The 101,180-nt window shown below is 48.4% G+C and carries 78 protein-coding genes, 1 pseudogene and 1 other annotated feature; of the genes and pseudogenes, 65 read left to right on the top strand and 14 right to left on the bottom strand.

Annotated features, from left to right (window positions below; translation table 11 throughout):
• The 3 genes and pseudogenes from AC0YNW_RS27890 to AC0YNW_RS27880 form a co-directional block, all read left to right on the top strand.
• Nucleotides 1-928: pseudogene (locus AC0YNW_RS27890) on the top strand (hypothetical protein); the annotation flags it as partial.
• Between the two features lie 122 nt (nt 929-1,050).
• Nucleotides 1,051-1,779: an MOSC domain-containing protein gene (locus AC0YNW_RS27885; RefSeq protein WP_475834654.1), complete on the top strand. Its 729-nt coding sequence runs from the start codon at nt 1,051-1,053 to the stop codon at nt 1,777-1,779.
• A gap of 140 nt (nt 1,780-1,919) precedes the next feature.
• Nucleotides 1,920-2,192 (top strand): alpha/beta-type small acid-soluble spore protein, encoded by a 273-nt coding sequence (locus AC0YNW_RS27880; RefSeq protein WP_475834653.1) that lies wholly within the window; start codon nt 1,920-1,922, stop codon nt 2,190-2,192.
• Nucleotides 2,193-2,292: 100 nt separating this feature from the next.
• Here the strand turns inward: AC0YNW_RS27880 and AC0YNW_RS27875 are convergent, their stop codons facing one another.
• On the bottom strand, nt 2,293-2,832 hold the full coding sequence (locus tag AC0YNW_RS27875; protein WP_475834652.1) for an NAD(P)H-dependent oxidoreductase: 540 nt from the start codon (nt 2,830-2,832) through the stop codon (nt 2,293-2,295).
• Between the two features lie 250 nt (nt 2,833-3,082).
• Between AC0YNW_RS27875 and AC0YNW_RS27870 the strand changes: the two genes are divergently transcribed.
• A complete protein-coding gene (locus AC0YNW_RS27870; protein WP_475834651.1) occupies nt 3,083-3,475 on the top strand; it encodes a winged helix-turn-helix transcriptional regulator in 393 nt (130 codons plus the stop codon).
• Nucleotides 3,476-3,541: 66 nt separating this feature from the next.
• Here AC0YNW_RS27870 and AC0YNW_RS27865 read toward each other — a convergent pair whose 3' ends face one another.
• On the bottom strand, nt 3,542-4,093 hold the full coding sequence (locus tag AC0YNW_RS27865) for a helix-turn-helix domain-containing protein (protein ID WP_475834650.1): 552 nt from the start codon (nt 4,091-4,093) through the stop codon (nt 3,542-3,544).
• A 153-nt stretch (nt 4,094-4,246) separates the two neighbouring features.
• On the opposite strand from AC0YNW_RS27865, the gene AC0YNW_RS27860 reads away from it, so the two are divergent.
• The 4 genes from AC0YNW_RS27860 (at nt 4,247) to AC0YNW_RS27845 (ending at nt 9,171) form a co-directional block, all read left to right on the top strand.
• Entirely contained in the window at nt 4,247-4,918 is a 672-nt protein-coding gene (locus tag AC0YNW_RS27860) for an alpha/beta hydrolase (protein WP_475834649.1), read from the top strand.
• A complete protein-coding gene (locus AC0YNW_RS27855) occupies nt 4,915-5,688 on the top strand; it encodes a DODA-type extradiol aromatic ring-opening family dioxygenase (protein WP_475834648.1) in 774 nt (257 codons plus the stop codon). Before AC0YNW_RS27860 ends, AC0YNW_RS27855 begins: the two co-directional genes overlap by 4 nt.
• A gap of 18 nt (nt 5,689-5,706) precedes the next feature.
• Nucleotides 5,707-7,110 (top strand): hypothetical protein, encoded by a 1,404-nt coding sequence (locus tag AC0YNW_RS27850; protein ID WP_475834647.1) that lies wholly within the window; start codon nt 5,707-5,709, stop codon nt 7,108-7,110.
• A 102-nt stretch (nt 7,111-7,212) separates the two neighbouring features.
• Nucleotides 7,213-9,171, top strand: a complete 1,959-nt coding sequence (locus tag AC0YNW_RS27845) for an ABC transporter substrate-binding protein (protein WP_475834646.1) — start codon at nt 7,213-7,215, stop codon at nt 9,169-9,171.
• Nucleotides 9,172-9,235: 64 nt separating this feature from the next.
• On the opposite strand, the gene AC0YNW_RS27840 is transcribed toward AC0YNW_RS27845, so the two are convergent.
• Nucleotides 9,236-10,930 (bottom strand): M3 family oligoendopeptidase, encoded by a 1,695-nt coding sequence (locus AC0YNW_RS27840; RefSeq protein WP_475834645.1) that lies wholly within the window; start codon nt 10,928-10,930, stop codon nt 9,236-9,238.
• Nucleotides 10,931-10,989: 59 nt separating this feature from the next.
• On the bottom strand, nt 10,990-11,886 hold the full coding sequence (locus tag AC0YNW_RS27835) for a LysR family transcriptional regulator (protein WP_475834655.1): 897 nt from the start codon (nt 11,884-11,886) through the stop codon (nt 10,990-10,992).
• Nucleotides 11,887-12,005: 119 nt separating this feature from the next.
• Between AC0YNW_RS27835 and AC0YNW_RS27830 the strand changes: the two genes are divergently transcribed.
• From AC0YNW_RS27830 to AC0YNW_RS27820, 3 genes are all read left to right on the top strand, one after another.
• Entirely contained in the window at nt 12,006-13,412 is a 1,407-nt protein-coding gene (locus AC0YNW_RS27830) for an MFS transporter (protein WP_475834644.1), read from the top strand.
• Between the two features lie 232 nt (nt 13,413-13,644).
• On the top strand, nt 13,645-15,342 hold the full coding sequence (locus tag AC0YNW_RS27825; RefSeq protein ID WP_475834643.1) for an Hsp70 family protein: 1,698 nt from the start codon (nt 13,645-13,647) through the stop codon (nt 15,340-15,342).
• A 3-nt stretch (nt 15,343-15,345) separates the two neighbouring features.
• Nucleotides 15,346-17,880, top strand: a complete 2,535-nt coding sequence (locus AC0YNW_RS27820; protein ID WP_475834642.1) for a tetratricopeptide repeat protein — start codon at nt 15,346-15,348, stop codon at nt 17,878-17,880.
• A gap of 87 nt (nt 17,881-17,967) precedes the next feature.
• On the opposite strand, the gene AC0YNW_RS27815 is transcribed toward AC0YNW_RS27820, so the two are convergent.
• Both AC0YNW_RS27815 and AC0YNW_RS27810 read right to left on the bottom strand, forming a co-directional pair.
• Complete coding sequence (locus AC0YNW_RS27815) at nt 17,968-18,378, bottom strand: DUF2752 domain-containing protein (protein WP_475834641.1); 411 nt, start codon at nt 18,376-18,378, stop codon at nt 17,968-17,970.
• Complete coding sequence (locus AC0YNW_RS27810) at nt 18,353-18,697, bottom strand: DUF4234 domain-containing protein (protein ID WP_475834640.1); 345 nt, start codon at nt 18,695-18,697, stop codon at nt 18,353-18,355. The genes AC0YNW_RS27815 and AC0YNW_RS27810 overlap by 26 nt, the downstream gene beginning before the upstream one ends.
• A 347-nt stretch (nt 18,698-19,044) precedes the next feature.
• Between AC0YNW_RS27810 and AC0YNW_RS27805 the strand changes: the two genes are divergently transcribed.
• From AC0YNW_RS27805 to AC0YNW_RS27770, 8 genes are all read left to right on the top strand, one after another.
• Entirely contained in the window at nt 19,045-19,590 is a 546-nt protein-coding gene (locus tag AC0YNW_RS27805; RefSeq protein WP_475834639.1) for an RNA polymerase sigma factor, read from the top strand.
• Nucleotides 19,587-20,630 carry a hypothetical protein gene (locus AC0YNW_RS27800; protein ID WP_475834638.1) on the top strand — a complete coding sequence of 348 codons (1,044 nt, stop codon included), beginning with the start codon at nt 19,587-19,589 and terminating at the stop codon, nt 20,628-20,630. Before AC0YNW_RS27805 ends, AC0YNW_RS27800 begins: the two co-directional genes overlap by 4 nt.
• Nucleotides 20,631-20,832: 202 nt before the next feature.
• The gene (locus AC0YNW_RS27795) at nt 20,833-21,174 is read left to right on the top strand and encodes a zinc ribbon domain-containing protein YjdM (protein ID WP_475834637.1); all 342 of its coding nucleotides are present in this window, start codon (nt 20,833-20,835) and stop codon (nt 21,172-21,174) included.
• A 59-nt stretch (nt 21,175-21,233) separates the two neighbouring features.
• Nucleotides 21,234-21,713, top strand: a complete 480-nt coding sequence (gene greA, locus AC0YNW_RS27790) for a transcription elongation factor GreA (protein WP_387477382.1) — start codon at nt 21,234-21,236, stop codon at nt 21,711-21,713.
• Nucleotides 21,714-21,977: 264 nt separating this feature from the next.
• The gene (locus AC0YNW_RS27785; RefSeq protein WP_475834636.1) at nt 21,978-22,904 is read left to right on the top strand and encodes a DUF2268 domain-containing putative Zn-dependent protease; all 927 of its coding nucleotides are present in this window, start codon (nt 21,978-21,980) and stop codon (nt 22,902-22,904) included.
• Nucleotides 22,879-23,625, top strand: coding sequence for a MerR family transcriptional regulator (locus AC0YNW_RS27780; protein WP_475834635.1), 747 nt, complete (start codon nt 22,879-22,881; stop codon nt 23,623-23,625). Before AC0YNW_RS27785 ends, AC0YNW_RS27780 begins: the two co-directional genes overlap by 26 nt.
• Nucleotides 23,626-24,002: 377 nt before the next feature.
• A complete protein-coding gene (locus AC0YNW_RS27775) occupies nt 24,003-24,476 on the top strand; it encodes a hypothetical protein (RefSeq protein WP_475834634.1) in 474 nt (157 codons plus the stop codon).
• A 211-nt stretch (nt 24,477-24,687) separates the two neighbouring features.
• Entirely contained in the window at nt 24,688-25,338 is a 651-nt protein-coding gene (locus AC0YNW_RS27770; protein ID WP_475834633.1) for a TetR/AcrR family transcriptional regulator, read from the top strand.
• Nucleotides 25,339-25,423: 85 nt separating this feature from the next.
• Here the strand turns inward: AC0YNW_RS27770 and AC0YNW_RS27765 are convergent, their stop codons facing one another.
• The gene (locus tag AC0YNW_RS27765; protein ID WP_475834632.1) at nt 25,424-27,034 is read right to left on the bottom strand and encodes a response regulator transcription factor; all 1,611 of its coding nucleotides are present in this window, start codon (nt 27,032-27,034) and stop codon (nt 25,424-25,426) included.
• Nucleotides 27,035-27,038: 4 nt separating this feature from the next.
• Nucleotides 27,039-28,787, bottom strand: a complete 1,749-nt coding sequence (locus AC0YNW_RS27760) for a cache domain-containing sensor histidine kinase (protein ID WP_475834631.1) — start codon at nt 28,785-28,787, stop codon at nt 27,039-27,041.
• A gap of 198 nt (nt 28,788-28,985) precedes the next feature.
• On the opposite strand from AC0YNW_RS27760, the gene AC0YNW_RS27755 reads away from it, so the two are divergent.
• The 5 genes from AC0YNW_RS27755 (at nt 28,986) to AC0YNW_RS27735 (ending at nt 33,418) form a co-directional block, all read left to right on the top strand.
• Nucleotides 28,986-29,867, top strand: coding sequence for a carbohydrate ABC transporter permease (locus AC0YNW_RS27755; protein ID WP_475834630.1), 882 nt, complete (start codon nt 28,986-28,988; stop codon nt 29,865-29,867).
• Nucleotides 29,867-30,703 (top strand): carbohydrate ABC transporter permease, encoded by an 837-nt coding sequence (locus tag AC0YNW_RS27750; RefSeq protein ID WP_475834629.1) that lies wholly within the window; start codon nt 29,867-29,869, stop codon nt 30,701-30,703. Before AC0YNW_RS27755 ends, AC0YNW_RS27750 begins: the two co-directional genes overlap by 1 nt.
• A gap of 133 nt (nt 30,704-30,836) precedes the next feature.
• Nucleotides 30,837-32,129, top strand: coding sequence for an ABC transporter substrate-binding protein (locus AC0YNW_RS27745; RefSeq protein WP_475834628.1), 1,293 nt, complete (start codon nt 30,837-30,839; stop codon nt 32,127-32,129).
• Nucleotides 32,130-32,305: 176 nt separating this feature from the next.
• Nucleotides 32,306-33,142, top strand: a complete 837-nt coding sequence (locus AC0YNW_RS27740) for a YitT family protein (RefSeq protein WP_387477401.1) — start codon at nt 32,306-32,308, stop codon at nt 33,140-33,142.
• Between the two features lie 75 nt (nt 33,143-33,217).
• Nucleotides 33,218-33,418, top strand: a complete 201-nt coding sequence (locus AC0YNW_RS27735; RefSeq protein WP_475834627.1) for a hypothetical protein — start codon at nt 33,218-33,220, stop codon at nt 33,416-33,418.
• Nucleotides 33,419-33,744: 326 nt separating this feature from the next.
• Here the strand turns inward: AC0YNW_RS27735 and AC0YNW_RS27730 are convergent, their stop codons facing one another.
• Nucleotides 33,745-34,782: an LLM class flavin-dependent oxidoreductase gene (locus tag AC0YNW_RS27730; protein ID WP_387477406.1), complete on the bottom strand. Its 1,038-nt coding sequence runs from the start codon at nt 34,780-34,782 to the stop codon at nt 33,745-33,747.
• A 241-nt stretch (nt 34,783-35,023) separates the two neighbouring features.
• Between AC0YNW_RS27730 and AC0YNW_RS27725 the strand changes: the two genes are divergently transcribed.
• From AC0YNW_RS27725 to AC0YNW_RS27715, 3 genes are all read left to right on the top strand, one after another.
• Complete coding sequence (locus AC0YNW_RS27725; RefSeq protein WP_387477408.1) at nt 35,024-35,716, top strand: response regulator transcription factor; 693 nt, start codon at nt 35,024-35,026, stop codon at nt 35,714-35,716.
• Nucleotides 35,713-36,792: a sensor histidine kinase gene (locus AC0YNW_RS27720; RefSeq protein WP_475834626.1), complete on the top strand. Its 1,080-nt coding sequence runs from the start codon at nt 35,713-35,715 to the stop codon at nt 36,790-36,792. The genes AC0YNW_RS27725 and AC0YNW_RS27720 overlap by 4 nt, the downstream gene beginning before the upstream one ends.
• 133 nt (nt 36,793-36,925) lie before the next feature.
• Nucleotides 36,926-38,197, top strand: a complete 1,272-nt coding sequence (locus tag AC0YNW_RS27715) for a cell wall-binding repeat-containing protein (protein ID WP_475834625.1) — start codon at nt 36,926-36,928, stop codon at nt 38,195-38,197.
• A gap of 121 nt (nt 38,198-38,318) precedes the next feature.
• On the opposite strand, the gene AC0YNW_RS27710 is transcribed toward AC0YNW_RS27715, so the two are convergent.
• From AC0YNW_RS27710 to AC0YNW_RS27695, 4 genes are all read right to left on the bottom strand, one after another.
• Nucleotides 38,319-38,867, bottom strand: coding sequence for a hypothetical protein (locus AC0YNW_RS27710; RefSeq protein WP_475834624.1), 549 nt, complete (start codon nt 38,865-38,867; stop codon nt 38,319-38,321).
• A gap of 107 nt (nt 38,868-38,974) precedes the next feature.
• Nucleotides 38,975-40,858, bottom strand: a complete 1,884-nt coding sequence (locus AC0YNW_RS27705; RefSeq protein ID WP_475834623.1) for an arginine--tRNA ligase — start codon at nt 40,856-40,858, stop codon at nt 38,975-38,977.
• A 46-nt stretch (nt 40,859-40,904) separates the two neighbouring features.
• Nucleotides 40,905-41,122, bottom strand: a binding site (T-box leader).
• A gap of 46 nt (nt 41,123-41,168) precedes the next feature.
• Complete coding sequence (locus AC0YNW_RS27700; protein WP_475834622.1) at nt 41,169-41,903, bottom strand: SDR family oxidoreductase; 735 nt, start codon at nt 41,901-41,903, stop codon at nt 41,169-41,171.
• A 49-nt stretch (nt 41,904-41,952) separates the two neighbouring features.
• Nucleotides 41,953-42,540, bottom strand: coding sequence for a Crp/Fnr family transcriptional regulator (locus tag AC0YNW_RS27695; RefSeq protein ID WP_475834621.1), 588 nt, complete (start codon nt 42,538-42,540; stop codon nt 41,953-41,955).
• A 343-nt stretch (nt 42,541-42,883) separates the two neighbouring features.
• Here AC0YNW_RS27695 and AC0YNW_RS27690 point away from each other — a divergent pair, with 343 nt between their 5' ends.
• From AC0YNW_RS27690 to AC0YNW_RS27660, 7 genes are all read left to right on the top strand, one after another.
• Entirely contained in the window at nt 42,884-43,033 is a 150-nt protein-coding gene (locus AC0YNW_RS27690; RefSeq protein WP_182914402.1) for a paeninodin family lasso peptide, read from the top strand.
• An 84-nt stretch (nt 43,034-43,117) separates the two neighbouring features.
• A complete protein-coding gene (locus tag AC0YNW_RS27685) occupies nt 43,118-44,119 on the top strand; it encodes a P-loop NTPase family protein (RefSeq protein WP_475834620.1) in 1,002 nt (333 codons plus the stop codon).
• Entirely contained in the window at nt 44,085-44,372 is a 288-nt protein-coding gene (locus AC0YNW_RS27680; protein WP_475834619.1) for a lasso peptide biosynthesis PqqD family chaperone, read from the top strand. The genes AC0YNW_RS27685 and AC0YNW_RS27680 overlap by 35 nt, the downstream gene beginning before the upstream one ends.
• Before the next feature lie 42 nt (nt 44,373-44,414).
• Nucleotides 44,415-46,208, top strand: coding sequence for an ABC transporter ATP-binding protein (locus AC0YNW_RS27675; RefSeq protein ID WP_475834618.1), 1,794 nt, complete (start codon nt 44,415-44,417; stop codon nt 46,206-46,208).
• 142 nt (nt 46,209-46,350) lie between these two features.
• The gene (locus AC0YNW_RS27670) at nt 46,351-46,875 is read left to right on the top strand and encodes a hypothetical protein (RefSeq protein WP_475834617.1); all 525 of its coding nucleotides are present in this window, start codon (nt 46,351-46,353) and stop codon (nt 46,873-46,875) included.
• A gap of 27 nt (nt 46,876-46,902) precedes the next feature.
• Nucleotides 46,903-47,403: a GNAT family N-acetyltransferase gene (locus tag AC0YNW_RS27665; RefSeq protein ID WP_475834616.1), complete on the top strand. Its 501-nt coding sequence runs from the start codon at nt 46,903-46,905 to the stop codon at nt 47,401-47,403.
• A gap of 27 nt (nt 47,404-47,430) precedes the next feature.
• The gene (locus AC0YNW_RS27660) at nt 47,431-47,556 is read left to right on the top strand and encodes a hypothetical protein (protein ID WP_475834615.1); all 126 of its coding nucleotides are present in this window, start codon (nt 47,431-47,433) and stop codon (nt 47,554-47,556) included.
• 88 nt (nt 47,557-47,644) lie between these two features.
• On the opposite strand, the gene AC0YNW_RS27655 is transcribed toward AC0YNW_RS27660, so the two are convergent.
• Nucleotides 47,645-48,376 (bottom strand): alpha/beta fold hydrolase, encoded by a 732-nt coding sequence (locus AC0YNW_RS27655; RefSeq protein WP_475834614.1) that lies wholly within the window; start codon nt 48,374-48,376, stop codon nt 47,645-47,647.
• A 143-nt stretch (nt 48,377-48,519) separates the two neighbouring features.
• Here AC0YNW_RS27655 and AC0YNW_RS27650 point away from each other — a divergent pair, with 143 nt between their 5' ends.
• The 31 genes from AC0YNW_RS27650 to AC0YNW_RS27500 all read left to right on the top strand — a co-directional run.
• Nucleotides 48,520-49,464 (top strand): helix-turn-helix transcriptional regulator, encoded by a 945-nt coding sequence (locus AC0YNW_RS27650; RefSeq protein ID WP_475834613.1) that lies wholly within the window; start codon nt 48,520-48,522, stop codon nt 49,462-49,464.
• Between the two features lie 1,189 nt (nt 49,465-50,653).
• Entirely contained in the window at nt 50,654-50,857 is a 204-nt protein-coding gene (locus tag AC0YNW_RS27645; RefSeq protein ID WP_387477440.1) for a hypothetical protein, read from the top strand.
• Nucleotides 50,857-51,606: a hypothetical protein gene (locus AC0YNW_RS27640; RefSeq protein WP_475834612.1), complete on the top strand. Its 750-nt coding sequence runs from the start codon at nt 50,857-50,859 to the stop codon at nt 51,604-51,606. Before AC0YNW_RS27645 ends, AC0YNW_RS27640 begins: the two co-directional genes overlap by 1 nt.
• 330 nt (nt 51,607-51,936) lie before the next feature.
• Entirely contained in the window at nt 51,937-52,095 is a 159-nt protein-coding gene (locus AC0YNW_RS27635; protein WP_475834611.1) for a hypothetical protein, read from the top strand.
• Nucleotides 52,096-52,471: 376 nt separating this feature from the next.
• Nucleotides 52,472-52,876, top strand: coding sequence for a hypothetical protein (locus AC0YNW_RS27630; protein ID WP_475834610.1), 405 nt, complete (start codon nt 52,472-52,474; stop codon nt 52,874-52,876).
• 124 nt (nt 52,877-53,000) lie between these two features.
• Complete coding sequence (locus AC0YNW_RS27625; protein ID WP_475834609.1) at nt 53,001-53,462, top strand: hypothetical protein; 462 nt, start codon at nt 53,001-53,003, stop codon at nt 53,460-53,462.
• Nucleotides 53,463-53,467: 5 nt separating this feature from the next.
• Nucleotides 53,468-53,917, top strand: coding sequence for a hypothetical protein (locus tag AC0YNW_RS27620; RefSeq protein WP_475834608.1), 450 nt, complete (start codon nt 53,468-53,470; stop codon nt 53,915-53,917).
• A 14-nt stretch (nt 53,918-53,931) separates the two neighbouring features.
• Nucleotides 53,932-54,984 (top strand): hypothetical protein, encoded by a 1,053-nt coding sequence (locus tag AC0YNW_RS27615; protein WP_475834607.1) that lies wholly within the window; start codon nt 53,932-53,934, stop codon nt 54,982-54,984.
• 159 nt (nt 54,985-55,143) lie between these two features.
• Nucleotides 55,144-55,605 carry a DNA polymerase III subunit gamma/tau gene (locus AC0YNW_RS27610; RefSeq protein WP_475834606.1) on the top strand — a complete coding sequence of 154 codons (462 nt, stop codon included), beginning with the start codon at nt 55,144-55,146 and terminating at the stop codon, nt 55,603-55,605.
• A gap of 388 nt (nt 55,606-55,993) precedes the next feature.
• On the top strand, nt 55,994-61,222 hold the full coding sequence (locus AC0YNW_RS27605; protein WP_475834605.1) for a hypothetical protein: 5,229 nt from the start codon (nt 55,994-55,996) through the stop codon (nt 61,220-61,222).
• Nucleotides 61,223-61,280: 58 nt separating this feature from the next.
• Nucleotides 61,281-61,901, top strand: coding sequence for an S-layer homology domain-containing protein (locus AC0YNW_RS27600; protein WP_387477457.1), 621 nt, complete (start codon nt 61,281-61,283; stop codon nt 61,899-61,901).
• A gap of 1 nt (nt 61,902) precedes the next feature.
• The gene (locus tag AC0YNW_RS27595; protein ID WP_475834604.1) at nt 61,903-62,946 is read left to right on the top strand and encodes a hypothetical protein; all 1,044 of its coding nucleotides are present in this window, start codon (nt 61,903-61,905) and stop codon (nt 62,944-62,946) included.
• A gap of 14 nt (nt 62,947-62,960) precedes the next feature.
• On the top strand, nt 62,961-66,431 hold the full coding sequence (locus AC0YNW_RS27590) for a peptidoglycan DD-metalloendopeptidase family protein (RefSeq protein WP_475834603.1): 3,471 nt from the start codon (nt 62,961-62,963) through the stop codon (nt 66,429-66,431).
• 85 nt (nt 66,432-66,516) lie between these two features.
• The gene (locus tag AC0YNW_RS27585) at nt 66,517-66,936 is read left to right on the top strand and encodes a hypothetical protein (protein ID WP_387477465.1); all 420 of its coding nucleotides are present in this window, start codon (nt 66,517-66,519) and stop codon (nt 66,934-66,936) included.
• Between the two features lie 2 nt (nt 66,937-66,938).
• Complete coding sequence (locus tag AC0YNW_RS27580) at nt 66,939-67,325, top strand: Low copy number virion structural protein (protein ID WP_475834602.1); 387 nt, start codon at nt 66,939-66,941, stop codon at nt 67,323-67,325.
• Nucleotides 67,326-67,340: 15 nt separating this feature from the next.
• Entirely contained in the window at nt 67,341-70,001 is a 2,661-nt protein-coding gene (locus AC0YNW_RS27575) for a PKD domain-containing protein (RefSeq protein ID WP_475834601.1), read from the top strand.
• Between the two features lie 45 nt (nt 70,002-70,046).
• Nucleotides 70,047-71,477, top strand: coding sequence for a hypothetical protein (locus AC0YNW_RS27570; protein ID WP_475834600.1), 1,431 nt, complete (start codon nt 70,047-70,049; stop codon nt 71,475-71,477).
• A gap of 53 nt (nt 71,478-71,530) precedes the next feature.
• Entirely contained in the window at nt 71,531-73,342 is a 1,812-nt protein-coding gene (locus AC0YNW_RS27565) for a hypothetical protein (protein ID WP_475834599.1), read from the top strand.
• 41 nt (nt 73,343-73,383) lie between these two features.
• Nucleotides 73,384-76,185 (top strand): hypothetical protein, encoded by a 2,802-nt coding sequence (locus AC0YNW_RS27560; RefSeq protein WP_475834598.1) that lies wholly within the window; start codon nt 73,384-73,386, stop codon nt 76,183-76,185.
• Between the two features lie 9 nt (nt 76,186-76,194).
• Nucleotides 76,195-77,280, top strand: coding sequence for a cell adhesion protein (locus AC0YNW_RS27555; RefSeq protein ID WP_475834597.1), 1,086 nt, complete (start codon nt 76,195-76,197; stop codon nt 77,278-77,280).
• A 12-nt stretch (nt 77,281-77,292) separates the two neighbouring features.
• Nucleotides 77,293-78,162 (top strand): hypothetical protein, encoded by an 870-nt coding sequence (locus AC0YNW_RS27550; protein ID WP_475834596.1) that lies wholly within the window; start codon nt 77,293-77,295, stop codon nt 78,160-78,162.
• 76 nt (nt 78,163-78,238) lie between these two features.
• Nucleotides 78,239-79,333, top strand: a complete 1,095-nt coding sequence (locus AC0YNW_RS27545) for a hypothetical protein (protein ID WP_475834595.1) — start codon at nt 78,239-78,241, stop codon at nt 79,331-79,333.
• A gap of 106 nt (nt 79,334-79,439) precedes the next feature.
• Nucleotides 79,440-79,901 carry a hypothetical protein gene (locus AC0YNW_RS27540; RefSeq protein ID WP_475834594.1) on the top strand — a complete coding sequence of 154 codons (462 nt, stop codon included), beginning with the start codon at nt 79,440-79,442 and terminating at the stop codon, nt 79,899-79,901.
• 59 nt (nt 79,902-79,960) lie between these two features.
• Nucleotides 79,961-80,557 carry a hypothetical protein gene (locus AC0YNW_RS27535; RefSeq protein WP_475834593.1) on the top strand — a complete coding sequence of 199 codons (597 nt, stop codon included), beginning with the start codon at nt 79,961-79,963 and terminating at the stop codon, nt 80,555-80,557.
• Between the two features lie 12 nt (nt 80,558-80,569).
• Complete coding sequence (locus AC0YNW_RS27530; RefSeq protein WP_475834592.1) at nt 80,570-82,129, top strand: hypothetical protein; 1,560 nt, start codon at nt 80,570-80,572, stop codon at nt 82,127-82,129.
• Nucleotides 82,130-82,338: 209 nt separating this feature from the next.
• A complete protein-coding gene (locus AC0YNW_RS27525; RefSeq protein WP_475834591.1) occupies nt 82,339-83,916 on the top strand; it encodes a hypothetical protein in 1,578 nt (525 codons plus the stop codon).
• A 20-nt stretch (nt 83,917-83,936) separates the two neighbouring features.
• A complete protein-coding gene (locus tag AC0YNW_RS27520) occupies nt 83,937-87,587 on the top strand; it encodes a hypothetical protein (protein WP_475834590.1) in 3,651 nt (1,216 codons plus the stop codon).
• 28 nt (nt 87,588-87,615) lie between these two features.
• Nucleotides 87,616-92,520 (top strand): DNRLRE domain-containing protein, encoded by a 4,905-nt coding sequence (locus AC0YNW_RS27515; protein WP_475834589.1) that lies wholly within the window; start codon nt 87,616-87,618, stop codon nt 92,518-92,520.
• Nucleotides 92,521-92,783: 263 nt separating this feature from the next.
• On the top strand, nt 92,784-94,385 hold the full coding sequence (locus tag AC0YNW_RS27510) for a hypothetical protein (RefSeq protein WP_475834588.1): 1,602 nt from the start codon (nt 92,784-92,786) through the stop codon (nt 94,383-94,385).
• Between the two features lie 29 nt (nt 94,386-94,414).
• Entirely contained in the window at nt 94,415-96,802 is a 2,388-nt protein-coding gene (locus AC0YNW_RS27505; RefSeq protein ID WP_475834587.1) for a hypothetical protein, read from the top strand.
• A gap of 28 nt (nt 96,803-96,830) precedes the next feature.
• A partial coding sequence (locus AC0YNW_RS27500) for a DNRLRE domain-containing protein (protein ID WP_475834586.1) occupies nt 96,831-101,180 on the top strand: 4,350 nt, incomplete at its 3' end.

The following is a 101,180-nucleotide window of genomic DNA, read 5'->3' as shown; positions in this document are numbered from 1 at the left end:
ACCAAAGCCTTCGGAGTCGCCGAAACCGAGCGAAAGCACGGGACCGACGGAGTCGCCAGTAACGACCGCAACACCAAAGCCTTCGGAGTCGCCGAAACCGAGCGAAAGCACAGGACCGACGGAGTCGCCAGTAACGACCGCAACACCAAAGCCTTCGGAGTCGCCGAAACCGAGCGAAAGCACGGGACCAACCGAGTCGCCAGGGCCAACTGTGACACCTGAGCCTAGCCAGGTGCCAGAGGTTTTGTTGGTAGAGCCGGTTGTATTCACGGATGCAGGCATTAATTTTATGGTGGAATCGACGAATGCGGACAAGCTGTATTTTATTTATCATTCCGGTACAGAGCATGCTCCCTTAACAAAAGGTGAAATTAAGGAAAAAGCGATTGCAGCATCTTCCTATGAGCCAACGAGTGTTAGAACAGCTACTGAGCCATGTACCGTATATTCTGTTCAACTATTGCTGGATGAGCCGTATACGCTGTTTGTCGTTGGAGAGAATGAACATGGTCTTTCCGAGATCAGTTCTATTACGGTTTCCAAGCCCTTAAGCGCACAAGTCAGCGGAGGCTCGTGGAGATCATATGAAGGTAATCCGCCGCTGTATGGCATTTTTCTTAATGTCCAATACGCACCAGTACAGTCTGTAATGTCTTATTATCTGATCTCAACCGTTAAGTATGATGAAGCTCCGGCAGCCGAGGACATTGCTTATTTGGAATCGGAATACGGCGAATACGTCTTTGTTCATGAGGGACAGGAGCTTTCGGGCGGACAAGGCGGTATTACAATCGAAACACCGAATATTGTAAACCTGATTGGCGAGACCTTATACGTCTATATGGTGTTAGAAACAAGTGACGGAAAGCTTCATTTTGTCGGAAACCCTGAGGAGCCTTTCTCCTTTGAAGTGAAAATTGAAGCTTAACCTTTGATGCGCAGCAGTTCTTGTCCCTTAGCGGGAGAGGGGCTGCTGCTTTTTTTTGTTATAGAAATCATTTGGGTTAGACTATAGATAAAAATGACAGGTCTAGGATGGAGGCTCGCAAAATGGCAAAGCGTATCGGAGAGATAAGCGCGATCTATCGTTACCCCGTCAAGTCGTTCGGTGGAGAACGGCTGGAGGGTTGTGAGTTGGAGGAATACGGGCTGCATGGTGATCGTGTATGCTCGTTTTATGATGAGACCAAAGAAGGCTGGAACCGATTTGTTACCGCTAGAACCATTCCGGATATGCTGTCCTATCACGCAAGTTATGAGAATGAGGGAGTAAGGATTAGCGGGCCGGATGGCAAAAGGTATAGCTGGGATGACCAGCTATTAAAGCAGATTCAAGCTCTCTCGCGAAAAAAATTGTCCATGTCGGCGATGCTTGCTCCGAATCCTGAGAACGATGAGCTGCTGTCTGTTGATGCGGCGAGCCTTCTCCTTTTGACGGACAAGACGGTGAAGAGGGTCGAAGCAAAGTGGGGCAAGGAGCTCGATGCGCTTCGTTTTCGGCCCAATCTCATGGTGAAGCTGGAAGCGCAGGAAGAAGGGGAGCAAAGCTGGATCGGCAGACGGATACGTGTAGGCAATGCTGAGCTTCAGATTGATTCCGACTGCGAGCGCTGTTCGATGATTACGCTAGATCCGGGAACACTCGAAAGAGACCCCTCCTTGCTAAAGCAAGTGCATGAGCACTTTCAAATGAACGTCGGTGTGTATGCTTCAGTTGTCAAGACGGGAAATATCCGGGACGGCGATCCTGTCTATCTGTTGGACGAGTCTCCGGAATAGCGAAGCCATCAGATTTGAACAGAATGAATCATCCTTGCGAAGGATACATATTTAGATCTACGCTTCTTGCCAATAATCACATTGCGTAGGCCGGACTTATTCGGGCAACCTATGGTTAAAAGACAGAAGGAGCGATCATTATGACCCGGAGAAGAAAGTATATTGTGCCGGAGGCAGCGCGCGGCATGCAGGCATTCAAGGCAAACGTGATGAAGCAAGAGGGGTATAATGTGAATCCCGAGCGGCCTGACGATGTGAAGTATGAGGTGGCCAAGGAGCTGGGTATTCCGCTTAGACAAGGCGACAATGGCGATCTGTCGACGGAATCTGCCGGACATATTGGCGGCAAAATCGGCGGTTCGATGGTGCGGGAGCTCGTACGCATGGCACAGGACCGTTTGTCCAAGCAATAAATTAAGAACCGTCAGAGCATGACTTGAACTGCACCCACTAGTTAGACACCATCTAGCGATTGGGGTGCAGTTCAACGAACTCTGGCGGTTTTGTTATCTATTAATACATCAGCGCGGCAGCGTCCTGGCGAATATGCTCCACATATGCCTTAGCCTGTTCGGCAAGATACTCATCAGTCCGCTCTTGAACATGGTAGAGCACGAATGCAGGAAGGTAAATGCCATTGATTTTGGTAACGGTCGCCTGAATCGGTCTGAGCAGCTCGCTAATGGTAAAGGCATTCTGTCCCCCGGAGCGGTATTGCTTCTCTGTCCCGGCCGTTGTGACGGCAGCCAGAAACTCCTTCCCTTGAAGCTGGGTGCCTCCAGGTCCGTAAGCCCAGCCGAAGGTGAGTACATCGTCAAACCATTTCTTAAGCAGCGGCGGTGTGCTATACCAGAACAGGGGGAATTGGAAGACGACGCGGTCATAGGCGAGTAATAATTGCTGTTCCTTTTCCACATCAATGTTCCAGTCAGGATATTGCTCATAAAGATTGTGGAAATGGATAAGTTCATAAGTTTCTAGTTCATGAGCCAAAGCTCTATTGCCGCGGGAATCCTGTAAATGAGGATGAGCGTTTATAACTAAAATATGCAAGGAAATACACCCTTTCAGTTGTTGTAGCAATCGCGATTACAACTCCATTATTAAGCAAGATCTGTTCGTTGAAAAGTACGCAGTTTTCCCGTACTAGGTTCTATAAAACGTACCATTGGCTCTTGCTGGCTTACAGTCAGACAGTACGGAAAAACGTACTAAGTACGTTGAAACTGCGTACTGTTGTTATGCGAGATACTCTGATAAAGTAACGGTAATGAATATTTCAAAGCGGGAAGAGGCGAACGGTATGCCAATGGATGAAAATGATCCTACTCGAACGAAGGGCATATTAGCAACGCTCCAGGTAATCGGCGGAAAGTGGAAGCCGCTTATTGTCTTTATTCTGCTCTATCATGGGACGAAGCGATTTGGCGAGCTGCGCCGGATGCTGCCTAATGTGACGCAGGGCATGCTGACTAATCAGCTGCGGGAGCTGGAGCGGGACGGATTGGTTGTACGGAAGGTCTATCAAGAGATTCCACCGAAGGTTGAATATGAGCTGTCGGAGCATGGCCAGACGTTAAGCGCGGTCTTAACGGATATGTGCGGCTGGGGCTATAAGCATATGGATTTTATGATGGAGCAAGAGGGCAAGCAGGAAGAGGACTATGCCAATCATCCTCATCCGCAATCCCAATAGAAGAGGCGAACGAAAGAAGAGCATCCACTCATTCGGGAGGGTGCTCTTCTTTATTTTTGAAACGAGCTATGTATAAGGCTGCTGCTGCTCGGTCTCCGTATAGACGGAAATCAGAACGATTGCCTGCTCATCGCCGATATTGCGGACGAGATGGGGCGTGCAGGCATTCCAGGAGAAGGAGTCGCCCTCCTCGAATTCGGCAGAATCTTCACCTTGCTCGGCATAAATTCGGCCTTTGATCACCACATGAACCTCTTCCCCTTCATGGGCATGGGGAACTTCGCCTGTAGATGCGCCGGGAGGGAACTCGACAAGCATCATGTTTACATTTTTGGAGGAGCTGAGATGCTCCACCTTCAGCTGCTCGCTGCCGCTGGTGGTCACTTTGCGCTCCGACTTGCGCACAATATGCATGCGGTCTTCTTTTTTCAGCAGCAAATAAGCAAGCGGCACCTTCAGGGCATTCGCAATATTCTCCAGCGTAGCAATGGAGGGTGAGGTTTTATTCGTCTCGACCTGACTTAAGAAGCCTTGGGACAGGCCGGTTTCTTCGCATATTTGGGCGATCGTGATCGCTTTCCGCTTTCGTATGGCCCGAATGTTGGAGCCGATATCCATAGGGTTCACGCATCCTCAAAAATATTTGTAATACAGATGATATATTCATATTATCAATTTTTCCATTGACATTCCAGTGTCCATTCGTATAAATTACTTATATAAAATTAATTTCTTTATTACTAATATTTTGAACCGAGAGGTGAGTTTTATATGATACCAGCATACGCTTACCAGATTCACTTGCCAGAGGGCATGGAGCCCGGCATGACGTACCCTGCCTTATTCACGCTTCATGGGAAAGGGTCAAATGAGGGCAATATGGCGGGTCTGACGAAGCAGTTTGAAGACCGCTTTATTACAATTCATATTCGCGGGGATCTGCTGCTTGGGGCAGGCTATCAATATTATGAGCTGAAAAGCCTGGGCAATCCCTTGCGCGAGTCATTCGACCGGGCTGTGCAGCAGCTCGAAGCCTTTATTGAGTATGCAACAGAGAAATATCCGGTGGATGCGGGCAGCCGCTACTTGCTGGGGTTCAGCCAAGGGGCTATTCTTTCCTTGACGCTTGCCCATACGATGGGGAACGCTCTGCGGGGCATTGTGGCGCTGAACGGGTATATTCCGCAATTCGTGAAAACCGAATATGACGTCCAATCGATGAGTGACGTCTCGGTATTTGTCTCCCATGGAGAGTTCGATTCCGTATTCCCGATTCGCATCGGCCATGAGACAGCCGAATATATGGGTAGCGTAACCTCCAAGCTGACTTTTAAAACATACCCGTCCGATCATGGGGTGACAGAGGAGAACATGGCTGATTATGTGAGCTGGCTGAAGCAAGATGAGGCAAAAAACAATGATAAAGGAGCGATGGGACAATGATGCCTTCTTATTTTTTCGCGCATGGAGCGCCCTCTCTTGTGTTGGAGGAACATGCCTATACAGAATTGATGAAGCAATTTGGCGCAAATACGCCTAAGCCGAAGGCGATCGTATTATTTTCCGCCCATTGGGAGGAGTCTGTCCAGACGATTGGCGCGGCGGAGCCATACAGCACGATTTACGATTTTGGCGGATTCCAGGATGAGCTGTACCGGATAACCTATCCGGCCCGAAGCGATCGAGCGCTGAGCGAGCGTATCCAATCCTTATTCGCCAAGCAAGGCATCGACAGCGTATTGGATGAAGAGCGGGGCCTTGACCACGGCGCATGGGCTGTGCTGAAGCTGCTGTATCCGGATGCGGACATTCCGGTTGTCGCGCTGTCTGTGAACCGGCATTTGACGCCGGAGCAGCAGTATGAGATTGGCAAGGCGCTTGGCGAGCTTAGGGAACAAGATGTTCTGATTATCGGCAGCGGCGGAACGGTTCATAATTTGCGACGGTTGAACTGGCGGTCGAGCGACGGCATTGACGACTGGGCCGAATCCTTCGATAATTGGTTGCAGAGCAAGCTGGAGAATTGGGATGTGGAGGCCTTGTTCCGTTACATGGAGCTGGCTCCTCATGCGCGCGATGCGGTTCCGACAAGCGAGCATTTCATTCCATTGCTGCTTGCGATGGGCACAGGTGATGAGAACCGGCAGGCGAAGCTGCTTCACCGCAGCTATCAGTACGGCAATCTAAGCCTGAGCTGCTGGCAGTTTAATTAAAAGAAGAAGGCGAATCGTATGGCAACATCTATACGGGCAGCGGCGGAGAGAACAGTCGTGTTCTCGCTCGCTGCCATCTTTATCGTGCAGCAGCTCACCCATGTGGAGCTGCTGCTTTATCCGCTTGGGGGACTGGCGTTTCTGGCTATTGCACTGGCTCTTCCAAGGCTTAAAGGGATATCCAAGTGGCTGGCGACGGGTTTTATGGCGGGCGGAGTTCTGCTCATGCTGCTCCAGAAAGCGGATGTCCGGCTTTGGTTTGAGTCGGCGGCCATTAATGCAACGCTTGTTACCCTGTTTGTATTCGCACCGTTGTTCGGCATTCCCGTTCGTCTGCCGGCATACGTGGCGGCGCTGCGCCGCTTCTATGAAAAGAGCGTCAAAAGCAAAGCCGTGATGTTCACAGGCACTCAACTGCTTACCCAGATCATGGGCGCGTTCATCAATGTAGGCTCCATCTCGGTCGTCTATCATCTCGCTTTCGTCAAGCCTCATGCGAGCGGTGCAGCCCGGCTGCTGGCTGCAGCGATGAATCGGGGCTTCGGCGGAGCGATTATGTGGTCGCCTTACTTCGCTGCGATGGCATTAGTCACGTCTGCACTATCGCTCCGCTGGACGTCGATTCTGCCTTATATTATTGGTTTATCGCTCCTTAGCCTATTGATAAGCATGGTCGTGAGTAGACGCGAGTTATGGCGCAGTGAGCAGAATGATTCTGATATGGACACAGAGCGGGAAGCAGAGGAGGTCAGACCCGCTCCGGTAGGCAATTTGTCAGCCCGCGCATCATTTCCGTTTGGACTGGCTGCTTATCTTGTTCTGGCGATTGGAGCTATTCTGCTGCTGGAGTGGCTGCTAGAGCTGCCAATGGTGCTGATCACCTGTCTGGGCGCAGTCTTGATTCCGCTGCTTTGGTGTGCGGCTAAAGGAGCAATGGATACTTACCGACAAGGCATTGCGAATCATATATCGGTTACGCTGCCAGCTCTCCAGAAGGAGATTACGTTATTCCTTGCTGCCGGATTTTTCAGCGGCTCCATTCGATCGACGGGCTTCGGAGCCTATGTGCCTGAGCTGCTGGAGAAGCTGCCGGTACCGCTTTGGCTGGCGTTTACGCTATTTACCGTTCTGCTCATTATGGCGACCTCCTGGATCGGACTTCATCCCATTGTGCCGGTTACGATCCTTGCCACGGGTATTGATCCCGCTGCGGTGGGCCTATCCTCCGCTTATTTTGCGGTGCTGCTGCTAGGCAGCTGGGGCTTATCCAACCCGATCTCGCCAGCTTCGGCTGTCAATCATTTGCTCGCCGGCTTGCAGAACAAGACCGCTATGGAGATGGCTCGGCCGAATTATGCCTATGCGCTATGGATGGCTGCTGCGCTTGTGCTTTATTTGGCCCTGTGGAGGATTCTGTTGTAGTTTGGCTATTGAGTCTTGGCAGAGCGATCCACAACTGTACGGGACGAATATCCATGATAAACTATAACCAGTGACCTTAATGAGAGTGGAGATTGTACCCTTATGTTGCAGCTGAGCGAACACATTGCGCTATGGAATCAAGCCCATATCGAACATATCCATATTCAAAAATATATGCTTAAACCCGGCGAACGCAGCGTTTTTACGTCCAGCAATAATGGTTTCTTCTGCATAAGCAAAGGGACAGCGCTATTGATGCTGAACCGCCGGACTTACTCCGTAAACGATCTGCAAATCATTCATATGCCTCAGAAAAGCTATTGTGAAGTAAACGCAGGGGTAGACGGGGTTGAGTACAGCATGCTCTGTTATGAAGCCGATTTAAGAAATAGGTTGACGGAACATCAGCTTGCGCTGCTGGACAGCTGCAATCCGTTCGAGTCCGTCTACCATTTGACCCCCGGCCAACCGGCCATCATCTATGAGCTGCTGTCCGCTATGCTTGAAATAAGCCGAAATCAGGAGACAGCGGGATCCCTGCAATTGAAAGCGGCCTTCTATCAATGGCTGTCGGGGGTCATCCCGCATTATCATGCCGCATCTCAAGTGACCAAGACGACAAGTCCGGCTGAGCTGGTGACGATGACGCTGGAGTATATGCTCAAGCATTATGCCGATCCGCATACCCTTGATACATTGGCAGCTGCCATGAACAAAAGCCCAGGCCATCTCTCGAATTGCTTCAAGCAAGTGCTCAATCGCGGTCCGATCGATTGCCTGATTCGCTTACGTATAAGAAAGGCTTGCGAGCTGCTCACCGAAACCAAACTTCCGCTGTATATGATTGCTTCCGCAATTGGATACCGGGATGTCTACTACTTCAGCAATGCCTTCAAAAAACAGATGGGGATGTCTCCGCAAGCGTTCCGCAAGCATGACAATAAGGAGGATATTACATCACAGGCCGGGAGAAATCCCATTGCCCACCCGAATGACCCATGCTATATTTCTATTCATGATAATGATAATTATTATCAACACATGAATGGAGGATCAGACAACATGTTCAACTTTGCAAAAATGGTGCCGGCCAGCCTGCTGCTTGCTTTCGGCTTGCTGCTTGGCGCCTGCGGGAGCGCCAATACGGGCAACAGCACTAATTCAAACGTTTCTAATCATACAGCCCCGCAGACAACTTCGGAAGCAACTGCAACCGCAGATCCTGCGGCTAATGGAGGCACACGTCTTGTGTCGACTTCCATGGGAGAGATTGAAGTGCCGGACAATCCCCAGCGGGTGGTGACCGATTTCTATCTGGGTTACTTGCTGGCGTTAGATGTCAAGCCTGTGGGCAGCAACCGTATGTTTATTGATAATCCATATTTGCAGGATCAAGTAGACGGAATAACGGATGTGTCTGAAAGCCTGGAAGCGATAGTAGCGCTGAATCCCGACCTTATTGTGACAGGGGATGCCCAGAAATATGAGGCCTATTCCAAAATTGCAACAACGGTTTATCTTGAAAGTAACACCAACGTTCGGGAACAAGTAAAGGAGCTTGCAGTCATCCTGAATAAGGAGGCTAAGGCTGCGGCTTGGCTGGAGGAATTCGAGGAGAAGCTCGGCGGAGCCAAAAAGCGGGTACAAGCCTTATTGCAAGAGGGCGAGACAGTCGCTGTATTTGCCGGAGGGATCAAAAAGGAGTTCACGCTTTACGGGAATGCTTTTACGGGAGGAACCATACACGGTGAACTGGGCATGCCTATGAATGAAAATGTCATCCGGGATATCGATCCGAAGGCAGGCTGGGCCACTATTTCCAGCGAGGTCGTTGATCAGTATGCCGGCGATTATATCTTTATGGCGGTGGACATGAAGAACGAATCGTATGATTATGCGAATGACCCAGTTTGGGGAACATTGCCTGCGGTCAAAAATAATAAGCTGTACGAAATTGACGGTTACCGCTTCTATTTCTCCGATCCGATCTCGGTGCTGAACCAAATTCAGGATATTACCAATATGATGGAGGAGCGGGCAAAAGCGAATGCCGCAAAATAAATAAAGAAAAAGACGGTTGCCGATTTAATCACCGGCTGCCGTCTTTTTTAGGTGCGAGGCCTATTTATAACGATTGGTCGTCTACCTCATTCAGCCAGCTGTCGATCGTTCCAATGACCGAAGTGACGCAGCCGTCCTCGAATGGTGAGACAAGACCTGCTTTGGCGACAAGCTCGGTGAAGGACAAGCTGCCCCCAAGCTTGCATAGGTTCAGGTAATCCGTCCATGCGGCGCTGCGGTCCTCGTGCATCTTCTTCCAGAATTGAAACGCGCAAATCTGCGCGAGCGTGTAGTCGATGTAATAGAACGGCGAATTGAAGATATGGCTCTGTCTATGCCAGAATCCGCCTTGCTCCAGATAATCATTATCCGCATATTGGCGATGCGGCAAATATTTCTTCTCGATTCTCCGCCATGCCGCCTTCCGCTCCGCAGGGGTCGCTTCCGGATGCTCATAGACGAAATGCTGGAATTCATCGACCGTTACGCCATACGGAATAAAGATCAATGCGCTTGCCAGATGGTCGAAGCGGTATTTGTCAGCATCTTCCTTGAAGAAGAGGTCCATCCACGGCCATGTGAAAAATTCCATGCTCATCGAATGGATCTCGCAAGCCTCGTAGGTTGGGAAGCTGTATTCCGGCACCGCATAGCTCCGGCTTTGGTACACCTGGAAGGCATGCCCCGCCTCATGCGTCAGGACGTCGATATCGCCTGATGTCCCGTTGAAGTTGGAGAAGATGTACGGCGCCTGATGCTCGCTGATATACGTGCAGTAGCCGCCGCCGCGCTTGCCCTTCTTGCTGACGAGATCCATCAGTTCATTATCCTGCATAAAGCGGTAGAACTCATCGGTCTCCGGTGACAGCTCGGCGTACATCTTTGCGCCGTTGCTTTCGATCCAGATGGGATCGCCTTTCGGAGTGGCATTGCCCGACAGGAACGCCAGGTTCTCGTCATAGTACAGCAAGTCATCGACACCGATGCGGCTTTGTTGGCGCTCCTTCAGCTTTGAGGCGACTGGAACGATATGCTCCAGCACCTGCTCGCGGAAGTTTGCGACCATCTCGGCATTGTAATCCGTCCGGCTCATTCGAGCATAACCAAGCTCGACGTAATTGTGGAAGCCGAGTTTATGCGCGATCTTCGTCCGTGTCTTGACCAGTTCGTCATAGATACGGTCGAAATCGGCCTCATGCTCAGCCATGAAGCCGAAGGATGCTTCAGCAGCGCGCTTACGCATGCTGCGGTCCGGCGACTGCTGGAATGGCGTGAGCTGCGCAAGTGTACGCTCCTCTCCCTCGAATGGAATCTTGGCGGAGGCAAGCAGCTTGCTGTATTCCGTGGTCAGCTTATTCTCAAGCTGAAGATCTTCGATAACGGCGGGGCTGAACGTCTTCAACGACAGCTCAGCCAGCTGGAAGAGCTGACGTCCCCATTTCGCCTCAAGCTGTTCGCGGAAAGAAGAATCCACCAGTGCGCGATAGTAATCGGTGATGTATTCCTGGACGATGGGACCGTTCTCATCGAAAAAGTCTTGCTCCGCTTTGTAAAGCTCATCGTTCGTATCGATGGAATGGCGGATGCTGGCAATCGTCTGCATCGTATCGAATTCGCTGCGCAGCTTATTGACCGCAGTCATGGCTTCATCCTGTTCTTCGTACGTAGCTGCGCTCGTGAATGCGTTCAGCAATTCCTTGAATTGCAGCTCGAACGTCTTCACGTCCGGTCGTTCGTAGGCATATGTACTAAATTTCATGTGCTTGCACCTGCTTTCCTGTCATTTACATACTCCATTATACGCCGGATGGAATGGGGTTAGTCTACAACCAAATTGTCGCTGCCCGCGGCAAAGTAGCCAATGACGAAATCTCGGAACGAACGGGCCGCTCCCGATACATAACGGCCCTCCAGCCAGGCCAGTTGCATCGACCGCATGCATACCGGCTCCTCGATGGTGAGAAAGACGAGCGAGCCATTATTTCTACGTGCTGCGGCAGGAAGAAAACCGATGCCGAGCCCGGCTGCTACCAGGCTTCCGATAGAGGTAGGCTCATCTCCCTCGCACACGACGCGCGGCACGAAGCCCGCCTCCGCGCAATACGAGAAGGTCAGATCGCGGAAGCTGTATCCCGGCTTAAGGCTGATAAACGGTTCATTGGCTGCCTCGTTAAGGCGTATGCTGCTCCGACCCGCAAAGCGATGCTGCGGCGGCACGACCAGCATGATTTCCTCGGTCAGCAAGTTCGAGCCGGTTATCCCTTCGGCTGTAATCGGCGGCGCGGCAAAGACGAAATCGATCTCGCCGCTTTGCAGCAGCTGGACCTTCATCTCCTCCGTAGGCGTCTGCATAATGCGGAAGTTCGCTTGCGGATGGGCAGCCAGATAGGGTCCCAGCACATTCGAGAAGCGGTTCAGCGTCGTCGCCGCAATGCTGATGGTTGCCTTCTCGATGCCGGCCAGATCGGACAGCTCGCGCTGGCCCTCCTCCAGCGCATGAAGCGCCAAATTAACCTTCTCCAGATAGATTTTGCCGTATGGGTTCAGCTTGATACGCCTGCCTTGCCGGTCGAACAGGGGCACGCCGAGCTGTTCCTCCATCCTAGAGATAATGACACTAAGAGCGGGCTGGGCGATATGCAGCTCTTGGGCGGCATATGTCATATGCTCCAGTCTGGCCACGGTCTGAAAATATTTCAAATGCTGCAAATCCATCATCGCATCTCCCTTTATAATAAAATCATTATTAATTCATTCGATATCATCTATTTTTCTTTATGAGCATTCCCATTTACAATGGGTTTATGACAGATATGGCAAAGGAATGAATGAAGATGGCAGCAACAGAACAACATAGGGCTACAATGAATACCATTCCATCCACCTATTCGCTACGTAAAATGACATGGGTCGTCGCGCTCAGCGTCATTCTCAATCCGCTCAATTCTTCTATGATCGCCGTTGCGCTACTGGGCATAGGCGCAAGCTATGGCATTAATGTTGCGACGGCAACCTGGCTCATTACGGGCTTCTATCTGGCAGCGGCAGCCGGACAGCCGTTAATGGGCAAGCTTGCGGATCTGCTCGGCGCTCGCCGCGTCATGATGACGGGGCTCACGATTGTCGTTGCGAGCAGCCTGCTCTCCGTATGGGCGCCGTCATTCGGCTGGCTGCTGGCGTTCCGGATTATGCTGGCGCTCGGCAGCACGGTAGCTTTTCCGGCGGGAATGGCGATTGTCCGCTCCTTCGCCCAACCGGCAACTGGCGGACAGCCTAAGGGCATGACGTCGTCGCTAGGCATCATCTCGGTATCCGCCAATGTCATGGCGGCATTCGGCCCGACGCTGGGCGGTCTGCTGGTTCAGCACAACGGCTGGCATTCGATCTTCTGGATCAATATTCCGATTGCGCTAGCCGTGATCGTGCTGGCTTACCGCTGGATGCCTGCCGACCGCAAGCGGGAGAAGGGGAGCAGCGGCGGCTTGTTGAAGCTGCTGGATGTGCCTGGCGTCCTCTTGTTCATGGGAATGCTGATCAGCTTCATGCTGTTCCTCACCTCGCTCGGCTCAGGCGCCATGTGGTGGCTGCTTGCGGTCGTTCCGGTATTTGCGGTTCTCTTCGGCATTAGAGAGCTGAAGACGGACAAGCCGTTCATTGATCTGCGCATGTTAGGCCGCAATGTGAAACTGCAATCGGTATATGCGCAGTTCGCTGGGCTGAATATCGTGTTCTACTCCTTGTTCTTCAGTATGCCATTATGGCTCGGCCAGGTGAAGGGCTATGATCCGCAGACAGCAGGCCTTCTGATGCTGCCTTTCGCGGGAATCGGAATGTTGGCGACGCCAATCGCGGTTCGCATCATCCAGCGCTGGAGCTACCGGCCCGCCATTATTGCCGGGAGCAGCACACTGCTTCTAGGCACGCTGCTGCTGTTGTTTATGGGCGAGGATACACCGATCTTCTTCATCTTATTGGCTACTTCTATCGTAGGAATAACGAATGGGATGAACAATATGGGACTTCAGACGGCGCTCTTCCAGCATACCAAGCCCAGCGAGACGGGAGCGGCATCCGGCCTGTTCCAGACCTTCCGTTCGGTCGGCGGCATTCTGTCAACCAGCCTGCTCGGTATAGCGTTTGGTACTACGGTGACGACGGCGGGTCTGCATACCATTGCGCTGACCGGTGCGTGCATCGGCGCTATATTGCTAGTGATTAGTTTAATGCGCAAGCTCAATTGAATCAGATATCGATTAGCGGCAGAAGTCGTCCTTGGACGGTTTTCTGCCGCTTTTTGTGATGGAAGCTAAGTGCTTGGGAGACTATGCTTGCAGCTTGTCTAGTTTACAGATGCTATGCAGGAAGCTATGGAGTGCCGGGCTATTTGCCGATATACTTTGATATAGCAAGAGATAGAGCAATCTTGTAAGATATTGAGGATATCACCATTAACGGATGTATTACGGAGGACTTATGACGATCATAGGCATTGATCTGGGGACAACGAATAGTTTGGTTACCTATTGGACGGAGGAAGGACCGGTTATTATCCCGAACGGGCTTGGGAAGCATCTGACGCCATCGGCGGTCAGCATGGACGGCGATGGCGAATTCGTCGTGGGACAGATCGCGCTGGAGCGGCAAATCTCTCATCCCGAGCTTAGTGCGTCTTTCTTCAAAAGGTATATGGGTACGAAAAAGCTGTTTAAGCTCGGCGAGCAGGAGTTTCTGCCTGAAGAGCTGTCGGCGCTTGTCATTAAAGCGCTGAAGAAGGATGCGGAGCATGTGCTGGGCAAGCCTGTGCATGAAGCGGTGATTAGCGTTCCGGCGTATTTCAACGATGTGCAACGCAAAGCGACGGTTCGCGCCGGTGAGCTGGCGGGGCTACGAGTGGAGCGTCTGGTTACGGAACCGACGGCGGCAGCCATCGCTTATGGACTTCACCAACGGGATGCGGATACGAAGTTTCTGGTCTTCGATTTGGGAGGCGGCACCTTCGACGTATCCATCTTGGAGTTATTCGACCAAGTGATGGAGGTCAGAGCTGTAGCGGGGGACAATTACCTGGGCGGTGAGGACTTCACGCAGCTGTTGATTGATATGTTCTTGAACCGTCACGGATTAACGGAGGATGACTTTGAGCCGAAAGAGTTCGCGAAGCTGCGTAAGCAAGCGGAGATGGCGAAGCTGTCATTCGCCGACAAGCGCGCCGCGCGAATGGCTTTTATGCATAAGGACAGTGAGCTTGCGTTAGAGATTAGCCAGGATGAATACGAGCTGGCGACGAAGCTGCTGCTGCAGCGGCTTCGGGCGCCAATCGAGAGGGCTTTGTCCGACGCCTCGCTGAAGGTGAAGGATCTCGACGCCATTCTGCTCGTAGGCGGCGCAACGAGATTGCCCTTCATCCGCACGTTCGTCAGCAAGCTGTTCGGGCAGCTGGCGTATGCCAATGTGAACCCGGATGAAGTTGTGGGGATAGGGGCTGGCATTCAGGCGGGCTTGAAGGAGCGCCATGAAAGCCTGAAGGAAGTCATCCTGACTGACGTTTGTCCTTATACGCTGGGCACTTCGGTCTCGGTAACCAAATCGAACGGCTATCATGAGAGCGGGCATTTCTTCCCGATTATTGAGCGCAACACGGCCATCCCGGTGAGTCGGATTGAGCGCTTCTATACAACTAATGACAATCAGCGGATGATCAAGGTCGATATTCTGCAAGGGGAAGCCAGACTTTCGCGGGAAAATATCTTCCTTGGGGAGATTAACGTACCTGTGCCGGGTCGTTCGGCAGGACAGGAATGCGTCGATGTCCGGTATACCTATGACATCAACGGCTTGCTGGAGGTCGAAGTGAAGGTGCCGTCCACCGGCCTTGTGAAACAAATAATGATCGAGCGCAATCCGGGCGATATGTCCCAGGAGGAGATGGCAAGGCGCATCGAACAGCTCGCTACGCTTAAGATTCATCCCCGCGACCAGCAAGAGAACAAGTGGGTCATCGCGCGCGGCGAGAGGCTGTATGAAGAGCATATCGGCTATGAGCGGATGGAGATTGCGAAGCTGCTGCGGGAGTTCGAAGATACGCTGGACAAGCAGGAGCCGCGAAAGATTGCAGAGATGAAGAAGCTGCTGAAGGACGTATTCGACGCTATTGAGGCAAAGGGAGAGTAGAGCATGGAGGAATTTGCGGTCTTACGAATCGAACCGACGACGGATGAGAAGGTCATCAAGCGGGCATACACCCAGCTGATCAAAGTCTACAATCCGGAGACACATCCAGAGGAATTCCAGCAGATTCGGGAGGCCTACGAGAAAGCGATAGCCGCTGCCAAGTCCGGCACGGTATCGGGCGGCGAACCGGAGGACCCGCTGGAGCAATATTTGAACCGTCTGAAGGGGGTCTATGACAACTATGAGGCCCGGCTGGATGTACGCGCTTGGCAATCGCTGCTTGATATGGATGTCTGCCATCTGATCGATACCCGCGAGGCGGCTAGCCGCGTGACGCTCAATTTTTTGACGGAGTTTTTCCACCTTCCGCATCCGGTATGGGTGGCGCTCAATCAGCATTTTGAGTGGAATAAGCAGAAGGACAAGCTTCTGGAAGACTACCATCAGAACTTTATTGAATTTGTCATGAACCGGATCGAACGCGATCAGTTTTTCCGCTATGGGGAATTGCTGAACTGCGTGCCTGGGCAGCAGGAGACATTCATCAAGCAATATCGCACAGGCATGCAAGCCGTCGATGATTACGATTATTATACTGCACGAGAGGCATTGCTTCAGCTGGCTCAGCTGTGCCCGTCCCATCCCGATGCGATTATTCTGGGGACCCGCTACAGCATGGCATTGGGCAGGCTGGCGGAGGCAGGGGGGAAGCTTAACGAGCTGCTGGACAGGGATGAGTCGGATTATTATGCGCGCTATTACCGTGCAGGCTTGTTGTTCCGGCTAGGGCGCTATGAAGAGGCGTATCAGGACTATAAGCGAATCTTGCCGATTAGACCGGATGCAGCCGATGTGCTCTTCTCGCTGGGCAAGTGTGCCGTCAGCCTGGGCTATTACGCGGATGCGTCAACTTATCTGAATCAATTGAAGCAGATATTGCCGAACGATCATGAAGTCATTAATTTGCTGGCTTCCGCGCATCGCTTCCAGATTGAAGAGATGACGACTGAAGCGAATGGACGGCCCGATGATATCAACGCCGCGCATGAGCTGGTGACGTCGTATTTGGCAACGGGGCGGGTGGAGGAGGCTTATCAGCTGCTTTGCGAGCTGGAGCCGCAGCATCCTTCGGCCAAGCTTCAGGTACAGCTATGCGTCGTTCTGCACCATATGGACAAGAAGGAGCTTGCCTTGACGAAGGTCAATGAGGCGCTGGCGCTTTATCCGGATTATATGGATCTGTATCATTGGAAGGCCGTCTTGCTGGAGGAGCTGGGAGAGCTGGAGGAAGCGGTCGTCTATTACGAGAAGGCGACTGAGCTTAAGCCGGACGAGGCTTCGCTGTATAACAACAAGGCGTATACGCTGAATAGGCTGGGACGTCATGAAGAAGCGCTGGCGTCTGCAGAGCTGGCTATTCACTATGATGCGAGCTTTGCCAATAGCTACAGGCAGAAGGCTGATGCGCTGCTGGAGCTTGAACGGTATGGCGAATGCTATGAGGCGGCGGACAAGGCGCTATCGATCAACGCTTACTATACGGAAGCGTACATCGTGAAGATGAACATGCTGAACCGAGTCGGACAGTACCAGCATGTCATCGAAGCTTTCCATCAGGCTGCGAGGCATGATCTTCGGGATGTGCGCTTGTATGTGGAGAAAGCGAACGCTTTGCGTTATATGGGTGAATTCGAGGAGTCCATTGCCAATTGCGACTATGCATTGGAGCTCGAAGCGGAGCAAAAGGATGCGCTGCTCTGCAAGGGCATGTGCTACTTCCGTATGCAGCAGTACGACGAATCGGCGGCAGAGTTCGAGAAGATTATGACTCATTATGTCCTGGAGCAAGCCGTCTATTATGCGGCGTTAAGCTATTACAATATGAGACAGCTGGATGATGCTTACCGTCTTGCGGTTGAATGGATGGAGAAGGCCGAGCAAGCGGATCTATTCTATGACTTGATCGGCGATATTCATCGAGATCAGGGAGAGCGTGACGAGGCGATCGCCGCTTATCGCCAAGCGATTGTCATCGATCCCGCTGTTGCCTCTTATCATTTGCAGCTGGGATTGTTGCTCCATCAAGAGGAGACATGGCAGGAGAGTCTCCATCACCTGGACCAAGCGATTGCGATTGAGCCGACGCTGGTGCGGGCCCATGAGAAAAAAATTCATGTCACCTTTGATCATGGGAAAGATTACGAGCAATGCATTGCCCTCTGCCATGAGCTGCTGGCTGTTGACCCTGAGAGTGCGTATGCATACGACTTCCTGGCATGGTCGCATTACATGCTGGAGCGGAAGGATGAGGCAGCCTCTTATATTCAGCAGGGGCTGGCGCTCGACGCTCAGTTCGTCAGCATCCTGCATCTGCGCATGACGATGATGATCGAGAATGGACAAAGCCGGGAAGCGCTTGCCGTCTGCGACCGTATTCTGGAGCTGGAGCCTGACCATGAGGACACGCTGGCTCAGCGCGGGAGATTGGTACAAGGGGATCAGAAGAAGTCGGTATTCTCGTGGCTGGGCAGGAAGTAACAAATCTCGGCAAATAGAAGCTCACTAATAAAAGAGGATATCCCGCGATCCGGCTTTGGATCAGGAGATATCCTTCTTTTGTACGAATCAGGTTAGTTCCGTTGGAGCCAGATATGACCATGGCGGCAGGTTGCGGGCCAGACCGTATAGCAATGTGATCGCTAGCATGAATACCATTATAGTCCCGCCAATTCTCCTTTTCTTCTTGGCATTCGCCCATGTATACAGGGCAAACAATGGCGCCAGGACGAAGATGAGAGAATTGAAGCGGAATGCCTGATGGACATCAAGCTCCAGCAAGGAAAGCGCCGCTCTCGTAATGCCGCAGCCGGGACAATACAATCCAGTCACGGCATGAATAGGACAAGGTATGGCTAGTCCGGTAAGGGGCAGCCATGCCTTGGCATACAGAAGACCGCCAGCGCCAAGCATCGTGCCCCAGAAGAGCTTGGGATGCCGCTGCGGCAATCGGTTAAGGCATTGCCATTTTGTTGACATCTGATTGAACCAGGGCATACGTTACGATGCCGAGTCCGAATAATGTCAGCAGAATATAGATCAGGGCGTTGTCGGATGGTCTGAACCCGCGCTGCAATTGCGCGTATTCGATTTGCTTAGCCACTTGGTAAGCCCATACGAAGCTCCAGACACCGCAAGTGACAAGAGTAAGCAGGAAATGTTTAACGCCAGTGAACGAGGGATCTCCGCTTAATTGGCCGACCTCATCCGTCATGACGATGAACCAGTAAATGCCGTAAATACCGCAGGTTACAATCGTTAGAATAATAGCTAGCGCGATATTTCGTTGACGTATCATGAACTTGCACCATCCGATCTAGTTGATATTGGTTTGTTAGCATACATAGCGCTCGCTCTAACATCGCGATCGATCGAATGGTCCATGTCGGGATCTCACTCAATTCGAAGTATTTGACATAGAACGACGAAATAAGTATATGAAAATATGACTATCAAGACAAGGAAAAAATAGAAAGAATAGAAAACAGTGCGAGAAGGCGCTTCGCTATGCCGAATGCAGCTCAGTTCTGGCCATTCGCTCCCGTTGTGCTAGGAGGCACTCCGTTTTTTTTTTTTGCTGATATTGAATGACGAATGGAACGATTATGGCTTTGGCCTTGTCTAAAAGGTTGAGGGGGTGAACGCTTGGAATCTCATCTTGAGCTGCAATATTTGACGCATATGGAGCGGATGGGCAAGACGGAGTTGTACAATCTCATGACGCAATATGGTGACGATGTCCGGACATATGCATATGCCATCACCCGCAATCGGGAGCAGGCCAAGGATATCGCGCAGGAAGCATTTATTAAGGTCTACCAGAACATCGGGACATTCAAGGGGCAGTCTTCCTTCAAAACATGGCTGTTCGCGATTGTGCGCAATCTCGCGATTAACGAGCTGAGATCCAGCTATGTGCGGAGAGTTGTGTTGTTCGAATGGGTCAAGTCGGACAGAATGGCAGATTCGGCAGAAGAGGTTTATCTGGAGAGGCAATCGGAGCGGGAGCTGCTGAACATCATCATGGGACTGTCGATGAAGCATAGAGAGGTTCTGGTGCTTCATTTGGAGCATGGGATGACCAAGGCAGAGATCGGACAGCTACTCAATCTGTCGGAGGGTACGGTGAAATCGAGATTGCACCGCGCCCGCAAAATCGTAGAGAGCAAGTGGAGGGAGATGGAGCGATGAGAGAGGAACGACCGGATTGGCAGGACGCGGTGAAGCGGGGATTGTTCGGCAAAGCGGAGTTTAGCGAGGAGATGAAGCGCTCCGTGCTGGAAGCGGTCGATCGGACGCCAGCAGTGCGACTTCCTCTGAATATGCGGTTCATTAGCATGGCAGTCTTGTGCGTGATTGCGGGAATCGTACTTTTCTATAGTGTGGACGAGGCTCCATGGACAGACAGCGTGAGCAAGCAGGCGGGAGTTGCTGAGCCAGCGCCGCAGAGCGGCGAAGATAAGGTCGTGGGGGAGCATGAGTTGGCGCTGCCTGTTACGTTCCGATATTTGGAGGCGCGGAAGCTGCAGAAGAATGAGGTGATACGGGAGGATGATACTGATATTTTACCGGGTCTGTCTAATAAGCATTCGCCATTATGGGAGATATATACTACAGTAGAACTACCCTTCGATGAAATTGAAGTCATCGATCAAAAAATTGTTGACGGTCTGGGCTTAGCTGTACGTTTTACGAAGATACATGATACGACTACCCAACATGGAACCGACGAGAAGTATGATTATATCGGATTTGTAATCAGCGGGCTTTCAAACCCCAATACGCTCTTTCATTTTGGATATGGTCATTTATATGATAACGAGATTACGATGACACGCCTCTTTGGCAAAGCTGTCGTTAAAATCGATTTGCAAACTTGTAGAATTGACGGGGAATCCTGTACCTATTACCTTCATCAGGTTGATGGAAGTATTACTACATATGCCATGTTCGAGGCAGCGACCTATGAATATGATTTGGATGGAGATGACCGGGAAGAGGCCATTGTAACCACCTATAAACAGAATCAGATTTATGTGTTCAAAGAAGAGAACGGTGAATTGCTTTGGGCCAGCATACGGGATGCTTTAGGTGCCAGTTATGGAGATCTCATAAGCTACAATCGGGAGAAGGGATGGTTCTCCATTCGCGATAAGAATAGCGGTGCAGGCGAGCTACGGACTTACCGATACGATGCGACAACGCATAGCTTAGTACAAATTCAGCCGTAGCTGCAATTAAGCAAAATAGGACAGAACATGATAATGGATCATGAGCGGTTTGCGCTGCTCGTGATCTTTTTTTGTGAATAACACCTTACTACGAACAGGATCACCCAGATATTTGTCAGAAATGGCCATCGTTTCCTTGGCTTGTCTGTATCTCCAGCACTTGTTCCGATATACTGGTATAAAAACAATGGAGAACGATAACATGTCTAATTTGCCTAATTGTCCCAAATGTAATTCCCAGTATACTTACGAGGACGGCAATTTGCTCGTCTGTCCGGAATGCGCGCATGAATGGTCGCTGACAGCGGATGAGGAGCAAGCTGAAGAGAAGCGGATTATTAAAGATGCGAATGGCAATATATTGAATGATGGAGATTCCGTGTCGGTCATTAAGGATCTGAAGGTGAAGGGAAGCTCGTCGGTCATCAAGATCGGCACAAAGGTGAAAAATATCCGTTTGATCGAAGGCGATCATGATATCGATTGCAAAATCGACGGATTTGGCGCGATGCAGCTGAAATCGGAATTTGTGAAGAAAATATAGGAAAAGGTAAGGCCAAATAGGGTACAATAAGATTGGATTGTGAAAGGGGAGTATCTCTAGTGGCTAAAGAAGAATTGATTTTGACGCCGGAAGGCTTGGCAAAGATTGAAGAAGAATTGTTGGAGCTGAAGACAGTCAAGCGCAAGGAGCTATCTGAGCGCCTGAAGGTTGCGATCAGCTATGGCGATTTGAAGGAAAATAGCGAATACCATTCTGCCAAGGATGATCAGGCATTTATGGAGACGAGAATCCTGCAGCTGGAGAGAATGCGGAAGATTGCGCGCGTTGTAGATGCCAGCAGCTTAAGCAGTAATCAGGTGAGCATTGGCTCTTTGGTTATTTTGAACGACATCGAATTTAACGAAAAAATCGAGTATCGCGTCGTGGGACCAGCGGAAGCGGATGTCACGGACAATAAGATTTCCTATGAGAGCCCGCTCGGCAAAGAGCTGATGGGCAAAAAAGTCGGCGATACGATAAACGTAGATGCGCCGATGGGCATCATCAAGTATGAGCTGCTGGAGATTAAAGCGGTCTAAGCGATAGCCATAACAGAAGCGGGACAGGTCATTGGACCTGTCTTTTTTTGTTTCTTCCACAGTGAGGTATGCCGTATATGGCGTATCAATATTATTCTAAAAAGAAAATAATGTTTAGAGTGAAAAATGAAGCAACCTCATTCTTGGAGGTATCAGATGGAGCACATGTACCTAATTTTCAGTATTTGATTCAAAGTACTTGACTATAACGTTAGGTCATAGTGAATAATTCTCTCTATGAATACATAACAAGGAGTGAGAGATATGAATATAAAAACATTGCGTTCAGACCACATTTATCAAAAAGTTGCCCAAGCTGCGCCCGAGGAAAAACTTGAATTATTCAGAAACGAAATGATGGCTCCTTTTATGAAACAATGGCAAATTCAACAGATACCTTTTAGAGCTGGAGAGGCGAATGGTTTTGACGTTGTTACGTTTAATAGTATGATGCATCGATCCCCTGAACAGATTACTGGGCAGATTTCACCTGAGGTAGAGCTGATTTCGTCAGATTCTTTTTGGTTAGAGTGCGAGCACGCTGTAAGGAAAAGCCTCCATTTATTTATAGAACATGAAATAAGTCTCCCCGTATCTGAATATTTGTTTACCATTCAACTAGGGAATCCGGAAAACCGTGCCTTAACAATAAACGAAGGATATAGCGGCTTTGGGGGCATTCCCGGGTTTATCTGGGGTACACTCTTGCCAAATGAGTACACGATTCCTCGAATGAAGGCTGCGCTGGCGCACGAATGCAACCATAATGTGCGATATCAATTTATTCAGTGGGATCACACCGTTAATTTGGGCGAGCTCATTGTAAGTGAAGGATTAGCTGAAAACTTTGCTACGCTCATGTTTGGAGAAGAATTGCTCGGCCCTTTTGTAACGAAAACAAACGCAGACACACTTAACAGGCGCATAAAGCCTGTCCTTAGAGAGCAATTGCAATTAACAGGGTTTGATCAATTTGCTCCGTATCTTTACGGTGACGAGATCGCCCAACTTCAAAACTTTGAACCGGTCAATATGCCTTATAGTGCTGGCTACGCTTGTGGATATTATTTAATCCAATATTATTTAAGAAAAACAGGAAAAACGATCTTTGAGGCCACCATAACGCCTGCTGCTCAAATACTAGACGAAGTAAAAGGATTTTGGGATGAAGAAACCATTATTAGCTGTTAAAGATATTGTTCAGATTACAGGCATTACAAGCCGGACCTTGCATTATTACGATAGGATTGATTTATTTAAACCGACACATCTGACGGAAAAAGGGTATCGTTTATATGATCGAAGCAGTTTGGAAAAACTTCAAACGATTTTATTCTTGAAGGAATTGGATTTTTCCTTGAAAGAAATTGCGGACATTTTAAAGCTAACCCGGCAAGAACAGAAACAAATCATAAAGAAGCAGCGACAAACCTTATTATCGAGAAAACAAAGACTAGAAACCATCATGGTAGCTCTCGACGAATACGTTTCGGGGAAAGATATTAGCAATTTGCAAATCTTCAACCATTCTTCCGTTTTGCCATTGAAAGAACAATATGCAAATGAGGCGAGATTCATTTATGGTGAAACAGAAACGTATAAAGAGTTCAATGAAACGTTGGAAAAATTATCACTAGAGGATAAAGAGGAACGTTTTCATTCTATGGAGGAAATATTCAAACAAATGGCGTCTTGTGTCGATCAAGAACCTTCTTCCGATGAAGTTCAGCGACTAATCGAAGAGTGGAAAAAAATTTTAATGCAATTCATGACATGTGATGCAGAATTACTGGCTTGCATGGCTCATACCTACAAATTCGACGCACGATTCAAAAACTATTTTAATCAATATAGCAATGAGGATTTTGCGGATTTTCTTTACAGTGCAATCATGCATAATATCAATCGGTAAACATGCAATGAATGGTAAATGCTCAACTGCCGGGTTTAAACCAACAACTTGATGGTACTTAAGAATTACACTATTCAGCGAATCACGTGGGTTTCCAAGCGTTGTTTTTTACTAGGCAAATTCAATAAAGTATACAATCCACGGAAAAAGTTAGTTGAATGACAACAGCGGCAGTCAAAGACTTAATTTATCAAGTCAAGTCTTTGTCCGCCGCTGCTTTTTTTTATTGGATCAGTCTGGAACTTATTTTCTAAAGCTGACGACTCTTCAATTTTAAAATTGCGTTAAATCAACGACTCATGAGACGATCGTCGTCATTTCGGGAAAAGACGTTGTCCGAGCTATCCAAGCTTATTGGCGACGACACGGAGGGGTTCATGCACATCGAAGCGGACGCACAATCCATCATCTTCAGAACAGGCAGGCTGCAGGTGCAGTCCGCTCAGCTGGAGGGCAGTATGCCAAGCATGACTAAACTCATGCCCGCTTCGTTCCAATCCGAGATTCGATTAAGCAGCAAGGCTTTGCTGCGGGCGGCTGAGCGTGTCTCCGTATTGGCAGGCGGGAATCTGGTCCGGTTGACCGCAGGAGATGGCCGTCTGAAGCTGCTCGCGAATACGGCAGAAATCGGGGATGTCGAGGATGAAGTGGAGCTGGCCTCCGTTCACGGAGAGGTGTTTTCGATAACGTTGAATGGTTCCTTTCTAGCGAAAATTATGCGGTGCATTCATAGTGAGCAAGTCAGCTTGCAACTGACGGGAAGCCGAAGTCCGGTTATGATTGTTCCCATTCAGGAGCAACGGGATGCGCTGTATTTGCTGACGCCCGTACTCACTTCTACCGGCTCCTGAGTAGAGTCTGTGTCATAGCTCTTCCCAAAACAGGAGGCTGTCGAGACGATCTCGACAGCCTCCAGTGTTTATAGGATTGTTTGAGGAAGCACAACAACGTCGACTTCACGATCCCATTGCGCGGGCAATTCAACTTCTATTGCGAGTGAAAAAATGTAAAGCTATAATAGCAGAAAGAAGAAAATGGATAGTCAGAGAGGGTTCGTGTGGAATGGAACCAAAAAAAAGATACAAGCAAGAGTTAAGCGATCTGAAGCAGCATCGCGAAAGCGTCATATTGGAGACGGCAGAGCGTGTATTTAACGATAATGGCATAGAGAAGACGACGATGCATCACATTGCGAAGGAAGCAAGCATTGGCATCGCGACATTATTCCGTTATTTTCCTAAGAAAGAGAAGCTGATCGTAGCCGTCGCAACAAAAATGATTGAAGAGGTATTTCTTGAATTCCAGACGATTAGCCAGATGGAGAAAACATGTCTGGAGAAGATGGATTTATTGTTCGATTACTTTATTGCGCCGCTTCCGAATCATCGCGACAGCAGCATCAAGTTTCTCGAAGACTTTGAGAATTATGCCGCCCATTCGGATGAGCCGCTAGAAGACATCGATGAGTTCAACCGTCTGTACCGCCGGGTATCCATGATGTTTTCGCGCATTATTCAAGACGGTCAAGAGGATGGCTCCTTGCGCGGCGATATCTCCGTACGCGAGACGCTGACGACGGTTATTAATGCATTCGCCATGTTCTCTCGGAAGCTGTCGCTGCAGCGCAATATTTTACGTCTGGAGTCGGATTTGGAGCCGGAGAAGCAGCTCGCGGTTCTCAAGCATATTCTGATGGATTATTTGAAGGCGTGATTACCATCCGGATCATCGGCTGGATAGGAATCGTAAAGGCAGCAAGGATCAAGTATCCTTGCTGCCTTTTTGATAGGGATATAAGTTACCCGATCGTATGCTCCTTCCGGTATTCGCCGGGACTTACTCCTTCTATTTTCTTGAAAACACGGCGAAAATACTTTTCGTCCGGATAACCGACCATCTCGGCGACTTGGGCAACGCGAAGATGAGGATTGTGCAGCAGCAGCTTCGCCCTGTCTATGCGAATGCGGCTTAAGTAATCCAGAATGGTCAAGCCATAGGTTTGCTTAAACTTCCGGGCAATGTATTCTCTGCTCAGGTAGAACCGAGCAGCCAAATCCTGCAGTGAGACTTCCTCCCGGTAATGCTCATTCAGGTAGCCGGCAATCGTCTCGATGAATGATGTATGGCTGGCATGCAGCCGGGTGAGCGGGGCAGAGGCGTCGGCCAGACGTTTCTCCAGCTCTTCCTGCAGTATAGCCCATGAGATCATCCCCTCTTTGTTCAGTGGAAGACAAGCAGGCGTATCGGCATAGGACTCCTTAGCTTCGGTGGCGGAAGCAGCTTGACCTTCATCAAGCCATTGTGTCCTCATCCACTCCCATTCCTGATTCCACTGCAGCAGCTGCTCCGGCGATACCGAATCAAGCTGTCTAACCTCTGTTATCCATTGTTCTGCTGCGGCGCGAATCCGGTCGCTGCTGCCGCTCAGCGCTGCGAGTCGGAGCTCCTCTTCAAAGGCACTCAGCCGAAGCGGCCGGCTCGCTTGATCCGTCTTCTCCGACTGCTCACGATGAATGCGGACAGGATCAAGCGCATTGCGCTTCCATAGCGCCTTCGATGCTTCCAGATATGCGCGCGGCAGTTCCCCCGGATAAGAACGTTCCAATGACAGGCCAAAATGAATTTGACGCTGCAACGTAGCCGAAATTCCCTTTCCAATCTCTTGCAGCAAAGCTTCAAATGGCTCGGAGGGTCCCCAGAATAACAGCACAATCTCACCCCGGCTATCGAGCTGCCGGAAGGCAATGCCTCGGCTGTGAAGCAGCTCGTTACAAATATTAAGAATAGCGAAGTGAATCAACTGCAGCCTATTCATGAATTTCCCGAACAGCTCATGGTCCAGCTGAGATACAGAGACAACGGCGACAGAGCAAGACACAAGTCCCGCCGGAAAATGAAATTCATCCTGTATCTGCTTCAGGAACTCGCGTCCGCTTTGGCCGGAGACCAGCTCCGTGAGCAGCTTGTCGGTATAATGCGGCTTCATTTCATTCATCTCAATCATCTGCCGGGTCATGCGGATTCGTTCATCCTGTTCCTTCCGCCAGCATTGTACGGCCTTGGCAAGCGCCTCATTCAGCGCCGCAGCTTTCACCGGTTTAAGTATATAATCCATGCCGCCATGACGGATGGCGTGGCGTACGTATTCAAAATCGTCATAGCCGCTAATGACGATCGTCTTCATATGCGGCTGATTCTCCGACAGCCATGTGAGCAGTTCGGCTCCGCTCTTCCGTGGCATTCTCATATCCGTCAATACAATTTGGGGTTGATGCTTTTCAATTAGCCGCTCGGCTTCCTCGCCGTCGGATGCCTGCAGCACTTCCTGAATGCCAAGCTTGCCCCATTCCGCCAGCATGGTAATCGCGCTGCGTACATGCTTCTCGTCATCGACTATTATGACTTTCATTCCGTCACGCTCCCCGTTTGTAGTTCAATCTAATGCTGACGCCTTGAGGCTGCATGTTCGCAATCTCCAATCCGGCTGTGTCGTCGGTGTACAGCTTAAGCCGCATTAGAACATTCTGCAAGCCAATCGAAGAGGGGGTCCCTATCCCCGGCCCGTGATCGTTATGCTCCTCATCCGCTTTCATCTCCAGCGCTTCTTGCAGCTGGCGGAGCCTCTCCGCTGGAATGGAAGCCCCGTTATTCTCCATTTCCACAACGACTCGGTTATCTTCCGTGATCCAGCTCCGAACAGTCAGCCTTCCGTTTCCCGTCTGATTGCTCATGCCATGCTTGAAGTAGTTCTCCGCCAGCGGCTGAAGCGTCATCTTGGGCATCGGCGCGGACAAGCTGGCCGAGTCATGTTCCAGGAAGAAGTCGAATTGATCGTCGAATCGTTCCTTCTGCAGCTCCAGGTATAGCCTCAGCTGATCGAGCTCCTCCTCCAGCGTAACCATCGCCTCGCCGCTTCGCATCTTGTAGCGCATGATATCGGCTAGCGACGACAACAGCGAGTAGACCCGCGGGGCGTCATGCTGCAGGGCGACTGTGCCGATCGACTGCAAGGTATTGAACAGAAAATGCGGATCAATCTGGGCTTGAAGCGCTTCCAATTGATTGCTTTTATTGGCGAGCTCCAGCTTGTATTTGCGCAGAATCAAATTGTTGATCGTATCCATCATCTGCCGAAATCTCCGGGTGAGGAAGCCGATTTCATCCCGGCTGCGAACATCGATATCCACATCCAGCTTACCGGTTTGAATCTGGTTCATGTAGCTGGCAAGCCGCAGGATCGGTCTCGTTATCCGAATGGAGATATACAGCGTGCCAACAATGACGACAATGAGTGCGACAGCAGCAATAATGGCATTAATAGTGATTAACTCATTAGACTTGCGATAAAGCACGTTGTACGGAATTTCCTTCACAATCGTCCAATCGGCAAAGGCGATCCCGAGCTTCTCGTACACGCGAATGGCACCGTCCTCGTCGATAATACCTGAGCCATCGCTTCGCATGCGCTCGAACAAGCCAGGATCGGCTACGGGTTGTCCAATCTCTTCGGCGTGCCCGCTGTAGATGATGATGCCGTTTTCGTCCAGCAGATAGAACTGCTCGTCCTCCGAATGGAAGAGCTGCTCGGAGATTGCCGTGATGCCGTCCAGCTTCAGGTCGATAGCCAGCATGGCCATCCGCTCTGTCGACGGAATGCGGACGATCGGCCGGTAGTAGGTGAAGACCTGCTGCTTCGGATCGTCATGAAGAGAGGGCGGGAAGCCGTAGCTGTGCGCGTAGTGCGGAGGCTCTGTACTCGGCTTGACCGGGTCGGCTTCTTCGGTGCCGGGATAAGGCGATTCGCGAAATTCTCTCCGCGGCACTGTGTTGGTAATAAGCGTCGATTGGTTCGTCAGATAGGAATGCAGATAGACCTGCTGGATATCGGGCAGCGAGCCTTGCAGGTTTTGCAAGGTGGTGTACATTTCCGCAACAGCCTGGTAGTCGTCGAAGCTCTTGGACAGATTGTTCAGAAAATGCGGGTCCGAATACAGCACAATCGAAGCCCGATTAATGTTGTTCAAATAGTTGACGAGATTGGTTTTCCCTTGAAAGATCAGCCTTGCATTTTCGCTCATCGACTGCTCTTTGATGGATTCCTTCGTATAGACCAGCGTGATGACAAGCGACAGTGTCAGAGGAATGATCGTCACGGCCAGCATGAAGGCAATCAGCTTGCGGCGGATGCTGTAGGTTTTGATCGGAATCGCCTCGTTTCGAATGGAATCTTGCGGTTGAGCGCTGCCCTAAGATAGATCAATATTGTCCTGCTAACGGTTCACGATCGTCCGTTTTTTTGTCAGGAGGGTTCAAGCATAATTATGATAAGCAAAATTCGAAATGCGCAAGGGGGAGTATAGATGAACCGCAAAAAAACAGCTCAGTTAGGCCAGCAGATCGTATTTGTCGGTCCGGCCGTCCTGGTCTTCGTCCTCATTATTCTGATTCCATTCGTGTCGGGTCTGTATTATTCCTTTACGAGCTGGAACGGCGTATCCGGCGAGGTGAGCTGGATTGGCCTGGATAATTACAAGCATATCTTCATGCAGGATTCAGCATTCCGGGACTCCTTCTGGTTCACGACCCGATTTACAATTATAGGCGTCGTTCTGACCAATGTGCTGGGCTTCGCGCTGGCTTACTTTCTGATTAAGCCGCTCAAGTCGCGGAACATGCTCCGTACCGTGTTTTTTATGCCGAATGTGATAGGCGGCTTGCTGCTCGGGTTTATCTGGCAATTCATCTTTGTCAAAGGGTTCTCGGCGGTGGGCGAGCTGACGGGCATCGCCTTCTTCAACCAGCCGTGGCTCGGTACGGAGGGAACGGCGTTCTGGGCAATTGTTATCGTATTCGTATGGCAGACGGCCGGGTATCTGATGGTCATCTACATCTCATCCCTGAACAATGTTCCGAAGGATATTCTGGAGGCAGCCGAGATTGATGGGGCCAGCAGGTGGCAAACCTTGTACACGATTATCATCCCGCTGATTATGCCTGCGGCTACGGTCTGTCTGTTCCTGGCGCTATCATGGTCGTTCAAGATGTTTGATCTGAACCTCTCGCTCACTAGAGGCGGGCCGTTCGGCTCGACGGAATCCGTGGCGATGAATATTTACAATGAGGCTTTCTCCAATAATCGCTATGGTCTTGGCACGGCCAAAGCCATCATCTTCTTCATCATAGTAGCGATCATTACGAGCATTCAAGTCAAATTCACCAAGAGCAAGGAGGTCGAAGCGTAATGGAAGCCGCCTATAAAAAGAAGGGGGGCATCGCCGCCGTCGAGCTGGTCATGATTGCGGTCGGTCTTCTCTTCCTGATTCCGTTCTACTTTCTGTTCGTGAATTCCGTCAAGAGCTTCAGCGAGCTGCTGACGGATGCCGCAAGCTGGCCGTCATATTTCCAATGGAATAACTATGCCCGCGCGTTCGAGATGACGAATTTCCCGGTGGCGTTTCGGAATTCATTCGTCATCACCGTCGTGAGCAACGTCTTGCTCGTTCTCCTCAGTTCTATGGCGGCATACCGGATGGTGCGCAGCAGTACGCTGTTTAATCGCATGCTCTTCCTGATCTTCGTCGCAGCTATGGTCGTGCCGTTCCAGTCCATCATGATTCCGCTGGTGAAAATAACCGGCATGGCCGGATTAATGAACAGCATCCCGGGACTTATCATTTGTTATCTCGGCTTCGGTGTGCCGATGTCGGTCTTCTTGTTCCATGGCTTCATCAAGTCGATTCCGATGGAGATCGAGGAAGCGGCCACCGTGGACGGCTCCAATACTTACGGTGTTTTCATCCGAATTGTGCTTCCGCTGCTAAAGCCGATGCTGGTGACAGTCTTCATTCTGAATGCGCTGTGGATATGGAACGACTATCTGCTGCCTTCGCTGATCCTGCAAACGCCGGAGCTTCGTACGATTCCGATTGCGACTTTTGCGTTTTTCGGTCAATATACGAAGCAGTGGGACCTGGCTTTGCCAGCTTTAGTTATGGGGATTATACCGATCATCGTATTTTTTCTGGCGATGCAAAAATACATTATCGAGGGCATTACGGCAGGCGCGGTGAAGGGATAGCATAGGTCAATTTTGTCTACTACTTTGATCAATATCAGGTCTACTCTCAGGTTGGGGCAATCTCTACAATGAGGATGTAAACCAGTTGAAGCGTTTTCATAAAGCTTGTACGTAAAAAAGGGAGGAACGACTAATGAAGAAGAATACAAAGCTCACACTCATACTGCTGCTTGCCATGATGGTACTGCTTGCAGCTTGCGGCGGAACAAGCAACAAGCCGAATACCGGCAGCGGCGGAAGCGGCGGAGGAGAGACAAAGACGCTGAAAATTTTCCAATTCAAAGTGGAGATTGCAGAGGCGCTTAATCGCTTGAAGGCGGAATACGAGAAGGAGCATCCCGGCATTAAGCTCGATATTCAGACCGTGGGCGGCGGAGCGGATTATGGCGCGGCTCTGAAGGCGAAATTTGCATCCGGCGAAGAACCTGATATTTTCAACAACGGCGGTTACCGCGATCTGGAGACTTGGCTTGGCAATCTGGAGGATCTATCCGATCAGCCATGGGTAGCGGATACGATTGAGGTTGCGAAGGAGCCGATGACCAAAGACGGCAAAATCTACGGCCAACCGATGAATCTGGAAGGGTACGGCTTCCTGTACAACAAGGATTTGTTCGAGAAGGCAGGCATTACCGAGGTGCCGAAGACACTGAGCCAGCTGGAGGAAGCGGCGAAGAAGCTGGAAGCGTCCGGCGTCACTCCATTCGCTAATGGCTATCAGGAGCTGTGGGTGCTGGGCAACCATGCGCTGAATGTGGCATTCGCCCATCAAGAAGACCCGAATGGCTTCGTGCAAGGCCTGAATGACGGAACGGCGAGCATCGCGGGCAATCCGGTATTCGAGCAATGGATCAAGCTGCTGGACCTGACGCTGAAGTACGGCAACAAAAATCCGCTAACGACAGACTACAATACGGAGATGACAATGTTCGCGAACGGCGAAGTCGCCATGACGCAGCAGGGGAACTGGACGCAGGTTCAGATCGACAGCATTAATCCGAATCTGAACATCGGGATTCTCCCGATGCCGATTAATGAAGACGCAGAAGCGAACGACAAGCTGTTCGTCGGCGTTCCGAACAACTGGGTGGTCAACAAAAACTCCCCTATGAAGGAAGAAGCGAAGGAGTTCCTGAATTGGCTCGTTACATCCGAGACGGGCAAGAATTATATTGCAAAAGAATTCAAGTTTATCCCGGCCTTCACCACGATCGAGGCGACAAGTGAAGATCTGGGCGATCTTGGAGCAGAGGTGGTGAAGTATAGCCAGGATGGCAAGTCGCTGAGCTGGAATTTCAACAAATTCCCGGATGGAGCGATGAATGAGTTTGGAAGCAAAATGCAGGCGTACATCGCGGGCAAATCCGATGCGGCGCGCTTGCTCGAAGACTTGCAGAAGTCATGGGATGGACTGAAAGCGAAGTGAGTGAATTCAAGGCCGTGACGCTTTAGTCCGCTCAATTGCCGAACATTTGCTGATTTGCTATAATCGGGATGGCCTAACAAGCACACGCATGAACGATACAACTTCAAGCGAATGCCCTTGCGGTATTCGCTTTTTTGTTGATGAATAGTGCACCGTCGAAAGGACATGTGAAAGCAATGAAAAAACGACTGATAGACATTTTGATGATCATGCTGGGCGCGTTTATTTTTGCGGTTGCGATCAATGTGTTTGTCATCCCGAACGATCTAGGCGAAGGCGGCGTTACCGGCCTGACGATTATCGCCTATTACCAATTCCAATGGTCACCCGGTCTGGTCAACCTGATCATCAACTCATTTCTGCTTATTGTGGGCTATAAATTTTTGGATAAAACGACAACGATCTATACGATTATCGCCGTCTTGTTCAACTCGCTGTTCCTGCATCTGACGGAGAGCTGGACGATTGGCACGCATGATCTCATGATCAATACAATCTTTGGCGGCGTTCTTGTAGGTGCCGGGATCGGCATTATTATCCGAGTAGGCGGCACGACAGCGGGAACGACGATTCTCGCCAGAATTATGAACAAATATTTGGACTGGAATATCAGCTACGCGCTCCTGTTCTTTGATCTGATTGTCGTGTTTGCGTCGTATTTCATCATCGGCATTCAAGGCATGCTGTTCACGATTGTGATGCTGTATGTCGGCACGAAGGTGATGGACTTTATTATTGAAGGCCTGAACTCGCAGAAGGCGGTTATGATTGTCTCCAATGAGCAGAAGCTGATTGCGGAGAGAGTCAACAAGGTGATGGACCGCGGAGTAACGGTATTTTACGGAAAAGGCAATTACACCAATACGCCGAAGGATATTCTGTATATCGTCATCACGAAGCCCGAGGTCAGTATGCTGAAGAAAATCGTGAAGTCGGTCGACAAAAATGCATTTATTACGATCCATGATGTGCGCAACGTATTTGGCGAAGGGTTCGTGGATATATCGAAATAGCATGTAGTAGCAATAGCCGATTGAATGAAAGACGGGGCTGTCCAGTAAGTTTGCTCGTTTGATGAGTTGGCTCGCATGATTACAAAAAGGAATGGCGGTGCGAGGGGGATTCCCCTTTCACCGCCATTTCTGGTTTTGATCTATCGTATGATGAAGGGACATCTCTCAGTCATTGATGGCTTTGGGATCGCCCTCTTGTCAGGCGAGGCTGATTCACGGATTCAAGTCGATTTTATCGACTTATTCAAGCCGGACGAGGGTACTACGGGCATTTAAGTCGCTTCTATCGACTTATACGGGACGATGGAGGCTGGTTCACGGAATTAAGTCAATTTTATCGACTTATTCAAGTCAGACGAGGGTACTACGGGCGTATAAGTCGCTTCTATCGACTTAATCCCAGCGAATGAGCTGACAATGGCCTGCAGTTCGTACGCAGTATAACAATAACAATATTTTTGACTCAAAAAGAGAGCTGTCCTAATGTCAGTTTAGACATTCGGGACAGCTCTGTCTTTATGCAGGGACCCAATGAGATCGCTCATTCCTCGCCGCGATGATGCATACGCATTCGGAGGTTGTCGGATACGATGTCCTTTGCCTTATGAACGGGCCAGCTCTTTGCGCACAATCGGCGCAACCTTCGTGCCGAGCAGCTCGATGGAGCGCAGCACTTCGCGATGCGGCATGGAGCCGATGTCTACATGGTGCAAGAAGCGGGTCAGGCCCAGGTTTTTATGAAGCAATACGATTTTCTCCGCTACATATTCCGGATCGCCGACATAGAGGGAGCCTCTTAGGCTGCGCGCGGAGTCGAATGCCTCGCGGTCATAATGCGGCCAGCCCCGCTCACGCCCGATCGTGTTCATTTGGGCCTGAGTATACGGGAAGAAGGTGTTCGCCGCTTCCTCGGTCGTATCGGCGATAAAACCGTGCGAATGCGTCGCAATCTGCAGCTTGCGCGGATCGTGTCCAGCCCTAATAGCGGCTTGCTTATACAGGTTCACCAGCGGGGCGAACCGCTCCGGCATGCCGCCGATAATGGCGAATACGACCGGCAAGCCAAGTGTACCGGCACGCACGGCCGATTCCGGGTTGCCGCCAGTTCCGATCCAGACTGGCAGCGGGTCCTGAACAGAGCGCGGATAGACGCCGCGATCTTTGATGGCAGGGCGGTGGCCTCCGCGCCATGTCACCTTCTCGGATTCACGCACGGCAAGCAGCAGCTCCAGCTTCTCCTCGAACAACTCATCATAATCGTCCAGGCTCTGGCCGAAGAGCGGGAAGGACTCGATGAACGAACCGCGTCCCGCCATAATTTCCGCGCGGCCATTCGAGATGCCGTCCAAGGTGGAGAAGGCTTGATACACGCGGACAGGATCATCCGACGACAAGACCGTTACGGCGCTGGAGAGTCGGATGTTCTTCGTGCGGGAAGCCGCTGCTGCCAGCAATACGGCAGGTGCGCTTGCGGCATAGTCGGCGCGGTGATGCTCGCCGACGGCATATACGTCAAGGCCGACTTGATCGGCCAGTACAATCTCTTCTACTCCATTGCGCAGCCGTTCGGCATGGCTGATAGCCTTGCCTGTAACGGGGTGCGGCGACGCTTCCATAAACGTACTGATTCCAATTTCCATGATATCGACGCCTCCTTTTGTTTGTATACATATTACTATAAAAATTAATGTAAATCAATTATAGTAAGTAAGTTAATGAATGAACAGTTCAATCCTACCTTATTGTGGCATAGAACCACCTGCTTTACACGGCCTTGTTGCATCAACTGGACAATTATTTCCTCTTCCATCGTCATCTATATCGAATCTACACAAGTCCAAGGTAGAATAGAGGCAGCTCTTTGCTTATTGGAGGATGGACATGAAAACAATCGCAGTGGTTGATGATGAACATAAAATACGCGACGTGCTCGTATCTTATTTGGCTCAGGGAGGATTCCGCTGTGTTGAAGCCGGGACCGGGCGCGAGGCTTTGCGGATCGTCTCAGAGCAGTCGCCCGACCTGATTATCCTGGATCTGATGCTGCCGGATATGGACGGGGAATCCGTGTGCGAGGCGATACGCCGGATTCATTCCATCCCGATTCTGATGCTGACTGCGAAGGTATCGGAGAATAACCGAATCAGGGGTTTGTCGCTGGGGGCTGACGATTATGTCGTAAAGCCATTCGATCCTCGTGAGGTAGTGGCGCGCGTGCGCGCAATCTTGCGCCGTACCGACGATGGCCAACTGCTAGCTGACCGCTTGGTGTTCCATAGCGGCCATCTGGCGATCGATTCGCTGAAGCAAGAGGTGTATTGCGGCGGCGAAGCGGTGAGTCTGACACCGAATGAATACAAGCTGTTGCTTGCGCTGGCGAAGCATCCGCAGCGTCGGTTCACGCGCGAGGAACTGGTGGAGAAGGTGCTGGGTTATGAATTTGAAGGAGATATCCGTACGATCGATCAGCATGTGAAAAACATCCGTTCCAAAATCGAACCCGATCCCAAGTCGCCGATTTATATTGTCACGGTGTACGGAGCGGGATACCGGTTCGCGGGGGGAGAGCTATGAAGCAGAGGCTCCATCTTCGGCTGGCGTTTATTATAATCGCACTGGCGGCAGGTATTGTCGCGATTGCCACGGTCAGCATTGTAGCAGAGACGCATTACCACTTCACGATGTATCAAGAGCAGCATGAAGCGTCAGGGATGAATGGCGATGCAGGTGCGCTCGCCTATCATTTGGAGCAGGCGCTCATCCAGACGATAATTTGGACAGGCCTCGGATCCATTACACTGGCTGTTATTCTGGGCTTCTATGTCGCGCGGCGCATATCCGAGCCGCTTGTTCATATGAAGCGGATTGCGGAGAGAATGTCGAACGGGCAGTGGCATTCGCGAGTGCACGTGAAGGGCGAGGATGAGCTGGCGCAGCTTGGCTCTTCGCTGAACTCGCTTGCCGATCAGCTCCGCCAGCAGGAGCAGCTTCGGGTGACGATGACCGAGGATATCGCCCATGAACTGCGCACGCCGCTGGCTACATTGAAGAGCCATATGCGGGCAATGGAGGATGGTATTTGGGCTCCGACGCCAGAGCGCATCCATTCCTGCTATGAGGAGATCGAGCGGCTGACGCGTCTGGTTGCAGAGCTGGAGGATCTGAACCATGTGGAGTCTCCGGGATTCCAGCTGAATCTCAGCAAGTCCTCGCTGGATGAAGTCATTCAGCGCGCTGGCGATCTTGTGCAGGCGGCCTTCAGGGAGAAGGGCGCAGTTCTTAGTTGCCACACAGATCCGGGGCTTCAACTGGACATGGACCCGAATCGGATGATGCAAATTCTGGCGAACCTGCTGAGCAATGCGCTAAAGTATATCCCGGAAGGAGGCCGTGTCCATATAGAAGCCGCCGATGAGGGAGAGAACGTACGCTTGCTGGTGCGGGATACAGGAAGCGGCATCCCGCCAGAGGAACTGCCGTTTATTTTCGAACGGTTCTATCGTACGGAGAAGTCGCGCAATCGCCGGACAGGGGGCAGCGGCCTGGGACTGACCATCGTCAAGCAACTGGTTACGGCGCATGGCGGGACGGTGTATGCAGAGAGCGATGGTAATGGCACGACGATTCATACCCGGCTGCCGAAGGGTTAATGGACATCTACACAGGATCTTCAAAACCTCCCCTTATACTGATCTTGCCCGGCGCTTGTCCCCGAAGTAAAGGATATCCAAAGCAGGGAGACAACACGCACGGAGTCCAGTTGCAGGATACAGGAGGTTTGGAATGTTCAAACATACATGGAAAGCGGGCATCGTATCCGCAGCGCTTCTATTAACGCTCACGGGATGCTTCGGTTCGGACAAGCCTGCCGCGAATACCGAAGTCAGCGGAATGGCGGGAGGCCCATCGGCACCATGGATTGCTTCCAAAAATACAACAAGAATCAATACGGCCCAGCCTGCGGAAGCGGCGGCTATCGTATCGCAGACGCTATGGATGGCCACAGAGGACAGTAATCGGCCGGGAGGCGTGATTATTACTGATCCCAAGGACTGGCAGACGGCTCTGGTCAGTGCGAATCTTATCCACCATCCCAATGATGGTCCCGTCTTATTCGCCAATAAGGATAGCCTGCCAGACGTGACGCTGCAGGAGCTGAAGCGTCTCCGTCCCAAAGGCGTGGACAGCAACGACGGTATCCAAGTGATGCTGGTCGGCAATCTGGGCGAGAACGTTGAGGTTCAAGTTAAGGCGCTTGGCTACAAAACGGATCGAATCGAAGGAGCGAGTGCTCCCGCCATTGCTAAGGCAGTGGATGCCTACTATGCCGGGTTGACGAAGGATATCCCGCAGTCCGTCATTGTGGGCTCGATGGATAGCGCTGAATATACGATGCCGGCTATCAATTGGATTGCTCATATGCCAGAGCCGCTGCTGTACGTTCAGAAAGACCAGATCCCGCAGGAGACGATTGATGCATTGAGCACGCGCGGCGGACAAGCGAACATCTATATTCTGGGGCCGGAAGCAGCCGTATCGGCCAAAGTCGAAGAGCAGCTGAGCCAATACGGGAAGGTCATCCGCATTGCTGGAGACGATCCTTATGAGAATGCGGTAGCGTTCGCAAAGTATAATGACCCGGAGACAGGCTTCGGCTGGGGCATCGACTCGCCGGGCCATAACTTCTCATTCGTAGCAAAGGCTTCGCCGGAGCTCGCCCTTGCGGCTGCTCCATTCTCGCATCTGGGCAAGCACGCACCGCTGCTATGGACGGATAAGAAGGGGATGCCGGACTCCGTCATGGCTTATGTCATGTCCCTCCAGCCGAAGTACAAGGACTCTCCGGTCGAAGGCCCTTTCAACCATGCTTGGCTGACAGGTTCGGCGAACGCTCTGTCCGAAGCGGCGCAAGGCGAGATTGACGCCATGCTGGAGATTGTATCGGAGTCGGGCGCGGGACATGGCGCTCACGGAGGCGGACAATCGGCAGAGGAAGAGCAGTCCTCGACTGGCGAGCAAGAGAGTAACGGCGGGGGCGGAGGCTCCCATCATTAATCCGGCAAAGAAGCCTTTATTCCGCGGTATTCGCGGAATAAAGGCTTCTCTTGGTTCGGATGACGCGAATAGCGCCATTAATGAGTGCATAGTGACCCATTTCCGGCCGTTCACCGACGGTTTATGCAGGAGCAACGGCTTTATTTTTCTTCTTTTTTCCAACAAGCTCATTCTCCCCGACACTGCCGCTGCCGCCGCCAACGGCGTGCTGCTGCTTGGTGCGCGGGCTGTCAATTGCGGAGTTGGTTCCGGCCGCACTGTAGCTGCCGGCGGCCCCTGCCACTTGGGTTGCGGATGCAAGCTCTTGGCCCTGAGGCAGTCTGACCACTTGCTCATTAATGAGAATGACGACTTCCTTCTCTTGATGATGCTTGCGTGAACGATCTTTGTCCTTATGCTTGCCTCCCTTCTTCAATCCTTTGTTCTTCGCTATGCCGCCTGCGCCGACGCTTTGCTGCTGGAACGTATCCGGAGAATTGATCGCTCCGTTATTGCCTGCAGTACCGCTTCGGCCTGCGCCATTCGCGATCTGGGTCGTGTTCGGCGCGTTGGTGAACTGCCCATTGTAGACAAAGATAACGCGGTCTACACCCTTTAGCGGAGTTTTGGAGATATACTCCTTTCGTCCTTTGCGAAGCATAATCACTAGCTCGTCCTTTCGTTTGCCCACAGCCTCATCCCTCTCTGGAATCCGTTATGATCCATCTTATGTAAGGTGGAAGGGAGAGGCGTGGACAAGCGCGGCTTCTAGCAAAAATAAGGAGTAAGACCGGGGGTCTACATGCGTGCAGGAGCCGGAAGACCAAGCGTATCCAGCGCCTCGCCCATGGCTTGCTGGAACAAGGAGACGAGCCACAGACGGTATGTCTTTGTATCCTCGTCGGCCTTCAGAATCGGACAAGCCGCATAGAAGTTATTGAACAGGGAAGCCAGCTCATAAGCGTAATTGCAGATGATTGTTGGAGATAGCTCGCGGGCGGCCGCATGGAGCGTATCCTCCCAAGCGGCCATATGGCGGATCAAAGCCAGCTCCGCTTTCTCCTTAGGTGCGGCTTCTGCTGGTATGGCAATACTGTTTGTGCCGTTCTCTGCCGTCTTCGCCATGATATTCGCCGCGCGGGCGTACGCATACATCAAGTAAACGCCGGTATTGCCGGTTACCTCAGTCGCTTGTTGAAGGTCGAATACTACTTCCGTCGACAAGGCGAAGCGCAGGAGATAATAACGGATCGCCGCCGCTCCGATGATGCGGCTGGACAGTCCGCTTGCGTCCGAACGCTTCTCGTCAATGACGCCTTCCATCCGGTCAAGCAGATCGGCGATCTTAATGCCCACGCCTTGTCTGCCGGACATGGCATAGGAGGATTTGCCGGACGACACATCAATGCCAAGCTCCTCCGCTGCGGCTGGGCTCAGCGACACGACCCCGTAGCTCACATGGCGCAGCTTATCTGCTTGCTCGGTATAGCTCAGCACCTCTAGCGCCTGCTTCACCATCGCCTGCGGATATTCCTGTCTGTAGTCGATGACGTTAATGACGGTATCGGCCTTGCCGTATGCAGAAGACGAGGCGCCTCCATGATGCGTCGACCATAGACCGTCTGAGAACGGCTGGTAGGAGAAGTCTTTGTCCAGCAGTCCGAACTTCCATAGGTGGTAGGCGATATCCTTGGCGGTATAGGTCAGAATGCCGTTGGACCGCACTAACACCTTATCCATCTGATGCTGATCGGCCTCTTCTGCTTCTGTCGCTTTCTCACTCGCATCGTTTGTGGATTGTCTCAGCACCCAGCAGCCTTCCAGCTTGCCGGACTTCTCCTGCACGAAAGAGGATGTGTCCCTCAGCAGCTCGAATGCCGCCTGCCAGAATCCTTCTCTTACGATCTGGCTTTCCCATACGAGCAGATCATAATGAATGCCGAATGCCTTCATCTCTTCCAGATGCTCGCGCACGATGCGCTCCGCGACGAGCAATCCAATCCAGGATAGGCCGTTATCCCCCTCCTCTAGCGCATGCAGCACATTCGTCCGTTCGCTGAGCTTGACGGGATTCGCCGCATACTCTCGATTGACCCCGGAGTAAATGTCCCAGCAGAAGTCGCCGAAGCGGGCGTGGTTCCTGTTCAGCGGTACATGCAGCAGTCCGACTACGGTATCAGCAAGCTGATTGCCCAGATCATCGATGTAATTGTGCACCTCAACCTCGCGGCCTGTTTTCTTCAAAATGCGGGCCAGCGTATCGCCGATACAGGAATTGCGCAGATGGCCGATATGCGCGGATTTATTCGGGTTGATGGAGGTGTGCTCGATAATCGCTTTGCCGCCAGTCGAAGCTGGCGAAGGAAACTCGCGGCGGGCCCAGACGTTCCAGTCGATGTGCACGTTCAAAAAGCCGGGCGCCGCAACTTCGATCAGACGGGCCAGAGCGGCGAACTCGGAATCGCTCTCCAGCTTGTTCTTCAGCAGTCCTGCGATATGCAAGGGGGACTTGCGCAGTGTTTTGGCCAGCTGCATGGCTATATTCGTCGAGTAGTCCCCGTGCTCCAGATGTACAGGCTGCTCTACAGTGATCTTCAGCACTTCCGGTCGCTCTGCGCCAAGTTCCTCATGCAATTCCAGCACAGACTGGGCTATGCGTGTTCTCATCCATTCGATTAACATCCTAGCATCCTCCTTTGTCTAATAAAAAAACGCCCTCGTCTCTTGGAAAAGAGACGAAGGCGCATGCATTCGCGGTACCACTCTTGTTGCTGAACGGAACGTTCAGCCACTCTAACGGATAACGGCCGCAGCCGAGACTTCCTACTCTGAAGGTTCAGAAGCCTATCTCATGGGTCCGCTTCGCTGCTGCATCCGTACCGGCTCTCACTCTCCCGGCTCGCTTGAACTTCCGCTGGCAGTTACTCTCCCAATCGTGGATTGTTCGATATGTTTACCAATTATAACGATTCGGCAGCAAAACGCAAGCCCTTTATGAATGACGCAATATAGCTTCGGCCACAGAAGGGAACCAGCGATTCAGCCATTTCAACAGTTTGACCTTGCCGATGGCGATCTCCAGTCGATTACGCCGGAAATCGCGAAAAAATTGTTCGGCAAGCCGTTCCGGCGATAGTTTGCCGCGCCCTCTGCCCCGGGTCATGGCGGTGTCCACAATCGGCGGTATGATTTCAAATACCTGTACAGGTGATCCCCTAAGCTGATCGCGCAGCGACTTGGTGAAAATATGCAGTGCAGCCTTTGTGCCGCAGTAGACCGGAGCCGATTTTTTGGGGACGATGCCGAGTCCTGAGGATACGTTAATGATGGCTGATTTCGGCTGGCGGGCCAGCAGCGGAAGCAGCTCGGCGATCAGCAGAATGGGAGTGGTCAGATTGATTCCGATCTCTTCCTCGATCAAGTCGGCTTCAACGCCATTTATAAAGTCGTAATTATACTGAATGCCCGCATTGTTAATGAGAATATTCAATGTCGGATGTCGCTCATACAACGCTGCGACCAGCTCTTGTATGGCATCTTTTCTGCGAAGGTCGCATGCATGCGTGGAGATGGTTGGATACCTTTCCTTTAATGCATGCAGCTTCTGCTTGTTTTGCCCCACGACGATAACTTTATTGCCGTGCTGAATGAATTGCTCGGTTAACGCTAATCCGATACCCGAGGCACCGCCTGTAATAAGAACGGTATGTCCGTTTGCTTGCATCATCACCATTCCTCCTTACGTCCCACTATAAAACGGAGGAGAATAAGGCGCATTAACCCAGGTTTATGCGTCTTCGAATTCGGCTGAGCGCTACAGGTGTAATCCCAAGATAAGAGGCGATGTGGTATTGCGGAATCTCGCTTTCAAGATGCCCGTATTGCGATAAAAACAGGCGGTAGCGCTCTTCGGCGGTCAAGAGAAGCAGCTCGCGCTCTCTTGTTTCTTTCTTCACGAACAGCTGCTCGGCGACGATCCTGCCGAACCGCTCCCATCCTGGATGACGTTCATAAGAGGCGGCTAATTGCTCGTAGCGGAAGACGAGAATTTGGCTTTCTTGCAGAGATTGAATCGATAAGTACGAAGGGATGCGCTGAAGCAGCGCTCCATATGGCGCAATGAATTCATGACGCGAGCAAAAGCTTTTATTATACTCATCGCCACCCGGTGTCTCATAAAAAATCCGAAATAGCCCGTCGATGCATATGCCGATTGAATCTGAAGTCTCACCTGATCGTACCCAGTACTCCCCTTTTGCCAAGAATGTAAGAGCCGCTGTGCGGCCTAAGGTCAGCCATTCCTCTATGGGCAGAGAAGGAGGGATTTTGAGTGAGGCATAAAGCGATCTTAATTGGACTTCCATAGACACATCTCCTTAACCTGTGACATAGCTCAGCTTCTAGTTAATTCTGCATGCGATGCAGCAGGTCCTGTAGCCTGCCAAGTGCATTTCTCAGGACATTCGCCAATAGCACCTTCCACCAGAAATGACTGGTAAACGAATACTATAATGGAATTAATTCCATAGTCCTAACTATGGCATCCGACCACTTCTAAATGGACTAAAAAACAAATTGACAAAATCTTAAAATTTCCTTAATATTAGGACACAATCGTTCTTAATTGAGAACATTGAATCATTCGCAGATCGCTTCCGTACTCATTCATGCAGGATGATACCACCCGTCAGAAGGAGGTGTTAGGCCTTGGAGAAGAAGGAATGGAAAGTACCGCAATTGGAAGTGCTGAATGTGAGCATGACGATGAAGAAGAAACCGCATAAGCCCGGCAAAGGATCAGGTTCCGGCTCCGGTTCCAATCCGGGATCCGATCCCAGCATTGGCTTTGGCAGCTAGTAAGCGCATACATACTCGTGAGAAAGGCCCTTATTCCATATTAGCTGGGATGAGGGCTTATTACGTTAATAGGAGGTCCTGCAGATGACGACAGTTGCCCTGACTTATCGATATTCGGCCTTTGGCCTGCGCTTCAGAAGCGACATACCGCCAGCTGAGGCGCATGATTTGGATAACGACTTGGAGAGTCCCTCGGATGTAGCTGTAACCTACGGCCAGTTGGAGGAGCTATGGTTGGAGCTGGCGGGGGAGGATGAGGCTTATGTGGTTCAAGAGAATTTTGTAATGTTCCTGATCGAGAACACAGCCCATTATCTTGTCCGCGATGGCAATAAGATTGTCGTCTCGCCAATCGGGAATCCAACGATCGAGAAGCTGCGGCTGTTCTTGGATGGCTACGCGGTATCCGCTCTATTGTTGCAGAGAAGGGTGCTGCCCTTGCACGGAAGCGCGATTGCTATACAGGGCAAGGCTTATGCATTCGTAGGGCAATCTGGCGCAGGCAAGTCAACGCTGACGCGGGCCTTTCTGGAGCGCGGCTACGGCTTTCTGACGGATGATGTCATTCCGGTCTCGATTCCGGAGGGCGGCGCAGCGCCTGTGGTTATGCCGGCTCTGCCGGAGCAGAAGCTGTGGCAGGAGTGCCTGCCTCACTTTGATCTGAATAGAAGCAGCCTGCCCACGATCTATACACGCGAGGTGCAGCGCGGAGATACTGTGGCGAGGCGCATGAAATATGCGGTAGCGGTCGAACGGCTTCAGCGCGAAGCCTTGCCGCTCGGCGGCGTTTTCGAATTGGTGAAGGAGCCTTGCAGGAACGAGCGTGTATCGCTTCATCCCATTCAGAAGGCGGAGAAGTTTCAAGCTTTGCTGCAGCACACTTTCCATCGGGCCATTATTCCACCGCTTGGTTTGCTGAAGTGGCATTTTGGAGCCATAACCACTCTTGTGAGGGAAATTCCGGCATACAGGCTGAAACGCACACCTTCGTTTTTTACCGCCCATGAGTTAGTGGATTTAATCGTAAGCCATATAGAGGAGGAGCAGGGCTATGATCGCGGCATTAACATTGGACAGTCTCGTTAGACAGTCAGAGGACCATCTGGCATCAGATGTGGACGGGGAGAAAGTGCTGCTCCATACCGGCACCTACGCTTATTACAATCTGGGAGATATCGGCGGCGATATTTGGTCCCGGCTGGAAGGCTCAGCGACAGTCCGGCAAGTGGTGGAAGCGCTCATGTTCGATTATGCGGTTGAGCGTCCCGAGTGCGAGCGCAGGGTGCTGGATTTCATGGAGCAGCTCCACCGGGAAGGGCTGATTCAGGTTGTGGCGTAAGGATGCTTGGGCCGGGCGCCTCGACAAGGGAGGCAAGCCGCGATGAGAGCGATCGCTTATTTTATGAAGGATATGCTTCGTTTTGCCGGGAGACGGCTCGTGTTCAATTTCGCTGGCATGCTCGTGATCGGCATGATGCAATCGGCAGGCATCCTGCTGATCATTCCGCTGCTCGGCATCACAGGCCTCATCGAGCTGAAAGCAGATGACTATGGCTACTTGGCAGGCTTGCTGGAATGGTTCAAGCGTATGCCATTCATGCAAAGTTTGGCTGCTATCTTGGCTCTGTATGTGCTTATCATCGTAGGACAAAGCTTCATCGGGCGGCATCAAGCGATTGTAGACAAGAGCATTCAGCAGGGCTATCTTCGCAAGCTTCGCGAGGATACGTACGGCAATCTGCTGCGGGCCGACTGGGCGTTCTATCTGCGCAACCGCAACGCCGATTTGGTGAAAATGCTGACAATTGAGATTGCTCAAGTTAAAAAAGGTATCGGGCTATCGCTGGACTTCATCTCGGCGCTCCTTTTCGCAGTTGTAAAAATTGGATTGGCAGTAGCGCTTTCACCTGCCATTACGCTCGCAGTGCTGCTGAGCGGCGGTCTTCTGCTGCTGTTCTCCAGGTATTTCACCCGCAAGGCCAAGCAATTCGGCCAAGATAATCTAGAGTTGTCCAGAATCTATCAAGCAGGCGTCACCGACCATCTTGGCGGCATGAAGGATATTAAGAGCAACACGCTGGAGCGGGCGCATGTCCACTGGATGAACGTCCTGCTTCGCAAGGTTGAGCATAATGCAGTGGCTTATACGAAGATGAAAACAAACTCTCAATTCATATATAGCGCTGTGTCGGCGATCCTGCTGGCGGTATTCGTCTATGTGCTGGTTAGCTTGTTTCATTCGCAGCCAGCCCAGCTGCTGCTTATTATCGTCATTTTCTCCCGGCTGTGGCCGGTTGTTGCGGGGATGCAGTCCAGTCTGGAGAGTGTGGCTGCGCTTGTCCCGTCGCTGGAAGCGCTGATCAAGCTGCAGCGGGAGTGCGCAGAATCGCAGGAGCTGAGAAGCGGGAGCCTTGCGGGCGGCAGCGCGCTGGAGTTGCGGTATGGACTGGAGCTGCGCGGGGTCAGCTTCCGCTACCGGGAGGATGGCGAGTGTCCGTATGCGCTGAGCAACATCCATGTGCATATCCCGGCCGGGAAAATGACGGCAATTGCCGGACCCTCAGGCGCGGGCAAGAGCACTCTCGTCGATATGCTTCTAGGATTGCATAAGCCAGAGAGCGGTGAAGTGCTGGTCGACGGTGAACCGCTCGGCGAGCATAATCTGCTGCCGCTTAGGCGTTCGGTCAGCTATGTGTCGCAAGACCCCTTCCTGTTCCACGCTTCACTGCGCGACAACCTGATGCTGATGAACGAAAGCGCGACGGAAGCGGAGTTGTGGGAAGCGCTGGAGCTGGCGGCGGCGGGCGACTTGGCCCGAGGGCTCCCCGAAGGTCTGGACACGATAATTGGCGATCGAGGCGTCCGCTTGTCTGGGGGTGAACGGCAGCGAATCGTGCTGGCGCGGGCGTTATTGCGCAGGCCCGCTATTCTCATATTGGACGAGGCGACGAGCTCGCTGGATACCGTGACGGAGAGGCGCGTGAAGGAGACGCTGGACGGTCTGAAGGGCACGATGACCATCATAGTAATCGCACACCGGCTGTCTACGATTCAGCATGCGGAGCAAGTCATTGTTCTTGATCATGGAGAAATTGTACAGCGCGGCGATTATGACGAGTTGGCAGGCGACGGGAAAAGGTTATTTGGCAGGCTGGTTGGACATTCGACCGGCTGAGAAGGACGTTAGTCGATTAGAACTAGATGATCCCCCATATGGGGGATTTTTTACTTAATAGAAAAAAAGTAGTATTTAGTTGATAGACGCGAAAACGGTCGAAATAGTAAAATTGGCATAGATGAACGAGGGGGTAGCAGTCATGGATATCAGCTTTTCCGTATGTGCTACCGAGATGTATCAGGCCAAGTACCTGGATTTTATGTTGAAGCATTATGACGATCTTGGCATGCCTTATCCGTTCAAAGTTTCTTTTGGCTTTATCGCAAGTCCCGTTCTGATGGAGAAGGAAGCGATTCTATGCCTGAATGAGGAGAACGAGGTAGTTGGAGCGCTTGGCTATATTCATGGTACAGGCGAGAAGCAGTACCAGGATGGGCATGTCGTACAAATTCAGGCTGTCTATCTGGGTATGGCCTATAGAGGAACAAGGCTGTTCCTGCAAGGACTGCAGTTTCTCCTCCATCATCTGAAGCATCAACCCGTCAGTGTAACAGAGCTGGTGTTTTGGACAGGGCAGGAGCCTTCCATCAACCGCCTGGCGGCCAAGTTCGCCAGACTGGAGTCGGTGACCGAGTCGGAATTCGGCAGGCTGTCGGCCTATAGGGCTGGGGTGCCTGATTTGGAGGCCTACTTGCAAAAGTTTCGGCCTATGGAGCTCGCTTAAGCCAGTAAAGATTCAGGAGGATCACAAATGATTCGTGCGGACACCAAGCTGTGTGAGCGTGATTCCGATTATGCCCGGTTTGCGCGCTTTTTTATTGCGAACAGCCGGCAGTTTAGCCGCAATTATGCGATTGATTCGGCGGCGGCTCATATTCTAATGACTTTGCCAACTAGCCGTATTTTGATGTATGAGAATGAATCGGGCGAATTGATCGGATCTGTTCAATACTATTATGAGGCGGATAGTTACACGGCATTTATCGATTCGGCCGTTCTGTTGAAAGAGTACCGCAGCAGCAGGATATTCTTCGAAGGATTACGAGATCTTGTCCGGTACGTATGCCGGGATTATCCCTCTGTGCGCCGCTTTCGCTTTCACGTTCAAGCCGAGAATCGGTACTTGAACCGGCTGTACAGCAAGTTTGCCGATCCGGCGGGAGAGAGAGAAGGCTACGGTGAGCCGGAGCTGATCTATGTTTCGGAGGTCAACAGGCTGAAGGCTTATTTGAGATTGGAGCAGGGCAGCTAGGCATTATTAATAAAGGAGGTGAAAACAATGTTTCCAACAACCGGATTTGGCACTAAGGAAATCAAGAAAGGAAGCGGTTTCGGCCGTATTGACGTCCTGAACGTTCTGAAAGTGAACGAGCAGCTCAGAACTTCCGCGGCTTCCAGCAAGTAAGACGCTTCTGGCCGGTTCGGCCAAGCCAATCAAGCAGGCCAGAGCATTTGTTGCGGAATGCTCTGGCCTGTTTTTTTGTGCTTATAGATCATGCCGGGGATGGTGTAGAGGCTGAAATCTCTTTGAGCAATTTTTGCACAATGGCCCCGAGACCGGCAGGGTCGCCCAGCATGGGCAAATGACCGGTTTGCAGCTCAATGACTCGATTAGCAGAGAGATTGCCCGCCATACGGTCCTGCAGCTGCGGAGTGAACTCCTGATCCTTCATGAGCTTGATGTAGTACTTCGGAATAGCTGGAATAGGCGCATCTGTCCGATCGAAGTATAAGCGTTTGGCTTCAGGAACGTAGCCGTCTACGACAGAGTCGGATTGAGCAGGGGACAGATCATTGCATGACCCGGAGCGAATGGCAGAGCCCGGAGGTTTTGTGCCAGCCAGTCTCATCAGGATTGTAAATATCATTCGTTTGAGTAGAGGCAGCGATGAGAGGAACGAACCTCCGCCGCGCGGAATAGCGGCACTGACCGCAATAAGCCCGACCACACGAACCTTCAAGTCCTCGGCCAGCCGCAGCGCAATTGCTCCCCCGATGGAATGGGCGACGATAATGAATCGACGTACCGGCCAGTCCTCAATTTGACGTATAGCCTCTGCGCAATAATCCAGAAAGGTGAGCTTGCAGCGCTCCTCGTCTTTGCCGCTTCTCATGGGCAAATCAATGAACAGACTAGGCGCATCTACATACTGTGAGGTCATCTGCCAGACCTCTCCCTTGAGTCCGGCCCCGTGAATAAATACAACCCCGATACGATCATTCATAGCATTCCTGTTATTAGCGTTCATAGTATCACCCTTTGGACTAGTTTTCTCTTTTTCCTATGTATTCATCCTAGCTCATAAACAAGACAAATACTGTCTTATTTATATGGTATGATCGGAATAAATAAGGGAGGGGGAAGCACATGCAGAAATCGCAGCGACTGATTCAGATGATCATGATGATTAACGCCAGGCGTTCGTTTACGGTACGAGAGCTTGCCGACGAGATTGGCCTGTCTACGCGGACGATTACGAGAGATTTGCAGGAACTGAGTGAGCTTGGCATTCCCGTCTATTCGGTTCAAGGACGGGGAGGCGGGTATAGACTGCTTCGGGAACGGCTGCTTCCGCCGATCAGCTTCACGGAAGGCGAGGCTACAGCGGTTTTTTTCGCCTGCCACTCCCTGCAGTTTCTAGGTTCGCTTCCCTTCGGAGAAGGAGCGGATTCTGCGCTGCATAAGTTTTATCATTATTTGCCCGCCGATATGAAAGAGAAGATCGATACGATGAGAGAGCGGGTTATGATTTGGAGTCCGTACCGGCCGATGTCGGAGCAGGTACTGCGAACGCTGCTGCTCAGCATCATGGAGCGAAGGATCGTTGCCATTCACTACCGGTCGGAGTCGGGGGAGTCGGTACGTGACATCCAGGTCATTGGGTTATATGCCAGCTCCGGCTATTGGTATTGTCCCGCTTACTGCATGCACCGCAAAGAGGTTAGGCAGTTCCGGGCGGATCGCATCGTATCGGCAGAATGGAACGAGAACGCGTCGTATGTGGAAGAGATTGCACAACTAACGCTGCAGGATAAACCGGATAAGAGCAGTCTTGCACAAGTTGAGCTTCAAGTGGCGTTGACAGCCAGAGGAGTATGGGAACTGGAGTCCAATTCTCGGTTTTCCCTGTTCATGGAGCGCTTTGAGGATGGCAGCGGCAAGGTGGTGATGCCGATCCCGCAGGAGGACATTCCTTTCTATGGGGACTTGTTATGGTCGCTAGGGGAGGAGGCTGTTATAGAAGGTCCAGAGGAAGCGGTAGCCTATATAAAAAGTAAGATACAGGCTATGCTGTCTCATTATGGTAAATAAGAGGAAAATGGTCCCTTTTTCAGAATACAATCTTTGTGGATGCGGATAAGCTGGAGGCGAATATCGCATTTATTGCCCAAGCGAATCTGTATGAATGGATTGACAATAATTACGGTGATAGGACATTCTTTATGGGACTCGCGTTCAAATTAGAGACAGGGATAGCAATTATAGATAATCATCACTTTCGGATGACAATGACGATGGGTTTATCCTTTAGTGGGTGCAAGGGTGTTACTGAATTGAAAACAGCAATCGGAAAATACGCCTTCTAATGAGGGCGTATTTCTTTTATCCAGCTATTATCTTGAACCTGCAAGGATATTACGCGCCACCGCGGTGTGTTTTCGATTTCGCCACTAATACCATATGACTCATACTAATCAATTTCGAGCATCGCCAGTTCGCTTGTACATCATTGACATGTACGTCTAGGTTTATAGCACCTCTCAAAACTTTTACAAGTCTTCGGGATCTATGTTTACCTTGTATACTTTTCGGTAGTCGGAGCATCCCTGTAAAAAGGTGCAGCAGTGCGTACAAAAAGTTCAAGTACGCACAAAACTACTTATATTGAAGCATGAGGTGGTCAAATGAAATGCTCATGCGGGCGGTTCATTACGCAGAATGCAAAAGCTTTAGCAACTATTTATGAGACTGAAGGCGGCAGGTGCATTCACTGTTTATCTAAGACTCTCAATGTGAGCTATCAAGAATTAGTAGATAGGTATATGGGAATCTACGAGTGCCGTCCATGTGCTCAGGATAAGAAGAAAGCGGAGATTAGAAGAAAGCTACTAGGGTTAGGGGGATAAAAGTGGATGATAGAGCCATCGAATTTGCCAAGAGAAACGAATACAATACTCGGATTCTTCTTAATGGGGATTACATCGATGGGGTAACTAAACTCAGTAAAGGGTCGACGTGAAATGGATTCGTTAATCAAGTGTATCAAGTGTAGATTCAGGTACGTGACTGACAAGGCAAAGGAAAACTATGAAGCTGAAGGGCTTGGGGAAGAGCCATTGCTTTGTCTGCACTGTCTCGGGGAGATTACAGGAAAAGTAATGAATCGTTATGGGTACTTAGTTCTTCCTGAAGAATTAGAGAGTTCAAATCAACGTATGCAAGTACTGCCAAAGACGCTGACGGGATGTAGACCGTGTATGAAGAAGAGAGGTTTAGTGGAATGAAAAGTGAACGAATCTACTTGAGAACAACACCTGAACATAAGGAGTATCTGCAAGAGGTGGCTGATAATCATTTTGAAGGTAATATGTCAGCAGTATTCGAGTTCATGATTGAAAGACTTGAGATGATCATTTCCAAGGTGAAAGGAAAGCGAGAGAACGCACACATGGTAAACGAACTTCTGTCGGGAGGACTGAAGTAATGGAGACTAATATCGGACGATTGGTCGTTTATGTGGGCGCTATGGGAAGCGGCAAGACCAAGAAGTTGATTGACCTTTACGATGAGATGGTTTCGGACGGCATTAGGGTGGCGATTTTCAAACCATTTCTAGCCTGTGAGGGAGGAAACAATGAATTTGTACAAGCAAGGGATGGCAGAAAAGCCCCTGCAATCGCTGTGGATTATCTGTATGAAATATCATCTATATCAGATTCGGAACGATTACAAGCCATTATGGTGGACGAGGCGCAGTTCTTTGATGAAGAAGAGTACGGGTTCCAGATATTAGAGGGACTGGCTATGGGCGGTCTGGAAGTGTATGTGTTCGGTCTTGATGTAGACTCTGAAAATCATACTTTCGGGCATATGGGGGACATTCTTGCACATGCAGATGAAGTCAATAAACTTCGCGCCACTTGCGTCAAGTGTGGAGAGGAAGCCCGCATTAGTAAGTATGTCGGTGAAAGCAAAGGAGAGGGAGTTCAGGTGGGAGGGGTAGATGACTACACCCCACAATGCCGCTCTTGTTACCACGGATGGAAAGAACGACTGGAACAGGCTCGCAATAAGGTTGAAATTACTATAAGACGCAATGACTTCTTCTTTGTCTGTAGTGTAGAAGCCGACCGTTTACTTGAGATGGGATACGAAGTCGAGTCAATTAAAGATAGACTGCAATCGATGGATGAGGTTATCACATTTTTAGCAGAACTAAAGAAAGTAGGATGATTACATACCAAAGGACTAGCTAATGCCTAGTATCAGGGGAGCGTTAAGACATAGATGTAGTAACGACAGAATCCTGAAGTGTAAAATGTACACTTTAGGATTTTTGCATTAAAAAGGGTGGTTCTAAAGTGTAAAAATTACAATACAGAAATTCCTGAAGTGTAAATTTTACACTCAATAAAGAAATAAAAGATTAAAAGATAAAAGATTATAGATAAATACAAATAATAAAACATAGGCAATGGGTAGTGAGAGTGCTCCCCTGGTAAATATGTGGTAGTGCTTGGCGTTCCCCTACGGGTCACGCTGTTGTTTACGGGGAAGATGTTCGTGTATCTGTTGGTTTGGAAGGATTATGGCAAGTACTCTCATATCCTTGGGCTTATGGATGACGTTCAGGCGGGCGACATCGTTGAAAAGCAACGCTGTAATATCAACGCCGAGAAAGGCGAGGGCCTCGAGAACTCCATTGTTTATGCAGGACAGTAAAAACGAGCATTCATCCAGAAAGGCAGAAATAACCAAGTCTAGCATTAGTTCTACTAATTACGATTCTAGTGTTAAGTCGGGTGATTCATCGCTCTATAATGTAGACAATCTGAAAAACCTTCCAAGAAACGCACATGTCACTTGTTACTTGTCAAAAGCTAATCTGTAAGTCTTTACGAATATCAAATAGCGTGGGGACTTTAAACGTGTTAGGTAACCAGAAGTCGCGTGAACACTATATGGAAGACTCCAAGGCACACTTTATCGAGACTGAAGAGTGGTACGGACAGACGTCAAATTGACCGTAAGGTGGGTAGGGACTAATCCCGCCCACCATTTTTTTACTCTAATAAACCAATGAGGGGAGAATTTCAACATGGCTAGAAAAAGATTGACCGCGGCTGAGAAGGCTGCACTGGAAGCAGAAAAGCTTGCTAAGAAAGCGCCAGATGTAAGTAATGAGACTGAGCAGTTGATAGAAAAAGTCCCTGCGAAAGACAAGAAAGTAAAAGTAGAAGAAGTGAATGGAGAAGTAGTAGCAGAGTTTACTCAGCAACTTTCCATTTTTAATCAGTTCATCTACAACGCAAAGGAAGAAGACAGTACCTTAATTGTCGAGAATTTAGGTTATGGTGATATTTACGTCAGCGACAAACCTGATATTAGGATAGGTGACGAGGAGCAAAGACTGCTGTTTAAGGAACAGAAGGCTTTCAAAGCTAAGAAATTGTTCCTGACTTCTGCAAGCCAACCAGTGGCATCCATTATTGAAATCAAGTAGGGCGGGGTGAGATCCCCCCATATGGTGGTTATGCAAGCAAGTCGTGACATAAGGAAGTGATGCTGTGGGTAGATACGTAAAGTTTGACCAAGATGGTTACATGAAGACTGTACGCAGGGCTATCATGGATGAGCTGCAGTACCTAGAACCATACATCGAGAATTCTCTACGTACTCGATTAGGGGCTGTGCAGTGGCGCTCTGTTGACGCTAAATATAAAACTGCCGCACTTCATTCAATCAAAGCCGTGGCACTAGATAGAGCAAGGAACTTTATCATGAGCATCGGGGGTGGCGGCAAGGATCAACAAAACCAATCACAAAGTCAACATTATGCATGGGACGGCTGGAACATGGCTCGTAAAGGTAGGGACATTTTCCAAAGGCCTAACGGAAACATGTTAAAAATAAACGAGCCTCGGAAGCTACCAGACCAGGGTTTCGGAAGAGAAATTGAACTGTCTCAATGGTTTGCATATGGGTTAAATGACGCTTTATCCATGTTTGACGAAGCAGTACGTAGGGCGGTTAAAAGTGTGCCTATAGCGACTTATATTGATATCGAACGAATTACGAAGAGGATGTGATGAGTATGGGGAAGATAAACATTTCCGATGTGTACGCCTATATCCACACAACACTTCGACACGACCCTAGAATTCTCGAATTACTAGGCGTGGCGGCTGACGCAACTCTGGAAGACTTGGCAACAAGGATTCAGAAGAGGAAGAAGCCGCAGGACGTAGTTCAGCACAACTTGCCCCTGATATCTTTCTACAAAAAACCTGGAGTACGTGGTGAGAACTACCTTGAATACAGGTTCATAGTAGACTTTGATATCTACACGCAAGATGACGTAGAAGTGGCTATTCACATAGCCGACCGAATTGCCCAACTCTTCGATGATAAGTTCATGTCGGGGATAAAGGGTGGAAGTGTGTTCAAGGGTCAGTATACCACAAGTGCTGAAGATGATACGGACCTTGCGAACACCTACAAGTATTTCACCCAAATAGGTTTCACTATTGGGATAGATGAATAAGGGAGGATACCTGAATGAAGGTTACCAAGAACAAGAAAATGCTGATTAAAGGTGCAGGTAAGTTTATGGCGAAAATCCCGAATTGTGATGACCTTATCACAATCGGTACGCTGAACAACATGCGTCTGGATATTCAGCTAGACATGCAAGACATTGAGGGTGGCGACTCCAGTGTCGCTCTTGACACTTTGCTCCGCAAAAAAACGATCGACATTACTGCAGAATCTGCCAAATTCGACCTGAACATGGTTCGTCTAGTACTCGGCTCGAAGCTTCGTGAAGGAGTTTCTGGTTCTGCGTACAGCATGGTAACGGAGACCATTGTAGTTCCTACTAACTCTCCGTACCAAGGCAAGCTGACTCAGAAGGCTCTTTCCACTCCTGCGCCGAAGGCATACGAAGGCAAAGTTGGCGGAACAGATTTGAGCACTGATGTAACGGTCACTGGTGATGATGTAGTGTTTGATATGGCACTGGCTGGCAAGACGGTTGTCATCGTTTACGCAGTATCTCTGGCGGGCGTAACACAAGACCCTGACGGTTTCGTGTGGGTACTTGAAGAGAAGCACACAGTCAAGGAAGTAGGTTCAGAGTTTACTGTTGACCTCGTGTACGGTACTTCTTTGAACGTAGACCCTCAGATTTCCGTCCGTACCCTGAAGGGGAACAAGCTCCTGAAGAAAACTACTGGCTCTGCCCCAACAGAAGAGCAGTACGTAGTAAATGGCGGCACTCTTAAGTTCAATTCCGCACTGAAGGACGTGGACATTTATGTCAACTACAAACGTAACGAAGTTGTCGATATCCTAGATATCACTACGAAAGACGTTCCGTTGACTGTACACGTTGTACATGATGGTCAGTTTGAACAAAAAGACGGCACAATTCAAGGTTACCAAACGGAGTTGTACCAATGCCGTGTGAAATCCAACTTCACCCTTGACGCACAACGTCAACAAGCATCCACTCACAGCGTGACGCTAACTGTAATCGATCCTGAGCGTACGGACGGTAAGCTTGGTTCTATCAAGCGTTACGAGACAGGTTCTACTTTGGCAGATTGCTAATAACCAGACTCCCTTCGGGGAGTCTTTTTACATTCCTTTTGTTAGATGTATCTGCTGACTACTTAGAATGTTCTGTGAGGTGACTGCAAGGACACCCCCACCTTGTGGTCATTCTTGCTTCATGACTACTTGGGGGATAAAACAAAGGGGGCTATTAAGATGAGTGAAAGAGACTTGGTTATTCCAAAAGCCGATGGCGTTGCAGAAGAGGTAGTCCGTCAAGTAGACGAGCAATCTCCAAAAGCGGCTGAGGAAGACAAAAAAGTATTGACGCAAGAGGATGCCGACATTCGTGAAAAAGTCTTCTTTGAGGAAGATGAGAAGGTTCGACTTCGTGACGGCAAGACCTATTACATTCCACCGCTTGGTCTCATGGACGCGCGTAAGCTGATGAAGAAGCTGAATACGATTGATTCTGGTGTAATCATCGCAAACTTAATCCCTGAAGACGAGGGCGAAGAAGATAGATTCGACGAACTACTGGACGTTCTGCTTATGGCGTTCAAGCCTTACTACTCGCACATGACTGTCGAGCACCTTGGGGAGTACGTTGACCTTGAGACTGCCAAGAGCATCATCGACAGCATGATTGGTCTAAACGGATTAAAAAAGTCCATGTAACCACTGAAAAAGAGGAAGAGGATTACGACAATAAGCCGCCAGTAGATTGGGCGAACATCTTCTTCAAACTCGCACATTACTGTCATCTCGACAAGTACGATGTGTGGAAGTTGACCCTCCCTCAGTTGGGTTACTACCTGGATCAATGCAACGAACACATTCAGTTTACCATCAAGGTTTCATCAATGGCCCTTGGCGGATTGTTCGGTGGGGGAATGACCTCGGACGAACCTAATGGCGAAGAGGAAAGAGCCGATGGGACTTATGTGGACGGATACAAGGTAGCCAATGCTGAAGACATGAATTTCTTAGCACAGCTATTATAACGACTCCTGTCTGCTCCGTTGGGAGGGGCAGGAGTTTTATTTTATAAGAGGTGGTGAACTTAGTGAACAACATCCAAACTGATGTTATCTTAGAGTTTCAGAAGTCCATAGAGAATATGACTCGCTTCGGGCAGGAGATGGCGACACTTGACAATAGGTTTGGTCGATTAGACGAGCGGATTAACGCTATGCGAATCTCCATGTCCAGTCTGCAATCTCAAGTTTCTAGGGGAACAGGAACAAATCTGCGCCAGCAGTTGACCAACGAACTTAACAACCTAATTTCTGGCAACGGTGTTGTTCTTCAGCAGTTGGGCACAAAAGGGTTGACCATCAAGAAAGAGACTCTGCAAAGAGTATTCGGTAAAGTTGAAGACGAACTTAACGAAGCGTTGCGTAAGTATGTTCGCAACATCAACGTTGATATAGACCCTAAATATGCTGGCGGACAACGGTTACCTATCGAAAGTGATGAGTTTAATGAAATCAATAAAGAAGTAGCAACGGTTCTCAAGCTTCAGATTAAAAACTTTGTCAATACCATCGAGCGGCACAAGTCTAATCTGATTAAGCCTGAAGCACTTGAAGGTCTTCAGATCACGATTGGCAAGCAAACGGTAATGGCGTTTGTACACAAGCTGAAGAATGGGATTCTTGCATCTCTTGCTAACCCTAACATCGCTGACGCAAGTGAGTTAGTAATTACTAAGGCAGATATGAATAACGTGATCAAGGAAGCCAAGGGCAAGCTTCTTAAGGCACTTGACGTTGATTTACCTGAATTAAATAATGTAGATATATCTTCGAGCGTGAAGAAAATTCCTATCGAGATTGAGCAAAGCTTGACTCAATACGTCAATAACGCTGTGGCGGGCATCAACGATGCGATGGCAGGTAAGATGGGGGCTCCTGTAAAGGACCTCAGTGATAAATTAAAGAACATTCTTGCGAGTGAACTAAACACCACTCTTGACAAGCTGGATAACCTCAGAACGGTAAATACGGGTTCTGATTATGGGATGGAACTAAAGGTTCACTTTGAGCGTGTAGCCCAAGCTCTCGACAAGAAGTTAAGCAAGAGCGTACAGGAAGAGATTGACGGTATCCTTAAGTCTATGAATGACGTTGAAATCTTACCTTCACCTAAGCTGAAACGTCATATTATAAACGAGATTGACCGAATCAACAAAGCTCTTATCAACAAAATCCGTGAGCAAATGGATATCCAAGTGCAGTCTATCATCCAAGAGATCAACCAAAGCCAAGTAGGGCCAAAAGGGCTTGGTAACATGGGCGGCGCTGGACTAGGTGGCTCAGGGGGTGGAGGATACGGCTCTGGCGGTTTCGGCAGCGGCGGGCCTACACCTACTGTGACTAGCGAAAGTGCTAAGGCTAGCGAGTCAGGGAGTAAGAACGGAGAAGGTATGCAAGGCGCAATCCTCAACACATTGCGACACGTCATGTCGGGTAATATGGTAGATGCTTCAATGGTGATGATGTACCAAGCTGTTGAAACGTTCAAGAGTATTCAAACGGAACAGATCAAGATGACTCAAAACTTGATGCTGAAGCCCCAGTACCTTAACGATAAAAATGACCCTATGAGTGGGACGGATTTTGCCAAAGTCGATAGCGATGTTCAAGAGCTGCAGTCCTTTATTCGACAACAGTCCCTCCTTTACGGTACTAACTACAACAAGCTTTACCAAGTCGGAAGTATCGGCACACGGTCGATGGAAGACCCTCTTGAAATCAAGAAATTCATCCAGCTAACGGCGCAACTTAGTACGGTAGACCCTAAAGCAGACCCTATCAAAATCGCACATGGACTTGGTTCAATGAAAGCTCAGTTTGGACTTGAGCTTGCCGATATGACTGAACAAGTAGCGCACCCACTGGCGGCTGTATCTAACTTGACGAACACAAGTACCGAGTTACTGATGGACTCTGTTAAGCGAATGGGCTCTACTGCTAATGCCAATGGATTTGACCCTCTGACAACTATCGTGCTTGCTGGTGTTACAAAACAAGCAACGGCTCTTGAGGCCGCGAACATTGGCAACTTCTACAATAACGTAATCAATAGCTCGCAATCTGAAAAAACACTAAACGGCATGGAAACATTGGGTACTCGTCCTTACGATGACGCTAAGGTAGCTAATCAGCTGGGGTCGGATGCAGCTAAAGCTAAACTTCAAGAATTGAATATCAACATGGCATCGAATGAGGCCACGGGCACGAAAATGCTTCAGGACGTAGCTAGGGCATTGGCAGGCAAGGACAGCGCAACTAAGCGTAACACTTACGATGTCTTGTTTGGAACGAATGAATCTTCAAAAGGTGCAGCTACTATGCACGAAATCCTGAATACCTTCGTGGAAGTTATAGAAAAAACGAACGACTTCGACAAACAAAACTACGACTCCATGATTAAAAAATCTCTCGACGACCCTCTGGTAAATGCCAAACGAGCTGAGGAGAGCTGGGCTATCGGGCTCGATGCTTTAGTTCAAGAGTTGACTCCTAGTATTAACAAGGTCTCTCATGCCTTAATGAATATGGGGAATTTCGTGGAGCGTAACGCCTATCAGTTGCAACAATTCGCGGGAGTTTTGTCTAACGTCCTAATTGGGATGCTGATGATGAGGGGCGTTAAGTGGGGAGTGGGTAAGCTTAAAGAAGATTTCCAAGCGGAGAAGGTACGCACAAATTACCTGAGTAACGTCAAAGACTTCACATCTGAGGCGAAGCTGGTAAATATGAAGCGAAAAGACTTGGCCACGTACCAGCAAGATCCATTGTTAGGCAGTTATGTTCGAGAGATGAGTGCCATGGGCGACGAGCGAAAAAATCATCTCAAGAATTACCTGACAGACAACAAGCTTGTTGTTAATGACTTGGCTACTCTGTTTACGGCAATGGACGAATCCAAGGGCTGGATCAAGCGAGAGGAACTAACTCCCGGCGAGAAGTTTGACCGAACAAAGCAGTATTACAACCGACTTAGTACAAGACCTGACTTGACTAGCGGCGTTATTGACCCTAGCTTCTTGACTACTATGAACCATAGCACCGCTAACAGAGCGACCTATGAAAGCCATAGAATAACAAATGCGAACTATGCAACCGTGTCTGACAGGCTATCGGGGATGACTCAGAGAGAGTTCCAAGGGTTTGAGGATTCCTTGATACAGCGTCAGCGTAATGGTTTACCTGCGATTAACGATATCGGAAAGCTTGCAAGTGCCTTGGACGACTATGATAGAGAACAAAGGACTGCTATTGAATCGGCACGACAGGCTAACCCAGCATTCGGAAGCCTCTCCAACGCTGTTCGTGGCATGAACGATGAGATTTCTCGGACTGCAAGCCTGAAAAACGGGTTCAAGCAGTTCTTGAAGGACATACCAAACATGGGGAAGGGTGCGCTCAGTTCCATTAAGAACTTGGCAGGCGGTATCGGTAAGCTGGCTCTTGAAATCGCAGCTGCCATCGGTCTGGGTCAAGCCGCTAAAGCAATGACTGAAAGCGCAATGTCTACTGATGACCAGAGATGGCTTGCTGAGGCTGACGACCGTGACAACGATCTTAAGGGCATGTCCAACTCCATCAAGGCTACGGCTGAAGGAGGATGGGCTAATGTCCGTAACATTCTATCCGGGCTGTATGGTAGCACTATGAACGGCATAACTAGCCTATTTGGCGGCACTCCTTCCCACTTTGGAGCATTTGAAGCCCATGGCAATGTCTTCGCAGGACTTGCTAAGCACTATTCAGGACAAACGCTGACAAACGATGACAAAGGTATGTATGGGGAGATGATGGAGTACTTCAAATTCAACGGCTCTATAGACCAATTCACCAAGTGGTTGGTTGATAGAGAGAATGAAGGTATACAGACAGTAGAAGAAGCCGTTGCTGAGTTTAACAGGAGTTCAGGACGTGGCGAGGAAACGGAGAAGTTAAGGCAGGATGCCATCAATAAGCAATACTTAGAAGCTCAAATGAAGGAAGTTGAAGAGAGAAGACTTAAAGAGATTGCTACAGAGAACTTCAACAAGAAGTACAAAGAAGGCGAGCTTAAGTACCCAGCCTTTGACGCTACCCAAGTCAAACAACGTATCGAGACGAACTTGGCTGAGATAAAAGGCAAAAACTCTATTCAGACGTTAAATGCGCTAATGAGCGGCATGAAGACTGACTCTGATGAGTACATCAAGATGCGGCAGGAGCAGGTTAAAAATCTGAGGGGAGTCCTTGACGAAGAACTTGCCATCATTGACAAGTACATCCTGAACGCTAAAGCCATTATGGAGAATGCAGACCCTGATTCTCAAGAATATAAGAATGCCGAACAGACTGTGAACACTCTTACCTCGACTAAAGAGAAGATTCGAACAGATGCGGATGAGAAAATCATGCAGGAAGAGTTCAATGGTATCCAAGAAACTTACCGAAGCAAGGTAAATGCCATAAACAATAAGCTTCAGCAAGTCGAGCTTCTTGCACAGGCCAAAGAACTTGCGGCGGCTTACAACATGGATACGGAATCCCAAGCCTATTACGATGCGATGAAGGGCATTACACAAGGTAGAATCTCGCAGATGAAAGCAGAGTTGCAGAACCTCAAGGAAATCGAAGCGCTGGGAGACCTCTCTACAGACCAAGCCATGCAGATACAGCAGCTCCAGAACTCCATCGCTTCTGAGCAAGTTAAGATTAAGGATTATAACCTTGCATCTATCGGGATTGGGCGTTCTAAGATTGATGAGAACAAATCGATTCGAGAGAACGAACTTCTGGCTCTCAAGCTTAGTACGGGAAACCCTGACGACTCCTCTGCAATCTTGCGTAACAAGCGCATCGCCAACGCTAAGGCTGAGGTGTCCGATATCAATACTGAAATTGCAAAGCTTCGTGCAAGGACACCTGTAACAGAGGATGAGGCCAAGAAAATTCAACAAGAAATCCGTGACTTACAGAAGCAATCGTTGCAAGCGCAGCTGGGGATCTTGGATGAAATGAAGGCTACGGCGGGAACATTCAACATGCCAGATGGGGTCAGAGCCATGAGCCGTTATGAGTACCTGACAAGGGGCAACACTCATAATATGACCACAATCGGAAACGGGGATGTAACGGTTAACATTACGCTCCCTAACGTGACCAACGGCATGACAGCCAGCCAATTGCAACAAGTCGGTCAGTCTATCGGACAAGGCTTGTCGGTGGGACGGGTGGGAGGCCTTCGTAAGCAACAGGCTATGAACCCACACAACTATCGAAGTTAGTTCACTCACTCCCCGTCTTATAATGAGATGGGGAGTATTTTTATAAGGAGGTAGGAACATGACACAACAGAATACCCTCCTGTCGGAGGATTCAGTATACAAGAAGAAACTGTTCTACGATAACGGAATCAAGTTCACGGAGGTTAGAGCAAAGCTGATTACGGAATACAAGCCTCCTACTCCATATCTAAAGACGCACGTGAATCAGACTCTTGCCTCTTCGGCGGGACTTGTCCAGAATGGCACTTCTCATTACAACGCCACGCTTACGCTTCTGTTTTACTCCAAAAAGGAATATGCAGACTGGCTTCAATACGTTGGTTCACAACACAGGTACTATGACGAGAAAGGAACTGTGTACGTAGGCATCATCACGGGTGAGCCCGACGTTACGACAGCTGAAATGGAGACGAAATACATCGTCACCATAGGTATGTCTCTTGTACGAAAACAGGAGTTCGAATACAGGTATCTGACAGAGTTTATTGACACGGACACCCATTGGGCTAAGAAACATATCGACGAGATGCAACAAATAGGTCTTGTCGCCACCAACTGGGAAGCTGACGGTGAGTCTGTTGCCTACTTCAGACCAGATGAAGCGGCTACACGGGCAGAGTCTATCACTTTTTTAATGAGAACATACAGGTACGTGGATAAATTGCTGAGGGGGTATTAAGATGAAACGATGGATTGATGTTGACCCCTTGGATTGGTATTACCGTGACACGCTAGAGGCATCAAGACTGAAGACTGACGGGACGGGATTGATGGATGTCGTAAGCGGAATGACTTATAACGTATTCAAGACGGGGCACGGCAGAATCGTCAAGAGATTCATAACAATCAGCGGGCAAAAGGAGTTTCTTGTTCCTGACTACAAATATCATGCAGATAACCCAATGTTCGTTCTCGTAAATGGGGTGGAAGTCCTTCCAGAGAAGATTGCGGATGGAAAGATAACCATGTCGAATCCACTAACTGAAGGTATTGAGGTGGTGTGTATCGCCTACGGAATACCTGACAGAAAGGATATTGGATGCGTCAATACTCCTTATAATGGGGCAGCTGATTACCGTATGCCGCATGCTACATTGAAGTACGCGGCAACGTATCATTTTAACCTGAGCAATCCTCCTGAGTCCTGCACAGTGCTAGGGGTAAAGCTGAAGCGGATGATCGTAACTGTCAGTACAGGCAGCGATGCAGGAGTAGTAATCCGAAACGCTATGGGGTTTAAGCGAGATGTGTTTGTCATCCATAAAGGAGAAGTGTATCTGCCGTACATGTACAATGGATTCCCCGCCGTCATCGGGTATAATGCTAAGATTAATGGAGTTAATAGACGTACAAGTGAAACGGTTATTGTCGAGTCCCCAAGGGTTACTTATAACGACAGGTTCTTCGGAGACGTTCGTATTCGACGCGGAGACTTCTTCGGACTTCTGAGCAGGATTTATATAAACATCCACAACAGGTACACGGATACTACGTTTGCCTATAACGCAGTTCCTCAGCGCTATATAAAAGATAAAGCCGCAATCGAAGCTCAATGGTACAAGAACGATGTTCTAACCCTACTTGACGAGAAGTTCCATGACGGGTGTTACGTGTTCCCTCTTTATGCGGACGATACGTTCGAGCCTGAAGCTTGTATCACACGTGCAGAGTGTGTAGTGTTCCTGAGCAGATTCATTGAGTGGATTACTGAGAAATATAGATAAGGCAGGTGATGTAAGTGGCTTACGTATCGAACGTGAACTACCCTTCAAAGCAGTTGCTTCAGGGGATTATGGAGCGTGTGAATGCGCTTGGAAATAGCCCTAAAGTGATTATAGAACTAGACAAAATGTCCTACGTACGGGGCTTCCGTAGAAAATACGATGCCGTTCAGTACGTTTACGATAGCGCTGTTACTGACTTGCTATCTATTGATGGTGCAGAGAAACTTACTAATTACGTAGACGGGACTTATATCACAGCACCAACAGAACTCCGAAATACGGCAATGTCCATGCCGATAAAGTCAAGCTCTACAATGAACGGCAAGAAAAACGATAATCTTCATATCGAAGGAATGAGGATAACAGACTGGCATGAATCTGACCCGAGATGCTCCCGTAAGAAGCATGGGGGAATCGACCTTGACCTTGCCATGAATGACCCTGTGTATGCTGTATGGGCGGGAACGGTCACCTATGCTCAGACCAATGGAAGTTACGGCAAGGTGGTTTACGTCGACCACGGAAACGGCTGGCAGACTAGGTACGCCCACCTCAATACGATAGCTGTTAGCAAAGGTGATAAGGTTGTCGCCGGTGGGCTTTTGGGTGGCGGCGGCAACAGTGGTCGCTGGATTTCCAGTGGCGGCGGGGACGGCACTCATCTTCACTTCGAGGTCAGACTGAACGGAAATCACTTGAACCCTGAGCCTTTTCTACGCGGTAAGAAGAGTATTCAATTACCTAGTAAGACAACGGCTGTAGATTCTAACGGCGGTGGCACGGTTAGTCAAGATGCTTCTGGAAGCTATGTCTCCTACTCTATGGAGGCTACTGCCTACGTAGCCACCTGTACGGGCTGTATTGGAATCACAAAAGGAGGCACAGATGTTCGTTCGTGGAAGGATTGGCGAATTATCGCTGTTGATCCGTCTATTATCCCACTAAAGAGCAAAGTGGAGTTGATTGTAAACGGAGTAAGCTGGGGAGAGTATCTAGCTGATGATACGGGCGGCGATATCAAAGGCAAGCGGATAGACATTCTCATGGAGACCGTATCCAAGTGTAAGGAATTCGGTAGACAGCAGGTGGAGGTTCGTGTCAAGTCTTGGGGAGACGGAAAGACCCGCACGGCAGATACTACGGGTGAGTTGGGAATCGACAAGGAAATAGTCACTTACCAATACAACAAGACAACCTCTAAGCAGACATACTTTAAGGATTTCACTTCCAAGCAGACGGGACTTGATGTTAAGAAGTATACTACGCAAGATGGTGTCGAGCAGCACTTGGTTGTAGACGACAAGAAGCAGATTAACGTACTCGGCTTCAGGGGTACGGGCGGCGCAGGTCAGACCAAGACCTTGGTATTCGAGCACGACTGGTTCAAGGCAGGAAACTTGGGATGGGCTTATTACGCCGATCTTGAACTGGATGATGTGGTCATTGTTAAGGTCAATGATTACGAGGTAGCCAGGATTAGCGGAGTAGGTGCAAAAAACGGAGTGGCTTATCCTCCATCTATACCGATGCCTAAAGGACATAACAAGGTCGAGGTTACGTTAGCCAACTCTTCTAAATCCTCTGTCGGAAAGTTCGGAATCCTGTGGTTACGTGCGAAAGAGTTCGATGTTGAGACGGTAGAGACCAAGACCTTGTGGGACTTCGAGGATAATATGAGCAGCGCTAACAAATGGACTCCTTACGGTACGGTTGTCCAGAAGGATAAAGGAGACTATCAGGCGCTCTCTACTAGCGGCGGCGAAGCGGGGATTGAACGGCTTAGCAAAATCAAGAAGTTTCCTTTCACAATAAACTTCAGCTTAAAGGCATCGGAAGGCACTAGCGGAAAGCTGGTCATCAGCAATGGGAAGAAAGGTTTCTTGCTTAACCTCAAGTCTGATGAGGTTTACACAACGGGCGGTGGCACTTACGCAATAGACAATACCTCTGACTTTGTTGAGTATACTGTCGTCTGTCATGACGAAACAGACATTGACGTGTACGTGAAAATCAATAATGTCTGGGTTAATACGGGTATCCGTGGAGTAGGGTTCGACTACGCCTATACGAGCCGCATCCTATTCGCAGTAACCTCTGGAACACTTTATCTGGATGACATTAAGTATGCATTCAACGACTACGCCATTGAGCAGTTTGCTACCCACATTGCCGACACTTATAAGGAAAAGTGGTATGAGGTCGGTGAGTTCGTATATGAGAACATGTACACGATTGATGTTGATGTAATGAACTGGGAGGTAAATACGCACCTTGACTCTTCCTCTGCGACAGCCCGAATTACTCTAAACAATTCCACAGGCATTTACTCGCCTAACTGGGAGAGAACACCTGAGTTTCCTGATACCTATGACGTAGATAGGTCTCCGCTGACTTATTACGAGGAAGGAGAATTGCGTCACGTTATCAGTGAATATACCCCGATAAGGATTTATGCTGGATACGGGGAGGATGTTGTCCGTATATTCACAGGGATGATTAAGGGGGAAATAACGGAAAACTCCGACGAGAGAACGATATCCTTTAGTTGCGTGGATAGGTTCGATATGCTGGAAGAGTTTTTCTTCTACAAGCCGATGCAGTATCCTCCTGCCGACTCTTACGACGGAGATAGCGGCTCATTCTCTTGGATTAAGTCAAGCATCGTGGAGGATATTGTAGTGGCTTCCGGCTTCACAACATGGAAGGTACACGCTGAGGACTTTTCTAACCCTGACTACGTAATTGAGGACACTGTTTATGTTGACGTAAATAAAGGACAGAACACGTTCATGAAGTTCAACAAGGTAACCGGTGAACTCGAAGCCGTAACACAAGAGAACATCATGGAAGTGGGCGGCTGGCAGAATCCGTTCGTTGCCAATGTAAGCTTCCCAATAGGCACACGTGCTTCCGACGCATTAAACTCTTTGATTAACGATATTCCGTACAGGATTTATTGTGATAGATATGGCACGTTCAGAATGGACAAGATGAACTTCCTTGACTCTCCTGACTGGGCAATGGTGGCAGGGAAGAAGTGGGAATTCCTCGACGGAGAGAATCTGCTGGAAGTAACCTCTTCGACTGATTACTCAAGGGTAAGAAATCATTTGATGATTGCAGGAACGGCAGGTCTGGTCGAGCATTTCTTTGATAGGTCGTTGATTGTAGCCACGAAGGGTAATATTCGAACGGCTGGTAACAACTTGGACTGGATTGAAGAGAAGGATGGAGCTTCAATGCGCGGGCTGAAGCAGGACGTAGCCAACAAAATTTTCTTCGACTACAAGCGTCAGGCAAGAACGAAGAACGTTGTGGTGAAAGGAAACCCTCTCATCGAACTACTGGACTCCGTTTACGTATACGACTCCAAGACGTACACGGCTAACTATTATCTCGTCAAAGGTAATAGATTAGTAGGCAACAGCCAAGGCATACTCAATTACCTTGAGTTGACTTGGCAGTCGCTATCCAAAGCAGGGTAATTCATAAAGCAGGGCAGTTACGTCTATGACGCTAATTGTGCCCTGCTTTTTCTTATAATGCTTTGTAGAAGGTGAGGTGGACTCTATGGACAATAGAAACTTTGTCAACTCTAACGAGATTTATCCCATACTCGACTTAATCAGAAGAGAGATGCAGAAGTCAGGAATATATACGGGCGGCGATGATTTGACAATCATCAATAAAGCACCCGCAGAGCCTAACGTTAAAAATGTTGAAGCCCGTAGAGAAATGACTGGGAATGAGGCGCTTGTAACGTCAGTGGTTTATACCTACGACAACGGCGTCATAGAAGTTTTAACATTGTTCCGTGACGACAACCTAATCGTTGACGGTTTTTTAATTGAGTTAACTTATCCTACAAGGATAAATGCAGAGATGGAAGAAGAAACGGACATCGCATCTTTTAGCTCCATTAGAGGGACTATTATCAGAGAGAACGGGTTATTTAAGAATCTGGAACTCGACTACGTGAGGGCGGTGTAACCATGTCAAGTGCGGCTAATTTTGCAAGTTATTTGGTAGGCGGCAGACTAGACCCTCCTTTCATGCCGACTAAAACAAATCCGTTCATTGAAGGGATTATGGTAGAGTCTACATCGTCTGGAAAGGTACAGCACGTCCTGACCATCGAGGAAGACTGCGAGTTGTTGTCGGTAGCAGTGGGTGTTTCGTCTTATGAAGCAAGGGACTACTGGAACTTGTACGTAGGGAACAGACTCGTATGCAAAAATATTTACACAAAAGACCTGCCCGAAGGGATGTACTTAACGGCCATTATTCCATGCAAGAAGGGAACGCAGCTTCACTTCGAGTTCTTCAATGAGGGTGGCAAGCCAAAGTATGTTTGGGCAAACTACCAAACACTTAAATAGAGAGGAGGTGAAAATATGTCAGATTCCGCATACCAACCAACCCCATGGTTAGACACCATGCTTAACGAAGAATACTTACTGGAAGGTCTTGCAGGCATCTTAATCAATAACGGTTGGACTAAGGTAGCAGAGTTTACTAGAGTGACTTACCACAACAAGCTTACAAAGCCAACGATTAAGCGACTCTATCTACCCCTATCTAATCCAGAAGTCGATATTCCAAAGGTTCTTTACGATGACTATTACATCTACCTTGACGGAGAGATTATGCCGACGTCCTACTACAAAGAAATAAAGAATAATAACGGGACGACAACGATTAGATTTGAAGCAGGGGTCTCTGGTCAGGTAGCGATATACTACAGTGTACTTCAGGCAGATGAGGTTTTCGACTTTCACGTGTCAAAGCACATTGTTGTTAAGAACATCTCTGGTCATCTTTTTGGTATGGCTATGGCGGCTAAAGTATCGGATAGGCTTATTGCTACGCAGTGTAAAGTACCTTTTGCCATCTATCATAAAGACGCTGACTACGGTACTGAGTTGACCCCGCAGGATAGCGGCATATTTTCATGGGCGATTCAAAAAGCCAACGACGATAACCTGTATGAGAGACACACTCTACATTTCTACCAACTTGAAAAGTGGATAGGAAACGGTAAGCAGTTAGTAGGTTGGGATAATGTCTCAGAGCTGAGAAGGCTGTCTTTGGATGTAGAGGTGCAGACAAGCATGTGGGGGCTGGACAATGATACTAACGCTCTGCAATTCAAAGTGACAGACAAGTTCCCTCAGATGTACCAGTCACCGATTGTGGCGGCACGCACAAGAATACCGCAACTTGAGCACATAGAGAAGTTTGCTGGAATTGACGTGAAGTACACGAACTGGTGGGAAGACAGTAAAGTGTTCATCAAAGGATTTGTAGACGGAAGGTCAGTCATGCTAATCATCTTGGCAGACACCGCTCCTATATGGGACAGCAACGCCGTTCCTGCCATACCACTTTACATGGGTGACTTTGATGTAAGCGGTTCGCCAGTAGAAGTAGTAAAAAGGGATATCACGTTTGACTTCTCAAGAAGGACTACGAGAACGTCCACGCTGATCTCTAACAAGCCAATGGTCAATGATGGCTCATTTGTAAGGGTTTGGCTGATGGGCGACACTGACGGCGACATGCCTGACGAGAAGGTAGTCCTGAAGATTGCTGGGCAGGAGATCAAGCAGTTCGTCACGGCGAGGGCAGAAGAGCCGACAAATGATAGGAACGATGCACAATATATGGGTCAGTTCCCTATTACTGAAATCGAGGGAAAGAACTCAGTAACAATTGAGGCTGTTAGTGGGGACGGAGTAAGTGGATTCACGCCAGTTGCCGCCAGGATGTTCCTTGAAGTAGTTATCCAGACGGCAAAGAACGCTGACGGTACTCCTTCTGCACTTTTCTCAGGTACAGCGTATAGCAGGGACAGGGATACCTTAGAGCAATCACTGAAGAGGTCGGCAGAGTTCGATTATGACGATGTAGGACTCAAACAAGAGATTGTTTTCCCAATCCTAAAGGATTACCCGCATTACCCAAGTAATGGGGTGGATTCTATTATGGTCAAGCGTAATAAATACGGAGCTAGGTATCAGGCTCACTATTTATCGTGGAACGTCCCATCCAACATTATGCCGCCGACACGTCAGAACGCTGATCGACATAAGCACCCAAGGGCTTGGAAGAACTCAGAGAGTGATTCGTACAAGTACCAATTTAGTCCGTCAAGGTACAGCGGCAAGGCACATTCGTCACGTGCCCTAGTCATACATCCTGAAGATGGCACGTTTGGAACACTGAGAAACGTTATTTTGACCTCGCCCCTAACTATAATGAATGGTGACGAGCTAAAGGCTGTCAAGGATTACTGCGATGACGAAAACAAGTATGAAGTCTACTCCTACTATTTAGTAGAAGGAATATCTCCGCTAACCACAAGACCCGCTACGGCATATAGACCTGCCGCTATCGGAATCCTGAAGGCGGGGTACTCGCTACCTGATATTCCTCCTTCACCTCCTGAACCGCAGCCGTTGATCGTTTCTATCGACCCTGTGAGTTCTGTTATTGAAGAAGGAAGCTCAGTGGCGTTTACGTCCATGTACAGCAAGCATTCACCTATCACCAACTACAAGTGGGAGATAGTAAGCAGTGTAAATAGAGGAAGCTATGACTTGGACAGAGCCGCTTATACGTTCAACAACGTTGGTACGTTCACAGTTAAGTTTACGGTATGGAACGAGTTGGGACAGAAGGGAACAGCAGTAGCGGTTATTACGGTGAAAGCCAAACCTGTACCGCCACCTCCACCACCTCCACCGCCACCTCCTAACACATTGCAATGCGGGTTATCTAACGACTCAGGCGGTGGTATTCGAACAGAGAAAAACCATGAAATGGGAAGTAAGGCAGGGAACGTAATCATCTCTTACAACATGATGTATGCCCCTGACAGAATGGATGTGTACTACCAGAACCAGCTACTGGCTAGTACGAATGCAGAGGTTTCTGGTACTGGTTCACTCAGGTTTCATTACAGTCCCGTAGGGGGCGTGACTCAGATTAAAGTCATTATGACTTCATCTCAGTCCGGAACTGCGTGGCAATATACGGTAAACTGCCCTGTCTAGTGACGGGGCTTCCCATATAACGAAAATAGAAGGGGTGTTATATTAATGGCATTCATCGACACAACACCTGCTTCCTTTACCCCGAAGGTGACTGAAGCAGATTTGCAAGTAAGGCTTGGCGAGTTACTTGCAACGCAAGGATGGAAGGTAGCCGCTAACGTCAAGAAAGTAATCTTTGACGCCAAATGGACAAAGCCAACTGGATCGACACCAAGCACGACAACGGTTCGGAACACAGTAGCAGAGCATTTTATCTACAAGAATATAGAAGGAAAGATGTTCGGGGTAGCGATTGCGGGTACTTGGGAAATGACTATTGGGGCTATGAGGGCTATTAATAAAGACCCTAAAGTCATTCCTGCAAAAGAGTTCGCAGACTGGGCTACTAACGAGTTCAGGAACTTCCGTGCTGCCCATACTCTCTATATGTACATGATTGAGAAGACTTCAGGTCTAATCGAGAATAACCCCGATATCGTCCTCATGTGGGACGGTAGTGAAGCAGATGCCCAACTCAGGGCGGCTTTGGATATCGAAGTAGAGAAGGCCGAGTGGAAGACTGAAGGCTCTAATTCGGGAACTTATACGATTACGGATGCGAAGCTTGACAGAATGCAGTCTCCAATCATGACGGCGGGGCTTCGGACAAACCTTCTGGATAACTATTACTCTTCGCAGCTATCAGCACCTGCACAGTTCACGAACTGGTGGTACGACTCGGAACTGTCCATAAAGGGACATATGAATGGGACAAACCTGTTCCTGATTATTCAAGCAGATAACGTACCAGCACCTGAAGGAAACCTTGTGCCGTCTATTCCTCTATACTTCGGAAAGATTGACCCTATCGAAGATGGGGACGAAGCTTATGCGATGTTCGTAGGATCTGTTCCTAGAGAGGATAACATTGACAAGATTGCTAAGTATGACTTCGACAATACGACTAGGCTTCCTAGTATTCTACCGTTGTTGAAAAGCTATCCTAAGCACCCCGCAAACGGACTTGACAGCGTAATGATGAGCCGTTCAAAGCTCGGCTCACGCTACCAAGCCTACTATCTGTCGTGGAACGCTCCACCGAACGCTATTACACCAGAGAGAAGCAAGGACGGAAAGGACTATCCAAGGGCTTGGAATGGGGCAGAGAATCCGCTGTACAAGTACTCGTTCAACCCTTCAAGGTATAGCCAGAAAGTACACACTTCTAAGGTTTACCTGATTCATCCAGAGGAAGGTGTTCGGGGGTCACTTCAAGGCACGATTGCACTGTCCGCATTGTCTTTCAATGCGAATAAACTCCGTGTCCGTAAGGAACTTTGTCCGAATGAATACGATGTTTTCCGTTACTTTTTGGTTGAAGGCATATCGCCATTTACCAAAAAACCTGCCACTCAATACAGACCAGCAGGTATCGGGCTGTACGTAAATACGGTGAATGAGGAAGGCATCGAAATTGCGCCATCACCATCCCCGTAACAACCCTGCCGCCCGTTGGGCGGCAGGTAATCTAAACAAGAGGTGATAGACATATGTGGTTCGATAGTGATTCTAACATTCAAGAACTTCCGTTAGAACTTGAGAAACTGTTCAACCAGAACGGATGGAATACATTCATTAAATATCGTTCCGTACACAAGAACACCAAGTTCGCAGACGTTCGTCTCTTCCGTTCGACAGGTAGCGACGGTCAGGTAAGGAACTTTGGAATGGTGTATGGATACGGAACTAAAGCTAACGCCAACCTTGGCGAAGCTGATTTTATCTCTCAGAACTCTGTTCTCGGACAGCTTTCACAAGTCGGCACGACCAGGGGCTTACAGTTCAGAGTATTCCCAGTCAAGAAAGACACTGTGATTATCTACAAGAACGGTGTAATCGTACCGGAGTCAAGCTACACGATTGATGAATTCAAGGGTCAGGTTCTCATGCAGGAGGATATTGCTCCTACTGATAAGTACACGGTTTCCTATGAACCTGCTCAGATTGCTCCACGACCACCAAAGAGAATGTACTTCTTCACTTTCGATGATGTGCGAGGCGAGAAAATTGTACAAGGTATGAGCGGTTCAGTATATATCGGAGACCCTGAATCTATTTTACCTGACGGTGACGGAACACGTAAGATTTTCCCAATCCCTACCACTGCTACAATAAAGGAAGGGACAGTAACCCTGTACGTCAATAAAATACAGGCATTGGAGAATACCTACACCGTAGACTACTCATCCAACACGATTACGTTCACTGGTATCGCACCTTTACCGGGTTCGGAATTGAATGTGAGCTATATTAAGGTACTTAACCCGACAGGAACAGGCACACTCGACTACGGAGATATTGCGGTGAAATCATTTGACCCTGATGACAGCACTGCACTGCTGAACGCAACATACACAGCGCTTTACTACCTATATCCGTCATTACCTACGGCAATCTCCTTTACGCCAATGGATGACTTCTCACGGGGCTGGCAACGGGACTCTACGATGTACTACTGGGGCAATATCAACAAAGACCGCATCGTCATGTTCCTCCGACCTGACCCAACCCCAGGGCCAGAGAACACCTACTACGCCCCTCTATACATCGGGCGGCTAACGACACTTGGCAAAGAGCCACGAAAGAACAACCTGATTATGTCGGGCTGTCGAACCAAGGATGAGGTTAAGTGGAAGGCAGACATGAAGCTTGGAGCGCTGTACGTGGATTATGGTAACAACACATCTAACGGCAACAGCTCCGTGCAGCTTCAGCAGTCTATTGGCGGCACATACTACCAAAGCCATTACCTTGCATTCATCTCGCATGACAAGCTAGTGGACGCTGGTGAAGCTAGATTCAACCCTTCCGTCTATAGTGGTAAGTACCACATTTCCCCTATGTACATTGTTCATCCGAACGATGGATTCGTAGGGAAACTAGACGAATGCTACGCTGTTCATCCGAAGAACATCTCCCAGCTTGATGAGCTGGAGGTCGTAGAGACTGCTGAGAACGAGGACTTGGGTAAAGGTGACGGAGTTAAAGCAACATTCCACCTGTCCCACAGACCTTCTATTAAAGACGATGGTACGCCTTTCAATCTCAAGGTGAAAGTGGATTGCGTGGAGATGGTTTACGGTACGGACTACACTATAGAGCTTGAGACTAAGGCGATTACGTTCGTATCTGGAAAAATTCCTGCGGCGGGCGAAGAGGTCATTGCGACATATGACTACAAGCAGATGTATCGCTACACACTGGCTGATACTCCTGTAAGCCCGTTAACGTTGGCTAACATGTCTCCGTTCGCGCCAATCGGATTGGGTATCCTTAAAGAAACCTTAATCAAGAACCAATAGACGTGGTAGCTAATCTAATAAGTTAGGGGGTAGGCGGTGAAATGCTGAACGGTAAAAAATCTTACCTTCTCAGTATCACCGCCCTTTTTTCTAAAAAGGGCTATGAACTGGTGGTAGGATTAAACTACTTAGTTGACATAAATAATCAGTATCACTTGACTGCCCCTATCATTAGTACATACAGGGCTTTCATAGAGGATACCATGAAGAGTGCAGGTAAGGTATCAAGCACTGCCACTGGGACTTTCGGTCAAACATACAGGGCTGATCTTGTATACGAACCTGAAGGAATAGAGGTTGAGACCGTATTGGCAACGGTGGTCAACTATCTCAATGATCTACATGGATTATTGAGTGCAGAATCAAGTACGCAGAAAGCACCTATTGCTGAGTTCGATGAGCATTTTAAAGTAAACATGACCGACACTGCTAATGCCCTCATTGAAGGCGGTACTGACTTCCAACGGCAGGACACCTTAGATGCCGAGTACGCGGAATTCACTAACAGCGGTGACGTTGCGATAAAGGTCAGCCTGGAAGAGCAGACCATCGTGGATGAGAAGATGAAAGACATGGGCATACAGGCTTTATCTTCAACAAAATATGTCTACGATGTTTTGGACATGTGGGAAGTAGAGGACTTTGCTCACTCAGAGAAAGCTGTATCAGAGTCATTTGCACCGATCAAGGAGATTTTAGCAAACGAGCGGCAGAAGGTTTCCCACGGTGTAGAAGTTCTTAGTGACACTCTCAACATGAGTAAGGAGTTTGCGGCAAAAGTTGAAGACTTCACAGAAGGTTACAAGGACGAAACCTTTCAGGGAGGAACAGAGGTTGTCAGGTTCTCGCACACCAGACGATTGCATGAGACGGTGGACGGCGAAATCGAAGAGTTCTCCAATACTCCTAATGTAACAGGGGATATAAAAGAAGCAGTCATTCAGGATTTCACATCAGGGGAGTCCATGACTTCCGAAAGTGAGGTCGTTCTTGAATCCTTTAGATCCGTTACGGGAAGAGACGCCGAAGCAAGCAGACCAGAAGACCTAACGGAAGCTCCTACGTATACTGCTGGATTGGCTGAACTAATTGAGCTTATAGATGTAGGCATGGATAGTGCTGTTGATGCTGAACTTAACGACTACCAAGCAGCAGAGAGTCATTCGGATGCGGGCGGATATGTAGACACTATAGGTTTGGCTGATAATATCAAGCATACCGTGGCCAGCGACCCTGAAGTAACTAAGGTAGCAAGATTGATGGAAATTATGTACGGCTCTAAGGTATTTGAGTACATCGAGTCAGGTATCGAGGAAATCGTCATGAATGCATCTCAAGGAGACCTATCAGAAGCAACGGTTTCCATGATTAGAGATTCCGTTCTTGAAGAAGTGCAAAGGGCATCCGTCGGAAACAGAACGGACGCTGTGGTGTACGGAACAGAAGTTGCAGAGTCGGGCGGTGACATGCAGGGTGTGAGGTACACCACAGAAGTAGCAGAGCCTAGCGGCGACATGCAGGGTGTGAGGTTCACCACAGAAGTAGCAGAGCCTAGCGGCAGAGTAGAAGCTATAGAGAATGTCCCTGAACGCGCTGAGACACAATCACCGTTTGTCGGCGTAACTGACCTTCCAGAATACGGAGAAATGACCGGAGCAGGTAATCAGGCTTTTATTCACGATATCGGTAAGGCTATCGCTGAAGCTAATAGTAAGCTTGCTGAACGACACAATCCTGAATATGCCACAAACACGATCTTCGGAGACGGTGTTTTACAGGAGACTGAGGTCGCTCAAACTGGTTTGACAGATATCAGGTCTGACCGACATGTTACTGAAGTCGGTGAGTATCATGATAGGTTCAATGACTACGTTGTACATGAGACGGAAGTTGCCCAGTACAGGGATATCTTCACGTACCAGAACGAGAATGACAGTACGAGGGCGAAACACATCACGGAGTACGAAGCCGTTGGTCAGGAAACGGAAACAGCTTTCTACAAGGACAGGGACTTCGAATACGTTACTCACGGAGACACGCTTGCCTATTCCTCTTCTAACTTTGATGCTACAACAGAAGAAACTCGTTATGCCAACGTTGAAGCACCTAACCATGATGCTATCCTTCATGAGATTGGGCGGGGGGATGTTCTTGCTCCTGAGCAAGACAGTATCCTGCACCAGACTGAGGTTGCTGAATCAGTTCATGTAAACGATGTTGTTATCGACCGTGGGGACGTAAGCAAAGGCGAGACCGTACTTGATTCTGTTAAACATGAGGACGGTTCTACTTATATTGGAGATGTAATCATGCCAGCAGTCATGACTGAAACAGAAGCAGGGCAGAGCGAAACAGTACTTGACGCAATTACCCATCAGGGAATTGATGCGGATAATGTCCTGTCGGTCAACGGCGGCGAAGTAGAAACCACAATTGAGGCAGACAGTGTAGTGTCTACTGGCGGGGCAGAGGTTGAGGATATATCAGAAGCCCTCCGTCAAAGAAAGACTCTGGAAACGACAATTCAAGAAGACACTGACTCTAGCAGGAAGCGTGTTCAAGTGGAGACAGCCATTGAGGAGTCTGCCGATGCAGAGCGTAAACGAATCGTACATGGGACTGATATCATAGAATCCAGCGAGTCCAGTCGCATAAAGGAAGCCATCGAAACAACCATCGAAGAAGGCGAGGCCGGCAGTCGTCACAGAGTGATGGAGACAGAGATTGCGGAAGCAGAGGAAGGTAAGATGATTACGCATCCTGAAAGCAAGAAGTCTCGTCTCTGGTTGATTATCGGTAAGATTGCTTCTTGGAGCATCTGGAACTGGAAGAAGACGAGGTAGGTGAGATAGTTGGGTGTATATAAGAGGTCAAGCGGACTTTTGTTCGATGACGGGTTTGATAACGGGGGTGTCCACTCCCGTTATACCCTTTCCCCTACGAATACAGGTTACTTAGATACAAGCTCAGGGCACTTCGTCCTAAACCACACAGAGGACGATAACCTCATGCTCTTCGACATACCCGACAACGAGTTTAATCTGTTGCTGGAAGTGACCGCAGACTACATTCCTACAGAGTACGGAGATGAGGGCGGCATTGTTGTATGGAAGGACGGGGAGTCACGAATAGAGTTCCTAGAAAGCATGGACACCGCAATACGCGAGTACAGTAAGTGGAGAGCGCTCCGTAAAGGAAACAGGTGGACGTTTTACGCTGACCGTGGTAATGGGTGGGAACTGTTTGATACTGATTCTCTAGTGGCAAGCAAGCTTGGGGTAGTCCTGAAAAACAAAGACGTTAGCGGCTACGTTCCAATGAGAGTAGACAAGATGGTTCTTTGTAAGAGCGATAAACTGACTGTGGGTAATTTACCTGAAGGGTTTACTGTATACCTGTGCGACCCAAGTGGAAACTCGGTAGCTTCTGCCACTGTGGAGAAGAACTGGACAGGTGTGGAAATTAACGTCCCCACCATGCCTTACAACGGAATCCTGAGAGTTTACGATACCAACGGTAACCTGGTATCTAGCCTAGGTGCTTTTGATATTTATGGCGGGGACTCATTCCTGTATGGTTCGGAGTTACAAGTCCACTGGAAGGGAAAGGAACTCAACGTAACAGGAGATACGTACTTAGGGACAATGTACGACAATACAATACTGGTTCAGATGGAATTGGTTAACCCTTCGGATACGAAACCAGCATTTCAGGTGAAGCTAGGCATTCTTCAGTATTTGGATATGTTTGGATACGAGTGGGTCGACTTGTGTGAGGATGATGGAGCAAATGCGCCGTTAATGAACTTTTCACCAATCCTCGAGCTCCCTGAAGTACCGCCAGCAAGCAGTTTGAAATTCTGGATGAAGGTAGAGAAGAAAAATGACCCCTTCGGAGTAAAACCAATTAACTTCATTTTAGACATAAATCACTTGTAAGGAGGTGGGAGCGTGGCAGGAACAAAAATGACGATTAAGCGTTACGGCCAAAACGAAAGGATGATGTACTGGGACGATCTTGAAATCATCGTTGACCAACAATACCTAGACGGCGGTAACGGCTTATACATTTATCTTGATCCTTACACCTATGTACCAGATATTGGACAATTAGAGGTTCATTTCAACGGACAGCACCTCCTTTCAGGTGGTGGGTACGAAGAGATAGATGATCGAACTATTCGACTCGACTTGGGTAGTTATCCAGACGATTACAGTGACCCTTCACTTGCGGGAACAGAGGCTCAGCTATCCCTGAACGATGAAATCCATATTCGTATCTGGAAGCTGGAATACCTTGAGAAGCAAAACTCAGGTGGCGGCCCTGGTGGGATAGATAACGACCTGCTTAAGAGACTCGAAGTAGAAATCATTAAGGCCAGGAAATACGGGGACACCGACGCTCCTCACCCTGATCTTGATACGCGTCTTGATTCTATAGAGCGGCGGGCAGAAAGTAAGACGATGGTGTTCGTCGTCAGCAAAGTAAGGGCGGGCAAGGTTAAGGTTGGATTGAGGTTTCCGTACAAGGGAGTCATAACAGCCATTCATGCTGACTGTGAAGTAGTGGGAATAGACGATACAGAAATCAGCATTGAGAAATGCTCCCATCAAGACTTTGCAACTACTCCTTCGTGGACAAACATCCTACAGACCAACCTAGTAATTGACGGTGGGGAAAAAACAAGCGATACGAGTAACTCCCCTCATACGGTTGCTGATACTGAAGTGAACGAGGATGACCACTACAGACTTGTTATTGAGTCGGTAGGGGAAGGCATTGAAGGATTGACCGTACAGTTAGTCATAAGGGTACTGTGATTACAGCGACCATGTGATTACATAGGACTGTATTCCTATAATGAAAAGTAAGAAATGAAAGGAGAGGTGACTAAATATGGCAGGAACAAGAGGGATTGCTAGACTGCGTGGTGAGCAGTTCAGTAATAAAATCATGCGTAACCAGCACTTCGATGAAGCCAATAAAATCAGCGAAAGCTATATTGATATCGACTATGCAGCTCACCGCGATATTCTGGAAGACACTAAAATTGACGTGTTTATTCAGGTCAATGATCAGGAAGTGGCAGGGGCTGACCATTTAGTCGTTACGGCTGATGTTGGAGTCAGACCAGTGTCTACGGCTACTAATGTGGAAGGTGTAGTCCTCACTGAGAAGGTTCAGATCCGCCTTGCGGGGACGGACTCTCCAATCGGTGACGAGGATTCCGATGTTGTTTACGGTAGACTGGTAGAGTTGGCGGGAGCTTATACGCTGAAGTTTTACAGCTTGGTAGATGGGGTTGAGCAACCTTATACGTTCGACGCAGGTGCTGAGAACATCGACTACCGCTTCGTAGTTCGTACCAACCTATCGGTTATCCCAGTGGATGCAATCATTAAGAGCGGCGCAGGGTTCGTAGAAGGGGCGACAGATGCCAAGGCATACATGAACCTTATTCAGCTGATGAAAGACTTGTACGGCGGGTCTGGTTCATTAGACAACGATGGAAATGCTAACCTCATGACTCCTATCGTGCAACAAATTGCCAACGAGGTTCAGGATCGAACGGATGCAGACACAGCTATTCGTAACGACTTGGTAAGCACCTCTGCAAGCAAGGGTGCAGGGTTAGTAGGTGTAATCACTGACCCTAATTACACAGGTATTACCGTTCAAGCGGTTCTCATCAACCTTGCAAGCCGACTTGCGGATGCTGAGGGAACAATCGACAGGGTTGACGCTGAATCTACGAGGGAGATTTACGAAGCCTTGGGCGGCGAGACAGAGTACATGCTGAAGAAGGGTGTTGCACGAAAAGACACGATGTACGTCCACATCAACGGACAGCTCCAGTCTCCTGAGATTCATTACGAGAATATTGAGGATAGTAGTGGAAACTACACAGGAATTAACTTTGCCCCTGATACTTTGCAGGTAAATGAAGGAACTCCTGATGTGCTAGATATCAGCTATAAGAGTGTCTTGTAATGAAGAGACCCCGAAAGGGGTCTTTTTGCGTTTACTCCTATTTTGTTAAGTCACCTCCTTGCCAACCTATATTGTGTATAGCATTCAACAAAGGAGGGGAAATCTTATGGCATCGCCATATGTACAGTGGTTTAACGTTACTAACACTAAACAAGAGAATGAGTGGCCAATTGGTGTCGTTGACGCAGGAGGCGTATCCCAATCAACCACATTTCTTATTTGGAACAACAAGGGCGTACGCTCGGATGTATCAGATATGACGAACTGCACCATTACGACCAAGGACGTACTAGGAGGTAATACGGGCGAGGTAGTTGTCAACAAGTGGATTGAAGTACGTGTAGACTCCCTAAACGAGATGGCTTTTACGCCAGTCGGCGGCACGGTAGTGAAGCTGGTACAGGCTGGTGGGGCGGCAGGTGCAGGTCGAATCAAAGGCACAGCTAATGATGGTTCTTTGGGCGCTGTTACTAACTACGCTAAAGTAACGCTCCAGGCCAACGTACCGGCAACAGCAACAGCAGGTAACTTTACATTCCTTACCCGTGTCGCTTACCAGTTTACGTAATAAACATACCCCACTGAAAAGTGGGGTATTTTTCAACCAATATAATGGGGGTATGTTCAATGTTTGGAAATCGCGATATTACGTCACCAGTAAAGCAATTGTTTGTGTGGGTGGCGGAGTACTTGGACGGCACATGCCTATCTGAGTTCGATTACAAGACGCAAGAAGAAAACAATTACTACAAAATCGACCGCAAAAATCTTCTGAGGTTTGGTCTGGTGGGTAATGGAGCATCCATGTTTTTTGAAGTATACGGTGGAATCTTTAAGATTCTTGGTCAAATGCTTGAGGTTTCGTATGTTACAGACGATAAGACTTACCAGCTTACTGGGCGGGCCATGATGTACAACGATATTATCACGTACAAAGATGCTGAGTTTTTATTCAACCCTACCGATCCAGGCTCGGGACAAACAGTAATCACTCAATTCAATTTTGGATATAAAGTAAAGCTTAACATAGATGGAGTGGACTTCCACCTCAAAGCCATTTGCCAGATTCCGAATAATAGCTTGGCTAGGCTTGAGCTGACGCTGGTTGCAAGCGAGGAACTGAACGGGCGCTTAGAGATAAAACGTAATGGAAGAAGCGTCGATGTGATTGACGCACCATTGACGAAAGAAGTGGGCGGCACAATCTCATGGGAGCTCAGGTAAGGAGGGAAAGTCATGCAAGAGGTAATTGAAAAGCGTACCGCCACTTCTAAGACGTATAGCTTAGGTAGCGGGAAATACCAAACTGAATACTTTTCTTATCCTGTGCATTACCTTGCAGAAGACGGTAAGACTATGCTTGAAGTGGACACAAACGTAGTTGGAATCTCTGACTGGGAGTTCACGGAGGGAGTCAAAACCAATTTCTTCAGAACATACTTCGGAGACCAAACCTCTGATAACTCCCACCTTTACGGTGTCGAGTTTAAGGATGGTGGCGGAGAGCGCTGGATTAACTTCAAATTAAGAAATGCCAAACCAAGTTGTTCAGAGATTAGCGGCAATTCGTACAGGTTCGTGGACTGTTTCGATGGGGTAGACGTTTCCTATGATGTTCTACCTGATTCTGTGAAAGAAACGATTTGGCTAGAAAGAATGACTACTATAAGAGAGTTTCTTTTTACAGTTAAGACAGGAGGTACAGAAGTCTACAAAGTTGACGATGAACTGGTCATCAAGGACTCAGAAGACGGGAAGGTACTATGGTCTATCGCGCAACCTTACATGGAGGATGCGGAGGGCAACGTCAGCTACGGCGTAATGTATGAGATTGACCATGACGGGGAGTTCTCGACACTGAAGGTTGCGGTTACGGATGAAGATTTCCTACGGGATGCTATTTACCCTGTAGCTATTGATCCGTCCGTCGTTATTGGGGATGCTACGGGGTTTAAGTTTTACCAGAGTAGTGAGAGAGCAGGTGCTGGGATGATGGGGGCAAGTGCTGATGGATACTCGTACACTTCTTCGTTCTACTACACAGCTTTCGATCAGCTTAAGAAAGACCTTGCAAAAGGTGTCAAGTTGGTCAATGCCTACATCGACTTATACTGCACAAACACGACACCTCCAAACGATGTTAGATTCGGTAACGGCGGGGCTGTTTTCTATTCAATATCTAGTCATTGGAATAATGGTTCTGCTCCATCTACTGCTAATGCTACATGGGTCGCACAAGTAAAAACACCTGGCGCAACGGGGAAGTGGCACAGAATAGATGTAAGGCCGTTTGTTACTGCGGACTTCCATGGGTTAAGGATGGTAGCGGGTGATGGCTATACCCGAGCTTTGTTCGCTTCCCCGACCAACGACAACACGTCATTACGACCTAAATTGGTTATCCAATATCTTCTAAAGCCTGTGATAGGCTTCCACGATGGGACAGGTGTCGGTACGGATTACTACTCGGATGGATATGACAACATCTTCAAACTACTTGACTTCGGTACTCTTGTGGCTGGGCAAACATCAGCACCAGTTCAGGTATTTGTCAAGAACTTGGCTGGGTTTGAGGTGACGAACCTGCGGGTACTCGTCACACCAGCGGAGTTTCCAAAAAAGACTGATATTGAACTCAGTCAGTTTAATAGCCCATTTATTCCAGAGCAAGTTCTGAGGTTTAATGGGACGTATGTTGATGAAGCGGAAGCACCGTTCTACGTTCGAATCGTTACGCAGGAAGACACGATGGTAGGCGGCGACTTCAACATTTACGCAAAAGCAGACCCGTTATGATAAGAAGGAAATAACCACTCATGGGAACTTTTGGAGAGCCGCTAACTTTGCAGAGGCAGGATGAAAGAAGCACAAGGACCGCAAGCGAGGAACTGAACGGGTGCTTAGAGATAAAACGTAATGGGAGAAGCGTCGATGTGATTGACGCACCATTGACGAAAGACGTGGGCGGCACAATTTCATGGGAGCTCAGGTAAGGAGGGAAAGTCATGCAAGAGGTCATTGAAAAGCGTACTGCCACATCCAAGACGTATAGCTTGGGTAGCGGAAAGTACCAAACGGAATACTTTTCTTATCCTGTGCATTACCTTGGCGAGGATGGGATATCTTGGAGTGAAGTTGATACCAAAGTCACAGAGGTCAAGGGATGGGAATTTACGGAGGGGGTCATGACCAATATTTTTAGAACCTACTTTGGAGACAAGACCTCCGATAACTCACATCTTTACAGCGTAGAGTTCAAGGATGGCGACAGAGAGCGTTGGATTAACTTTAAGCTTAAGAATGCCAAACCGAAGTCTACGGAGACCAGTGACAACACTTATAGATTCATTGATTGCTTTGATGGCGTGGATGTTGAATATATTGTTCTTCCAGAATCAGTAAAGGAGAACATTTGGCTCAATAGAGCAACTAATATAAGAGAGTTCGTCTTTACCATTAAGGAAGGCAATACTGAACTGTTCGAGGATGGTATCGGTGGACTCTTCATTACCGACCCTACGTCTGGGGAAATCCTGTGGGTTATTGACAAGCCTTTTATGGTGGATGCGGTGGGTGACAAGAGTTATGGGGTAACTTACGAGGTAGGTTTTGATGGGGAGCTCAAGACTCTAACGGTCAAAGTCGAGGATGAAGAGTTCCTTCAAAACTCCGTGTATCCGATTATGATTGACCCTACGGTTATCTTCGACAACGGAATCTATACGAATGGGTTTGCTGTCAAAACTCACACAGAGGGTTATCCTGCACCTTGGACTTATAACACCAACCCTGAAATTTGGATTCGTTGGTATAACTATGGAGCGGCTGTCGGAGGAATGTCGTTCGCTAAATTAGCAGAGTATACGACCGCTAACCATATAATCAATAAGGCGGTACTATCCTTTTACGTGACAAGCGGTTCAGGGCAAGTTGCAATAGCCAATCTGACCAGCCCAATCTCGACTGGTACAGGCAACAATGACAGCTTGTCCACCAATAGTGTGTTCTATGCCACCATAAATACCTCTGGTGGTAGGTGGTACGACTTAGACTTTACAGAGGAGTATGTTGCGAGAAAAAGTAACTTCTACGGATTTTACTTCTCCGCACCTAACAAGTATAATACCGCGAACTTGTACATCGCCACACAGGTACACTCCAACCCTGCTTTAAGACCAAAGTTGTCTGTACAGTACCTAGTAAAACCCGTACTTGGGTTTCATGATGGGTCTTCAAACCATGATAAATATTTCTCTGACGGATATGATAGCATCTTTAAGCTCCTTGACTTCGGAACTCTAGTGGCGGGGCAAACATCAGCACCAGTTCGAGTATTCGTTAAGAACTTAGCTGGGTTTGAGGTTACAAACCTTCGGGTATTCGCCCCACCATCAGAGTTTCCGGAAAAGACCGGTATAGAACTCAGTCAGTTCAATAGCCCGTTCATTCCAGAGCAAGTTCTGAGGTTTAATGGGACATATGTTGACGAAGCGGAAGCACCGTTCTACGTCCGAATCGTTACGCAGGAAGACACGATGGTAGGCGGCGACTTCAACATCTACGCAAAAGCAGACCCGTTATGATAAGAAGGAGGCAACCATTCATGGCAACTATTGGAGAGCCGCTGACTTCGCCGGAAGTAGGATGGAAGAGGTACGAGGACAGATACCAAGGCATCGCATACAAAGGGATATGGAGACCTGAGAATTTTGCAGGTCTCTCTAGTGGAACTCAGATGGTCTGTGACTCTGAGGGAGGTTCTGTTTGGTTCAAGTTCAAAGGAACGAGTATTAGAATTGTTTCTGCTTTATGGTCGGACGGAGACGATAACACAGAGATAGCGATAGACGGAGTGCCTGCAACCTACACCAATTTTGGAAACAACGTACTTCAATGCCTTGTATATGAAAAGGTAGGGTTAGACGACAAGGTGCATAATGTTAGGATCACAAATCGCACCAACAAACTCAGAATAGATGCGATTGATATTAATGACGGTGGGGAAATCCTAAGTAACCCTGACGTTTTTAATCCATCGCCCTCCCCAAGCTGGAGACGATACGACGCAGATAGCCCACTTATATTTAGGAGTGGGACTTGGGTTGTAGCAAATGACGCTGGTGCACAGTATTTCATCGGAGGTAGCTTGTACTTTACTAAGGAAAATGGTGCGTATTACGAGTTTCTATTTAAAGGAACTAAATTAAAATTAATAACCGAAACCTACTCGACAAATGACGGGGCAGTCCGTGTTCAAGTTGACGATGACACTTATACAGTATCTCAGAAAAGTGATGATGGTATAGTCAGGGCGTTGCAGACTATCTTTGAAATTGACGGTCTCGAAGAGAAGACTCATTTTGTCAGAATTACTAAGACAAGTGGGGGTCACATGTACCTTGATGCCATCGACATTGATGAGACTGGGAGTATTATACCCACCATAGGAAGTATCGTAACAGAACCAGAAGATGGATGGCGTCGATACGATGATAAAGATCCTGTACTCAGTTATGTCGGTACGTGGGTAAACGACACCACGGCGGGAATTTATAACGGTACCGGAACTTACAGTACTGACCTTGACGCCAAGCTAATCTTCAAGTTCAAGGGGACTAAGATTAGGCTTATTGGCTTCCTATTCACTAATAAGACGACAAGTGGACGTATTAAAATAGATGGGGTTACGGAGACATTCAGTGAGTACGGCGCTTCGGCAAAAGCCCAAACTGTAGTATATCAGAAACATGACCTCAACGATGGTGAGCATCTCGTAGAAATATCCTTCGGTAATGCTCAATTGTATATCGATGCTATTGATATCGACTCTGATGGACAACTAATGAGTAGGGACATATTAGGTCAAGTACTGCCGACACCAGATTCAGGTTGGGTTCGCTACGATGCGGACAACTGTACCGCTAGAAGAGGTACTTGGGCGTTGACAAACAATACTGCGACTAGGTTTTTCACAAACGGTTCGGTTTACTACACTACTACCAACAGAAATTATTTGGTATTCAAGTTTGTGGGGAGCAAGTTCCGATTGATTGCTGAAACACATTCAGCCTACGATAAAAACGTGGAGATTAGAATTGACGGAGATCTCGTAGATAACTTCTCAATAAACTACGGTAAAGACTATCAATCGTTTTCTCTGGTTTATGAGAAGACTGGGCTTGATTTCACGGAGCATACCGTGATGATTTTTAAGACTAGCGGGACACACATGCACATCGACGCGATTGATCTTGAGGAAGCGGGTACTATGTTACCGATTCCCACACGGGTTATTGGTGATGTGCTCACGTCTCCGCAAGACGATTGGCAAAGGGTCGACAGTTTGAACCCTTACCTGTCTTATAGAGGGGCAGGCTGGACGACCGTTAAAAATGCAAATTACTATAGTGGCTCTCATAGACGATCATCCAATGCGAACCTAACAGATACCCTTAATTTTGTGTTCAAAGGGACAAAGCTTAGATTAATATCGACCTGCGTTGCAACATCCTCAAACGATATCCAGATCACTATTGATGGTGAAACGGAGTATCTCACCCAAGCCTTCATTACTAGCTATCAGGTTCTGTTGTATGAAAAGACGGGATTGGATGATACTGAACACACTGTCGAGATTAAAAAGCTTGCTAATGGAAGGAACAATCCAGATTTCACCTTTGAAGCCATCGACATAGACTCGGAAGGGTACTTTAAGGCTATTGTAGGCTCGATGTTAACTGTACCAGAGGATGGGTGGCGCAGGTATGACGACACTGACCCTGCCATTAAGTACGTTAACATGACTTACGGCTCTAACGTCTCCTATTACAACGGAGGTAGAACACAATCCCTGACTGTAGGGAGTGGGTTCAACTTTGATTTTGTTGGAAGCTCCTTTAGATTAATAGGGGCTATCGGATTCGCGCAGGACTCTACTAGCGTAGACGTATTCATAGATGATATTAAGGTTCATACGATTGATTTGACATTCACGTTGGCGCAGGTCTACCAAGCCTTTTTGTTTGAGAAAGTAGATATGCCTTACGGTAAATACACAGTACGAGTCGTTAACAACCAAGCCAAAAGCTTCGTTCTTGATGCGATTGACATAGATGATAACGGGTACTTAGATGCTACCACTAACTACCCACGGACTGGTGGCGTTCTTCGGTATTCAATAGCGGCGATGAAGGTGGGAGATTTTATACCGTGCGGATACAGGGCAATGAGCGCAAACACAGCGGGCGCTTTCTATCGACTAGGTTCAGATGACGTGGAAACGGAGATACCTATTGAAACGCCTGTAGTCCCTTACGGGTTCTTCTACTTCATTAAAGTAGCTGAAGGCGTTCTCGTTGCAGATAGACCCATACAGCATGGCATTAGCTGGCTTAATCTGAATGCCTCCAATTACGTTCACGGAACGATGTTTACGGCTAACGATAACCCAGTAATGGTGTCGAATATTCACCCATACGGAAAGGCTTCAGCTAGTAGTATTAACAATACCAGTGTTGATGCCTACTTTGCCTTTAATGGAAAAGATGATGGGAATGGATGGATGACACAAGGTGGACAGAGGACTGGCTGGTTAGAGTACGAGTTCCCTAAACCCATTAAGATTCAAAAGTATTCGCTTAGAGCACCGACTAGCAACAATACAATAATGCCACGGGAATGGACGTTTGAAGCTTGGAATGGCTCGGGGTGGGTTGTATTGGATTCCAACTCATACGCAGGGTGGAAACCAACCGAGGAACGTGATTACGTGTTCCTGAACAATACAGAATACAAGCGATATCGTTTAAACATCCTTAGTAATGACGGACACAACTCAAACACTGGGATTAACGAGCTTAAGATGTATAGAGAGCCAGCCAGAATGTGGTTGAGGTTGATGAATGGCGGCAGGGCTTTCATTGACAAAAACGGCCACCCTACAAATAAGGACGTAGGTCTCGGCATCTTCCCGTCCAATAACGAGTGGGATAAATACTTAGGGAAAAGTGAGTTTAATAGACCAGACACCTATGACGGCGAGACGGTTTGGCGCTTCAATAGCATCGACGCCGAATGGACGCAGGACACTGTTCAGACGGGGTTTACTAGTGGCGGTGGCTTCGAGTCCTCAGGTTCAGGCAGGACGACAAGAGGTAAAGGAATCTATGATAATAAATATTGGAGTACGCTAGGAACAAATACTACTCCCAGTAAGGTTGGATACAGACCTATCGTTGAGTACTACTTCGATTAATCTCAATACAATGAGAGCAGGTGCTTGAATGCTTCACGAACTAAAATTAAATGAAGGACTAGGCGGGTTAGCTGGTCAAACCTTATACACAACAAAGAGTGGTATAACGGTTACAAGCAGTGACCCTGTTTACTCCCATAGCTCTAACTACTATATGGGTAACTTGTTTAATGGAATCAACAACACTGCTGATACTAATAAGTACTGGTTGTCCCAGAGCGCAGAAAATGTCACATTGGACTTTGATTTCAATAGTATTTTAGGTCAAGTAAATAAATTTCACAAAATTTTCATTTACCCAAGAACTAGGGATGACTCCATTAGTGACTACCGCGTCCTTGGGTCGAATGACAAGATAGCTTGGACGGAGTTAGTTCCCCTTATCACCAACACTTACGCCAACTGCCCGTATGGTACAGAACATGAGCATATCCTGAATAGGAAATTCCGATATATCTGTATCGAGTTATATCGTAAAGGAAACTGGGGAGCATCCTTGAACGGGATTAAGGTTATTGCTGACGTGGTTGACGATTACGAGGAAGCCACTAGTGTAGGCTTTTCGTACCCTACTCCTGATCGTGGATGGAAACGAATAGATGATACTTCGCCAGCAATATCCTATAAGGTGAAAAGACCCTATAATTCTGCCGCAGGAACTATACACTACAACGCTGAAGAAATAAGATTTAATTTTGTCGGAGACAGTCTAAGGTTGGTTTACCATCATAATACGGGAAGCAATGGAGATGTTGTCTACATTGATGACGTACCTTACCCCACAACTATGACAACCCTTGGAGCATCGGCGCTTGTTTTTAGTATCACAGGACTTACCTATGGAGAGCATCAGGTCGTCATCAAAACCTCTATCGGGTCGGGGTGGTTCTCTCAGTTCGATGCGTTCGAGATTGGTGTAAACGGACATTTTCCGGCGGTATTAGGGGCTCAGCTTACAATCCCTGATGGCGGGTGGAAGAGATTTAACGACGACAGGTTAAGTTACCCTAATGGTCACACATTATACACGGCGACAGCTACTTCAGGCATGTACGGGACTTCAGCAAGGGTACTAACACCTACAACAAACCAGAACCAAATTAAGTTCAGGTTTTACGGTTCTATGCTTCGGGTTCTAGCTTGTACTTATACTGGACGGAATGACAACATGCGTATTCGTATTGATTCCTTGCCTGAAGAGTTTTTCACCAGCAACTACCCTACAGCCAACATTGGACAGGTGGTGGTATATGAAAAAATAAACCTTGGAAAGGGACTCCATGATGTGACTGTTGATTTTGGCGATCTGCACAACGGAGGACAGTTCTTCATGGATGCTGTTGATATAGACGATGATGGGGATATCGTAGCCAGTATAGGTTCGTCTCTTCCTCAACCCGAGCAAGGTTGGAAGAGGTATGGAAGTAAGCACCCTTCCGTGTCTTACTGGAATTTCTCGAACGCGTGGAACTCTGACGCAAAGGCTTACGAGGGTGCTATTTCATATGACGACAGGAATGTAGATGCGAAGATATCCTTTAAATTCATAGGTACTAAGTTTCGCATAATCAGTGCCTACAACATTGCAGCCTATCGAGGAAATGACATAATCACAGTTGATGGTACTAGCTATACTTATTCGACTGTCGGTGAATCCTTGTATACAGCTATCATGTTTGAGATGACAGGGCTTGAGCATAAAGAACACACGATTGAGATTACTAAAGAAGCAGGTAAGACTTTAACTTTAGAGGCTGTGGACATAGACGAGGACGGGCGGCTACTTCATAGCAGGGAAGTTCTGACGGAAGCAGGTATGAAAGTAGGGGACAGGATTCGCTGTCACTACAGAACTTATGACAATACTTCTATTGGTTCTTTCGCTGGGTTAGGCGAAGAGACCGGCGATTTCCTTCCTGGAATTCCTGCAGCAGGTGCCCCTAGTGGTGACTTTTATTTAATAGCTGTTGAAGAGGACAGGCTTGGCAGAATTAAAATGATTGCTGACCGAAACCTTCACGGGGGTATTACTTGGAATACATTGAATGATGAAGGGTTCGTGATAGGTAAGGTTCTTGAACAGGTACTGTTACCTACCGTACCCCGGATGACCTCTAACACAGGGGATGGGGTATCACTAACTGCCAGTAGTAGCTCCAACGCCACCACAGAACCTTGGAAAATGTTTAGCGGGGATAGTCTTGCATCCGACAGGTGGGTTGCACCTGGAAAATCACCTGCTTGGCTTGTAGTTTCTTATGACAAACCTAGGCTGATTAAGGCGTATTCTTTACTGTCACGTACAGTAATTTCTGCCGCACCCAAGACGTGGCAGATGCATGGCAGTCATGATAGTACGAATTGGACGTTACTTGAAGAACGTATCGACGAAACAGGACTTGCGTCAAATCGTACATTTTATATGGAAAATGATACTGCCTACCAACACTACCGTTGGACGATAACTGCAAATAATGGGTACACCGGATACTTTGCTAGTGTTGATGCTATGCAGATGTTCGAGGAAACCACCTCCGGCATCAAAGCTGTAGTTAGCTTACCAACGGGTGGTGCTCATGCTAGGGACATAGATAACGACTGGGATAAATACGTAGTCTCTTCTAGCTTGGGCGGCTATACTAACCCTGGTGATAACAAGGTATGGAATTGGAGTCAGTGTTACTCACATACCATTAACACCTATACCTCAATCGGGTATAAAACAGTCCGTGGAAATACTGCGGTAGCAACTAAAAACAACGTGTCGACGACAGAAACTTCCCGTACTTGGACGGGATTCAGACCTACTTTCTTGATGACAGGTAACACAAAGGGAAGCAGCACGCTTGTCAGCGAGATTTACGTAAGACCACGGGTGGATATCAAGAGCAAGTTACACGTCTTCCAGAACACCATTATAGAGGAAGAGTATAAGCATAACTTGGTTGACGTGACTGAACCGGTTACGGCAACGGACTGGAAGGGATACGTTCTTGAAGTCCCAAGCTTCCACAGCGCAGGTCACGAGCCATGGATGATGCTTAACAATTCTACTGACGGTTCAGGGTGGGCGCTGGCATCAGGTCAGAGAACAGGTTGGTTCATTTTCGACTACGGCAAGCCGCTCAAGGTCGCGGGGTACGGTGTAGGGGCAAGGTTATCGTACCATAATCAGACGCCGCGAGACTGGACGCTTTACGGTAGTACTGACAAGCAAGACTGGGAGTTTCTGGACTCAACGACCAGCGTACCTACTTGGAGAACTGGAGAACTTCGCCAGTATGTTCTTGGAGGTCATGTTTATGGTAAGGAGTTCAGGTACTTCAAGATGGAGTTCGGAAATTCTTCCGCTGGGTCGCAATTAGCTATTCAAGAGTTTGAATTGTACCAAGTTCATCAAGAAGGCCTAGAACAGAATAAGTCTCACGTAACGGTGCCTTACAGAAACAATTTTCCGTCCGTTATTACGGTAAAGCCTCACGGTAAAATGACGGGACGTTTTGCAGTCGCTCCTGTTTATGTAGACGATACACCTTCCACCATTCAGGTAAAAATTCACGATAACTTGGTCAGCCACATCTCCGTTCGTGCCGCTGGTAAGATGCGGGGAACGTTCTCTGTCATGCCGCCGCCGAAGGTAGAACTAAGCCTATCACCAGTCAAGGACGCTTTCGTCCGGTCTAATGTACCTCGTCTGAACTACGGAGAAGAGCAGGAGATGATGGTAGGTCGGACCATGAACGGGGAGGATTTCAACTCTTTACTTCAGTTCGATATCCGTTCTATACCAGCAGGTGTGAGACTGAAGAAAGCCCACCTCATGCTTTATGTGGAGCAGACTGCTATGGTTGGTACTCCAATCGGCCTGTACGAGATTGAAGCTGACTGGTCAGAGGTCGGGGTGACATGGGCAAGTACGCCAGTCTACGGACGTAAGCTTACGGAGTTAAGTGCGGACGTAGCCAAGGAGCATGCTGAGGTTGACGTTCTCGATATCGTGAAGGAGTGGTACAACGGGACAGCCATAAACATGGGCATATTGCTGAAGGCAGAGCAGCAATTAATGGATGTTTATGCTCGTTTTGGAACACGTGAGCGCGGGAACAGGTATGAACCTAAGCTTGTTATTGAGTATGATGACCCTAAAGTAGCAAGCCCAGGATTTGCTGAGGTTATCGCGCACATCGTAGCACGACAAAACAAGGATAAGGAAGTTAAGTCCACCATCACCATCAAGAGCACTTGGGATGACAGACCTCCCATTACAGGCCACATTCGTGTCCTCAACCCGATGATGATAGAGACGTTTTTGACGGTACGGCGTGACAATATGTACTCGAAAATCACGGTCAAGAGAAAGGATGACAAACCCCTTACGACCACCATCACGGTGCGGTCTAAGGATGAGTCTGTACTGCTGACTAACCTGGTCGTAACCAGAGACTTCCTGACGGGATTCGTTACCGTAAGTAGAAGTGACGAAGACGAAATACCTTCAGTCATAACGGTCAGACGCTTGGATGACGATGATTCGGTTTCTAGCATAACGGTCAGCAGACCCAGCTTGGCGGGCTTCTTATCGGTCATCGCAAGCTCTGTTATCCCATCTAGCATTACTGTCATTGGCGAACAAGTAAGTGATGTAGAGAGCCTACTCACCGTAAGGCGTTCGGACGACCGTGACATTACGTCAAGTATAGAAGTATGGTCTAACTCGTCATTAGAGAGTAGTATTATTGTCAAGTCTGGTTATTTAGCCTCAAGCATTACAGTACCGTTCAAGGGTAACAAAGACCTGAAAGCAACCATCAGGGTAAACGAACGGTATCACAGCGACTTGACCACGAATCTGGAAGTAATTCAAGGCTCAAGCTTACCTTGTTCGATTACAGTAGAGATGTACGACGATGGTTCGTACGCATTCATTATGTAACATAGCCCCCTACATACTCGGTAGGGGTAAGCCTGTCGACAAAGCCCTCATTTTGAGGGCTTTTTTCGTTTCAAATTGTAAGCGAAGGCCGAAATGGTACAGTCGGTGGTTCAAATAAAGAACTCTTCCGTCTCATATAGCCACTCTCCGGATCCGTCACCTTCTCCAAGCTTAAAATGCGAAGCATATCCTTCCAAGAACAGGAGGAATCACCTCCCAATTAACTTATATTGTGTATAACATTCAGCAAAGGAGGGGAAGTCATGCAAGAGGTAATAAGCAAGAGAACAATGTTCGAAAAGCATTTTCACCTAGGTGACGGCAAGTATACCGCAGAAATTTCATCTACCCCTCTACACTACTTGTCCGCCGATGGCAAATGGGAAGAGATATCCAATGAAATAAATGATTTCAATGGGTGGGAGTTTTCAAAGGGTGCTCTGTCCAACACATTCAAAATTTACTTTGGAGATAATACGGTGAGTAACAGTCACTTAGTAGGGATTGAAAAAGTAACAGACCACGGTACTAAATGGGTCAACTTCAAGTTGAAGGGGGCTAACCCGACCGTATTTGACACTAAAGGTTCTGCATGTGTCTTCCGAGAGTGTTTTAGGGGCGTTGATGTAGAGTACGTGATTAGTGAAGGAATGTTGAAAGAGAACATCATACTCAAACATGTGGTAGGGATGACGACGTTCTCTTTTACTATTAAAAAAGGGAGCACCGACATAATCAAGGAAGGAAGAGAAGCCAAGGTTGTTGATGAGGAAGGTAATGTGGTATGGAACTTAGGTATTCCTTTCATGATTGACGCAAATGGTGATGTAAGTTACGGAGTTGATTACGGAATTTTCCAAGGAGAGACCTATGATGAATTGGTTTTGGAGGTACGTGATACAGATTTCTTGAAAAATGCCGCCTATCCCGTAGTAATAGACCCAACAACTACGGCTAAAGACGACACTAACTTCATTTGGAAAAACTTAAGTGCTGCAGCGGCAGTTAGCCAAAATGAAATGTATATAGGGTCTTACGAACCAGGCAGGTCAGATCACCGTGAAGTCTACACTATGATTACATTCCCTGATGTTATAGAAGAGTTAAGAGGTAATAAGGATTTGGTCATAAGTAAGGCGGACCTTGATATCAGAATCAAAACGGATTCCCTTATAGGTGCTTGGGCTACTTCCCACGGTGTTGGTTGGGATGTATATGCAACGACAACCGCATGGGACAGTAACGTGACTTATGCCACAAGACCAGACCAAGGAACGGATTTAATACATTCATTGCCTTACAGAAGCCCAGCAACCCAAATGGATGGTATGTGGCTAAGAATTGATCTACGAAATACGTTACTAGACAGGCAGACAACAGGACTTGTCTTCAGACGTGGGGGATATGTAGGCGGAACTACAATGACCTTCTACCCACCAAACAGTTCTGTTAACTCTCCTAAGCTAACTGTGGAATACCTGGTCAAACCAGTTATTGCATTTCATGACGGGACAAACAGTAGTGGAATGTATTACTCCGACGGATATAACAATATCTTCAAACTGCTTGATTTCGGTACTCTTGTAGCTGGGCAAACATCAGCACCAGTTCGGGTATTCGTCAAGAACTTGGCTGGGTTTGAGGTGACAAACCTTCGGGTATTCGTCGCACCTGAGGAATTCCCAGAAAAGACCGATATCGAACTTAGTCAGTTCAATAGCCCATTTATTCCAGAGCAAGTTCTGAGGTTTAATGGGACGTTTGCTAACGATGAAGAGTCTCAGTTCTATATTAGGGTAGTGACTCAGGAGGATACGATGGCGGGCGGGGACTTCAACATATATTCCAAGTCTGACCCTCTGTGATAGAGGGTTATTTAGAAAGGAGATCGTCTATGTCTAAGGTGGGACAAATACTTCCAGCGCCAGAGACTGGATGGAAGAGGTATGACGATAACGCTGTTGGCGCAGTGACAGATATGACCTATGGAACATCCTCAGCATACTACAATGGTGGCGGTCATTCTACTGCAGTGGCGGGTAAACACTTTACGTTTAGATTCGTAGGGACACAGTTAAGAATCCTGACGTACAACGCTTACGATCACGCTGGCGCAGTAGGAATAACCGTAGATGGTGTCTACGAATCATATGCTGAAAACTTGGGCAATCTTGGCGCAAACGTTGTTGTGTTTGAGAAGCTAGGGCTTGAGGATAAGGAGCACATAGTAAAGATAGAGTCAGCTTCTACAGGGTACTATACGACAATAGATGCCATTGACATTAATGCGGGGGGTCGTATTGTAATACCTGTGACCGTAGGGTCAATCCTAAAAGAGCCAGAGGAAGGATGGAGACGGATAGACCATACTGATGCGAGTATAAATTATGTAGGGGCATGGACCCCCAACTACGCATCTACAGATTCCTATGGTGGAGGGTATGCATACACTTCGTCAAACATAGCGTTCGTTAAATTTAATTTTTACGGGACAAAGGTCAGAATTATTGCCAGGAAAGGCGATACCACATATACAACACAAGCAGAGCTAGTGGTGGACGGGAAAGTTGTAGCAACTTACTCCAACACAGGTGATGGGACTCAGCAAGTGTTGATGGCAGAAGCCACGGGATTAGCTTTAGGTGAGCACGTGGTTATTGTCAGAGTTAAATCTGGGGCAACGGCAGGGTTGAATTTAGATGCTGTTGATATCGACGATGGAGGGAGATTAGTAAAGAGGGCTTTCATAGGGGAGTCCTTAACAGCACCAGAAGATGGATGGAAGAGGGTAGATAGTCTACTACTGACCAACTACTTATTTGGTAGCTGGACGCTATCCAATCAACCATTGGCTTATGATAAAAGTTACCATTTAGCCACTGGCACTGTGACCAGGGATTCCCACAAATTCAAGTTTAGGTTCTCTGGGACTAAGTTGAGATTGATAGGGGTTATGTTCAACACTGCATCTCCTGACTGTTACCTAAAGATTGATGGAGAAGAGTACCGTTTCTCGCAAAGGCAGTCTACCACAGTCTATCAGGCTTTAAACATAGAGGTTATTGGTCTACCATTGGCGATACATGAAGTAGAAGTGACCGCAATTCACACTTCAGGTTCGTACTACCTCGATGCTCTTGACATTGACGCTGACGGTTACTTGGTTGTAGAGCAGAATTACCCCGACACGGGAGGGAAGTTATGCACTTCCTTAGCTGAAATGATGGTAGGGGATTATATTCGCTGTGGCTACAAGGCTACGTCTGGTGCGGCAGGTAGGTTCTTCGGATTCGGCTCGGGGAAGGAAGATTTTGAGATTCCATTGGATAGCACTCTGACACCTGACGGGTACTTTAATTTCATTAAGGTTGCAGAGGGTGTTCTTGTTGCCGATAGAAGCCTGCAGCACGGGATTAGTTGGCAGACGCTCAACAATGCGGGATACATTCACGGGACAAGGCTAGTCGCCCCCGATAACCCTGTGATGACTTCTAATTTGCTTCCTTACGGTAAAGCTTCGTGTAGCTCTGCTCTTAGTACTTCTTACGATGCTTGGTACGCCTTTAATGGAATAGATAGTACTTGGGGCTGGATTACACCAATAGCTAATAACCCGTGCTGGCTGGAATACGAGTTCCCTGAGCCTACCGTAATTAGGAGGTATTCACTCAGAGCACCGCTCACTAATACTGTTATGCCAAGGAACTGGACTTTTGAAGCGTGGGACGAATCTGGTTGGGTTGTTCTTGACACCAATTCCTACTCAGGGTGGTTCACTACAGAGGAAAGGGATTATGCTATCCCCAACAATAAAGCCTACAAACGGTATCGTGTACACATTCAGAGGAACGATGGACACGCAAACTATACTGGTGTAGGTCAGTTAAGGCTTTACAAAGAACAGGCGCTGACACGGGTTAGGGTTTTGAATGGAGGAACTTGTTACGCAGATGCTTATGGTAACCCTTCAAACATAAACAAAGGATACGGAATATACCCTACTGACAATGAGTGGGACAAGTACCTAGGTAAAGGTGATTTCATAACACTAGAGACTGACAACGGGGAAACAGTTTGGAGGTTCTCGGGGCTGGTAACTGAGTGGGTTCAGGATACAATCCGGACTGGTTTTACAACCAGTGGAGGGTTTGAAGCTTCAGGCTCTGGACGGACGGTAAGGGGAATAGGCGGGTATCGAGATGTTTATTGGAGTACGATAGGTACTTACGTCTCCCCTACGAAGATAGGATTTAGACCAGTCGTTGAGTATTACCTTGATTAGTCTCAATACAATGAGAGCGGGTGTTTGAATGATTTACGAACTGAGGTTAGGTAATGGTCTGGGCGGCACTGCTGGTCAGACTTTATATACAACAAAAAGTGGGATTACAGTAACAAGTAGTGATTCTGTTTACACAAATTCCGTTTATTACCACATAGGTTATTTGTTCGACGGTATTGATAATGACAGTAGCGCTAATAGGTACTGGTTGACTTCTGGTGCTGGATTTGTCACTTTGGATTTTGATTTTTATAGTATTTTAGGGCAAGTGAACAACTTTCATAAATTGATTATCTACCCAAGGACCAGGGACGATACTATAAGTGACTACCGCATCCTTGGTTCGGACGACAAGGCAACATGGACAGAGTTAGTATCCCGTGTCTATAACACCTACGCCAATTGTCCTTACGGTACAGCCAGAGAGCATGTATTGAATAAGAAATTCCGATTTATTCGAATCGAACTGTTCCGTAACGGGGCTTGGGGGGCGACCCTGAATGGCGTTAAGTTCATTGCTGACGTGGCTGACGATTTCGAGGAAGAGACTGGCATAGGAAATGCATACCCTGTACCAGATAGTGGGTGGCAACGTATTGAGGACACTTACCCTCTTATACAATATAAGGTAAAGAACCCATACGGCGGCTACATGCACTACAACGCTAACGAGATAAGGTTCAATTTTGTAGGAGACCGACTTAGATTAGTGTATGACTACAACTGGGGCGGTAATGGGGACGTTGTGTACATAGATGACATTCCGTACCCTACTATAAAAGTAAACTCTAGCGTACCTACTCTTGTGTTTAGCATTAAAGGACTAGGGAACAGAGAGCATAGCGTTCTAATTAAAACCTATGTCGGGTATGATTGGTTCTCTCAGTTCGATGCCCTTGAGATTGGGATAAACGATTATATGGTTCTCCCATTAGGGACTCAATTCCCTAATCCCGATCAAGGGTGGAAACGATTTAACGATGATACTTTATCCTATCCTAACGGGTACGTATCTAATACTGTCCTCACAGGTGCGTATGGCGGTAATGTTCGAGTCCTTGCCCCGACAGAGGACAAGAACAATACTATCCAGTTTAAGTTCTATGGCTCAAAACTTAGAGTTTACGCAGGTACTGATCCAAGCCGTAACGAACGCATGAGGATTAGAATTAATGACCTTCCTGAAGAGTTCTTTACAAGTAGCTACGCTACAACAGGTGGACAGGTGGTTGTGTACGAGAAGCTAGGCATGGTAAAGCAAGTCCATGAGGTGACCATAGACTTTGGACTTCCTGTACAAAATGGCGGGCAATTTTTTATGGACGCTATCGACATTGACTCTGACGGATATGTTTTAGGTACTCTGGGATCAGCGCTACCACAGCCTGAACGTGGGTGGAGAAGGTATGGAAGTAAGGACAACGCTCTCTCTTACCTTAACTTCTCACACGCATGGTCGGCAGATGCTAATGCTTATGGTGGCATTATTTCTTACGATAACCAAAACTCCAACGTAAACGCAAAACTATCCTTTAAGTTTACAGGGACTAAGCTTCGTATTATATCCGCTTACAACGCCAACAACAGAGGTAACAACATCATTAAAGTAGATGGAGTCTCCTATACGTATACTGAACTACGGTCTCACTTGCAGTACACTTCTGTTCAGTTTGAACTTACAGGGCTTGAGAATACAATCCATTTTGTCGAGATAACCAAGGAAGCAAACATGGTTCTTTCGTTGGAAGCTGTTGACATTGAAGAGACTGGTCGGTTGTTGCACGTAAGAGAAGTTCTGACGGAATCAGGTATAAAGGTAGGGGACAGGGTTCGCTGTAACTACCATGCTTATACCAATAACGAAGTGGGTATTTTCTCTAATTTAGGTAAAGAGACAAGTGATTTTCTACCTGTCGTCCCTACGGCGGTCGCTCCTAGTGGTGACTTTTATTTAATCGCCGTTGATGACGATAAGCTAGGAAGAATCAAGCTAATTGCTGACCGAAACGTTCAGGGGGGGATTTCCTGGAATACCCTGAATGACGATGGTTGGGTAACGGGTAAGCTTCTTGAAAAGATGCTTGTTCCCACCATCCCACGTCTGACTTCAAACGTAGGTGATGGTGTAATCTTAACTAGATATAACGCCTACAGCCCTGTCTATGATACTTGGAAGATGTTTGACGGGGACAACACAGCTACTGACGCTAATAGGTGGGTAACAACTTACCCTGCACCGTCTTGGCTTACAATCGCCTACGACAAACCTAGGACAATCAAAGCTTACTCTTTGCTGTCTCGTATATACAATCCTGCTGCACCGAAGACATGGCAGATGCACGGAAGTAATAACGGAACGGACTGGACGCTACTTGATGAACGTACCAACGAAGCAGGTCTTGCGATAACACGTAGGTTCTATATGAATAACGACACTGCTTATACTCACTACCGCTGGACGATAACCGCTACGAATGGATACTCTGGCTACTTCGCCAGCGTGGATGAGATGCAAATGTTTGAGGATGCTGTCTCAGATATTACAGCTTTTGTTAGCTTGCCATCGGGTGGTGTCTCGACTTCGGACAAGGACAACGATTGGGATAAGTACGTAGTCAGTTCTGACTTGGGCGGCCCTTCGAATGCTGGCGACAATAAGGTATGGAATTGGAGTAACTGTTGGTCACACACACTCAACACCTACCCCTCAGTAGGGTACAGGGCAGTGCGTGGGTACAATTCGGCGGCGGCTATGTCGTATGTAACCCCAACGGAACTTCAGCTTGGGGCTACTGGATTCAGACCTACCTTCCTTGTGGCGGCTAGTACGAGAGGTGAAAATGACCTAGTTGGTGAGATTTACGTCAAACCACGAGTTGATATCCCGACAACGTTGAACGTATATAAGGACTCCATTATAGAGGAGGATTTCACTCACGATTTAGTTGACGTGACGGTCCCAGTAACAGCTACCGACTGGATGGGATACTCTGTAGAAGTGTCAGGGGTATATGACAGTAATCATACAGCCTGGCTTGCATTCAATAACTCTAGTATGGGGAATCCTTGGGCAACACCAGCAGGTGCAAGAGCAGGTTGGATAGTCTTCGACTATGGGCAACCATTGATGATTGCAGGATACGGGTTAGCGGCAAGATTTTCTTCCCAAACACAAACCCCACGTGACTGGGTAATCTACGGTAGTAATGACAAGACTCGCTGGGATGTACTGGATGTGGTATCTAACTGCCCAACGTGGGGCAGTGGGGAACTCAGAAAGTACGTACTTAACAAAAAATACTACGCTAAAACATTTAGGTACTATCGGTTGGAGTTCTCAAACTCAGCGGTAGGTAACCAACTGTCTTGGCAAGAGATTGAACTGTACGAAGCTTACCAAGTATCCGTAGAGCAGAGAAAGAGTTACGTGCAAGTCCCGTACAGGAATGACCTGACTTCATCCATCACGGTAAAGCCTCACGGTAAAATGACGGGACGTTTTGCAGTCGCTCCTGTTTATATAGACGATACGTCATCCACCATTCAGGTAAAAGTTCACGATAACTTGGTCAGCCACATCTCCGTTCGTGCCGCTGGTAAGATGCGGGGAACGTTCTCTGTCATGCCGCCGCCGAAGGTAGAACTAAACCTATCACCAGTCAAGGACGCTTTCGTTCGGTCTAATGTACCTCGTCTGAACTACGGAGAAGAGCAGGAGATAATGGTGGGTCGGACCATGAACGGGGAGGATTTCAACTCCTTGCTTCAGTTCGATATCCGTTCTATACCAGCAGGTGTGAGGCTGAAGAAAGCCCACCTCATGCTTTATGTGGAGCAGACCGCTATGGTTGGTACCCCGATCGGCCTGTACGAGATTGAAGCTGACTGGTCAGAGGTCGGGGTGACATGGGCAAGTACGCCAGTCTACGGACGTAAGCTTACGGAGTTAAGTGCGGACGTAGCCAAGGAGTATGCTGAGATTGACGTTCTCGATATCGTGAAGGAGTGGTACAACGGGACAGCCATAAACATGGGCATATTGCTGAAGGCAGAGCAGCAATTGATGGATGTTTATGCTCGTTTTGGAACACGTGAGCGCGGGGACAAGTATGAACCTAAGCTTGTTATTGAGTATGATGACCCTAAAGTAGCAAGCCCAGGATTTGCTGAGGTTATCGCGCACATCGTAGCACGACAAAACAAGGATAAGGAAGTTAAGTCCACCATCACCATCAAGAGCACTTGGGATGACAGCCCCCCGATTACCGGCCACATTCGTGTCCTCAACCCGATGATGATAGAGACGTTTTTGACGGTACGGCGTGACAATATGTACTCGAAAATCACGGTCAAGAGAAAGGATGACAAACCCCTTACG

Source organism: Paenibacillus sp. J31R120, from assembly GCF_056269225.1.
This window is presented reverse-complemented; position numbering and strand designations above follow the sequence as displayed.

Coding starts and splice junctions, on each gene's coding strand:
- AC0YNW_RS27885 (WP_475834654.1), top strand. CDS start 1,051: ATGGCAAAGCGTATCGGAGAGATAAGCGCGATCTATCGTTACCCCGTC.
- AC0YNW_RS27880 (WP_475834653.1), top strand. CDS start 1,920: ATGACCCGGAGAAGAAAGTATATTGTGCCGGAGGCAGCGCGCGGCATG.
- AC0YNW_RS27870 (WP_475834651.1), top strand. CDS start 3,083: ATGCCAATGGATGAAAATGATCCTACTCGAACGAAGGGCATATTAGCA.
- AC0YNW_RS27865 (WP_475834650.1), bottom strand. CDS start 4,093: ATGGATATCGGCTCCAACATTCGGGCCATACGAAAGCGGAAAGCGATC.
- AC0YNW_RS27860 (WP_475834649.1), top strand. CDS start 4,247: ATGATACCAGCATACGCTTACCAGATTCACTTGCCAGAGGGCATGGAG.
- AC0YNW_RS27855 (WP_475834648.1), top strand. CDS start 4,915: ATGATGCCTTCTTATTTTTTCGCGCATGGAGCGCCCTCTCTTGTGTTG.
- AC0YNW_RS27850 (WP_475834647.1), top strand. CDS start 5,707: ATGGCAACATCTATACGGGCAGCGGCGGAGAGAACAGTCGTGTTCTCG.
- AC0YNW_RS27845 (WP_475834646.1), top strand. CDS start 7,213: ATGTTGCAGCTGAGCGAACACATTGCGCTATGGAATCAAGCCCATATC.
- AC0YNW_RS27840 (WP_475834645.1), bottom strand. CDS start 10,930: ATGAAATTTAGTACATATGCCTACGAACGACCGGACGTGAAGACGTTC.
- AC0YNW_RS27835 (WP_475834655.1), bottom strand. CDS start 11,886: ATGGATTTGCAGCATTTGAAATATTTTCAGACCGTGGCCAGACTGGAG.
- AC0YNW_RS27830 (WP_475834644.1), top strand. CDS start 12,006: ATGGCAGCAACAGAACAACATAGGGCTACAATGAATACCATTCCATCC.
- AC0YNW_RS27825 (WP_475834643.1), top strand. CDS start 13,645: ATGACGATCATAGGCATTGATCTGGGGACAACGAATAGTTTGGTTACC.
- AC0YNW_RS27820 (WP_475834642.1), top strand. CDS start 15,346: ATGGAGGAATTTGCGGTCTTACGAATCGAACCGACGACGGATGAGAAG.
- AC0YNW_RS27815 (WP_475834641.1), bottom strand. CDS start 18,378: ATGTCAACAAAATGGCAATGCCTTAACCGATTGCCGCAGCGGCATCCC.
- AC0YNW_RS27810 (WP_475834640.1), bottom strand. CDS start 18,697: ATGATACGTCAACGAAATATCGCGCTAGCTATTATTCTAACGATTGTA.
- AC0YNW_RS27800 (WP_475834638.1), top strand. CDS start 19,587: ATGAGAGAGGAACGACCGGATTGGCAGGACGCGGTGAAGCGGGGATTG.
- AC0YNW_RS27795 (WP_475834637.1), top strand. CDS start 20,833: ATGTCTAATTTGCCTAATTGTCCCAAATGTAATTCCCAGTATACTTAC.
- AC0YNW_RS27785 (WP_475834636.1), top strand. CDS start 21,978: ATGAATATAAAAACATTGCGTTCAGACCACATTTATCAAAAAGTTGCC.
- AC0YNW_RS27780 (WP_475834635.1), top strand. CDS start 22,879: ATGAAGAAACCATTATTAGCTGTTAAAGATATTGTTCAGATTACAGGC.
- AC0YNW_RS27775 (WP_475834634.1), top strand. CDS start 24,003: ATGCACATCGAAGCGGACGCACAATCCATCATCTTCAGAACAGGCAGG.
- AC0YNW_RS27770 (WP_475834633.1), top strand. CDS start 24,688: ATGGAACCAAAAAAAAGATACAAGCAAGAGTTAAGCGATCTGAAGCAG.
- AC0YNW_RS27765 (WP_475834632.1), bottom strand. CDS start 27,034: ATGAAAGTCATAATAGTCGATGACGAGAAGCATGTACGCAGCGCGATT.
- AC0YNW_RS27760 (WP_475834631.1), bottom strand. CDS start 28,787: ATGCTGGCCGTGACGATCATTCCTCTGACACTGTCGCTTGTCATCACG.
- AC0YNW_RS27755 (WP_475834630.1), top strand. CDS start 28,986: ATGAACCGCAAAAAAACAGCTCAGTTAGGCCAGCAGATCGTATTTGTC.
- AC0YNW_RS27750 (WP_475834629.1), top strand. CDS start 29,867: ATGGAAGCCGCCTATAAAAAGAAGGGGGGCATCGCCGCCGTCGAGCTG.
- AC0YNW_RS27745 (WP_475834628.1), top strand. CDS start 30,837: ATGAAGAAGAATACAAAGCTCACACTCATACTGCTGCTTGCCATGATG.
- AC0YNW_RS27740 (WP_387477401.1), top strand. CDS start 32,306: ATGAAAAAACGACTGATAGACATTTTGATGATCATGCTGGGCGCGTTT.
- AC0YNW_RS27735 (WP_475834627.1), top strand. CDS start 33,218: ATGATTACAAAAAGGAATGGCGGTGCGAGGGGGATTCCCCTTTCACCG.
- AC0YNW_RS27730 (WP_387477406.1), bottom strand. CDS start 34,782: ATGGAAATTGGAATCAGTACGTTTATGGAAGCGTCGCCGCACCCCGTT.
- AC0YNW_RS27725 (WP_387477408.1), top strand. CDS start 35,024: ATGAAAACAATCGCAGTGGTTGATGATGAACATAAAATACGCGACGTG.
- AC0YNW_RS27720 (WP_475834626.1), top strand. CDS start 35,713: ATGAAGCAGAGGCTCCATCTTCGGCTGGCGTTTATTATAATCGCACTG.
- AC0YNW_RS27715 (WP_475834625.1), top strand. CDS start 36,926: ATGTTCAAACATACATGGAAAGCGGGCATCGTATCCGCAGCGCTTCTA.
- AC0YNW_RS27705 (WP_475834623.1), bottom strand. CDS start 40,858: ATGTTAATCGAATGGATGAGAACACGCATAGCCCAGTCTGTGCTGGAA.
- AC0YNW_RS27700 (WP_475834622.1), bottom strand. CDS start 41,903: ATGATGCAAGCAAACGGACATACCGTTCTTATTACAGGCGGTGCCTCG.
- AC0YNW_RS27695 (WP_475834621.1), bottom strand. CDS start 42,540: ATGGAAGTCCAATTAAGATCGCTTTATGCCTCACTCAAAATCCCTCCT.
- AC0YNW_RS27685 (WP_475834620.1), top strand. CDS start 43,118: ATGACGACAGTTGCCCTGACTTATCGATATTCGGCCTTTGGCCTGCGC.
- AC0YNW_RS27680 (WP_475834619.1), top strand. CDS start 44,085: ATGATCGCGGCATTAACATTGGACAGTCTCGTTAGACAGTCAGAGGAC.
- AC0YNW_RS27675 (WP_475834618.1), top strand. CDS start 44,415: ATGAGAGCGATCGCTTATTTTATGAAGGATATGCTTCGTTTTGCCGGG.
- AC0YNW_RS27670 (WP_475834617.1), top strand. CDS start 46,351: ATGGATATCAGCTTTTCCGTATGTGCTACCGAGATGTATCAGGCCAAG.
- AC0YNW_RS27665 (WP_475834616.1), top strand. CDS start 46,903: ATGATTCGTGCGGACACCAAGCTGTGTGAGCGTGATTCCGATTATGCC.
- AC0YNW_RS27660 (WP_475834615.1), top strand. CDS start 47,431: ATGTTTCCAACAACCGGATTTGGCACTAAGGAAATCAAGAAAGGAAGC.
- AC0YNW_RS27655 (WP_475834614.1), bottom strand. CDS start 48,376: ATGAATGATCGTATCGGGGTTGTATTTATTCACGGGGCCGGACTCAAG.
- AC0YNW_RS27650 (WP_475834613.1), top strand. CDS start 48,520: ATGCAGAAATCGCAGCGACTGATTCAGATGATCATGATGATTAACGCC.
- AC0YNW_RS27645 (WP_387477440.1), top strand. CDS start 50,654: ATGAAAAGTGAACGAATCTACTTGAGAACAACACCTGAACATAAGGAG.
- AC0YNW_RS27640 (WP_475834612.1), top strand. CDS start 50,857: ATGGAGACTAATATCGGACGATTGGTCGTTTATGTGGGCGCTATGGGA.
- AC0YNW_RS27630 (WP_475834610.1), top strand. CDS start 52,472: ATGGCTAGAAAAAGATTGACCGCGGCTGAGAAGGCTGCACTGGAAGCA.
- AC0YNW_RS27625 (WP_475834609.1), top strand. CDS start 53,001: ATGGATGAGCTGCAGTACCTAGAACCATACATCGAGAATTCTCTACGT.
- AC0YNW_RS27620 (WP_475834608.1), top strand. CDS start 53,468: ATGGGGAAGATAAACATTTCCGATGTGTACGCCTATATCCACACAACA.
- AC0YNW_RS27615 (WP_475834607.1), top strand. CDS start 53,932: ATGAAGGTTACCAAGAACAAGAAAATGCTGATTAAAGGTGCAGGTAAG.
- AC0YNW_RS27610 (WP_475834606.1), top strand. CDS start 55,144: ATGAGTGAAAGAGACTTGGTTATTCCAAAAGCCGATGGCGTTGCAGAA.
- AC0YNW_RS27600 (WP_387477457.1), top strand. CDS start 61,281: ATGACACAACAGAATACCCTCCTGTCGGAGGATTCAGTATACAAGAAG.
- AC0YNW_RS27595 (WP_475834604.1), top strand. CDS start 61,903: ATGAAACGATGGATTGATGTTGACCCCTTGGATTGGTATTACCGTGAC.
- AC0YNW_RS27585 (WP_387477465.1), top strand. CDS start 66,517: ATGGACAATAGAAACTTTGTCAACTCTAACGAGATTTATCCCATACTC.
- AC0YNW_RS27580 (WP_475834602.1), top strand. CDS start 66,939: ATGTCAAGTGCGGCTAATTTTGCAAGTTATTTGGTAGGCGGCAGACTA.
- AC0YNW_RS27575 (WP_475834601.1), top strand. CDS start 67,341: ATGTCAGATTCCGCATACCAACCAACCCCATGGTTAGACACCATGCTT.
- AC0YNW_RS27570 (WP_475834600.1), top strand. CDS start 70,047: ATGGCATTCATCGACACAACACCTGCTTCCTTTACCCCGAAGGTGACT.
- AC0YNW_RS27565 (WP_475834599.1), top strand. CDS start 71,531: ATGTGGTTCGATAGTGATTCTAACATTCAAGAACTTCCGTTAGAACTT.
- AC0YNW_RS27560 (WP_475834598.1), top strand. CDS start 73,384: ATGCTGAACGGTAAAAAATCTTACCTTCTCAGTATCACCGCCCTTTTT.
- AC0YNW_RS27545 (WP_475834595.1), top strand. CDS start 78,239: ATGGCAGGAACAAGAGGGATTGCTAGACTGCGTGGTGAGCAGTTCAGT.
- AC0YNW_RS27540 (WP_475834594.1), top strand. CDS start 79,440: ATGGCATCGCCATATGTACAGTGGTTTAACGTTACTAACACTAAACAA.
- AC0YNW_RS27535 (WP_475834593.1), top strand. CDS start 79,961: ATGTTTGGAAATCGCGATATTACGTCACCAGTAAAGCAATTGTTTGTG.
- AC0YNW_RS27530 (WP_475834592.1), top strand. CDS start 80,570: ATGCAAGAGGTAATTGAAAAGCGTACCGCCACTTCTAAGACGTATAGC.
- AC0YNW_RS27525 (WP_475834591.1), top strand. CDS start 82,339: ATGCAAGAGGTCATTGAAAAGCGTACTGCCACATCCAAGACGTATAGC.
- AC0YNW_RS27520 (WP_475834590.1), top strand. CDS start 83,937: ATGGCAACTATTGGAGAGCCGCTGACTTCGCCGGAAGTAGGATGGAAG.
- AC0YNW_RS27515 (WP_475834589.1), top strand. CDS start 87,616: ATGCTTCACGAACTAAAATTAAATGAAGGACTAGGCGGGTTAGCTGGT.
- AC0YNW_RS27510 (WP_475834588.1), top strand. CDS start 92,784: ATGCAAGAGGTAATAAGCAAGAGAACAATGTTCGAAAAGCATTTTCAC.
- AC0YNW_RS27505 (WP_475834587.1), top strand. CDS start 94,415: ATGTCTAAGGTGGGACAAATACTTCCAGCGCCAGAGACTGGATGGAAG.